The sequence below is a fragment of the Streptomyces sp. NPDC060232 genome (assembly GCF_042726555.1).
Lineage (GTDB): Bacteria > Actinomycetota > Actinomycetes > Streptomycetales > Streptomycetaceae > Streptomyces.
The window spans coordinates 1-113,970 of the sequence record NZ_JBHXAG010000024.1; the positions used below are offsets into that span (position 1 = coordinate 1).

The window sequence follows — 113,970 nt, forward strand, 5'->3', positions numbered from 1 at the left end:
CCTGGGGCAGAGCCCCAGCACCACCCACCGGCGGGCAGCCGAAACACCGACGGCAGCCGAACCGCACAGCCCGGGGCGCAGCCCCAGCAGCCACCGACCGGAGCCGAACCGCCGGCGGCAGCCGAACCGAAGCCACCGCCACCCCCGCGGGAGCCTACGGCTCCTTGCGCAGCGACAGGCCACCCCGCGGCCGTTTGGGCGGCTTGATCTTGACCTCCACGCCGCCCCAGAAGGCGAAACCCGTCACCACCACCCGCGGAGCGCCTGGCTGCGTCGGCCCCGGGCTGTCCCGCTGGTCGAACGCGCCCATGAAGCCGAAGCCCCGTACGTCGACGTCCACCCCCGGCGGCACCGTGATCTCGATGCCGCCCATGACCGCGACGCAGTTGATCACCACCTCGCGCTGCGCGAAGTCCGCCTCGCGCAGGTCCAGCTCGCCGCCGCCCCAGAACGCCACCGCGTCGAAGCGGGCGGGGACCGTCCACCGGCCCTTGCGCTGGAAGCCCGACATCACCGCCACAGCCACCGTCGAGGTACCCGTCCCGCCGATCCGGCCCGGCCAGGCGGAGCCGCCCGCCGCCACCGTCGCCGGCGGGGCGGCGGCCGGGCCCGTGGGCGCCGGGAGATCGGCCGTCAGCGGTTCCAGCTCCGCGTACGTACGGGACTTGTACGCAGCCTCCAGCCGCTCCTCGAACTCGTCCATGTCGAGCCGGCCCTCGGCGACGGCGTCCCGAAGACGCTCCACCACCCGGTCCCGGTCGGCATCCGACGCCCTCAACTCCGGCAACGGCTTCTCCGGCCGCTCGTCACTCATACGCACCAGACTATGCATGCCCGCAGGGGAGTTGTATGGCCCGGCCCCTGATACCGTCCCCCACCGAACCCTGAGACCGCCCCCGAGCCCCGCCGCAGCCGGCCGCGCTCAGCCCCGTCCCGCGTACATCCGCGCGATCACGTCCTCGATGTCCGGCTCCCGCACCGACAGGTCCACCAGCGGGTACTGCGCCGCCACCGCCGACACCAGAGGCGCCGCCGACGACCCCGCCGGGAACGCCAGCCACTGCCTCGGCCCCTCCACCTTCACCACCCGCGCCCCCGGCACGCTGATCGGCGCCAGCTCCCGCTCCAGGTCCACCACCAGCGTCCGCTCGCTCTCCCCCGCCGACCCCGCCGCGTGCAGCCCGCCCAGCGCCCCGTCGTACATCAGCCGCCCGTGGTCGATGACCATCACCCGCTCGCAGAGCTGCTCGATGTCCTGGAGGTCGTGCGTGGTCAGCAGCACCGTCGTGCCGCGCTCCTCGTTCAGCTGCCGGAGGAATCCCCGTACCTTCGCCTTGCTCACCACGTCCAGCCCGATCGTCGGCTCGTCCAGGTACAGCACGTCGGGATCGTGCAGCAGCGCCGCCGCGATGTCCCCGCGCATCCGCTGCCCGAGCGACAGCTGACGCACCGGTACGTCGAGCAGCTCCGCCAGGTCGAGGCGGTCCACGCACCGCTCCAGGTTCTCCTCGAACCGCGCCCGCGGCACCCGGTACATCCGCCGCATCAGCCCGTAGGAGTCCTTCAGCGGCAGGTCCCACCACAGCGTGGTGCGCTGCCCGAAGACCACCCCGATCCGCTGCGCGAGGCGCACCCGCTCCCGCGCCGGGTCGATGCCCGCGACCCGCAGCCGGCCGCCGCTCGGGGTCAGGATGCCGGTCAGCATCTTGATCGTGGTGGACTTCCCGGCCCCGTTGGGCCCGATGTAGCCGACCATCTCGCCCCGCGCGACCGCGAAGCTGATCCCGTCCACCGCCCTGACCTGGCGTTTCTCCCGGCGCATCAGGCCCACCCGGCGCCGTACGGCAAAGACCTTCTCGACCCCGTCCAGCGAGATCAGCGCATCATCCACCACGGCTCAGCTCCCCGTGCTCCGGTACGAACGGACTCCCGCGCGCCAGGCCAGCGACGCGGGCACGAACACCGCGAGGGCCACCAGCGGGCTCAGGAACGCGGCCCACCCCGGCAGACCCAGCGGATCGGGCCGCCCCAGCACGTACAGCGCGGGCAGCCAGTTGACGAAGGCCAGCGGGACGACGAAGGTCACCGCGCGCAGCAGCTCCGTCGCGAAGACCGTCGGCGGGTACTGCAGCATCGTGCAGCCGCCGTAGGTGAAGGAGTTCTGCACCTCCGCCGCGTCTCCGGCGATGAACTGGAAGGCCGCCCCCGCCACCATCACCGCCGCGAAGATCGACCCGCCGGCCAGCACCATCACCGGCACCAGCAGCACCTTCCCGGCCGTCCAGTCCACCTCCAGCGTCCACAGCGCCCAGCCCAGCACCCCCAGCCCCTGCCCGATCCGGCCCAGTCGGCGCAGCGCGAAGCGGTCGGCGGCGACCTGCGCGAGCAGCGGCACCGGACGCACCAGCATGGTGTCGAGCGAACCGTCACGGATCCTGGCGCCGATCCGGTCGGTGTTGCCCAGCAGCAGGTCCGCCAGCCCCAGGGACGCCGAGCAGGACCCGTACAGCAGGGCGACCTCGGGCAGCGTGAAACCGCCGAGGACGTCCACGTGCGAGAACATGATGTAGATCGCGACGAAGTCCAGCAGCGTGATCGCCGCGTTCCCCAGCGTCGACAGGACGAAGGACGTCCGGTACGTCATCGTCGACCGGATCCACATCGCCACGATCAGGCCGTAGCCGCGCAGCCCCTCCCAGATCCGGCCCCGCGCCCGCGGCACCTCCAGCCCCGCGAACTCCCGCCGCTCCAGAACCGCATCGGCCGCCCCAGCCGCCTCAGTCACCTCAGTCACCTCAGCCACCCTGGACCACCACCTTCCGCGTCGCCGCCGACTGCAACAGCCTCCCCGCGCCCAGCAGTACGAGGACCCAGCCGGCCTGGAAGCCCAGCGCGCCGGCCGCGCTCCCGGCCCCCGCGTGCTCACCCAGCAGCACGTCCAGCGGGACCTGGAGCATCGCCGCCCACGGCAGTACGCGCACGAACTCGCCGAAGGCACCGGGGAAGACGGTCAGCGGCAGCAGCATCCCCGAGAAGAAGATCGAGACGACGGTCGCCATCAGGTTGATCCCGGACCCGTCCAGCAGCCAGAAGGCCAGCAGTCCCAGCAGGTAGCGCACCGCGAAGCTCACCACCAGCCCCAGCGCCACGGAGACCAGGAACAGCAGCCAGCGCGACGGGTCCGAAGGCAGCGCCAGCGGGAAGACCAGCGCCCCCGCCGCGAGCGGGACCAGCCCGCGCCCCAGCAGCTGGAAGGCGGCACGGCCCAGGTCGGCCGCCAGCCACCACATCTGGAGGTCGGCCGGCCGGTACAGGTCGACGGCGATGTCGCCCGTACGCACCCGTTCCTGGAGCTCCTCCTGGAACCCGCCGCCGATCAACGCCCCCGCGGCCAGCAGCGACTGGCTCACCCAGACGAAGGTCAGGGCCTGGGCCTGGTCGTATCCGCCCAGCCCGGGGCGCTGCTCCCACAGCGCGATGTACGTGAAGGCGACGATGAACCCGAACACGGTGTTGGTGAACACGCCCGCCGCGGTCGCCGTCCCGTAGGTGGCGTAGCGCCGGAAACCGCCGGCCGCGACCGCCGCGTAAAGGGCCACTCTCTGGCGCACCGTATCCCCTCCGTTTTCCACGTCGTTCCTACGTCGGCCAAAGCGCGCGAGCTTAGTGCGGAGGGGCGAGCCACGCGACCGATTTACCCCCGTCCGGAGCGGTTGTCACCGGCCATCGGGTAGACACCATGAGGTACAGAAGTGGATATTGCGAACAGCGTCGAGGAGTCCTGGAGATGAGCGACCAGTCACCACCCGCGGGCTGGACCCCTCGCGACCCGGACACCCCGCCCGACGGCGGGGCAGGCCCCGGGGAGAGGAGGAAGACCCGCCGCGGGCGGACCGGGCCGCGCCGCCTCCTCCCCACCTGGCGCATGGTCCTCGGCGCCTTACTGCTCCTCGCCCTCCTGATCGGCGGCGGCCTCGTGGCCGGCTACCTGCTGGTCGACATCCCGCCGGCCAACGCCGCCGCGACCGCGCAGTCCAACGTCTACCTCTACTCCGACGGCTCCCAGATCGCCCGCGACGGCGAGGTCAACCGCGTCAACGTGCCCCTCTCCCAGATCCCGCGGACCGTCCAGGAGGCCGTACTGGCCGCGGAGGACCGGGACTTCTACTCCGAACGGGCGGTGGACCCCAAGGCCATGGTCCGCGCCGCCTGGAACACGGCCACCGGCAAAGGCACCCAGTCCGGATCGACGATCACCCAGCAGTACGTCAAGAACTACTACCTGGGCCAGGAACAGACCCTCAAGCGCAAGGCCAAGGAGTTCTTCATCGCGATCAAACTCGGTCGCGAGAAGTCGAAGGCCTACATCCTTGAGGGCTACCTCAACACCAGCTACTTCGGCCGCAACGCCTACGGCATCCAGGCCGCATCCCAGGCCTACTACGGCAAGGACGTCGGCGACCTCACCACCGCCGAGGGCGCCTACCTCGCCACCCTCCTCAACTCCCCCAGCGCCTTCGACGTCGTCTCCCACCCGCAGAGCCGCCCCCGCGCCCTCGCCCGCTGGAACTACGTCCTCGACGGCATGGTCAAGAAGGGCTGGCTGCCCGCCGCCCAGCGCGCGACCACGCAGTTCCCCGAACCCGGCAAGGTACGGGCCGCCGCCGGCCTGTCCGGCCAGCGCGGCTACCTCGTCGAAGCGATCAAGGAATTCATCCTCGACCGGGGGATCCTCGACGACAAGACCCTCGCCGAGGGCGGCTACCGGATCCGCACCACCATCGACCGGCGCCGCCAGGCCGACTTCGTCGAGGCCGTCGACGACCAGATGCTCGGCAAGCTCGACCCCCAGACCCGCACGGCGGACCGGCTGGTGCGGGCGGGCGGAGTCTCCATCGACCCGGCCACGGGCAAGGTCGTCGCCATGTACGGCGGCGTCGACTACACCAGGCAGTACGTGAACAACGCGACCCGGCACGACTACCAGGTCGCCTCCACCTTCAAGCCCTTCGTCTTCGCGGCCGCGGTGGAGAACGACTCCCGCACCCAGGACGGCCGCAGGATCACCCCCCACACGATCTACAACGGCGACAACAAGCGCCCCGTCGTCGGCGGCCGGATCCGCTTCGCCCCGGAGAACGAGGGCCAGGTCTCGTACGGGAACATCACCGTCAACACCGCCACCGACCTCTCCGTCAACGCCGTCTACGCGCAGATGGCCGTCGACGTCGGCACCGCCAAGGTCAAGAAGACCGCCATCGACCTGGGCGTCCCCGAGGACACCCCGAACTTCGTCGTCGGCCCGGCCATGGCCCTCGGCACCCTCCAGGCCAGCGTCCTGGACATGACCCAGGCGTACGCGACCCTCGCCGACCACGGCCGCCGCACGCCCTACACCTTCGTGGAGGAGATCGCGAAGGGCGGCGACAAGATCCCCCTGCCCGAGCGGACCCCCGTCCAGGCCATCAGCCGCGAGGCCGCCGACACCACCACGTCCATGCTGGTCAGCGTCGTGGACAACGGCACCGGTACGGCGGCCCTCGCCGCCGGCCACCCGGCCGCGGGCAAGACCGGCACCGGTGAACTGGACCGCTCGGCCTGGTTCGCGGCCTACACCCCGAACCTGGTCACGGTGGTCGCGATGATGGGCCAGGACCCCGACACCGGCACCCTGGAGTCGCTGTACGGGGCCCTCGGCGAGTCCCGCATCGGCGGTGGCGGCTACCCGGCCCGTATCTGGGCCGCCTACACGAAGACCGCACTGGAGGCCACCGACCCCGTCGACTTCGAACTCGACCTCCAGCCGGGCGCCGCCCAGCCCCCGCCGCCGCCCTCATCGCCATGGAACCCGCCGCAGGAGACACCGGGCGAGGACACCGCGTCCCCCTCCCTGCGGCCGACCCCGCCGTCCCGCGGGCAGGACAACGGCGGCCAGGACAACGGCGGCCAGGGCAACGGGGGCCAGGACAGCAGCGGGCAGGACAACGGGGGCCGCACCCAGGGCGGCCGGGACAACGGAGGCCAGGACGGCGGCCGCGACAACGGCGGCCGGACACAGGGCGGCCAGGACAACGGCGGTACCGGCAGCAGTAACGGTCAGGGCGACGAGGGCGGCACCACCGCGGGCACCCAGGGCGGCACCGGCGGCCCGGGCGGCTCCGACGGCGGCGGCGTCATCGGAGGCCCGCGCCCGCCGTCGGCGTTCCTGGAGTAGGCGGCCTCCGGGTCATTGACCGGAGGCCGGTGACCGGAGGCCGGTGACCGGGGGTCAGTGACCGGAAGTCGCCTTCAGCCCCACCACGGCGACCAGCAGCAGACAGATGAAGAAGATCCGGGCGGCGGTGACGGGCTCACCCAGCACCGCCATACCGAGCACCGCCGCACCGGCGGCACCGATGCCCACCCACACCCCGTACGCCGTGCCGATGGGCAGCGTCTTCGCGGCGTAGGACAGCAGCACCATGCTGGCCACGATCCCGGCGCCCGTGAACACACTGGGCCAGAGCCGGGTGAAGCCCTCGGTGAACTTCATGCCGATGGACCAGCCCACTTCGAGCAGACCGGCGAGAAGAAGAAGAACCCAGGCCATGACGGCACCTCCGAGACATCGGGCGATACGGGGTGCGTCGTCTTGTCGTACCCGGTACGGCGCGTCTCGTCGGGTTCTCCCCCACCGTAGCAAAGGGCAGCGCAAAGGGCCGGTGACCTCGGCCACCAGCCCTTGTCGCCCCGCGTCGGATCAGAGGTACAGCCCGGTGGAGTCCTCCGACCCCTCCAGCCGCTCCGCGGCCACGGCGTGCAGGTCCCGCTCGCGCATCAGCACGTACGTCGCCCCGCGCACCTCGACCTCGGCACGATCCTCCGGGTCGTACAGCACCCGGTCACCGGGCTCGACGGTCCGGACGTTCTGCCCGACCGCGACGACCTCGGCCCAGGCCAGCCGCTTGCCCACGGCGGCCGTCGCCGGGATCAGGATGCCGCCGCCGGAGCGCCGCTCACCCTCGGGCAGGTCGGACTTCACGAGCACGCGGTCGTGCAGCATGCGGATGGGCAGCTTGTCGTGGGTGGTGTTCTCGCTCACGCCCCGAACCTACCTGTCCGCGCCCCTCCCGTACCGCGCAGGGTCATCCGCGCTTGCGGCGCGCCGACACCACGAGCAGACCGACCACCCCGACCGCGAGCAGCGCGACGGGCACGACGCGCTCAAGGCGCGGGGTCCCGTCCTCGTGCCGCAGACCGTCGCGCAGGTCCGTCACGACACGGTTCACCGTGGCGAAGGCCCGCCCCGCGGTCTCGTCGACGGTCGAGGCGACCCGGGCCCGCGCGTCCCCGATGATCGTCTGCGGGTGCATGCGCACGCCGATCTCGTCGAGCGTCTCGGCGAGCTGCTCGCGGCGGCGGACGATGTCCGCCTCGATCTGTGCGGGGGTCCTGGCTTCCGACACCGCGCTGCCTCCGTCGTCGTGGTCGTGATCGTGTGGGGGCGTAGTCCGCCGTGAACAGTCTGTCAGCTTAGTCTCGTGACGTACCGATCCCCTCCCGAGGAGACTGTCAGATGAGCGAGCGACTCCAGCCGGGCGACACCGCCCCCGCCTTCACCCTGCCCGACGCGGACGGCAACGAGGTCTCGCTCGCCGAGCACAAGGGCCGCAAGGTCATCGTCTACTTCTACCCCGCAGCCCTGACGCCGGGCTGCACGAAGCAGGCGTGCGACTTCACGGACAACCTGGACGTCCTGGCCGCGGCCGGCTACGACGTCATCGGCGTCTCCCCCGACAAGCCGGAGAAGCTGGCGAAGTTCCGCGAGAAGGAGCACCTGAAGGTCACGCTGGTCGGCGACCCGGAGAAGGAGACGCTGGCGGCGTACGGGGCGTTCGGCGAGAAGAAGCTGTACGGCAAGACGGTCACGGGCGTCATCCGCTCCACGGTGGTCGTCGACGAGGAGGGCAAGGTCGAGCACGCCTTCTACAACGTGAAGGCGACGGGCCACGTAGCCAAGATCATCAAGGACCTGGGCATCTGACCACCCCCGTCCCCCCGAGCGGGCCGCCCCCCATCCGGGGCGGCCCGCTCCGCTTATCGGACGAAACCCCCCGCATCCGTCCGACTATCGGCTCGTTACTCCGTACGAGGGCCGCACACGCGGCCGGACGCTATCGGGGGGGGCACCATGGTCGATCCGTACGAGCGGGAGCCGCTGGCCGCAGCCATAGCCGAGTCGAAGAGCTGGGCCGACCTGATGAGACGGCTCGGGCTCAAAGCCAGCGGGGGACAGCGGCGAAAGCTCCAAGCCGCAGCGGAGCTCCACGGCCTGGACACCGGACATTTCGCAAACCAGAGCGCCAGGCGCCTCTACTCGGACGAGGCCATCGCCTCGGCTGCGGCCTCGTCCACGACCGTCCGCGAAGTGGCCCTCGAGCTCGGAGCCCGACCGTCGACCGGGACGCTGTCCCACATCGTCCGTCGCATCACCGCGGCAGGCATAGACACCAGCCACTTCAAGGGTGCGAGACGACAGTACGTCGAATTGCCGTTCACCGGGGAGGAACTCACCCAAGCCGCCGCCGCGTCCGACAGCCTTCGCGGGGCGGCCCGAGTTCTGGGCCTGCCGGACGACGGCCGGTCCCGCGCTGCGCTCGCAAGGGCGCTGAAGCAGCAGGGCACCGACACGGCTCATTTCCGCAACTCCCGCCGGATCATCTCCGAGACGGATCTACGCATGGCCGTTCCAAGTGCCGCCAGCTACGCGGACCTCATGCGCGCACTGGACATGGAGGTCAACGACGTGAACCGTCGCAGGCTGCGGCGGCAGGTGGCACGACTCGGCCTGGACGTCGGACACTTCACGCGACGCCCGTGGGGAAAACCGCCGACCGTGACCGCGAAGCCGGCCGCACCTGGCACGCTCGTACTATGCCCCGAGGGCTCCGCCCGGACCAGGCGCCCCCGCCTCCACCGCGCACTGCAAGAGCTGGGGGTCCCGTACGCCTGCGCCGGATGCGGAAACCCCGGCGAGTGGCAGGGGCGGCAGATCACACTCCAAATCGACCACGTCAACGGCGACTGGCTCGACAATCGCCGCGAGAACCTCCGCTACTTGTGCCCCAACTGCCACTCCCTGACGGACACGTGGTGCCGGAACCGGAGCCCCAAACCTGCCGCCCGGCCCGGCCGCCCCGTAGACTGAACTCAACCCAGTCGACGAGATGTCCGTATTGGGTTAAATGTCGCGGTTGTGGTGGAATTGGCAGTCACGCTTGGTTTAGGTCCAAGTGGGGTAAAACCCGTGGGGGTTCGAGTCCCCCCAACCGCACGTCCACGCCGAAGGTCCCGTAGGCACTCTCTGCGTACGGGACCTTCGGCGTATCCACCCGTCAGGGCAGGAGGGCGCGGATGAAGGGGACCAGGGCGCGGAAGGCCTGGCCGCGGTGGGAGATGGCGTTCTTCTCGGCCGGGGTCAGTTCCGCGCAGGTGCGGGACTCGCCCAGGGGCTGGAGAATCGGGTCGTAGCCGAAGCCGCCCGTGCCGGACGGGGTGTGGCGCAGGGTGCCCAGGAGGCGGCCCTCGACGACGCGTTCGGTGCCGTCCGGGAGGGCGAGGGCTGCCGCGCACGCGAAGTGGGCTCCGCGGTTCTCGTCGGCGATGTCGCCGAGCTGCGCGAGGAGCAGGTCCAGGTTGGCCTTGTCGTCGCCGTGGCGGCCGGCCCAGCGCGCGGAGAAGATGCCGGGGGCGCCGTGCAGGACGTCGACGCAGAGGCCGGAGTCGTCGGCGACCGCGGGCAGGCCGGTGGCCTGGGCCAGTGCGTGGGCCTTGAGCAGGGCGTTCTCGGCGAAGGTGACGCCGGTCTCCTTGACGTCGGGGATCTCCGGGTACGCGTCCGCGCCGACCAGCCCGTGGGGCAGGCCGGCGTCGGCGAGGATGGCGCGCAGTTCGGAGACTTTGCCCGCGTTGCGGGTCGCGAGGATCAGGCGGCTGGGCGTCGAGGTCATGCCCTCATTATCCCGGGGTGCAGACCTTGGAGATCTCGCTCGCGGCGTCGGCGACCGGCTTGATGTCCGGGGTGGGGTTGCCGCTCTCGATGGAGGTGCGGACGTTCTTGACGGCCGTGTTCATCGAGTCGATGGCCTTGCCCAGGTCGGCGTTGTCGGTCTGGTCGCCGATCTTCTTGAGGTTGGCCTCGATCTGGTCGAGTGCGTTCTTGGCGTCCTGGGGGCTGTTGCCCGCCTGGGAGACGGCCTGCTGGAGGTCGTTCGCGCCGTCCGTGATGGCGACCGCCGTGTTCGCGCAGTCCATTGCCGTGGAGATGGCGCTGCAGGCGGAAAGGGCCGGGATGGTCAGGGCGGCTGCCACGGCTACTGCCGCTATGCGGAGCTTCATGCGGTTCTCCCGAGAGGACGTGTGACGTGTACGGGGCGGATGCGGGTGTACGAGGGCTGGCATGGGCGGGCGCACGGCTGTTGCACCGTGAGCCCGTTGTCCGTAGGGACGCCGGAGGGCGTCCTGTGGTTGCCGCCTACAGGTCCAGCGCGCCCCGCTGGATCGCTTCGAGGTCCGCGCATCCGCCGGCGGCGAGGTCGAGGAGGGCGTTGAGTTCCTTGCGGTCGAAGGGCTCGCCCTCGGCGGTGCCCTGGACCTCGACGAAGCGGCCGTCGCCGGTGCAGACGACGTTCATGTCGGTTTCGGCGCGCACGTCCTCCTCGTAGCAGAGGTCGAGGAGCGGGACGCCGTCGACGATGCCGACGCTGACGGCGGCGACGGTTCCGGTGAGGGGCTTGCGGCCGGCCTTGATGAGCTTCTTCTGCTGGCCCCAGGCGACGGCGTCGGCGAGGGCGACGTAGGCGCCGGTGATGGCGGCGGTGCGGGTGCCGCCGTCGGCCTGGAGGACGTCGCAGTCCAGGACGATGGTGTTCTCGCCGAGGGCCTTGTAGTCGATGACGGCGCGCAGCGAGCGGCCGATGAGGCGGGAGATCTCGTGGGTGCGGCCGCCGATCTTGCCGCGGACGGATTCGCGGTCGCCGCGGGTGTTGGTGGAGCGCGGCAGCATCGAGTACTCGGAGGTGACCCAGCCTTCGCCGCTGCCCTTGCGCCAGCGCGGGACGCCTTCGGTGAAGGAGGCGGTGCAGAAGACCTTGGTGTCTCCGAAGGAGATGAGGACGGAGCCCTCGGCGTGCTTGCTCCATCCGCGTTCGATGGTGACCGGGCGGAGCTGTTCGGGCGTACGGCCGTCGATGCGAGACATGTGTCCGAGCCTAGTGGTTGGCCGACAACGCGAAGACCCCGTCCGGGTTACGGGACGGGGTCCGTCGGTGCTTCGGGCGGGATGGCCCGGGCTCAGGGGGTGCGGGTCACATCATGTCTTCGATGTCGGTGGCGATCGGGTCGGCGTCGGTGCCGATGACGACCTGGACCGCGGTGCCCATCCGGACGACGCCGTGGGCGCCGGCGGCCTTGAGGGCGGCCTCGTCGACGAGGTCGGGGTTGACGACCTCGGTGCGCAGGCGGGTGATGCAGCCTTCGACCTCTTCGATGTTCTCGATGCCGCCGAGCCCGGCGACGATCTTCTCAGCCTTGGTGGCCATGTGTTTCTCCCTGAGTGATGCGAAGAACGAGTCTCAGCGGCCGGAACATGGATACCCACCCGCACGGCCCGCGTCGTCACGGTAACGCACGGTTGGCCCATCTACGCGAGCGCGTGTCCGGCCCCTGCCGAATGATGACGATCAGCAGCGACCTGCCCACAACTGGTCTACACCAGTGTGCACGGAACTGCTGCCGCATCCAAAAATCCGGGCCGGTCAGGGAGACGCCGATGAGTGCGAGCAGCGCCGCCGCAGTACCAGGACCGCCCCGGCGCAACAGCCTCTTCCAGGGGCTGCAGAAGATGGGGCGGAGTCTGCAGCTGCCGATCGCGGTGCTGCCGGCGGCCGGCATCCTGAACCGGCTGGGGCTGATCGACGCCGAGGGCACCGGCGTGTGGGCGCAGATCGCGAAGGTGATGGCGGCGGCGGGCGGCGCCCTGCTCAACGCCGATCTCGGTCTGCCGCTGCTCTTCTGTGTCGGCGTCGCGATCGGGATGGCCAAGAAGGCGGACGGTTCGACGGCGCTGGCGGCGGTGGCCGGCTTTCTCGTCTACCGCAGTGTCCTGCGCGCGTTCCCGGTGCCCTGCCCGGAGGGGACGAGGGACGTGGGGGGCGGGTGCCTGGGGCCGGACGAGACCTTCGCGCAGTACACCTTCCAGAATCCGGGGGTGTTCGGCGGCATCGTGATGGGTCTGCTGGCGGCCTGGTTCTGGCAGCGCTACCACCGGGTGAAGCTGGTGGACTGGCTGGGCTTCTTCAACGGCCGGCGGCTCGTCCCGATCATCATGGCTTTCGTGGGGATCGCGTTCGCCGCGCTCTGCCTGTGGATCTGGCCGCCGATCGGGGGCGCGCTGGAGGGCTTCTCCGACTGGCTGGTGGGCCTGGACTACTGGGGTGCGGGCATCTTCGGTGTCGCGAACCGGGCGCTGCTGGTGATCGGCCTGCACCAGTTCCTGAACGTGCCGGTGTGGTTCCAGTTCGGCAGCTTCACGAAGCCGAACGGCGAGGTGGTCCACGGTGACATCAACATGTTCCTCAGCGGCGACCCGGATGCGGGCCTGTTCCTGACGGGCTTCTTCCCGATCATGATGTTCGCCCTGCCGGCGGCCGCCCTGGCGATCACGCACTGCGCGAAGCCGCAGCGGCGCAAGGAGGTGGGCGGTCTGATGTTGTCGGTGGCGCTGACCTCGTTCGTCACGGGGATCACGGAGCCGCTGGAGTACTCCTTCCTCTTCGTCGCGCCGGCGCTGTACGCGGTCCACGCGGTGCTCACGGGCGTGTCGATGGCGGTGACGTGGGCGTTCGGTGTCCACGACGGCTTCAGTTTCTCGGCGGGCCTGATCGACTACGTCATCAACTGGAAACTGGCCACGAAGCCGTGGCTGATCATTCCGATCGGGCTCGGCTTCGCGGTCGTCTACTACGTGGTCTTCCGCTTCGCGATCACGAGGTTCGACATTCCGACGCCGGGCCGGGAGTCGGACGAGGAGATCGAGGCGATGCGGGCGGAGAACACCAAGGCCTGACGCGAAGGGGCAACCCGCTTGGTCCGCACGGCCGTTCGACCCGGCCGCCCGAGGCTCTCGGATCACGGTTGCGGGGGGCTTCGCCCTGTCGGCACGTCCAGGTGACGGGGCGGCCGGGGCAGTGCCCGATCCGTGTGGCGTAGGCCACAGGAAAACGAAGGTTCCTTATCTATCCCTCACCGTGCTACAACTGGTCTACACCACGATTGGTGTAGACCACGCGGGTCTGTCTGAGCCCGCGTACCCCCATTTCTGAGACGTCGCCGTCCCCCGTTCTTTTCCCCGTCGGCGTCGCCTTGCCCACTGGAGGAAGTTGTGTCCACGGCTACCGCCCCCGCGGCGGAGAAGAAGAAGGGCGCTGGCGTGATGGCCGTCATGCAGCGCATCGGCCGGAGCCTCATGCTCCCCGTCGCCGTGATGCCCGCCGCCGCGCTGCTGGTCCGCTTCGGCCAGGACGACATGCTGGCACGCGCGTCGTTCCCCGACTTCGTCCAGGAGCTCGCGGGCTACATGGCCGCCGGCGGCGACGCCATTCTCGGCAACATGGCCCTGCTCTTCTGCGTCGGCATCGCGATCGGCTTCGCCAAGAAGTCGGACGGCTCCACCGCCCTCGCGGCGGTCGCCGGCTACCTGGTCTTCCAGAAGGTCCTCGCCACCTTCACCGACAGCAACCTCCCCAAGGTCGCCAAGGTCGTGGAGGGCAAGATCGTCCACGTCGACGCCCCGGTCAACGCCGGTGTGCTCGGCGGCGTGGTGATGGGCATCGTCGTCGCCCTCCTGTACCAGAAGTTCTACCGGACCAAGCTGCCGGACTGGGCGGGCTTCTTCGGCGGCCGCCGCCTCGTCCCGATCCTGTCCTCGTTCGCCGGCCTGGCGATCGGCATCGTCTTCGGTCTGATCTGGCCGGTCCTCGGCACCGGCATCCACGGCTTCAGTGAGTGGCTGGTCGGCTCCGGCGCCGTCGGCGCGGGCATCTTCGGTGTCGCCAACCGTGCGCTCATCCCGATCGGCATGCACCACCTGCTGAACTCCTTCCCGTGGTTCCAGGCGGGCACCTACAACGACGCCGGCACCGACTACCACGGCGACATCGCCCGCTTCCTGCACGGCGACCCGACCGCGGGCCAGTTCATGACCGGCTTCTTCCCGATCATGATGTTCGCCCTCCCGGCCGCCTGCCTCGCGATCACCCACGCGGCCCGCCCCGAGCGCCGCAAGGTCGTCGGCGGCATGATGTTCTCCCTCGCGCTCACCGCCTTCGTCACCGGTGTGACCGAGCCGATCGAGTTCACCTTCATGTTCATCGCCCCGGTGCTCTACGCGATCCACGCAGTGCTCACCGGTGTCTCCATGGCACTGACCTGGGGCCTCGGCATGAAGGACGGCTTCGGCTTCTCCGCCGGTGCGGTCGACTACCTGCTGAACCTCGGCAAGGCCACCAACCCGCTGGGCCTCGCGATCGTGGGTCTCTGCTTCGCGGTCCTGTACTACGTGATCTTCCGGTTCGCGATCACGAAGTTCAACATCCCGACCCCGGGACGCGAGTCCGACGAGGAGCTCGCCGAGCTGCAGAAGGCCGAGGCCAAGTAAGCAGCCCCGTATGCACGGAAAGCCCCCGTTCTCCCTTTCGGGAGGGCGGGGGCTTTCCGCGTGTACGGGGCTGCTCAGACCTCGTAGACCGCGCCCGCGTATGCCAGGTCGACCGGGCCGTCGTAGACCGCGCGGGCGTCGGCGAGGTTCTGCGCGGGGTCCGTCCACGGCGGGATGTGGGTGAGGACGAGCCGCCCGACGCGGCCGCCGTGCGCGTACTCGCCGGCCTCGCGGCCGTTGAGGTGGAGGTCCGGGATGTCCTCCTTGCCGTGCGTGAAGGAGGCCTCGCAGAGGAAGAGGTCGACGCCCTCGGCGAGCTGGCCCAGTTCGGGGCAGACGCCGGTGTCCCCGGAGTACGTGAGCGAGCGGCCGCCGTGCTCGACGCGGATGGCGTAGGACTCGACGGGGTGCGCGACCCGCTCGGTACGGACCTGGAAGGGGCCGATCTCGAAGGTCCCCGGCTTCAGGGTGCGGAAGTCGAAGACCTCGCTCATCGAGCGCTCGTCGGGGACGTCGTCATAGGCCGTGGTCAGGCGCTTCTCGGTGCCCTCGGGGCCGAAGACGGGGATGGTGCCGCAGCGGCCGCCCTCGTGGCGGTAGTAACGGGCGACGAAGTACGCGCACATGTCGATGCAGTGATCGGCGTGCAGATGGCTCAGGAAGATCGCGTCGAGGTCGTAGAGGCCGCAGTGGCGCTGCAGGTCCCCGAGGGCACCGTTGCCCATGTCGAGGAGCAGCCGGAAGCCGTCGGCCTCGACGAGGTAGCTCGAACAGGCCGATTCCGCGGACGGAAACGACCCCGAACAGCCGACGACGGTGAGCTTCATGGAGCGTGAACCTCCGTGGACGGTCCGTGGACGGAATGCGGGCCGTGCGTGGGTCGAGCGTAAGGCGCGAAAGGTCCGGTCGCTCCTCCGCGGCAGGCCGTTGTGGGGGGAATCACCTGCGCTGTCACCCGGGGGAGCGACGGTGGGCACGGGCGTTGCCGTGCCGGGGCCCTCCCGCGCAGCTACGGTCGAAACATGGACACGTCCTGGTGGCCCGCGGTGGCCGCGGTCGTGGCCCTGGCATTGGTGATGCTGATCGCCGGGGGGAGGCTGGGCGTCACGCGCCGGGCCCCGCCCGCGCGCGGCACCGGCCCGCCGCCGCACCCGCAGGCGGGTGAGCTGTGGACCCTGATGGACGGCCGGACCTGCCTGGTCCTGGTCGTGGGCCCGGTACGGGAGCACCGGGCGCGGGTCGCGTGGATCACGGCGAAGTACCACGACCGGCGGGCCGGGGTGATCCCGCTGCCGCCCGGGACGGTGGGGGCGCAGGGCCGGGCGGCCTTCCTGGAGGCGGACCGGCCGGACGAGGTGTCGCTGTGGGAGTTCCGGGCCAGGCTGGGGATGCTGGACCCGGCGATATGGGACGAGGTCAAGGGGCTGGGAGGCGGTCGGTGATGACGGCGATCCGCTTGCGGCGCGTGTACGACCCGCCGGAGCCGGAGGCGGACGGGCTGCGGGTGCTCGTGGACCGGCTGTGGCCGCGGGGGCTGGCGAGGGCGGCGGCGGGGGTCGACGAGTGGCCGAAGGCGGTCACGCCGTCGACGGAGCTGCGGAAGTGGTTCCACGACGGGGGTTCGGCCGCTGAGTTCCGGCAGCGGTACGAGGCGGAGCTGGCGGAGCCGGAGGCTGTGGCGGAGCTGGACCGCCTGCGGGGGCTGGCCGGGGGCGGGCCGTTGACGTTGCTGACCGCGGTCAGGGATCCGGCATCCAGCCATGCGGCGATCCTCGCGGAGCGGTTGGCGGACTAGGGTCTGTATCGAGTTGCCCCGTGGAGCAAGGAGCGGCGTGCGGTGCGTGCTCTCGGCGTGCCGGCCGGAAGCGCTCGTACGGGACGTACGTGGCTTTCGGCCGGTGCGGCGAGAGTGCGTGCCGCACGCCGCGACGGGGCAAACGTCGCCCGGCGCGGCACTAGCGGGTGCGGGTGCCGCTGCGCGGGGCCTTCTCCCCGCCCCGCCCCTTCTCGGTTTCCCGGGCTCTGCCCGGGCCCGCGTCTCAAACGCCGGCGGGGCTGAAGAACGGCCCCGCCGGGGTCAGGCCCAGAGCTGGCCCTGGAGGACCTCGATGGCCTCTTCCGTCGTGGCCGCGGTGTAGACGCCGGTGGAGAGGTACTTCCAGCCGCCGTCGGCCACGACGAAGACGATGTCGGCGCTCTCGCCCGCGGCCACCGCCTTGCGGCCCACGCCGATCGCCGCGTGCAGGGCGGCTCCGGTGGAGACGCCCGCGAAGATGCCCTCCTGCTGGAGCAGGTCGCGTGTGCGGGTGACGGCGTCGGCCGAGCCCACCGAGTAGCGGGTGGTGAGCACGGAGGCGTCGTACAGCTCGGGGACGAAGCCCTCGTCCAGGTTGCGCAGTCCGTACACGAGGTCGTCGTAGCGCGGCTCGGCCGCGACGATCTTCACTCCGGGCGCGTTCTCGCGCAGGTAGCGGCCGACGCCCATCAGGGTGCCGGTGGTGCCCAGGCCGGCCACGAAGTGGGTGATCGACGGCAGGTCGGCGAGGATCTCCGGGCCGGTGGTGGCGTAGTGCGCGCCCGCGTTGTCCGGGTTGCCGTACTGGTAGAGCATCACCCAGTCCGGGTGCTCCGCGGCCAGTTCCTTGGCCACCCGGACGGCGGTGTTGGAGCCGCCGGCGGCCGGCGACGGGATGATCTCGGCTCCCCACATGGCCAGCAGGTCGCGCCGCTCCTGGCTGGTGTTCTCCGGCATCACGCACACGATGCGGTAGCCCTTGAGCTTGGCCGCCATCGCCAGCGAGATGCCGGTGTTGCCCGAGGTCGGCTCCAGGATCGTGCAGCCGGGGTACAGCCGGCCGTCCTTCTCGGCCTGCTCGACCATGTGGAGCGCGGGGCGGTCCTTGATCGAGCCGGTCGGGTTGCGGTCCTCCAGCTTGGCCCAGATCCGGACGTCGTCCGAGGGGGACAGCCGGGGCAGCCGGACCAGCGGCGTGTTGCCGACCGCGGCCAGCGGGGAGTCGTAGCGCATTACTTCGATCCGCCGGCCACGGCCGGGAGGATGGTGACGTTGTCGCCGTCCTTGAGCGCGGTGGAGATGCCGTCCAGGAAGCGGACGTCCTCGTCGTTGAGGTAGACGTTCACGAAGCGGCGCAGCTGGCCGCCGTCGACGATGCGTTCCTCGATGCCCTTGTGCCGGGTCTCCAGGTCCGCGAAGAGGTCGGCGAGCGTGGCGCCCTCACCGTTGACGGCCTTCTCGCCGTCGGTGTAGGTGCGGAGGATGGTGGGGATGCGGACCTCGATGGCCATGGCTGGGCTCCAGTCGTCAGGACGTAGGCAAGTGTGCGGGGGAAACGGGCGCGCGGTTCGTCGGCCCTCCGCGCGAGAGGGCTCTGGTGCTCAGGCGGCAGGACAGATGGCGCTGGCGAGGCGGCACAGGTCGACGTGCAGCCGCGCCACGAGCAGCAGCCTGCCGGGCGTCTCGATGCTCACGTCATGGGGAACCATGCGGTCATGTTAACGATTCCCGGTCCCCGGTTTGGAGTGTGATCCCGCATCGTGGACGCCATCTGCTCACATGGTGGTCAGTAGGCCTCGACGACCTGCACTTCTTCCTCGGTGATCACGCCGTCGATGATCCGGTACGACCGGAACTGGAACTCTCCGAGCCCGTCCTTGTCCGCCGTCGAGACCAGCACGTAGTGCGCGCCGGGCTCGTTCGCGTAGGTGACGTCCGTACGCGAGGGGTAGGCCTCGGTCGCGGTGTGCGAGTGGTAGACGATCACCGGCTCCTCGTCGCGGTCGTCCATCTCGCGGTAGAGCTTGAGGAGGTCCTTCGAGTCGAACTCGTAGAACGTGGGCGAGCGGGCCGCGTTGAGCATCGGGATGAACCGCTCGGGGCGGCCGGTGCCCGCCGGCCCGGCCACGACACCGCACGCCTCGTCGGGGTGGTCCTGGCGGGCGTGCTCGACGATCCGGTCGTACAGGGCCTGGGTGAGGGTCAGCATGAGCGACAGGATAAGCAGACGGGCCCTTGCGTACCGAGGAGTGGTACGCAAGGGCCCGCATGGTGGACAGGATGTCCATGGGGTCAGGGTTCCCGGCCGTAGCGGGGCGGCCGGGAGCCGCTGCTACGACGCCTTGGTGAAGGCCGCGCCGCGCGGGTCGCGGTTCTTCAGGACCAGGTAGGAGATGCCGAGGATCACGCCCCACAGCGGCGCGCAGTACAGCGAGACGCGCGCGTCCTTGTCGGCGCCCATCATCACGATGACCATGCCGATGAAGGCCAGGGCGAACCAGCTCGTGAAGGGGGCGCCGGGTGCCTTGAACTTCGAGCCGGGCAGCTCGCCGCGGTCGGCCTTGGCCCGGTAGCGGATCTGGCAGACCAGGATCATGATCCAGGCCCACATGCCGGAGATGGTGGCGAAGGAGACGACGTAGTCGAAGGCCTTGCCGGGGGCGACGTAGTTGATCCAGACGCCCACGAGCATCAGCGCGGCGGAGAAGGTGGTGCCGATGAGCGGGGTGCCGCTCCTGGTGAGCTTGGTGAAGACCTTCGGGCCCTGGCCGTTGAGCGCGAGGTCGCGCAGCATGCGGCCGGTGGAGTACATGCCGGAGTTGCAGGAGGACAGGGCGGCGGTCAGGACGACGAAGTTGACGATGGCGGCGCCGATGCCCAGGCCCATGCGCTCGAAGGCGGCGACGAAGGGCGAGACGCCCGGCTGGAAGTGCGTCCACGGGACGACCGACAGGATCATGATGAGCGCGCCGACGTAGAAGACGGCGATGCGCCACGGCACGGTGTTGATGGCCTTGGGCAGGGTCTTCTCGGGGTCCTTGGACTCGCCGGCGGTGACGCCGACCAGCTCGACCGCGAGGAAGGCGAACATGACGATCTGCAGGGTCATCAGCGTGCCGCCGATGCCCTTGGGGAAGAAGCCGCCGTCGTTCCACAGGTTGGAGACGGTGGCGGTGTCGGCGGCGTCGGAGAAGCCGATGGTGAGGATGCCGGCGCAGATCAGGATCATGCCGACGATGGCGGTGACCTTGACCATGGAGAACCAGAACTCCAGCTCACCGAAGAGCTTCACGGAGATCAGGTTGGCGGCGTAGAGGATGACCGTGAAGATCAGCGCGTAGGCCCACTGCGGGAAGCTGTCGTGGGTCCAGTACGACATGTACTGCGCGGCGGCGGTGACCTCGGTGATGCCGGTGACCACCCAGAACAGCCAGTACGTCCAGCCCGTCACGTACCCCCAGAACGGGCCCAGGAACTCGCGGGCGTAGTCCGAGAAGGAGCCGGAGACGGGTCGGTACATGAGCAGCTCGCCCAGGGCCCGCATGATGAAGAAGATGACCAGGCCCGCGATCGCGTAGGCCAGGATCAGGCTGGGGCCGGCCTTGGAGATCGCCTTGCCCGCGCCCAGGAAGAGGCCGGTGCCGATGGCTCCGCCGATCGCGATCATCTGGATCTGGCGGGCGCCGAGCGTGCGGTGGTAGCCCTCGCCGCCCTCGCCCCGGGTGCCCTCGCCGGGCGTGTTGCCGTGCTGCTCGACCTGCACTGAGGTCATGTCTGGTGCGCCTTTCTCCACGCCGACCCGCGCCTTCACTGGCTGCGGATCGGGTCCTCGATCCCCCCGGATACGGATGGAGTTGCACCCGGCGGTCTGCCGGTTCAAGCGGGCCGGGAGACATGGGTGGCGTCCCTTCGGCGGTCGTGAAGATCTATCACGCGCCGAGGATGCCCGGAGGGGGAGAAATGTGGCGCACGGCGTCAAAATTTCCGGACAAAGCGCAGCGATCATGGCAGATCGCCGCATCGCGGTGATCTGATCGTTATCCGGATTTGAGCGTCCGCTGAGCGAACATTGCTCTTCCTTGACGCCCCTCAGAGGGTTTCGATCAAGGATTCCTGGAGTCCGCCCAGCCACAGGTACGCCATCACCATCGGCTTGCGCGGGTCGTCGTCCGGCAGCCGGAAGAGTGCGGCGCTCTCGTCGTCCTCGGTGATGTCGAGGCGGGCCGCGAGGGTCAGGCGCAGGTCGTTGAGCCCGCCGAGCCAGCGCAGCGGCAGCTCGCCGGTCAGCTCCAGCACGGCGGCCCCGTCGCCGGCCGGGGTGAGCGCGTCCAGGCTGCGTACGAGCGCCAGCGCGTCCTCGCGCTTGCGGGCGCGCAGGTCGTTCTCGGTGTAGCGGCGGAACTCCGCCGCGCGGGCCTTGAGCTCCGCCGGGTCCACGCCCTCTTCGCCGGCGCCGTCCGGGGAGCCGTAGGCGTCGGGGAAGAGACGGGCGAGCGCCGGGTCGGACGGCGGCTCGGTGGGCCCGTCGGCGAACAGGGCGGCGAGGGGATCGGCGTCCTCGGCCGGCTCGGGGTCGCCGGGGCCGATCAGCTCCAGCATCTGGACCGCGAGCGAGCGCAGGATGGAGATCTCGATCTCGTCCAGCGCGATGGCGGCTCCGCCACCCTTGAGGGACTCGAACATCCCGGTGGACCGGCCCATCAGTTGCGGTCCTGGGAGAGGGTCGCCCACAGGCCGTAGCCGTGCATGGCCTGCACGTCGCGCTCCATTTCCTCGCGGGAGCCGCTTGAGACGACCGCCCGCCCCTTGTGGTGGACGTCGAGCATCAGCTTGTGCGCCACGTCCTTCGAGTAGCCGAAGTACGCCTGGAACACGTACGCCACGTAGCTCATGAGGTTGACCGGGTCGTTGTGCACCAGGGTCACCCAGGGAACGTCGGGTTCCGGGACCGCGAAGGTCTCTTCGGCCGACTCGGTGCGTTCGATCTCAATGGGAGCAACACTCACTCGTCCCATGCTGCCACCGTGACGGGCCCGTTGCACAAACGGGACCCACATCTCGTCACTTTGACGAAATGTGCGCTAGCATCGCCGCCATGAACCCTGCGGACCTGGGCCTGCCGGTGGACGTGCCGTCGACAGCGCTCTTCACGGACCATTACGAGCTCACGATGTTGCAGGCCGCCCTGGCCAACGGCACCGCCGACCGCCGCTCGGTCTTCGAGGTGTTCACCCGGCGGCTCCCCGAGGGGCGCCGCTACGGGGTGGTCGCGGGTACCGGGCGGGTGCTGGACGCGGTGGAGAACTTCCGCTTCGACGGCGCGGTGCTGGAGTTCCTGCGCGAGCGGGCCGTCGTCGACATGCGGACGCTGGACTGGCTGGCCTCGTACCGCTTCTCCGGCGACATCTGGGGCTACCCGGAGGGCGAGGTCTACTTCCCCGGCTCGCCGGTCCTGCGCGTGGAGGGCAGCTTCGCCGAGTGCGTGCTGCTGGAGACGGTGATCCTGTCGATCCTCAACCACGACTCGGCGATAGCGGCGGCCGCCTCCCGGATGTCCTCGGCGGCCGGCGACCGCCCGCTGATCGAGATGGGCGCGCGGCGCACCCACGAACTGGCGGCCGTCGCCTCGGCGCGGGCCGCGTACGTGGGCGGCTTCGCCTCCACCTCGGACCTGGCGGCCGGATTCCGGTACGGCATCCCCACCGTCGGCACCAGCGCGCACGCCTTCACCCTGGTCCACGACAGCGAGCGGGACGCCTTCACCGCACAGGTGGCCTCGCTGGGCCGCGGCACCACCCTGCTGGTGGACACGTACGACGTGGCCGAGGCGGTGCGCACCGCCGTCGAGGTGGCGGGCACCGATCTGGGCGCGGTGCGGATCGACTCGGGGGACCTGCTGCTGGTGGCCCACCGGGTGCGCCAGCAGCTGGACGAGCTGGGGGCGGCCTCGACGAAGATCGTGGTCACCTCGGACCTGGACGAGTACGCCATCGCCTCGCTGGCGGCTGCTCCGGTGGACGCGTACGGCGTGGGCACGCAGCTGGTGACGGGCAGCGGGCACCCGACGTGCTCGATGGTCTACAAGCTGGTGGCGCGGGCCACCTCGGCGGACCCGAAGGCGGCGCTGGCTCCGGTGGCGAAGAAGTCCATGGGCGGGAAGGCGTCGATCGGCGGGCGCAAGTGGGCGGCCCGCCGACGGGACGCCGACGGGGTGGCGGAGGCGGAGGTCGTGGGCGTGGGGCCCGTTCCCGCGGGTCTGGCCGGCCACCAGCTGCTGACCCACCTGGTCAAGGCCGGCGAGGTGGTCGCCCGGGAGCCGCTGGAGGCTGCCCGCGACCGGCACCGCGCGGCGCGCGCGGGCCTGCCGCTGTCGGCGACCCAGCTCTCGCGCGGCGAGGCCGTGATCCCGACGGAGTACGTGTAGCCCTGCGGGCACGCTCGGCGGGAGGGGCGGGGGCTCCACCCCCGGACCCCCGCGCCTCGGTCTCCCCCGGCTCGCTGGGAGGTGCCACCTGGCGAGGCTCCGTTTGAGCCTCGCCGGCGACTGAGGCGCGGGGGCCAAGCGCCGTAGGGGGCCTGGGGCGAAGCCCCAGTTTCGGGAAGGGGCGGGGTGGGGGAAGAGCCTCCCGCAGGGCCCGCCGCAGCACACCATCAAGCCGAAGGGCACGCGAAATGCACCGCGCACTGATCGTCGTCGACGTACAGAACGACTTCTGCGAGGGCGGCAGCCTCGCGGTCACGGGCGGAGCCGACGTCGCCGCCGCCATCACCGAGCTGATCGGGCAGGCGACCGCCGGGTACCGGCACGTCGTCGCCACCCGCGACCACCACATCGACCCGGGGGCGCACTTCGCGCACCCGCCGGCCGAGCCGGACTACGAGACCTCCTGGCCGGTGCACTGCGTGGCCGGCACGGAGGGGGTCGGCTTCCACCCGAACTTCGCGCCCGCCGTGGCCTCGGGTTCGGTCGCCGCGGTCTTCGACAAGGGCGCCTACGAGGCCGCGTACAGCGGCTTCGAGGGCGCGGACGAGAACGGCGAGGGCCTCGCCGCCTGGCTGCGGGAGCGGCACGTCGGCGAGGTCGACGTGGTGGGCATCGCCACCGACCACTGCGTGAAGGCCACCGCCCTCGACGCCGCCCGCGCCGGCTTCACCACGCGCGTCCTGCTGGACCTGACGGCGGCCGTGGCCCCGCACACCACCGAGCGGGCCCTGGAGGAGCTCCGCGCGGCCGGCGTGACCCTCGTGGGCACGGCCGGGCCCCGGGCCTAGAGAACGCGGCCGGGGCCCGCTGCCGCCCCCTCAGGTGCCCAGCAGGGCCCGGATGGGGTGCCAGAGCTCCTGGGCGCGGTCGGGTGCGCCGCGCCACAGCAGGCCGTCCGGATGGTGCAGGACGGCCGTCACCTCGTCGGGTGTGGGCGGCTGGGCGTTGCCCCGCAGGTACACGGCCCGCATCCCGAGGTTCCGCAGCCTGGTCAGGGCGCGGGCCCGGTTCGCGGCGTGCACCAGCACGCGGACATTTCCGCCCTCACCGGACGGCCGCGGCAGCGTGAGCGCAACGACCACGCTGCCGCCTGGCAATCTGACGAAACCTCCACCGGGCATGGCTGTCATCTCCCCCGTCAATAAGAACCTCGTACCGGGGCATCTAAACGCGATCGGCCGCCGCCCGCTAGAGGGCGACGGCCGATCATGCTTTGACCTGCGATTTTACCGAATTACCTCTTCGAGGGGCCAACCTCGACGGTCATGACCTCACCGTCGTAGGTCTCCTTCACGATCTTGATCTTGGTGTTGGTGTCAGTGACCTTCACCGATCCGGTCGGGTTCTCCTCGGAGTAGTACTTGCCCGGGTTGCGGTCGTCGAAGACCAGGTTCGTGGGCTTCGGCTTCAGGAACAGCGACTCGCCGTTCTTGTGCAGCGTGAACGCGTCCGTGGAGTACGCGCTGAAGGTGGCGTCGTACGGCTGGATCTTGTTGCGCAGCAGGGTGCCGTCCGACCACTTCATGGGCTTGGCGTTGGCGTCGATCGGCAGGATCAGACCCTGGCCCGGGTGCTGGCTGGTGTTGTTGTCCTTCTGGGAGGTGTCCCACTGCCAGATCAGCAGACCGTCCTGGTACGGGTAGTGCTCGACCCAGTCCGGCTTGGTGTTGCCGAAGCCGAAGTTGTACGGGCCCACCTTGAGGGTGGAGTCGTACGACACGTAGCGGCGGTTCTCGGCCAGGTAGTACTGCGCGTACTCCTTGGTGAAGCCGGCGCCGATCCGCGAGAAGCCCTTGCCGGTCCAGCCGTTGTCGCCGTTCTCGGCGCCGTCGGTGAACAGCGCGGAGCCGTCCGCGGTGATGGTGAGGGCATCGCCCGTGAAGCCCTTGCCGCCCGCGCCGCCGTCCGTCTGGTAGCGGAAGCGGAGGTCGACCTTCTTGCCCGCGTAGGCGTCGAGCGGGAAGTTGAGGTTCTTCCAGGCACCCGAGACACCGGTGAGCGACGGGCTGCCGGAGGCGTCGGCCGGGATGGCCGTGCCGTCGGCGGTGCCGGCGAGGGCGGTCCAGGTGGCGCCGCCGTCCGTGGACACCTCGGTGTAGAGGTAGTCGTAGTCGGCCTCGATGTCCCACCAGCCCTTGAGGGACAGGGCGGCGGACGACTTGCCCGTCAGGTCGACGGAGCGGGTCAGGGTGTTCTTGAGGTCGTCACCCATGCCGCTCCACCACTGGGTGGAGCCCTCGGCGGGCGCGACGATGTCCGTCTGGACCTTCTTCTTCGGCAGCTCGACGACCAGGGCCTGCTTGTCCTTGGTGTTGAACGCCGACACACCGAGCTTGTGGGTGGACTTCGTCGCGGCCTTGGCCGTGTCGTAGTTCAGCCAGCCCAGCTGGAGCTTGTCCCAGGCGGTCATGTCGCCCGGCATGTCGCCTATGGAGTCCTTGCCGGTGCCGAGCCAGGAGCCGGCCGACATCAGGGACCAGAAGCCGACGCCGTTCTCGCCGCCACCGGAGGTGTCGTAGAGGTCGGGCAGGCCGAGGTCGTGGCCGTACTCGTGGGCGAAGACACCGAGGCCGCCGTTCTCGGGCTGCATGGTGTAGTCGCCGACCCAGATGCCGGAGTTGCCGATCTGGGTGCCGCCGGCCTTGTTGTTGTCCGGGCCGGTCTTGCCCGCGGCGGTGCCGTAGGCGTACCAGCGGTGCGCCCACAGGGCGTCGGGGCCCTGCACGCCGCCGCCGGCCGACTCGTCCTCGCCCGCGTGGACGATCTGGAAGTGGTCGATGTAGCCGTCGGGCTCGTTGAAGTTGCCGTCGCCGTCGAAGTCGTAGCGGTCCCACTGGTCGTACTGAGCCAGCTTCGCCTTGATCTCGGCGTCGGTCTTCCCGGCCTTCTTCTGCGCCTCGACCCACGCCGTGACGCCGTCCTTGACGGTGTCCCAGACGTTGGAGCAGTTGGACTGGCCGCAGAAGTTGGAGCCGTAACGGGCCTCGTTGTACGGGACCTTGACCCAGTCGGAGACCTCGCCCTCGACCGAGTAGCGGCCCGAGGAGGTCTTCTCGTAGTACGTCTTCAGGGAGTGCTTGCCCTCGCCGGTGGCGAAGTACAGGTCCTGGAAGTGCTGACGGCTGAAGTCCGCGCGCCAGGCCGTGCTGTTGTCCTTCGCGCGGTCGGGCTGCGCGATGGTGTTGTGCAGCGGACCGGGGGTGCCGCCGTACTTCGGAACGGCCGGCTTGGGGCCGGGGCCGTCGGGGTCGTGCATGGTCGTGTTGTCGACCTGGTCGCCGAACTCGACGAGGATCGTGAAGATCTTGTCGGTCTTCTCGCGGCCGAGCTCGACGTACTTCTTGTCGTCCAGCTTGACGACCTTGGAGGCGCCGCGCTGCTCGACGCCCTTCTTGCCCTGGAGGACCTGGTCCAGGGCGGCCTTGCGCTGCTGGGCCTGCTGCTCGCTGAACGGGCCCTTGAGGTCGTGCTCGACGACCTTGGCAGGAGTGGTCGGGTCCTGCCGGTCGGCCACCGGGGCGGCCGGGGCCTTGCCCTCGGCCTGGGCCGCGGTGACGGTGAAGAAGGTTGCACTGGTCGCACATGCGGCCATGGTCACGGTGACGGCGGCAGCGCGCATCGCACGCCGTCTGGCGGAATTGCTGGTCACTTGATGTCGTTCCCCTCCCGCGGCCGCAACGTCTGAGTTCGGAACTTCTCCATAGGAGCGGGGGGTTCCGCGCGGCGCGCGTCTCAAGTGACGACATTTGACCGGAGAGACGCAAGAAAAGACAGACCTTGACTTGAACCTTACAACTGCACTATGCGGTCAGGGAGTTCCGCTATCCGGACGTTCCGCTGCCATATAGGGCGAAGGGCGCTTCCCGACCCCGATACGGGTCCGTACCGTCCCCCTTTCTCCCCTACCCGGGCGCGAAAGAATGACTCCGTGCGCCCCCTGTGCTCCGGCACCGTGTGTTAGGTCACGCTTACCGGCGGCTCCGCCCGGGCATCCCGTCATGGAGTCACTTGACGCGCGACGTTGGTTGAGCCGACTCCCCCTCCCCCTCACCGAGGACGGATATCGCCATGCCGCGTCCGACTGCCGCACAGCTCGCGTACGGGTCCGCCACGGTCATCGTGTCGACGATCGCCATGCTGCTGCTCTCGCAGACGAGCACCGGGCTCGGCGTCGCGGTCATCTCCGCCGCCGCGCTCGCCCTGGGCCTGCTCGTCGCCCTCACCGTGCCCGCCCCCAGGCGCCGCGGCCGCCACGCGGCGCGTACGGGTGCCGGCGCGGCAACCGCGTCCCCCGCGTCCGCCGCGGGGGCGACGACGGACGCCCGGGTGCCCGACCCGCGGCCGACGTCGGCCGAACACCCGGTCCATCACTGACACTTCGCCCTTCGGCGGGTGCACGACGCGACGCGGGCGGCCTCCCTCGGGGGGAGGCCGCCCGCGTCGCAGGCGTGCGCTGGGCGCGTGGGGGCGTGGGCGTGCGGTCCGCCGGGGCCGGGCCGTCCAGGCCGCTCAGGTCGCTCAGGTCGCTCAGGTCGCTCAGGTCGACTGGACCACCACGGTCTTGGCCGCCTTGTCGTGCAGGCCCTGCTTGTACGGCTTGTCGACAAGGATCGAGACGACCAGCGCGATCGGCCACAGGCAGAAGCAGCAGATCAGCGTCGGCAGCCAGAGCACGGCGGCCCGGGTCAGGGACGCGCCGGAGTTCGGCACGGTGCCGTCGTTGAGCATGGCGACGCGCAGGCCCATCGCCTTCTTGCCCACCGTCCGGCCGTCCTTCTTGGTGAACCACCAGTCGTAGCCGAGGTAGGCGACGATCGAGATCAGGGTCATCAACAGACCGCTGCCGCTGTACGACTTGGTGAAGACCTCGCTGACGTCCTCACCCCGGTCGGTCTGGACCGTGTAGCGGTTCGTGCCGAACGCCAGTTGGATCAGGAACAGCGGGACGGCGACGATCAACACGTCGATGACGCGGGCGGCGAGCCGCTTGCCGAAGTCGGCGAGCGGGGGCATGCCGGCCAGCGGGTCGGGCATGCCGTAGCCGCCGCCACCTCCGTACGGGTCGCCTCCGCCGCCGTACGGGGGCGGAGGGGGCGGGTATCCCCCGCCGCCGGGGCCCGGGCCGCCCGGGGGCGGCGGGCCGCCGCTTCCGGGGGGTGGCGGGCCGTACGGTGAACCGCCCGACGGAGGCGTCGGTTCCTCGGGCTTCTTTCGGAACGGGTCTTCCTCGGGCGGCTGGCCCGGCGGCGGCTGATCGGTACTCATGGCCCGAGTCGAACCCGGGTCCGCCGCCCCCGCAACGGGACCGCGTCCGTTCGTGGCCCGGCCTGGATCCGCCGGCACCCCCCGGACGCCCCCCTGGGTCCTGTCGTCGACGTCCCACGAGAGTGCGTGCCGGGCGTCGCGACAAGGCGAACGTTGCCTGACGCGGCACTAGGGTCTGTATCGAGTTGCCCCGTGGAGCATCTCGATACAGACCCTAGCGGGCCACGTACGTCCTGGCCGCCTTGTCGTGCCAGGCCTGGCGGCGCGGGCGGTCCACGAGGCACCACAGGCTGCCGGGCAGGCCCAGAAGGGCGTACACGAGCCAGCGCCGCAGGGCGGCGCCGAAGGACGGCGGGCGCAGGGTGGCGGTGGCCAGCACGCGGACGCCCAGCAGCTTCTTGCCCGGGGTGCGGCCCCAGCGGGCGGTGGGCAGCACCTCGTAGAAGAGGCCGAAGAGGAGGACGGCTCCGAAGACCATGCCGAGGCTGCCGGCCATGGTCGAGTCGAGCAGCCAGACGGTGGTGGTGCGGCCGCTCGCCCGTGCCGCGTCGACCTTGGCCTGGACGTGGGCGGTGGCGCCGGGCAGGAGGGGTCGGGCGACGGCGGCGGCCACGGCGCCGAACACGAGGGAGTCCAGGGCCCGGGCGAGGCTACGGCGCACCAGCCCGGCGGGGCGCACGGCCCGTTCCGCCATCCGCTCGAAGACCTCCCGGGGCGTGCCGGATCGGCCGGTACGGGCGCCCGCGCGGGCCTCCTCGGATCCGCGCGGCTCCCAGCCGCCGGCCCCCGGCTCCTCCGCGGGGGCGGCGTCCGCGGCGGGCTGCGCAGCCTTCGGGCGGACTCCCGCGGGCCGGGGTTCCCACACCTCGGGCCGGGCGGGCGCGGCGAGCTGCGGCTCACGGCGTACGGGCTCGGCCGGGGCGGGGGCCGGAGCAGGGGCCGGGGCCGGGGCCGGGGCGGGGGTAGGGGCAGGGGCGGGAGACGGGGCGGGTGCGGGGGCCGCCTCGGGCCAGGAGGAGGTGAGCCCGGAAGGGCCGGGGCCGCCCGCTCCGGGGGCGTCGGGCCATGCGGGGGCGGCCGGGACCGCCGGGGCGGCCGGGGAGCGCGCCGACAGGATGCCCGCGGAGGACGGCGCGGGCAGTCTGGCGGGCGCCGCCGCGGCGGACGGCGTACGGGCCAGGGAGATCCCCGCGGGCCGGGCCGACGGCTGCCCGGGCTCGGGGGTGGGAGCAGGGGCGGGCGCGGAGGCCGGCGCGGGCGCGGGCGCGGGCTGCGGATCGGCCTCCTGCGGGCTGCCCCACGACACCCGGCGGTCGCGGGGCCCGCCGAAGCCGGCCTGGTGGACGGGGTCGGCCTGCCACACCGCCGGGGCCGGCCCGGCCGCGGCCGCGGCCTCCGGCGCCGGCGCGGGCTCCGGGAGCGCCTCGGTCGCGGAGGTCTCGTCCAGGAACACCGGCCCCGTCTCGTCGGCGCGGACGGCGGGCGCGGCGACGGGAACCTGGGCGGCGAGCGGGCGGACCGGAGCGGGGACGGGCGCGGGCGCGGCGACGGGCGCGGGAACAGGCGTGGGTGCCGGAACGGGGACGGGCGCGGGGACGGGCGCGGGTGCGGGCGCCGCCGGGGCAGGGCGGCTCGTACCGGGGACCCAGGCCGCGCCGTTCCAGTACCGGATGTACCCCGGGATGGACGGATCCGGGTAGTAGCCCTCGCGGGCCGCGTGCTCGCCGTCACCAGGGGAGGCCGTCATGTCCCCAACTCCGATCGTGGCTTGAGGCTTGTGCAAGGGGAGGACCATAGCCAAGAACCGTGGGCCGGCAGGTCCGGTAACGGGAGAATCCAAGCCATTGAGCGAACGTCACTCCACACGACGGTTTTCGGTCAGCCGACAGGATCCGGCCAATTTCGCGTTCGCCGTCGAAAGTCGCGTCATACCCGGGCACATGGGAGCTCTCTGCGGGTGTGGGGCGCCTTCCGGCCCCACGCACCGAACCGAAGTGAGGCAGTCATGCACCACCCCGTCATCGAGCGCGAGCTGGAACTGAAGCTGGTCCTGTCACCCGAGCGCAGCATCCCCGTCCCCGCGCGCCTGCTCTACCTCACGGAAGACCCGTTCGCCGTCCACATCACCTTCCACACCGGCTCGGACACCCCGGTCTACTGGACCTTCGCCCGCGAGCTGCTCGTGGAGGGCGTGTTCCGCCCGTGCGGTCACGGCGACGTCCGGATCTGGCCCACGAAGGTCGACAACGACGCCGTACTCTGCATGGCGCTCAGCTCCCCCGACGGCGACGCCCTCCTGGAGGCCCCGGCCCTGTCCGTGTCGGCCTGGTTGGAGCGAACCCTGCGCGTCGTCCCGCCCGGCACCGAGTCCGAGCGCCTCGGCCTGGACGCGGCGCTGGCGGAGCTGCTCACTCCGACCCCGGCCGACGACCTGTGGCTGCGCGACCCGTGGCCGTCGGACGAGTCGGCGGACGGGGACCTGTGATGGCGAACGGCCCCCGGACGCCGCGCGGTCCCCGCAATCCGCGCGGGCGCCGGATCCCGCGCGCCCTGCGGAACCCGAGCGGCCTGCGCCTCGTACGGTCAGAAGAGCTTGCCGGGGTTGAGGAGCGCCAGTGGATCGAAAGCCTGCTTGACGGCGCGCTGCATCTCCATTGCGACCGGGCCGAGTTCACGGGCGAGCCATTCCTTCTTGAGCACGCCGACGCCGTGTTCGCCGGTGATCGTCCCGCCGAGGGAGAGGCCGAGTCCCATGATCTCGCCGAAGGACTCCCGGGCCCGCCGCGTCTCGTCCTCGTCGGCGGGGTCGAAGCAGACGATCGGGTGGGTGTTGCCGTCGCCGGCGTGCGCGCAGACGCCGATGAGGAGGCCCTGGGCGCGGGCGATGGCGGCGGTACCGTCGAGCATCTCCCCGAGCCGGGAGCGCGGCACGCACACGTCGTCGATCATCGTGGCGGGCCGGAGCGCCTCCAGCGCGGGGAAGGCCATCCGGCGGGCCTGGAGCAGCAGTTCCGACTCCGCCTCGTCCTCGGCGGGCACGACGGCGGTGGCTCCGGCGGCCGTGCACAGCTCCCCCACGGCGGTGAGGTCCTCGGGGGCGTGCGGGGTGTCGAAGGCGGCGAGCAGCAGCGCCTCGGTGGCCTCGGGCAGGCCCATCCTGCCGAGGGCGTTGACGGCGTGGACGGTCGTACGGTCCATCAGCTCCAGCAGCGAGGGGGTCAGCCCGGCCTCCATGACGGCGCAGACGGCCTCGCAGGCGGCTGTGACGGAGGGGAACTCGGCAGCCAGGACCAGTTGCCGGGGCGGCGCCGGCCTGAGGGCGAGGACGGCCTGTACGACGATCCCGAGGCTGCCCTCGGAGCCGACGAAGAGCCGGGTGAGGTCATATCCGGCGACGCCCTTGGCGGTGCGCCGGCCCGTGCGCAGCAGGCGCCCGTCGGCGAGGACGACATCGAGGCCGAGGACGTATTCGGCGGTGACTCCGTACTTGACGCAGCACAGGCCGCCCGAGGCGGTGCCGATGTTGCCGCCGATGGTGCACTGCTCCCAGCTGGAGGGGTCGGGCGGGTAGTACAGGCCCCGTTCGGCGACGGCCCGTGAGAGGACGGCGTTGACGACGCCCGGCTCGACGACGGCGATCCGGTCGACGGCGCTGATCTCCAGGATCCGGTCCATCTTCACCAGGGACAGCACGATGCAGCCGTCGGTGGCGTTGGCGCCGCCCGACAGGCCCGTCCGGGCGCCCTGTGGGACCACGGGGATCCGCAGGGCGGTGGCGGTGCGCATGACGTGCTGGACCTGTTCGACGGTCCGGGGAAGGACGACGGCCGCCGGGGTGCCGGCAGCGCAGAAGCTGGCCATGTCGGTGGCGTAGGAGGCGGTCACCTGGGGGTCGGTGAGGAGGGCGTCGGCGGGGAGCCCTTCGAGGAGGCTCGCTCGCAGACGTGCGGAGAGGTCATCTTCCATGGGGCCAGCGTGGCAGCCGGGGCCATCGGTGTGAACACGCCCGCGCACGTCTTCAGACACCCCGGCCTGCTCTTCATATTGACGCACAGTGACCCCATGGACCGTATCGACGAGGATTCGCAGACGCCGGCGCCGCCCGTGACCTTCACCGGCCGCAAGACGCTCGTGGCCGCCGGGGTGGCGGTGGTCCTGATCGCCGGGGCCCTGTTGATCCGCCCGGCCCGGACCGGTGACGACGCGCGCCCGCCGGGGCCGAGCGAACGCGCCGCCGCGGCGGTGGGGATGGGTGCGCCCGCTTCGGCGACGGATGTGGTGGCGCTGGTGGCGGACCGGGAGAAGTGGGTGGCGTCGCACGCCGACGACGACGCCTCGTGGGCCGTCCTGGGCTCCGCCTACCTCGAACAGGCGCGGCGGACCGCGGACTCGGCCTGGTACCCGAAGGCGGAGAAGGCCCTGAAGCGGTCGCTGGAGGTGCGCCCGGCGGAGAAGGGCAACCTGGAGGCGATGACGGGCATGGGCGCGCTGGCCAATGCCCGGCGGGACTTCGGGACCGCCCGGAAGTGGGGCGAGCTGGTACGGGCGCAGGCGCCGAAGCAGTGGTCGGCGTACCCGGTGCTGGTGGACGCGTACACGGGGCTCGGCGACTACAAGGGCGCGCAGAAGGCGATGGAGCTGCTGCTGGAGCTGCGGCCGGGGCTGGTGGCGCACATCAGGGCCTCGCAGGTCTACCGGGACCGCGGCTGGCGCGAGGACGCGGTGGTGTCGATGGAGTCCGCGGCGGCCGCGGCGAAGGCTCCCGCCGAGAAGGCGTACGCGCTGTTCCGGCTCGGGGAGCTGTCCTGGGAGCGGGGTGACCCGGCGGAGGCGCTGCGGCAGTACGAGGGGGCGCTGCGGACTGATCCGGCACAGGCGGAGGCCCTGGCGGGCCGGGCGCGCGCGCTGGCGGCGCTGGGGCGCGGCGGGGAGGCGGTGCGGGACTACCGGATGGCGCTGGGGCGGACCCCGGTGCCGCAGCTGGCCCGGGAGCTGGGCGAGCTGCTGGAGTCGCTGGGCCGGGATCAGGAGGCGCGCGCGCAGTACGACGCGCTGGCGACGATGGCGGTCCGCGACAGCGCGAACGGCGTGGACGCCGACGTGGTCCTGGGCCTGTACGAGGCGGACCACGGGGATCCGGCGGCGGCGGTGCGGCGGTTGTCGCAGGAGTGGGAGCGGCACAAGAGCATGCAGGCGGCGGACGCGCTGGGGTGGGCGCTGCACCGGGCGGGTGATCACACGGCGGCGCTGGAGTACGCGAAGAAGGCGACGGAGCCGGGGCTGCGCAGCGCCGACTTCGCCTACCACCGGGCGATGATCGAGCAGGCCCTGGGCGACGAGGCGGGGGCGCGGCGGCACCTGCAGGAGGCGCTGCGGACGAATCCTTACTTCTCGCCGGTGCGGGGGCCTCTGGCGAAGGAGGCGCTGGCGGCGATCGGCCAGCCGCCGCCGGGCGGGCCGGAGCACCTGCAGCCGGTGGAGCCGTGGGTCGAGCCGGAGCTCCCGAAGCCGAACCCCAAGCCGACACCGAAGCCGAAGCCCGCGGCGGCCAGGCCGCAGGCGAAGCCGAGCGCGGCGGCGCCTTCGCAGAAGCCGTCACCGGCCGCCCGCTGACGGGCCGGAGGCCCTGCGGCCCGGCCACCGGGAGGCCCGTGCCCCGGCACCCGGCGCCGCGCATGCCGGATCGCCCCGCTCTGCGGCGAGGCGCGACGCCTGCGGCGGCGGCAGCAGCGGCGAGGGCCGGTGCGGCCCGGCGGGCCCGGCGGTCTCCGCCACCCTGCGCGGCGGGCACAGCTCCATCGCACGGCGCGGCGCAGCCGACCATGCGGCCCGGTGCGCGGGTGGGACGGGCGCCGCGTGTTGGCCCACTCCCCTCCGGAGGGCACCACACGGCGGCGTGTCCGGGCCCGCGCACCGGGGCCGACGGCAGCCCGAGGCCCCCGGCGCGGGCCGGGGGCCTGTAGGTACGTGCGCGACTCAGAGGTTGCCGCGCTTCTCCTGCTCGCGCTCGATGGCCTCGAACAGCGCCTTGAAGTTGCCCTTGCCGAAGCCCATCGAGCCGTGGCGCTCGATGATCTCGAAGAAGACCGTCGGGCGGTCCTGCACCGGCTTGGTGAAGATCTGCAGCAGGTAGCCGTCCTCGTCGCGGTCGGCGAGGATCTTCAGCTCGCGCAGTTCGTCGATCGGCACGCGGGTGTCGCCGACCCACTCGCCGAGCGTGTCGTAGTAGGTGTCCGGGACGGAGAGGAACTGGACGCCCGCCGCGCGCATCGAGCGGACCGTGGAGACGATGTCGTTCGAGGCCAGCGCGATGTGCTGGACACCGGGGCCGTTGTAGAACTCCAGGTACTCGTCGATCTGCGACTTCTTCTTCGCGATCGCCGGCTCGTTGATCGGGAACTTGACCTTCTTGGTGCCGTCCGCGACCACCTTGGACATCAGCGCCGAGTACTCGGTCGCGATGTCGTCGCCCACGAACTCCTTCATGTTCGTGAAGCCCATGACCTTGTTGTAGAAGGCGACCCACTCGTTCATGCGGCCGAGTTCCACGTTGCCGACGCAGTGGTCGATGGCCTGGAAGGTGCGCTTGGCCGGGGGCTCGACCATCGGCGGGGCGGCGACGTAGCCCGGCAGGTAGGGGCCGGTGTAGTCGCCGCGCTCGACCAGGGTGTGGCGGGTCTGGCCGTAGGTCGCGATGGCGGCCAGTACGACCGTGCCGTGCTCGTCCTTGACCTCGTACGGCTCGTCCAGGCCGCGGGCGCCCTGCTCGACGGCGTACGCGTAGGCCGCGCGGACGTCGGGGACCTCGATGGCGAGGTCGATCACGCCGTCGCCGTGCTCGGTGACGTGCTCGGCGAGGAAGCGGCCGTGGTCGGTCGTCGCCTTGATGACCGAGGTCAGCACGAAGCGGGCGGAGCCGTTGGTCAGGACGTAGCTGGCCGTCTCGCGGCTGCCGTTCTCCGGTCCGCAGTAGGCGACGAGCTTCATGCCGAAGGCGGTCGAGTAGTAGTGCGCGGCCTGCTTGGCGTTGCCGACGGCGAAGACGACCGCGTCCATGCCCTTCACCGGGAAGGGGTCTGCCTCACGCGCGGTGTGCGGGGTGGTTTCGAGGTTCGCCAGAGACTCAGTCATGAGCGCAGAGTCCCGCCGATCCACAAGCTGCGCAATAGTTTCCTGAATGACTGTACAAACTGCACAGCATCGCCGGAGCATGGTTGAAACATCTGTGCACTATGACCACCCACGAGCATGCGTGGGCACGCGGAGGCTTCCATGGGCATCGACGATCTCGACGGCCGGCTCATCGTCCTGCTGGCCCGCGAGCCCCGGATCGGGGTGCTGGAGGCCTCGCGCCGGCTGGGCGTGGCCCGCGGGACGGTCCAGGCGCGCCTGGACCGGCTCCAGTCCAACGGGGTCATCCGCGGCTTCGGCCCGCAGGTCGACCCGACGGCGCTCGGGTATCCGGTGACCGCCTTCGCCACGCTGGAGATCAAGCAGGGGCAGGGGGCCGACGTACGGGCGCACCTGGACGGGGTCCCGGAGGTGCTGGAGCTGCACACCACCACCGGCCACGGGGACATGCTGTGCCGGCTGGTGGCCCGGTCCAACGCCGATCTCCAGCGGGTGATCGACCGTGTCGTCGGCTTCGACGGGATCGTCAGGGCCTCCACGGCGATCGTGATGGAGAACCCGGTGCCGTTCCGGATCATCCCGCTGGTGGAGCAGGCCGCGGAGGACGACACCCGGCCCCAGTGAAAGCCCGGGCCGCGAGCCTGTACGACGCCGTCCCGCGCGGGGCCGGATGATCGGGGCGGCCGTGGCCGGCGTACTGATCGCGGTGTTCGGCGCCGAGACCGTACTGCTGCTGGACGCGGCCACCTTCGGAGTGTCGGCGCTGCCCGTCTGCGCCTTCCTGCGCGGAGTCCCGGCCGCCGGGCCGCAACGGGGCGCCGACAAGGTCTCGTTCGCCGCCTATCGCGCCGAACTCGCCGAGGGCTGGGCGTTCCTGACCCGCTCCCGGCTGCTGCTGGGCATCACGGTCATGGCCATGATGACCAACGGCCAGGACCAGGGCTGGTCTTTCGGCGGCACGTACCTGCTCACCACGCTCGCACCGCTTGTCTTCCCCGCCTGGCGGGGGATGGAGCGCGAGGCGGAGGTCAGCAGGACGGGGCGGCCTCTCCCCGGTTCAGCGCGCGAAGAGCGTTCACCGCATCCGTCAGCGAAGTGACGGGCACCAGTTGCAGCCCCTCGGGCAGCTCCGACTGCGCGTCCGCGCATTCGTCCTTCGGTACGAGGAACACGCTGGCCCCGTCGCGGCGCGCGGCCTGCGTCTTCAGGGCCACGCCGCCGACGGCGCCGACCTTGCCGTCGGCGGTGATGGTGCCCGTACCGGCGATGTTGCGGCCACCGGTGAGGTCGCCGCCGCTGCCGTCGCCGTCGAGCTTGTCGACGATGCCGAGGGAGAAGAGGAGCCCGGCGCTCGGGCCGCCGACGTCGGCGAGGTTGAGGTCGACCTTCACGTCCTTGGGGTCCTTGTGGAGGAAGCCGAGGGCGGCGTCGGCGGCGGCCGACTGCGACTTGGCCATTTCCTCCAGATTGTGCTTCTCGATCTCCTCGTCGCTTCCACCGGAGGAGTAGACGGCCTCCCGGGGCAGGACGGCCTGATCGGTCTTGAACCAGTGGCCGACGAGCTCGTGCAGCTTCATCGTCGAGGACGGCCCGGTGGCCCGGATGGTGGTCATCCGCAGCTGTCCGCTGGTGTCCCTGACCGGGGCCCCGGAGACGCTGATGACGGGCTTGCCCTGGTCGGACCCCAGCACGTCGGCCGTGAGCCCGGGCACGGCGACCACGAAGGGCAGCGGCGCGAGGGCCGCGACGGCGAACAGCCCGAGCACGGGCACGGCACAGACGGCCAGGGCAGCGGGACGCGGCAGACGTGTGAGACGAGAGAGCACCCGCCCAATCTATCCGCCCCCGCCCCCACCAGCCCCGCCGGCCGATCCAGCGGCGTCGGCCGATCCAGCCCCGCCGGCGTTTGAGGCGCGGGGGTCCGGGGGCGGCGCCCCGGCAACGGCGCCGCAGACGCGTACGGGCCCGGGCCCGCCCGGATCCGCCGGGCCCGCGGCCTAGCGAAGGGCGTCGGCGACCTCCCGCGCCGCGTCCACCACCCGCGGCCCCACCCGCTCCGGCACGGCGTCGGCCAGCATGACGACGCCGACGCTGCCCTCCAGCCCGCTGATGCCCACCAGCGGCGCCGCGGCCCCACTGGCGCCCGCTTCGAGCTCGCCGTGGGTCAGCGTGTACCCCGGTTCGATGAGGGAGCCCTGACGGGCGGCCAGAATGGCCCGCCCGGCGGCACCGCGGTCCAGGGGGTGGCGGAAACCGGCCCGGTAGGCCACGTGGTAGTCCGTCCAGGTCGGCTCCACCACGGCGACGGCGAGCGCCTCGGTGCCGTCGACGAGGGTCAGGTGCGCGGTGGCGCCTATGTCCTCGGCGAGGGACCGCAGCGCGGGCAGGGCCGCCTCGCGCACCAGCGGGTGCACCTGCCGGCCCAGCCGCAGCACCCCGAGCCCGACCCTGGCCCGGCCGCCGAGGTCACGGCGGACCAGGGCGTGCTGTTCGAGGGTGGCGAGGAGCCGGTAGACCACCGTGCGGTTGACGCCGAGGCGGTTGGAGAGCTCGGTGACGGTCAGACCGTGGTCGGTGTCGGCGAGCAGTTTGAGGACTCTGAGCCCTCTGTCGAGAGTCTGGGAGGTTTCCGCGGTCACGACGCCTCTCCCTCTTTCGGTGAGCGGCGGTGACTCTCGCGGTGGCACACCGCCGGTCCCGCGGCGGCGCACAGGAGAGGCCGCCGGTAGCGGCCATTGCACCGGCTGCGCTCCCGCGGCGGCGCTGCCACGGTGCGTTCGATGCGGGGAATGTAGCGAGCAGGTCCGCTCAGCGGAAGGGCTCGTCCAGAATCCGGGCGCGTGCTACCTGTTTGTGCCGTTTCCTGATCGCCTCAAGTGTCGTTTCGTGACAACGATTCGCACAGGCGCGGAAACGGCGGGACGAGCACGGGGTCCGTGCGAACCTCCGCACGGACCCCGTCACGCGTACCGGGCAAAACCTCCGAACTCACCGCACTCGCCGCACTCACCGCATTCGGCACACTCAGCGCACACTCGGCACACTTCGCACACTCAGCGCATACGGGTCGCCCATTCCTGCACCTTCTTGATGCGCTCGCGGATCTGCCCCGCCGTCGCCTCCGCGCTCGGCGGCCCGCCGCAGACGCGGCGCAGCTCCGTGTGGATCACCCCGTGCGGCTTGCCGCTCTGGTGGACGTAGGCGCCCACCATCGTGTTGAGCGACTTGCGCAGCTCCAGCAGTTCCTTGTGGGAAACCACGGGCCGCCGCTCGGCCGGCAGCTCCAGCAGGTCCGCCTCCGTGTCGGGCTTGCGCCGGCTGTGCGCGATCTGCCGGGACTGCCGCTTCTGCAACAGCATCTGCACCTGGTCCGGTTCGAGCAGCCCGGGGATGCCGAGGTAGTCCTGCTCCTCCTCGCTTCCCGGGTGCGCCTGCATGCCGAACTCGGCGCCGTCGTACAGCACCCGGTCGAAGACGGCGTCGGACTCCAGCGCCTCGAAGGACATCTGCTCGTCCTCGCCGGTGTCCTCGTCCTCCTGGCGGTTCGCCTCGTCCATCTCCTTCTCGGACTCGGCGTACGGGTCCTCCTCGCCCTGCTTCTTCGGCTTGTCGAGGACGTGGTCGCGCTCGACCTCCATCTCGTTGGCGAAGCCGAGGAGGTAGGGGATGGTCGGGAGGAACACGGACGCCGTCTCGCCGCGCCTGCGCGAGCGCACGAAGCGTCCGACGGCCTGTGCGAAGAACAGCGGGGTGGAGATCGTCGTCGCGTACACGCCGACCGCGAGGCGCGGTACGTCGACGCCCTCGGACACCATGCGGACCGCGACCATCCAGCGGTCGTCGTTCGCGCTGAAGGTGTCGATGTTCTTCGACGCGCCGGTGTCGTCGGACAGCACCAGGGTCGGCCTGGTCCCGGTGATCTCCCGGATGAGCTTGGCGTACGCGCGCGCCGAGTCCTGGTCGGAGGCGATGACGAGGCCGCCGGCGTCCGGGATGCCCTTGCGGACCTCGGTGAGCCGCCGGTCGGCGGCGCGCAGCACGTTCGGCATCCAGTCGCCGCGCGGGTCCAGGGCGGTGCGCCAGGCCTGCGAGATGGCGTCCTTGGTCATCGGCTCGCCGAGGCGGGCGGCGATCTCGTCGCCGGCCTTGGTCCGCCAGCGCATGTTGCCGCTGTAGGAGAGGAAGATGACCGGCCGGACGACGCCGTCGCCGAGCGCGTTGCCGTAGCCGTAGGTGTAGTCGGCGGAGGACCGCCGGATCCCGTCGTTGCCCTCTTCGTAGGTCACGAACGGGATGGGGTTGGTGTCGGAGCGGAAGGGCGTACCGGTCAGCGCGAGCCGGCGGGTCGCCGGGTCGAACGCCTCCAGGCAGGCCTCGCCCCAGGACTTCGAGTCACCGGCGTGGTGGATCTCGTCGAGGATCACCAGGGTCTTGCGCTGCTCGCAGCGGTTGCGGTGGAGCATGGGCCGCACGCCGACACCGGCGTAGGTGACGGCGACGCCGTGGTAGTCCTTGCTGAGCGGGCCCGCCGAGTACTCGGGGTCCAGCCGGATGCCTATCCGGGCCGCGGCCTCCGCCCACTGCTTCTTCAGGTGCTCGGTGGGCGCGACGACGGTCACCTGCTGCACGACGTGGTGGTGCAGCAGCCAGGAGGCGAGGGTGAGGGCGAAGGTGGTCTTGCCTGCGCCGGGGGTCGCGACGGCGAGGAAGTCCCGGGGCTGGTTCTGGATATAGCGGTCCAGCGCTCCCTGCTGCCAGGCGCGCAGCTTGCTGGCGGTGCCCCACGGGGCACGGCCGGGGAAGGCGGGTGAGAGGTGGTGGGAGGCGGTAGTAGTCACGGTCTCCGGTTCGTGCTCTCGGCGTACTCGGTACGGGGCAGGCGGTCGTACGTAGGAGTCGTACGTAGGACAACCGGGCCACCCTACCGGGGTGGGCCCGCCCCTCGCGGAGGGACAGGCCCGTGACCTCGGGCGGTGCGGCGAGCGTCACATGGAGCGCAGCCGGGCGGCGATCGCCGCGATGTCCGTCTCGTGCCCCGCCGCCACGTCGACGACCAGGTCGTAGGCGCGTTCCTGGTCCGCGTCGGCGAGGTCGACGCCGTTGACGGCGAGGAAGGTCGCGGCCGCCAGCCACGCGGTGCGCTTGTTCCCGTCGACGAGGGGGTGGTTGGCGGCGATGCCGTGCAGCAGCGCGGCGGCCTGCTCGTACGGGTCCTGGTACGCCGGTGTCCCGTACATGCGGGCGCGCGGCCGGTGCACCGCCGACTCCAGCAGGCCGGGGGCGCGCAGCTCGACGGGCTGGTCCTGGGCCAGGCAGGCGTGGCGGGCGAGGTCCAGGACCTCGGCGAGGGTGAGGTGCCGGCGGGCTTCGGTGGTGTTCACTGCCCGAGCCTCCGCAGGAGGGGGGCATGCCGGTCGGCGAGCCGTCCGGCCGCTTCCGCGACCTTCTCCCGCTCGGCCCGCAGGTGGGCCCGTACGGCCTCCAGTACGACGTCCTCGGGCGTGCGCCCGGTGGCGTCGGCCAGGTCGCCCAGCTCCGCCCACACGGCGCCGGGAAGCCCGATGGTGATCTTGTTCATGGGCGGAACGGTAGCCGCTGGGCCGGGCCGCGGCACGGGGTTTCGCGGCGCCCGTCTCAGCCCTCCGCGGGCTCCAGCCGGGTCGCGACCCACGCTCCCACCAGTGCCACGCACGCCATCGGCAGGAACACGACCGCGAACGCGGCCGGGTGCGAGGCCCCCGTCCCGGCGGCGGTCACGGCGTGCGCGGCCCCGACCGCTCCGCCGCCGAGCGCGGCGAAGGCGGCGCCCCCGGCGGCCAGCAGCACGACGTTGGCGAGGGCGTCGGAGATCTGCAGGGATGCGGAGTTGGCGCCGGCCTCCTGCGGCGGGGACAGCTTCAGCAGCAGTACGCTCGTGGAGCCGATCACCAGGCCCATCCCGAGGCATCCCACGGCCCAGGCCAGTGCCAGCGTCCACACGGGGACGGACTCGATGAGCACGGCGGGCGCCGCGGCGATGGCCAGTGCCACCAGCACCATGCCGATCACCATCAGCCGCTGCCGGTAGGGGGCCGTGCGGCCCTTCGACTGCACCCAGGAGCCGCCCGCCCAGGTCACCCCGCCCAGCGCGAGGGAGAAGCCGGCCATGGTCGGGCTCAGCCCCCGCTGGGTGACGAGCATCAGCGGTACGAAGCTCTCGGCGGCGATGAACGCCCCCGCGGCGACCCCGCGCAGCAGCACCACGGACGGCAGCCCGCGCCGGGCCAGGTACGTCCCGCGCGGCAGCAGCCCCAGCACGGCGGGCACCAGCAGGGCCGCGCCGGCGATGCCGGGTACGAGCGAGAGCCACCGCAGGTCCTGGGCGGCGTACTGGAGCAGGCCCGCGCCGACGGAGATCCCGAGCGCCAGGCGGATGCGCCGCCGGTCGAAGGCTCGGGGCTCGCCGTCCACGGGACCGGAGGCGGTCCGGCGTATGGCCGGCAGGGCGACGACGAGCGGTACGACCACGAGCGCGGGTATGCCGAGGAACACCCACCGCCAGCCGAGGTGCTCGGTGACCGTGCCGGAGGCCAGCGGCCCGACGATGGAGGGCACGACCCAGCTGGCGGCGAAGGCGGCCATGATCGCGGGCCGCAGCCGCTCCTCGTAGGCCCGGCTGACGACGACGTACAGCGCGACGATGACGAGGCCGCCGCCGAAGCCCTGTACGGCGCGGCCGCAGACGAACACCCACATGGCGCCGGCGGTCCCGGAGACCACGAGCCCCGAGGCGAAGGCGGCGATCCCGACGGTCAGCGGCTTGAGCGGGCCCTGCCGGTCGGCCCACTGCCCGGCCAGGACCATGCCGAAGAGGCTGGTCGTGAAGTAGGAGGAGAAGGCGAAGGCGTAGAGCCCGATGCCGTCCAGCTCGCGGGCGGCGACGGGCATGGCGGTGCCGACGGCGGTGGCCTCGAAGGCGATGAGGAAGACGACGGAGATGATCCCGATGCTGAGCGTCCGGTACGCGGGGCCCATGACACCGCTGTCCCGTGTCGGGTTCGGGAGGGGTGCGGTTCTCTGCGGCACGCGGGGTTCGAGGGCGCTCATCGCCCCAGCGTAAGGTGCACAGCCCCGTTTCGACCCTGTCCGTTCGACCGATCCCGACGTCGGCCGCAGGACCTAGGACTGTGGAGCCACATGCCGACCCTGGTGCGTCCCGCCCCGCCCCGTTCAGGCCCGGCGCCCGCCCCCGTACGGTCGTAGGGCATCGCCGCGACCGTGTACCGACCCCGGTCACGGCGTGCAGGCAAGGGCCGCTCGGCGGCAGACGCACCCAAGCGGCCTTCGCCTGCGCGGGCTGCCTCAGGTCCTGCAGTGGGTCTGCTGTCTGGCGCGGTCGGCGTACTTCGTCATGAGTCCGGTGAGCAAGGAGCGTGTCTCGGCGGCCTTCTTGCCGCTGATGGAACCGCTGAGCCACAGCTCCAGCTCGAAGGCATCCTCGGCGCCCCTGCAGGAGATGCCCGCAGCGGCGCCCGTGTCCCACACTCTGCCGTTCTCCACGGCGGGGATGGGCTCGGCGTTCAGGCCATCCAGTGGCCAGTGGAAGCCTTGCCCGGCGGGTTGCCATTTCGCCCAGGCGAGCACGCCACTCTTGCCGTCCACGTAGATGTTGCAGGTTGCGCCACGCCGCCGGGAGTTCAGCGCGAGGTCGTGGGGAGAGTCGACCTTGACCTCCTCCCCTCTGCCCAGCAGGGGCTCCAGATCGGACGGCGTGAAGACTCCGAAGCAGGTCGACTCCGGCAGCTTGGACGCTGCCGACTGCTTCTCCGCCTCGGCGCAGCCTCCCAGCAGCAAGGCCACCACGATGAGGGCTCCGGCGCTGCGGCGCGTACGACGACGATCGGTCATCAGCATTCAGGAACTGCCCTGCGATGAAGCGACGAGGTCCCGGCCCGCGCTGTACGCGTTCGTGGTCGCCGCACCCGCGACTCCGGCGAGAGAACCAATGGTCCGCTCACTCATGCCCGTCCCCTCCGCCGCCTTGCGCACGGAGGCCGCGGCCGATGACCCGGCCGCCTGCTGTGCGTCCACGTATGCGGTTGCCGCTGCCTGGTCGCTGTCGGCGGTCTTCTCCACGATGTCCTTCTTCGCGCCCTCGACCACGCTCTCCGTGATGTCTTCCTGGAGCCACTCCACGATGTCTCCGGCCAGGGGCACCATCTCCAGGTACTTGCCGCCTGCCGCGCTGATGCCACGGTTGATCCACTTCGCGGTGTCCTCAACGCCCTTGACGTACTCCTCCTGCTTGTGGCCGTTCTCGGCGTACACCCCTTGGGCCCGCGCTTCCGAGAGGATGCCCGCGACCTCACCGCCGGGGTGCACAGCGCTCTGGATCCCCGCATCCAAGTCGTCATACTCGCCGCGGTGAACGATGACGTCGTTGACGAGTGTCATGGTGAACGCCCGCTGGGCATTGGTGATGGCACCGTACGCCTGCGGATCCTGCGCGACCGCACCGAGGAAGCTCGCCATATGGGACTTGTCGAAGTCCGCCATCACCCCGTTGGCCTTGATCAGCCCGCTGTTCTTCTCCGCCGCCGCCTGGATGTCCGGCATGTACTCAGCCGCCATCTGGCCGAAGTGACCCGACAGCCCGTTCAGCGGGCCCTCCGGGTCGCCCGGCTTCGCATCGACCAGCTCGGGCTTGTCGCCTACCTTCTCTACGATCCGTTCCATCACGGCCGTCATCGCCTCGGTGTGCGGCACGGGCTTCGCGTCCTCGTCGCCCGGCACGCGGCCCGACACCGCCGCCACCAGGGCGTCGCCGAGGGCCTGTTGGGCCGGGCGCAGGTCTCCGGTGCGGGTGGTGTCGAAGCCGTCCATGTACGGCTTCTTGTCGAGCATGTAGTCGACCATGCCCCGGTCCTTGCCGTGCTGGCCGCCGACCGGCTTGTCGTCCTTCGTGACGATGCCGTCCTTGTTGCTGTCCTCGCGGACCGGCTCGTTGAAGAAGGCCGTCGCCGCGTCCGGGTTGTTGCCGAGCGCCTCCATGAGCCCGGTCAGCGGGTAGAAGCCGCGGCCGCCCTCCGGGCCCTGGTTGAGGACCGATTCCATGCCGTACGGGGTGTGGAACTCCCAGGCCTGCGGGTCCTTGCGGTCCATGGCGATCATGTCGCGGCCGACCGAGGTCAGGAACTCGGTGTCGTACTTCCCCTCGCGCAGCAGCGCGCCGAGTGCCTGGTAGCCGTAGATCTGCCGCACGCCGCCGAAGACGGCCATCTCCTTGCGCCCGGCCTTCATCAGCTGGGTCGTCCAGGCCGCGTCGAGGTGGTTGGGTACGTCCTTGTGGGTGGCGAGGCCGAGCATCGCGCCCATGTCGCTCTGGATGTTCGCGACCATCAGCGCCCGGTCCTTGCCGGCGGCGCCAAGGCTCGTCGCGTCCAGGGACATCGCGGAGTACATCTGCAGGGTGCCCTCGGCGCCGATGGTGCGGAACAGGCCCGTCGAGAACTCCGGGTCCTCACGGTTGTCGTCCAGCAGCTCCTCCAGCTCGCGCAGCGCCTCGACGTTGCGGGCCGTGCCGCCCGCGCCGGTGACCTTCTTCATCAGGTCGGCGGCGCGGGCCGCCTGTTCTGCATCAAGGGTGGTGAACTTCGGTCCGCTGAAGTCGTGTTCGTCGGTCGCGTTCGCCCGGAGTACGCGGACCAGGGAGTCGTCGGCGTCCTGGGCGTTCTCGACGGCCCGGTTGACCTGGGACTGCCAGGCGTTGCGGTTCGCGTTGAGGGTCTGCTGGTAGTCGGGGTCGTGGCGCGCCGCGTTCCGCTCGGCCTCGGTGGGGAGGGGGACGGCGCTGACCCGCCCGGTGGCGTCGATCCGGAAGCCGGCCGCCGGGGCCTCCGCGGCGAGCCGCGTCAGCTCGTCCCGGGCGGCCTTGAGGGTGGCGTGGGCGTCGGTCAGGACCAGCTGCATCCCCTTGGCGGCCTTGGCCGCGTCCTCGAACTCCTTCGCCGTCTTGTCGACGAACCCGCGCGCCACCCCGGCGGTGACGCCGGTCCAGTCGGCCTTGTCGGACGTGGCCTTCATGCCGTTGCGGGCGGCCTCCGCCATCTCGTCGAGCTTGCCGGCCGTGGCCGTCCAGTCGGTGATCGCGGTCTGGAGCTTGTCCAGGGGTGCGTTCATCACGTTCTCGTACGTCAGCATGCGGGCCGCCTACGTGAGGTACTTGTCGATCGCGGACGCCGTGAAGTCGGCGTGGAGCTGCTGCTCGTCCTTGGCGTGGGAGGAGAGCGAGTAGTTCAGGCCGTTGGAGATGGTGGCGCAGGCGGCGACGAGGGTCTTCACCTGGCCCTCCCAGAGGGTGCTGGCCTTGGCGAGGGCGGCCCCGCTCGCGAACCCCTCCCGGGTGAGGGCCGCGGCGGCCTCGGTGGTAGCGGTGGCGGCGTGCTTGCCGTCGGTCTGGAGGCGGGTGTGCAGCTTGTACGCCTCGGAGCCGATCGCTCCGATCTGGTCCTGGTTGAGCGCGAGGTCGGGGGCGCCGCCTCCGGGGCCGCCGGGTCCTGGTGGGCCGCCGGGAGCCTGGTTGAGCCGCATGGCGGCGTTGGAGTCGGCTACGGCGCGAGCCGCTAACCATTCCTCGTCGAACGACATCGCGTGAACCTCCGCGTCGGAGCCGGTCAGGTCAGGAGCGGGCCAGATCAGGGACGGGTCAGACCAGGGACGGGTCAGACCAGGGACGGGTCAACGGTTGCGGCGCACGACGACGGCGGTCACGGCCCCACCGATGAGGACGCAGGCCCCGAGTCCCAGCCCGACCCAGAGCAGGGAGTTGCCGTCCTTCTTCTCCTCGGCCTGGGGGGCGGGGGTGGGCGTACCGGCGGCTTTGCCGTCGGGTGCTGCGGATGCCTTGCCGCCGGCGGCTGCCGCGGCCAGATCGGGCAGCGGATAGACATCGGCCGGACCGGGATCCCCGGGCGTCTGCAACGCGATCCGGGGCCGGACCATGCCGTAACCGACGTAGTCGTTGCGTTGAGTTCCGTCGACGGGCTTGGCTGCGGTGTTCAGCAGAACCCGCAGGACCTGGTTGTTGGTCCATTCAGGGTGCGCGGACCAGAGCAGGGCGGCGGAGGCGGAGGCCAGGGCGGAGGCGTCGCTGGTGCCGGAGGAAGTACAAAGCCCGGTCTTGCCTGCACAAGCCGTGACGATGCCGCTTCCGAATCCAGCCATATCCACCTGCGGACCGTACTGCGACTCCTTGGTCGGCTCACCGCTCGCGTCGACGGCTCCGACTCCGACAACTCCAGGAGTTGCAGCCGGGTAGAAGAGTTCGCTCTTTCCGTAGTTTCCTGTGCCAGCGAAGATCAGCTTCCCCTTGGAGAGTGCGTACTTCACCGCTTCGCGGCGCGGTTCGTCATCGCCGACTGTGCCGTCCACGCCCAGAGACATGTTGATGATCTTGGCGTCCGAGTCTGCCGCGTATCTGATGGCCGCCACCCACGACGGGGTCGCTCGGTTGGTCTCGTGAGGTACACGGATCGGCAGGATCTTGACGCCGGGCGCGAGCCCGAAGGCGCCATCACCACTCGGATGCTTTCCGCTGCCTGCGATGACTGCAGCCATGGTGGTGCCGTGGCTACTGATATCGGTCCGCTCATCGCCCTCAACGCTGTCCGGTTCAAAGTCCTTACCGGGGAGCACTTGCCCTTCAAGTTCTGGGATGCGCTTGACACCAGAATCGATCACCGCAACGGTGACACCCTTGCCTGTGCTCGTCTTCCAGATCTCGTCGGCCTTCAGGGCGTCGAGATGCCACTGCTGCGATCGGATGGTCTCCGCGTGGGCCGGGGTCGCGGCGACCCCGGCCAGCAGGAGACCCACCAGGGCCGCGGTCGCCTTACGCATGTGCATCCCGTACAACGTCCGTTCTGCTCAGTCGATCACGGGCGGGGCAACACGACGGTTGCCCTGCCAGGTCTCTTCGTCCTCGGTCAGGTAATCGGGACGCTCGCTTCCCTGGTTGTCCCGACGCCTGCCCGGAGTCTGCGCGCCTGCGCCCGCGTAACCCACAGGACCGGCACCATTGCGGACGAGGCCGGATCCACCCTGGGTGAACGGCTGACCCGCCGCGATCGGACGACCGACCGCGCCGGCCTGACGCCCACCTATGACGCCACCGGGCTCCGACGCCAGTCGGCGACCTGCCTGGAGTCCTGCCTGGGTGCCGCCGTAATGGCCGCCGGCGCCATGGCCCATGCCTCCGCCCATGGGACGACCGGCCTGCGTGCCTTCGCCGATGACCGTACCGCGCGGGATGCCAGAGGTCGGTCCGGTGGACGTCACCGGGCGACCGCCCGTGATGCCAGCGTCACGCGGGAGCAGGCCAGGGGTGCCGATGACCTTGCCGCCAGGAGGAACGCCAGGACCACCCAATCCGGGGTACGGACCAATGCCCGGGCCGGTAGCGAAGGGACCGGGTCCCCCCTTCACGCCTCCTACCGGCGGCACCATCACGGGCGGAGCGAAGGGGCCGGGAGTGGGTCCGACTGGACCTGTGGTCGGGGGGAGGCCTGGTGTGCTCGTCACTGGAGGCACAGTGCGGTCGGGAAGCGTCCCGACGCTGTCGATGTCTACGTCAACCTCGCGGTCCGGGATTGACGGAACGGAGACCCCTGGAACCGTATTGTCTGGTTTCGACTGATGCGCCGGCGCCGAACCCGGATCGCTTGCAAAGCCACCGCCACCCGATGCCGACGAGGATCCGTACGAGGAGCTTGAGTAGCTCCCCGCCCCAGAACTTGCGCCTGAGCGAGCCCTATCGGTGTCGCCTGCGAAACCCTCCGGCACCAGCACCTGCGGCGGCGGCGGAAGCCTCGGGGCTTCCACCTTGCCCATCTGCACCGCGGACTGGTCGTACGCCCCAGCCAGCTTGTTCATCGCGTCCACGGCTCGCGCGTGGTCTCCGCTCAGCTTCGACCAGGCCTCCTGGCCGAGCTGCACCGCGTCCGGTTCGTTGTGGTGCTCGCGGGAAATCGCGAGGTTCTCCCTGAGCTTCGCGTCCGCAGCCGCGTCGTACGGGGGGAAGTTCCCCGCGCCGTCCTTGGACGGCTTGACCTCCCTCATGACCTGCGCCGCTTCGGCCATGTACTTGCCGCCGACCTTGCTGTATTTGGCCAGTTCCAGCGTGGCGCTGCCCGCGCGGCTCACCCAGTCCTGGAACGCCGTGGCGCCCTCGCCCTCCCAGCCCTTGACCTTGTGGTCCTTGAGCTTGGTGCCGATTTGCTCGATCGTCGTGGCGGCCTCGGTGAGCTTCGTGCCCAGCGCCGCGACCTTCGTCGGATCGAGCGACTCGATCATCGCGTGCAGCTGTGCGTGCGTGTATCCCTCGAAGTCCGTCATCCGACATCCACGCCCTTCCTCGTCGCGTTCGGCTGCGGGTTGTCGCCCGTCCCCTTCGCGTGGGGGTCACGATCCCGGCCGTACTCGTCATGGGCCTGCTTAGCGATGACGACCATGCGCCGCTTCTGCTCCTCGTCCACCTCGGCGTAGCCGCCGCCCGCGGACAGGACCGCGATGCCCAGGGCCTCGATCAGCTCTGCCAGCCCCTTCGACAGCTTCTGCAGCTCCGAGTGGACGGTCTTGTACGCCTCGTACAGCTTGTCCGCCTCGGGAAAGCCCTGCCCCAGGGCGCCTGACGGGAGGGTGCCGTCCGCCAGTTTGTTGTGGTGCGCCGGGGATTCCTGAAGCTCCGTCAGGAGGCCGTCCACCAGGCTCTTGTAGCCCTTCAGGTCCTCGTACTGGACCTGAAGCGCCGCAGCCTTCGCCTGTGCGTCCGCCTGGGCCCTGATCGACGCCGCCATGTCCCCCGACAGGTCTAGCGCCAGAACCCCGACTTTGTCCTCTGCCACGATGGCCTCCCCGACTCCCCGTCCCCGTTCGCACCCGTTCGCACGTGTGCGCGCACACTCTCGGCGATCACTCTAGCGACCGGCACCGACAGGCCCAAGTCCAGGTTGCACGTGCAATGCGACTCACACGGTCACGAGTTGGGCGCCACCACCGCCGCCGACGGCCTGATCGGGAGCCTGTTGACCGGGCGGCCCGTCGCCGCGCGGACCGCCGAGGCGATTGCCGCCGGGGTCGTCACCACCGGGACCGCGCTCGCCGCCTTCGCGCCGAACGGGGCCACCACGTCGCGCTCCTCGACCAGTTTGACGATGCGGACCGTCGGGGCGTCCAGTGCGGTCGGCAGGGCGTAGCCCGTCAGGTCGGGGTGGCGGACCAGGCCGGCGACCGTGCGGAGGTTCTCCGTCAGGGCCGCGCCCACGCCCTGGGTGACGCCCGCTTCGATACGGGCCTCCAGCTGGCGGGGGTTGAGGACGCGGCCCACGTCCTGGGCCACCGCGAGCTCCACCACCCGTACCGAGCCAAGTTCGATGTCCACGTCGACCACCGCGCGGATCGCGCAGAAGGCGAGGCCCACGAACGCGTCGCCCTGGCCGTCCGCGTCCAGCGGTTCCGTCGGGTGGGGGCGGCACTGGGCGGTCGCCCAGAGCTCCTTGCCCGCCATCGCCTCCGAGACGCTCATCGAGAACGCGCCGTCGTAGGAGGTGATGCGGCCGTCCTGGATCTGCAGGAGTTCCGTCGACATGCCCAGCTTGTGCGCCATGGGCTGCAGGAGTTGGGTGCGGACCATCTTGGCGGCCCGCTCCACCGCGCCGCCCGACACCCACGTGTGGCGGCCGTGCGCCGCCGGGCCGGCCGGCGGCTGGTCGGTGTCCACCGGGGCCACCGCCACCTCGTCGACGCCCAGGACCTCCTGGACGATCTGGCGGGCCAGGGTGCCGAAGCCCTGCCCGGTGTCGACGGCCGCGCAGATGACCGTCGCCGCGCCGTTGACCACCTTGACCGTGGCGGTGGAGACCTCGTCGGTCCCCTCGGCGCCGAGCATGTGCACCATGCCGACGCCGTAGCCGACGCCGCGCCGCACCGCGCCCGGCTCGCCCGCGCCCTCCGGGCCGCCGGGCAGCAGCCACTCGTCCTCCGGGGCATCCTTCGGGAGGGCGGGCAGCTCGAAGTCGCGCACCGACCGCAGGAGTTCGGCCACCGGGGCCGGGCAGGTGACCGTCTGACCGGTCGGGAGGAGGTCTCCGGTCGCCAGGACGTTGCGCATGCGCAGTTCCGCGCCGTCGATGCCGAGGGCGGCCGCGAGCTTGTCCATCTGGCCCTCGTACGCGGCGCACACCTGCATCGCGCCCTCGCCGCGGACGTGGCCCGACGGCGGGTTGTTGGTGCGTACCACCCAGCCCTCGACGAAGGCGTGCGGGACGACGTACGGGCCGCAGGCGAAGGCCACCGCCGCCGCCAGGGATTCCGCGGAGGCGTCGGCGTACGCGCCCGCGTCCATCAGGATCTGCGCCTCGACCTTGACCAGGCGGCCCTCCGCGTCCGCGTGGTGGCGGTAGCGCAGCAGGGTCGGGTGGCGGTGGGTGTGGCCGAGGAAGGACTCCTCGCGGGTGGCGGCCAGCTTCACCGGGCAGCCCGTACGCAGGGCGAGCAGGCCCAGCGGGAGCTGGAAGGCGGCGTCCTCGCGGTCGGCCGTCGCACCCGGCACGCCGGTGACGACGACGCGTACGCGGTCAGGTTCCAGGCCGAAGCAGGCGGCGGCCAGGTCGCGGTCGGTGTGCGGGTCGGTGGAAGCGGTGTACAGGTCGACGCCGCCGTCTGGGCGGGGCACGGCCAGCCCGGCCTCCGCGCCGATGGGCGCGGGGTCCTGGCGGCCGATCCGGTACAGGCCCTCGACCACGACCTCGCCGGTGGCCTCCGGGTCGCCGTAGCGCAGCGGGATGTGCCGGATCAGGTTGCCGTCGGGGTGCAGGGCGGCGGCGCCGAAGGACTGCTCGGGGTCGGTGACCGGGTCGAGGAGTTCGTATTCGACGGCGATAGCGGCCGCGGCGAGCCGTGCCGTGTCGGGGTGGTCGGCGGCGACGGCGGCGATGGGCTCGCCGTGGTGGCGTACGACGTCGTGCGCGAACACCGGCCGGTCGGCGATCCGGCGGCCGTGGGTGGTGGCGCCGGGCACGTCGGCGTGGGTGACGACGGCGCGCACGCCGGGCATCTCGGCGGCGGCCGTGGTGTCGATGGAGACGATCCGGGCGTGGGCGTGCGGGGAGCGCAGCACGGCGGCCCACAGCAGGCCCTCGGCCCACAGGTCGGCGGCGTAGGGGAAGGTGCCCTCGGTCTTGGCGCGGGTGTCGGTGGCCTCGACGGAGGCGCCGATGCCGCGCGGGACCTGCGGCCCGTCCGGTTCCGGCGTCGTCGTCAGGGCGGTCGTCGTGGTGTTGACCGTCGTCGCGGTCGCCGCGTCCTGCCCGCTCACGCCGTGCCTCCGTGGTGGATGCCGCCCTCGCCGGGCGCTGCCTGGTGCGGGATGCGCGGCTCCTGCGCACCCTCGGCCTGCGGCTGGGCGTGCCCCGGCGTCGCAGCCGCAGCCGCCACCTCCGCGGACGCGGCCGACGTGGCCTCCCGCTCTGCCACGACCTCGCGCACGGCCTCGACGACTCCCGCGTAGCCGGAGCACCGGCAGAGGTTGCCGCACAGCGCCTGGCGGGTCTCCAGCTCGCTGGGGGCGTGGTTGCCCTCCAGCAGGTCATGGATGGTCATGGCCATGCCGGGCACGCAGAATCCGCACTGCACCGCACCCGACCTGCACAACGCCTGCTGCACGTCCGAGAGTTCCCCGCCCGTCGCCAGACCCTCGACGGTGCGGACCTCGCTGCCGGCCGCCGTCGCCGCCGGGACCAGGCAGGAGGCGACGAGCCGGCCGTCGACCTGCACGGCGCAGGCGCCGCACTCGCCCTGCGAGCAGCCGTCCTTGGCGCCGGCGAGGCCGAGGCGCTCGCGCAGCACGTAGAGGAGGGACTCCCCGATCCAGGCTCCGGTGACGGGGCGGTCGGCGCCGTTGACGCGCAGGACGTAGGAGGCCTGCGGGTGCTCGTGGTGGACGGCGGCGGCGGGATGCTCTTCTTCTTCGTACGCCGGCACATCGGCCGGGATCCCTTCGCCGGCTGCCTCCACCGGGAGCTCCGCCGGGCTGTCGGCGGTGTCCGCGAGCGGAGTGGAGCCGGCCGGGATCTCCTCGGGGGACGGGGCGGCCTCGGCCGGTGCCTGCCCTTCGGCACCGGCGGGCTCGGGGGCGGGTACCGGTGCCGGGGCGGGTACCGGTGCCGGGGCGGGCTCGTCGGCCGGTACCGCGAAGCCGTGGCCGTCCGTCGCTGCGGCCTCCGCCTCGGGGGCGTCGCCGGTCTGGGCGGGCCCGGACTCCGGCGCCTGGCCGAAGGCCGAGAAGCCGTGCCCGTCGGTGTCGGCGGGACGCGCCGAATGACCGGAATACCCGGGGTGTTCGGAGTACTCGGCATGACCGGCGCGCCCGGTGTGGTCGGAATATCCCGAATGCCCGAAGGGGTCGGCAGGTTGGGCCTGCTCGCCGTGTACGGCCTGCTCGCGGTGTTCGGCCTGCTCGCCGTGTACGGCCTGCTCGCCGTGTTCGCCGTGCGCGGTGTCCGCGGCCGGCGCCTCGACCCGTACTCCGCCGAAGAGGTCCACGCCGCCGGCCGCCACGGCCGGCTCCTGCGCCGCGGCTCCCGGACGGGGCCGCTCCCCCGCGAGCGCCGTGGCCGCCGGGCCGTGCGCGGCGTCGATGTCGTGCGGTGCCTGGTGCGCGGGCTCGGCCTCCGGCAGCGCGGTGCCCACACCGGGGCCGCCCAGCACCCGCGGCCCGCGACCCGGGGCGCCCACACCGGGCCCGCCGAGCGGCCGTCCCGCGGCGTGTGCCGTGGCAGCGCCCGCCGCGGCCGCGGCGGCGGCCTCGTCCGTGCCGGGCAGGACGCCCGCGTCCTGGCCGGGGCCGAGGCCCTGGCCGGGGTCGAGGCCCTGGCCGGGGTCGAGGCCCTGGCGGGGGTCGGCGGCCGGCTGCTGCGTCAGGTAGGCCCACGGGGCGGGGGCGCCGCCCGGCAGGGTCGCCGGGGCCTGGCTCCAGTCCGCGTCCAGGCCGCCCGTGCGGTAGTCGCCCTGCTGCTGCGCGAAGTCCGGCACGGCCCACTGCCCGGTCGTCGACGGCGCGCCCTCGGGCTCGTGCACCGCCTCGGGGAACCGCCACTCCGCCGTCTCACCGGGATCGTGCGCCGGCTCGGAGTCGGGCTCCGCCTCGGCGAACGCGGCCGCCACGGACGCCGGAATGGGGATCGAAGCGGGGATCGGCCCGCCCACGGAACCAGAACCCGAACCGGCAGCGGAAGCGGAACCGGAAGCGGAACCGGCGCCCGACCCCGACGGACCGGCACCCGAAGCACCCGAAGCACCCGAAGCACCCGAAGCGCCCGCGGCACCCGCCTCCGGCCACTGCACCGGGAGCGCCCACGTGCCCGTGGCCGCCGGGTCCGTGCTCGCCGATCCCAGCGGCACGATCATCGGCGGCGGCACGTAGCCGTGCCCGGGCGCCGCGAGCGGCTCACCGGTGCCGAGCGCGTCCAGCATGTCCTGCGGCAGTTTCACGAAGGCCGTGGCGTCCGAGTCGTACTCGCCGCCCTGCGGGACCGGTTCCCAGCCCCAGCCCGCCGTGCCGTTCCCCTGGGTCACGTTCTCGTTCTCGTTCTCGCTCATGAGGTCAGCGCCCTTCCGAGGGCCCTCCGTGCCAGTACGGCCACCGTCCGCCGCAGGTGCAGTACACCCGGAGCCACCGGTTCCCCCTGGTCGGGGACACAGGCGGCCGCGACGTACTCGCCGAAGGCCTCCAGCGCCTCGGGGGCCAGGCTCCGCCCGCCGTCCCAGTCGATCAGCGAGGCCACCCACTGCTCGGCCTCCAGGGGGCGCAGCGGCATCGGGGCCACGGCGCCGATCGCGCAGCGCACGCCCCGGCGCGCCGGGTCCAGTACGAGTCCCACGGACGCCACCGCGCGCCCGGGCCCCGTACGCCCCGTGGCCTTGAGGAACACCTGCGGGGCGTGCAGCAGCGGCACCCGCACGAAGCCGATGAGCTCACCGGGCCGCAGCATCTCCCGCCCGGCCAGCAGGTGCGAGACCGGGATCTCGCGCTGCCCGCCCGGGCCGACGACGACCAGTACGGCCTCCAGCGCGGCCAGCACGGGCAGTGCGTCGCCGGTGGGCGCGGCGGTGGCGATGTTCCCGCCGAGGGTGCCGGCGTTGCGGATCTGCGGGGGTCCGGCGGCGCGCGCGGCCGCCGCGAGCGCGGGGATCAGGGCGGCGAAGTCGGGACGCCCCATCCGGGCGTGGGTGAGGCCGGCGCCGAGCAGTGCGTGGCCGTCCTGGTACTGCCAGCCGCGGATCTCGTTGATCCGGCCCAGGCCGACCAGGGCGGCGGGCCGCAGCAGCCCGGCGTTGACCGCGGCCATGAGGTCGGTGCCGCCCGCGACGGGAACGGCGGCGGGCATGGCGGTGAGCGCCGCGACGGCCTCGTCGAGCGAGGCCGGCAGCGTCACGGACTGCGCCGCCTGCTGCCCCTGAGCCCCCTGAGGTGAATCAGGTGCGTGCGGTGCGTGCGGTGCGTGCGTGGTCAACCCAGCTGCCCCTTCCCGATGTCCCGGTCCTGGCGCTCACGCCTGTCCGCCGTACGGTACGTGCTCACCGCCGGGACGTGGCAACTCTGGCACATCTTCCGGGCCGCCCGGCGCGAGGGTCCTCCCGGCGCCTCCGCCTTCCCCGGGCCCCCGCGCTCCCCGCCCGGCCCTGGGCCCCGCCGTGCCGCCCGGTGCCTGCCGCCGCGCCCCGTACGGGGCGGGGTGACGGCTTCACCGGACCTCTTCACCCTCGCCCCCGAACGTCCGATTTTCCCCGTATAGCGGGAAATCCAGCCAGAGTTCCGGACCCGCTCCCTTTCCGGCCGGGTCGCGCCCGCGCCCCCGTGTCACACGTTCGGGGGCGCGCCCTCGACAGGGCGCCCCCGGACCCCGGGCCGCCGCTGCCACGGCAACGGGCCTCCCGGCGGCCGGTATCCGACGCCGAGCGCGTCCAACCGCACGTAGTGCGGGGCCATTCGCCGCTCGAAGTCCGCGTAGTCGCGCTCCTCCGGCTCCGGCAGCCGCGACCACACCACCTCCGCGAAGGCCGCCAGCCGCGGGAACACCTGGTAGTCGACCCGGCCCTGGTCCTGCGTCACCTCGGTCCACATGTTGGCCTGGGCGCCCAGCACATGGGCCGCGGCCTGCGGCGACAGCTTCGGCGGCACCGGCTCGAAGCGGTACACGTCCTCCAGCGAGCGCACGTACCCGATGGGCATCGGCTCGTCTGCGCCGCCTGCCTGACGGTGGTCCAGGTACACCTGCTGCTCGGGGCACATCACCACGTCGTGGCCGGCCTCGGCGGCGGCGACGCCGCCCGCGTAGCCGCGCCACGAGGACACGGCCGCCCCCGGCGCGAGCCCGCCTTCCAGGATCTCGTCCCACCCGATCAGCCGCCGTCCGCGCTCGGCGAGCCAGCCGTCGAAGTGCCGGATGAACCAGGACTGCAGCCCGTCCTCCCCGTCCACGCCCAGCTCGCGGATCCGCTGCTGCGCGGCGGCGGAGGCCTTCCACTGCTCCTTGGGGCACTCGTCGCCGCCCACGTGCACGAAGGGCGAGACCTCCGCCGGGAACAGCTCCAGCAGTTCCTCGAAGACCCCCTCGTAGAAGCGCAGCACGGCCTCGGTCGGCGCGAGCACGTTCTCGCAGATCCCCCAGTCGTCCCACACCCCGAGCGCCGCGGTGTCGACGACGTCGGTGTTGCCCAGCTCCGGGTACGCGGCGATCGCGGCCTGCGAGTGACCCGGTACGTCGATCTCCGGGACCACCCTGACGTGGCGCTCGGCGGCGTACGCGACGATCTCGCGGATGTCGTCCTGCGTGTAGAAGCCGCCGCGCGGGGTCTCGTTCCACAGCGGGGAGGCCCGGTGGCCCCACCGGCTGCGCTCCCGCCACGCCCCGACCTCCGTCAGGCGCGGGTGGCGCTTGATCTCGACCCGCCAGCCCTGGTCGTCCGTCAGGTGCAGGTGGAGGACGTTGAGCTTGTGGGCGGCGAGCAGGTCGATGTAGCGCAGCACGCCGTCCTTGGGCATGAAGTGGCGGGCCACGTCGAGCATCAGCCCGCGCCAGCCGAAGCGGGGGCCGTCCACGACGGTGCCGTGCGGCAGGCTCCATGCCCGGCGGTCGCGCGTTCCGCCCGGCAGGGGCGCCCTGCGGTACGCGTCGGGGCCGAGCAGCTGGCGCAGGGTCTGGGCGCCCCAGAACAGTCCGGCCGCCGTCGCCCCCGCCAGCTCCACGCCTTCGGGCCCGATGTCGAGCCGGTACGCCTCGGGTCCCAGGCCTGGGGCGGCGCCGGGGTCGAGGCGCAGCCGCAGCCCGGCGGCGCGGCCGGGGTCGGCCGGGGGCAGCTCCCAGCCGGTGGCCGCGCCCAGCTCGCGCCGCAGCCACCGTGCGGTGGTCCCGGTCCCCGGGCCGGCGGACAGGCCCGGCTCGGGGCCGAAGGTGTAGCGGCGTCCGCCCTCGCGGGGGACGGCGACGCGGGGTGCGGGGATCAGGCCCGTGCGGATCACGTCCATGCGTCAGCCCTTCGCGACATGCTGTTGCGCCCTGCGCAACGCACGGTCCGCCGGGTGCTCGTCGCGCCGACCCTAACGCGGCCCGCAGGCACGGCAAAGGCCCCCGGACGCACCGTGGTGCGCCGAGGGCCCTGGTCCCGTGAAAGGGAGGGGTGAGCAGGTCGGACCTACTTGTCCTTGCCGCCCTTGTCCTTGTCCCCGCCGGGGCCCATGGACTCGTAGATCTCCTTGCACATGGGGCAGACCGGGTACTTCTTCGGGTCCCGGCCCGGTACCCAGACCTTGCCGCAGAGCGCGACGACGGGGGTCCCGTCGAGCGCGCTCGCCATGATCTTGTCCTTCTGGACGTAGTGGGCGAAGCGCTCGTGGTCGCCGTCACCGTGCGACACCTGCGGCGTCGGCTCTACGAGGGTCCCCGTGCCAGTCCCGCGCTCGGGCTCAAGAGTGCTCATGGACCCAGGGTACTTAACCCCGCGCCCGTCAGTTGAGCGACGGGTCGTCCGGATAGGTGGCGACCATCGCGAGTTCGCTGCGCTGGCGGCGCAGCACCGCCCGCCACAGCCGCTCCGGGTCGGGCGAGGACACGTCGCCGGGCTCCGACTCCACCACGTACCAGGCGCCCTCGCCCAGCTCCTCCTCCAGCTGGCCCGGGCCCCAGCCGGAGTAGCCGGCGAAGATGCGCAGGCCCCCCAGGGCCGAGGCGAGGAGCTCCGGCGGCGCCTCCAGGTCGACCAGGCCGATCGCCCCGTGCACCCGGCGCCAGCCGATCGGGCCCTCCTCGCCGGGGATGACGGCCAGGCCCAGGGCGGAGTCCAGTGCCACCGGCCCGCCCTGGAACACCACGCCCGGCGCTCCGGCGAGCGGAGCCCAGGGCAGCAGGACGTCGCCGACGCCCACCGGGGTCGGCCGGTTGAGGACCACGCCGAGGGAGCCCTGCTCGTCGTGGTCGAGCAGCAGCACCACCGCGCGGTCGAAGTTCGGGTCCGCGAGGGTGGGGGTGGCCACGAGCAGCCGCCCTGTGAGGGAGGACACCTCGGTCATGCCGCCATGATCCCGCACATCGGCCGTTTCCGGGGAGCGGGCGCGGAGATCGGATCGCCCGCAGGCCAGGGCGCACGGCGGCAGCGAGGAGCGCGTACGGACGAAGCGGGCGGAACACAACACTCCGCCATGCGGTGGATACGGAGGGTGTTGTACCGAATTCATGACAGTCCTACGGCCACGTCGGCCTTACGAACAAGGGGGTGGTGGCCCTTACCCTTTTCCCTGGCCCCCTGCCCACCCCTCTCCGGAACGCGAGATTCATGACCGGCATCAGTGACGATGTACTGCTTGTCCACGGCGGCACCCCGCTCGAGGGCGAGATCCGTGTCCGCGGTGCGAAGAACCTCGTGCCCAAGGCCATGGTCGCCGCTCTGCTCGGCAGCGGACCCAGCCGGCTGCGCAACGTTCCCGACATCCGTGACGTGCGTGTCGTGCGCGGGCTGCTCCAGCTGCACGGGGTGACGGTCCGTCCCGGCGAGGAGCCGGGCGAGCTCGTGCTCGACCCCACCCACGTCGAGAGCGCGAACGTCGCCGACATCGACGCCCACGCGGGCTCTTCGCGGATCCCGATCCTCTTCTGCGGTCCTCTGCTGCACCGCCTCGGCCACGCCTTCATCCCGGGCCTCGGCGGCTGTGACATCGGCGGCCGGCCGATCGACTTCCACTTCGACGTGCTCCGCCAGTTCGGCGCGACCATCGAGAAGCGCGAGGGCGGCCAGTACCTGGAGGCCCCGCAGCGGCTGCGCGGCTGCAAGATCCGCCTGCCCTACCCCTCCGTCGGCTCGACCGAGCAGGTGCTGCTGACGGCCGTCCTGGCCGAGGGCGTCACCGAGCTCAGCAACGCCGCCGTGGAGCCGGAGATCGAAGACCTCATCTGCGTGCTGCAGAAGATGGGCGCCATCATCTCCATGGACACCGACCGCACCATCCGGATCACCGGTGTGGAGCGGCTCGGCGGCTACAACCACAAGGCCCTCCCGGACCGTCTGGAGGCCGCGTCCTGGGCTTCCGCGGCCCTCGCCACCGGCGGCAACATCTACGTGCGCGGCGCCCAGCAGCGCTCGATGATGACCTTCCTGAACACGTACCGGAAGGTCGGCGGCGCCTTCGAGATCGACGACGACGGCATCCGCTTCTGGCACCCGGGCGGCCCGCTCAACGCCATCGCGCTGGAGACGGACGTGCACCCCGGCTTCCAGACCGACTGGCAGCAGCCGCTCGTCGTGGCCCTGACGCAGGCCTCCGGCCTCTCGATCGTCCACGAGACGGTCTACGAGTCCCGGCTCGGCTTCACCTCGGCGCTCAACCAGATGGGTGCCCACATCCAGCTGTACCGCGAGTGCCTGGGCGGCTCGGCCTGCCGCTTCGGCCAGCGCAACTTCCTGCACTCGGCGGTCGTCTCCGGCCCGACCAAGCTGCAGGGCGCCGACCTGGTCATCCCCGACCTGCGCGGCGGGTTCTCGTACCTGATCGCGGCGCTGGCCGCGGAGGGCACCTCGCGGGTCCACGGCATCGACCTGATCAACCGCGGCTACGAGAACTTCATGGAGAAGCTCGTCGAGCTCGGCGCGAAGGTCGAACTCCCGGGCGGCGACCTCGTCTAGTGCCTTACGGCTCACGCCCGTACGGGCACCGAAAGCCCCCCGGGTCCCGCAAGGGCCCGGGGGGCTTTCGCATGCCCCGCCCGCGCTCCGCGGACCCGCGGGCGGCCCCCGACGCGCCCCGGAGGCCTCTGACGGGCCCTGACGGGGCCTCACAGCCCCTGCCGGGGCCCGCGGGTCCGGGGGACGCGGCGCGGGGCGGCCCGGCCGGAGGGCGGACAGGCAGAAGGGCGGCCTCCCCGCCCGGGGTGGCCGCCCTTCACCGTTCTACGTACTACTGCTGCATTCAGCCGTGCTCGACGCCGGGCGAAGACCTGCGCGGCCTCCGGCGCCGGGGCAGGACTTACTTGCCCTTGGCGGCTTCCTTGAGCTTGGAGCCCGCGGAGACCTTCACGCTGTAGCCGGCCGGGATCTGGATGGGGTCGCCGGTCTGCGGGTTGCGCGCGGTGCGAGCGGCACGGTGGGTGCGCTCGAAGGTCAGGAAGCCGGGGATGGTGACCTTCTCGTCGCCCTTGGCGACAATCTCGCCGACGGTCTCGGCGAGCGCGGCCAGAACGGCGTCGGCGTCCTTGCGGGTCACCTCGGCGCGCTCGGACAGAGCGGCCACCAGCTCACTGCGGTTCATGTTGTACTCCCGTGTTCAACTTGCCTTAGAGGCGTGAGATCGAAGCCGATGCTGCCAGGGCCCTAGGACAGTCCCCGGACCCGGGTCTGAACGTCAGACCCTCTCGCCCGGTTACGCATCCTGCCCCCACCAGCGGCGGGAAAGCCAATCCGGCACCCGCCGGGGTCACACGAAAAGCGCCACAGTCACGCCCCGGTGACGCTCCGTCCGCACCCGTGGGATGCGAACAGCGGAGCTCGTTGGCATCCCCGCAACCCTAGATGCGGCCCGGCGGGGCCGCATCTCGCGACGCGCCGGGGATCAGGGAGCCGTGAGGCCCGTCACAGACCCGTTCTGCGCGGCCGAGGCGGCCTTGCGGACGGCGCCCGCGACCGCGCCGGCGACCTTGTCGTTGAACACCGACGGGATGATGTAGTTCGCGTTCAGCTCGTCCTCGCCGACGACGTCCGCCAGCGCGGTCGCGGCGGCCAGCATCATGCTGGTGTTCACCGTGCGGGACTGGGCGTCCAGCAGACCGCGGAAGACACCCGGGAAGACCAGCACGTTGTTGATCTGGTTCGGGAAGTCGGAGCGGCCGGTGGCGACCACGGCGGCCGACTGGCGGGCCACGGCCGGGTCCACCTCGGGGTCCGGGTTCGCGAGCGCGAACACGATGGCGCCCTCCGCCATGGCGGCGACGTCCTCGCCGGACAGCACGTTCGGAGCCGAGACGCCGATGAACACGTCGGCGCCGACCACGGCCTCCTTCAGAGTGCCCGTGTAGCCCTCGGGGTTGGTGTTGTCGGCGATCCAGCGCAGCGGGGAGCCCGCCGCCGCGTCGACGAGGTCGGGGCGGCCCGCGTGCACGACACCGTGGATGTCGGCGCTGACGGCGTTCTTCACGCCCGCCGCGAGGAGCAGCTTGAGGATGGCGGTACCGGCCGCGCCGGCGCCCGACATGACGACCTTGACGTCCTCAACTGCCTTGCCCACCACGCGCAGCGCGTTGGTGAGGGCCGCGAGCACGACGATCGCGGTGCCGTGCTGGTCGTCGTGGAAGACGGGGATGTCGAGGGCCTCGCGCAGCCGGGCCTCGATCTCGAAGCAGCGCGGCGCGGAGATGTCCTCCAGGTTGATGCCGGCGAAGCCCGGGGCGATGGCCTTGACGATGGCGACGATCTCGTCGGCGTCCTGGGTGTCGAGGCAGATCGGCCAGGCGTCGATGCCGGCGAAGCGCTTGAAGAGGGCCGCCTTGCCCTCCATGACGGGCAGCGCGGCCATCGGGCCGATGTTGCCCAGGCCCAGTACGGCGGAGCCGTCGGTCACGACTGCGACGGAGTTGCGCTTGATGGTGAGGCGTCGCGCGTCCTCGGGGTTCTCGGCGATCGCCATGCACACGCGGGCGACGCCCGGGGTGTAGATCATCGAGAGGTCGTCACGGTTGCGGATGGGGTGCTTCGACGACATCTCGATCTTGCCGCCGAGGTGCATCAGGAACGTACGGTCGGAGACCTTGCCGAGGCTGACGCCCTCGATGCCGCGCAGCTTCTCCACGATCTCGTCGGCGTGCGCGGTGGAGGTCGCGGCGATGGTGACGTCGATCCGCAGCTTCTCGTGGCCGGATGCGGTCACGTCGAGACCGGTGACCGAACCGCCGGAGGACTCCACGGCGGTGGTGAGCTGGGAGACCGCGGTTCCGCTCGCGGGCACTTCCAGCCGGACCGTCATCGAATACGAGACGCTGGGCGCCGTTGCCATGGCCGTGTTTCCTCTTCTGTCCCTGGTTCGCTTAACACACAGGGCCCACGCTCCGCAGCAGGTGCGGCAGGACCTGTTGTCCGATCGTCCCACCTACCAGCCGGTACAAGGTAACCAGCTACAAATTCCGGAAAGACTCTTCCACCATACGAGATATCAGGGGGCTGGGGAACGGTGGGGTCACACAAAACAGGTCCGCGCCCCCCACAGGTGGGGAGCGCGGACCTGGTTTCTCACGTTCATGACACCGACCCGCCATGCTCGCCTCGCGGCAAGTGGTCGCTCTGAGCGACGAAGGTTGGGCCCGGGGGCTTGGATCGAGTCGGTGCCGTACCCAGGCTAACAAAGGATCGCCGAATGCGATCCCCCTGTTCGCGGTCCGTTCCGGGGACCACGCGCCTGGCCGCGGACCATACGGCCGTACGCGGCCGGGCGCGTGACCGGCCGATACAGGCGCCTACGGCAGCAGCAGCTCCGGCACCCCGTCCGCGTCCGGCTTGTCCCCTTCGGCCGAGACCACCGTCAGCTGCTGCGTCGCACGCGTCAGCGCCACGTACAGCACGCGCAGACCCGCCGGGGACTCGTCCGCGATCTCCGCCGGGGAGACGACCACCGTGGCGTCGTACTCCAGGCCCTTGGCCTCCAGGCTGCCCAGCGCCACGGCCCGTCCGCCCAGGTCTGCGAGCCAGCCCGCGGCCTCCGTGCGCCGGTCCATGGCCACGACCACGCCGACGGTGCCGTCCACCTGCTCCAGCAGCCGCCGGGTCTCCTCCCGCACCACCGCGCCCAACTCGCCCGCGGCCGCCGTGAACCGCGGCTGCAGACCCGTGGAACGCACCGCCGACGGCGGCTCCATCCCGGGCATCGCCAGGCGCAGCACCCGGGAGGCGACCTCGGCGACCTCGGCCGGGTTGCGGTAGTTGACCGTGAGCGTGAAGCGCCGGCGCGGCCGGGACCCGAGGGCCTCGTCCCGGGCGGCGGCCGCCTCCTCCGGGTCGGTCCAGGAGGACTGCGCCGGATCGCCGACCACCGTCCAGGTGCCGTGCCGGCCCCGGCGGCCCACCATCCGCCACTGCATGGGCGTCAGGTCCTGCGCCTCGTCCACGATGACGTGCGCGTACTCGGTGCGCTCCGCCGCGAGCCGCTCGGCCCGCTCCCACTGGGTCTCCTCGCGGGTCGGCATCAGCTCCTCCAGCCCGCTGAGCTGCTCCAGGGGGTCCAGCTCCCGCTTCCGCCTGGGCCGGGCGGGGGCGCCGAGGAGCTGCTGGAGCTCGTCGAGCAGCGCCACGTCGTGCACCGACAGGGGGCCCTTGCCGTCCGGGCCCACCCGGCGCAGCGAGCGGGCCAGCTGGCGGGTCTCGCGCGGGTTCAGGTCCCGGCGCGACCAGCGGCCGAGCTTGCGCTCGTCGGCCATGGCGGCGAGCACCCGGCGCGGGGTCAGCTCGGGCCACCACGCGTCCAGGAAGCCGATGAAGGCGTCCTCGGTGGAGACGTCCTCGTCGAAGGCGGACCGCAGCTCGGCGGCGAGTTCCGGGTCGCTGTGCCGGCCGGAGGCGCCGGTCTTCGCGTACAGGGCGTCGAGCAGCAGCTTGCGGGCGCGCGGGCGCAGCAGGTTCACGGGCGCGGTGCCGCCGAGCACGTTCTGCCGGATCCGGTTCAGCTCGCCGGCCTCCAGCTCCTGGCGGCGGCCGAAGGCGACCACCCGCAGCCGGTCGGGCGCCGGGCCGTGCCGGTCGCCGAGTTCCAGGGTGCCCCGTACGGCCTTGCGCAGGACTGATCGCATCCGGGAGGAGCCCTTGATCCGGGCCACGGCCGGGTCGTCGTACGTGGTCGCCTCGGCGCCGTCGACCAGCGAGCCGAGCGCACGGATGGCGACCTGGCCCTCCTCGCCGAGGGAGGGCAGCACGCCCTCGGTGTAGGCGACGAGCAGCGGGGTCGGGGAGACGATGAGGATGCCGCCGGAGTAGCGGCGGCGGTCCTGGTAGAGCAGGTACGCGGCGCGGTGCAGGGCGACGGCGGTCTTGCCGGTGCCGGGGCCGCCGGCGACCTCGGCGACGGAGGCGGCGGGGGCCCGGATGACCAGGTCCTGCTCGGCCTGGATGGAGGAGACGATGTCGCGCATGGAGTGCGTACGGGCCCGCCCGAGCGCGGCCATGAGCGCGCCGTCGCCGATGGCGGGGAGCTCACGGCCGTCGAGGAAGGCGGTGACCTCGGGGCGCATCAGGTCGTCCTCGACGCCCAGCACCTTGCGGCCCTTGGAGCGGATGACGCGGCGGCGCACGACGCGGCCGGGGTCCTTGGGGGTGGAACGGTAGAAGGGCGCGGCGGCCGGTGCGCGCCAGTCGATGACCAGCGGCGCGTAGTCGGAGTCCAGGACCCCGATGCGGCCGATGTGCAGCGTCTCGGCGATGTCGGCCGTGAGGTCCTCGCGGATCGCCTCGTCGGCGGGCTCGACGGAGGTGTAGGCGCCGTCCGGCCCGCGTTCGCCGTCCTTGCCGAGCACCAGGTCGATGCGGCCGAAGAGAAAGTCCTCGAACTCGTTGTTGAGCCGGTTCAGGTGGATGCCGGCCCGGAAGACCTGCGCGTCGCGCTCGGCCAGGGCTCCGGGGGTGCCGACCTGGCCGCGCTGGGCGGCGTCGTTCATGAGGAACTCGGCCTCGTGGATCTTCTCCTCAAGGCGCCGGTACACCTGGTCGAGATGCGTCTGCTCGACCGCGGTCTCCCGATCGCGGACGGAATCCGCCGTGCTGTCGACAGCGGCATTCTGCGCGGCCACCAAGGCCCCCTTCTGACGTGCATGGGCGACCGTCAACCGTACGCGAAGCGGCCCCCTGTCCGCACGCTCGTTCCGGAACGGGTCTCGCTCGGTGATACGCCGGCTACCGGGATCCGGACGCCATGAGCCGCCGGCGGTGGCGGGCGACGCGTTCGCGGTTGCCGCACAGCTCGCTGGAGCACCACCGGCGCCGGTGGCCGCGGGAGGTGTCCAGGTAGAGGCGGGTGCAGCCGTCGCCCGCGCAGGCCCGCAGCAGGGAGCGGTCGCCGGGATCGGTCAGCAGCTCGACGGCGTCGCGGGCGACGGCCGCGAGCAGCGCGCCGCATTCCACGCCGCCGCACAACTCCCGCACGAGGTGCCCTTCCTGGTCCCGTACGGCGCACAGACCCGGGGGTGGTCCGGCGGCCAGCGCGTTGACCCGGGCCAGGGCGCTGTCGTCCGGCTCGGTGCCGGACAGTTCCGCCCGTACGAGGGCCTCCACGTCGGCGCGCAGGGCGCGGAAGGCCTCGGCCCAGTCGGCGCCCACCCGGGCCAGCGGCGTCCGGTCGGGCACGAGCCCCGCCCCGGCGAGCCACAGCCGCAGCTCGCCGCCGTCCGGGATCCCCTCGCGCGGGGCGAAGGTGGCCACCAGGTCCAGGCAGACCCGCCCGGAGTCGAACCGCATGTCCGTCACCGCCTCGCGTCGTGGGGCGCCTTCCCAGAGTGCCCGTACGCCGCCCGCTGGGGAAGCCCCCGAACCGGTACCTCCGCCCCAGCCTCGCCGGCGTTCGAGGCGCGGAGCCCGGTGCCCGGCGGAGCCGGGTTCCCCGGGGCGCCGCCCCAGACCCCGCTCCTCGAACGCCGGAGGGCTGAAGTGGCCGGGCCGCGGCTGAATCATCGGCGGTGCGCCCCGCTCAAGGGGTCGGCGGGTCGTCGTGCAGGATGCGCTGGAAGAGACGGTGGTCGCGCCAGGCGCCGTTGATGTGCAGGTAGCGCGGCGCGAGACCGTACGGCTCGAAGCCCGCCTTCGCCAGCACCCGCTGCGAGGCCAGGTTGTCGACCAGGGTCCCGGCCTCCACCCGGTGCAGCCCGAGCTCGTCGCGGGCGATCCTGCAGACCTCCTCGGCGCCGGCCGTGGCCAGGCCCTCGCCGCGGCGGTTCTCGTCGACCCAGTAGCCGAACCCGCCGCTGCTCAGCGGCCCGCGCTGGATGTTGCCGAGGTTGATGGTGCCCAGCGGCGTGCCGCTCGTGACGTCCACGAACACGAACGGCAGCAGCCGCCCGGCCTCGCGGGACTCCAGCTGCTGCGCGATCCGCTCCCGCTGCCCCTGCTCCGTGTAGAAGGCGTCCGGCCGGACCGGCTCGTACGGCGCCATGCACGCCCGGTTCCGCGTGAACGCCTCGGCCAGCGCGGCGGCGTCGTCCGGCTCGACGCCCCGCATCTCCACCCCGTCAGTGATCATCATCCCGGCACGCTAGCCCAGGACTCCCCTGGCCGTCACCGCCGCGTCCCGGGGGAGCGCGCCGTACTTGTCCTCGCCGCCCGCGTCCAGCGACAGCCGGTAGCCGCGCTTGACCACGGTCTGGATGAGGTTGGGCGCCCCCAGCGCCGCCCGCAGCCGCGCCATCGCCGTCTCCACGGCGTGCTCGTCGCGCCCCGCGCCGGGCAGCGCCCGCAGCAGTTCCGCGCGGGCCACCACCCAGCCCGGCCGCCGGGCGAGGGCCCGCAGCAGGGCCATCCCGGCGGGCGGCACCGCCCGCAGTTCGTCGTCGACGAGGACCGCGTGCCCGCGGATCTCCAGCCGGTGCCCGGCCACCGGCAGCACCCGGGCCCGGCCGGGCAGCTCCCGGCAGAGCAGCTGTACCAGCGGGCCCAGCCGGAACCGCTCCGGCTGCACCGTGTCCACGCCGAGCGCCTGCAGCGGCAGCGCGGTCACCGGTCCGACGCACGCGGACAGCAGGCCGCCGCGCAGCGCGTCCAGTACGGCCTCCCGCATCCCGCGTTCCTCGGCGCGGGACAGCAGCGAGGCCGCCGCCGGGGCGGAGGTGAAGCTGACGGCGTCCACCCCGCCGACGGCGATGGCGTCCAGCAGCCGGTCCAGCGGCGCGAGGTCCTCCGGGGCCATCCACCGGTACACCGGGACGACCACCACCTCGGCCCCGCCGGCCCGCAGCGCCTCGACGAAGCCGGGCAGCGGCTCCCCGTGCAGCTGGAGTGCGATCCGCCGGCCGGCGACCCCCGCCGCCAGCAGCCGCTCCAGTACCTCGGCGAGCGACTCCGACTCCGGGGACCACTCCTCCACGAGCCCGGCGGCCCGGATGGCGCCCTTCACCTTCGGACCGCGCGCCAGCAGTTCGGCGGAGCGCAGCGTCTCCAGGAGGCCCTCGCCGACCCCCCATCCGTCGGCGGCCTCGACCCACCCCCGGAAGCCGATGGCTGTGGTGGCGACGACCACGTCCGGCGGGCAGCCGATCAGTTCCTTGGTGGCGGCGAGCAGTTCGCTGTCGTCGGCGAGCGGCACGATCCGCAGCGCCGGCGCGTGCAGTACCGCCGCTCCGCGCCGCCGCAGCAGCGCGATGAGCTCGTCCGCCCGCCGGGCGGCGGTGACTCCGACGGTGAATCCCGCGAGCGGGCCGGTGTTCCTGTCGTCCATCGTGACCTGCCTACTGACGCATGTGGGGGCGGTACGGGTGGACCGAGCCTGCCAACTCGGCGTGTCGGACTCGGTTCACCCGTATTTCGCCCCGGTTACACCGACGTGAGCTGCGGTTTCGTCGGAGCCTCGGCTGTCTCGGCCGCCTCGGCCGTCACCGCCGCCGGGCGGCGAAGGTATACCGCCCACGTCACCGCGCAGCACAGCGCGTAGAAGCCCAGGAAGGTGACGAAGGCCGTCGTGCCTGATCCGGAGGTGCGGAACGCCTCCCGGAAGACCAGGTTGATGCCCAGGCCGCCGAGCCCGCCGACCGCGCCGATCAGTCCCATGGAGGCCCCGGAGAGCCGCCGCCCGTACGCCGCCGCGGCCTCGCCGCTCATCCCGCGCGCCAGGGCCTTCGCCTGGAAGATGCCCGGGATCATCTTGTAGGTCGAGCCGTTGCCGAGCCCGCTCAGGACGAACAGGGCCACGAACCCGACGAGGAAGACGGGCAGCGAGGCCCGCTGCGAGGCGAACACGACCACTCCGGTCGCCGCGGCCATCGCCACGAACGTGCCCAGGGTGATGCGGGCCCCTCCGAACCGGTCCGCCAGCGCCCCGCCCACCGGCCGGATCAGCGAGCCGAGCAGCGGTCCGATGAAGGTCAGCGAGGCGGCCTGGAGCGGGGTGCGCCCGAACTGGGTCTGGAGGACCAGTCCGAAGGCGAAGCTGTAGCCGATGAAGGACCCGAACGTCCCGATGTAGAGGAACGACATGATCCAGGTGTGCGCGTCCTTCAGGGCCTCGCGGACCGCGCCGGTGTCGTTGCGGACGGGCGCCAGGTTGTCCATCCGTACGGCGGCCAGCACTGCGGCGATCACGATCAGCGGGATGTAGGCGCCCAGCAGCAGCCGCGGGTGGCCGGCTCCGGCGGTGGCGATGACGAGCAGCCCGGCCAGCTGGACGACGGGCACGCCGATGTTGCCGCCGCCGGCGTTCAGGCCGAGCGCCCAGCCCTTCTTCCGCAGCGGGAAGAAGGCGTTGATGTTGGTCATGGAGGAGGCGAAGTTGCCGCCGCCGACGCCGGTGAGGGCGGCGACGAGCAGGAAGGTCCCGTACGAGGTCCCCGGCTCCATCACCACGATCGCGGCGACCGTCGGCGCGAGCAGCATCAGGGCGCTGACGACGGTCCAGTTCCGGCCGCCGAAGCGGGCGACGGCGAAGGTGTACGGCACGCGCACGATGGCGCCCACGCAGGTGGCCGTCGCGATCAGGAAGAACTTCCCGGCCGGGTCGATGCCGTACTGGGGGCCCATGAAGAGGACCATCACGGACCAGAGGGACCAGATGGAGAATCCGATGTGCTCGGAGAGCACGGAGTACAGCAGGTTGCGGCGGGCGACCCGCTCCCCGGTCTCCTTCCAGAAGGTCTCGTCCTCGGGATCCCACTGCTCGATCCAGCGGCCCCGCTTACGCGGTGCGGTACCGGTCATCACACGCCTCCACAGCTGTCGCGTCCGTGGTGACGACGGTAGGAAGGGCGCGTTTCGGCCCCGGTCCCCGCCGGATGACCGCCGGGAAACCTTGCTCTCACCCGCCGCGCGGGCCGTGTGTGAGCGGGGCCGGCAGCCAGCTCCCGGCCGGTGGGGCGAGCCAGCCCAGCTCGGCCGCCAGCGCGGCGGCCGCGGCGTGCAGGGCGTCCAGGCCGGGGTGGGCGAAGCCCTTGCGCCACACCATCGACAGCGGCGACAGCGGTACCGGGTCGGTCAGCGGCAGCTTGACGCAGCCCGGCATGTCCAGGAAGCCGACGGTCGCCAGCACCGGGTTGCCGGTCTTGACCATGACCCGGCGGAACTCCTCCTTGCCCATCGCGACCGGCGCGGGCGGAGCCATCAGGATCCCCCGCCCGGCGAACAGTTCGCGCGCGAGCCCCGTCCACTCCAGCGTCCGGGGGTTCCCGGCGCCCGCGTACACGGTCTCCCCGGCCAGTGCGTCCAGCGGTACGGACTCCCGCGCGGCCAGGGCGTGCCCCTCGGGCAGCAGCACGGCGAGCGGCTCGTACCGTACGGGCAGCTGCGCGAGCGGCGCGCGCAGTACGGGGTCGAGGCCGTCGGCGTAGCCGAAGGCGACGTCGAGCCGGCCGGCGGCGACCTCGGCGGCGGCGTGGGTGAGCCCGCTCTCGAAGCGGGCCATCAGCTCACAGTGCGGGGCGAGGTCGCGGGCCCGCTCCAGCACGGTGCGTGCGGTGCCGGGCCCGTCGGTGTTCAGGTCGACGAGGAGCGGCCGGGGCGCGGCGCCGGCCGCCGTCCCGGCTCCGAACGCGCCCGCCAGTTCCTCGTGCGCAGCCAGCACGCGCCGGGCCAGGGGCAGCAGGCGGTGCCCGTCGGCGGTGAGCTCGACGGCGCGGGTGGTGCGGACGAACAGGGTTGCCGCCAGGGCCTGTTCGAGCCGCCGCACGTCCCTGCTCAGCGCCTGCTGGGCGACGTACAGGCGGGCGGCGGCACGGGTGAAGTGCAGCTCCTCGGCAACGGCGACGAACCCGCGCAGCAGCCGGGGTTCCACATCACGGGGCATCACCCCCGGAGACTAACAACAAGAACAGGTGAATGCCCTCGGAACAGGTGTTGGACGGCGGCAGCCACCCCGACCGAGGGTGGTGCCATGCCCCTCATGACCGTCACCGGCAGCACCCTCGTCATCACCGCTGCGGACACCGCCTCCGACACCGCGCGCGACACCGCTCCCGCCCGCGCCCGTGCCACCGCGGGTCGGACACCCGGCCCCTACCGCCGGCTGTTCGCCCTGCCCGGCACCCGCGGGTTCACCGCCGGGAACCTCATCGCCCGCCTCCCGATGGGCATGTTCGGCGTCAGCGCGGTCATGATGATCGCCGGCCAGCGCGGCTCGTACGCCCTCGCCGGTGCGGTCACGGCGACCGGCCTGGCGGCCACGGCGGTGGTGGCACCCCTGACCGCCCGCATGATCGACCGCCACGGCCAGGCCCGGATCGCCGTACCGGCCACCCTGATCGCTGTCCTCGGCTCACTGTCCCTGATCGTGTGCGTCCGTACCGGCGCTCCCGCCTGGACCCTCTTCGCCTCGTACGCCGCGACCGCCACCACCCCCAACATCGGCGGCATGTCCCGCGCACGCTGGACGCACCTGCTGCGCGACTCCCCCGCCGCCCACCACACGGCGATGTCCTTCGAACAGGCCGCGGACGAGCTGTGCTTCATGCTCGGGCCGGTCCTGGCGGCCTTCCTGTGCGGGATGGTCTTCCCGGAGGCGGGCACCCTTGCGGGGGCGGTCCTGCTGCTCACCGGCATGCTGGTGTTCACCTCCTGCCGTGCCACCCAGCCTCCCGTGGCGGCGGCGCCCCGACACGGATCTCCGCTGCGCGCCCTGGGCCCGCTGCTGCCGCTGTTCCTCGTCACGGGCGTGGTCTTCGGTGCGATGGAGGTCGCCTCGATCGCCTACCTGGACTTCCAGGGCCTGGGCGCCGCCTCCGGCCTGGTCCTGGCCCTCCAGGCGGCGGGCTCCTGCGCGGCCGGCCTGCTCTACGGCACCGTGCGCGCCCGATCGTTGAAGGCCTGCGTGTGCGCCCTGGCCGCCCTGATGACCCTGCCCTGGGCCGCGGCGGCCACCGGCTCGGTGCCCGCCCTGGCGGGCGCCCTGCTGCTGGCCGGCATGGCCACGGCCCCGACGATGGTCACCGCGATGTCTCAGGTCCACGCCCGCATCCCGGAGGGGCGGCTCAACGAGGGCATGACCCTGGCGGTCACCGCCATCTTCGCGGGCATCGCGGTCGGCTCGGCGAGCGCGGGCTCGGTCGTGGAGGGCGCGGGCCCGGTCGCCGCCTACGCGGTGCCGGCGGCGGCCGCGCTGATCGCGCTCGTGATCGCGCTGACCGGGCGATCGATCCGGCGCCCGGGTGATCGTTCCCGCGTGGTACGCACGGCCGCCGCTGACGATCCGCGATAACTGGGGGTGCCTTCCCCCACAGCACCCTTCCCTTTGCGGAGGAACCACCCGTGCCTGCTTCCCGTTCCGTGCCCGCGGCCCTGTTCGTCGCAGCCCTCACCGCCGGCTGCCTCGTCCCGGCGGTCCCCGCTCTCGCCGACTCGGCGGACATCCGCTTCTCCCAGCCCTATGTGCCCTCCATCGCCCCCGGCGCCACGGGACGCGTTGTCATCGCGGTGCGGGGCGGGACGGAACCGGCCGTCAGCGGCACCTTCCGCATCACCGCTCCGGAACGGACCACCTTCCCGGAGGCCCGCTTCCACTGGTCCGGAACCCGCACGGCGGCGCCGTGCACGCGGTCGGCCGACGCGCGCCGGCTGACCTGTGAGGCGGGGACCCGCTCCGGCTTCCGCTTCGCCGCGCGGGAGCAGACCCAGCTGTCCGTGGCCGTGAGGGTGGACGCCGACGCCCCCCAGGGCACGACGCTGACCGGCGGCGAGTGGGCGACGGACGTCGACGCACCGGCCCTGTTCGCCGTGGCCACCCCGGTGTCAGGACCCAAGGGAGACAAGGGCGACGACGGCAAGCCCGGGAAGCCCGGACACCACGGCAAGCCCGGAAAGCCCGGCCCCAAGGGCGACAAGGGCGACCGAGGCGACCGGGGCGACCGGGGCGAGCCCGGGCCGAAGGGCGACAAGGGCGAGAAGGGCGACTCCGGCAAGCCCGGCCGCGACGGCAAGCCCGGCCGCGACGGCGAGCAGGGCCCTGCGGGACCCCGGGGCCCGAAGGGCCCCAAGGGCGACACCGGCAAGCCCGGCACGCCCGGAAAGCCCGGCGACTGCAAGTGCGGCGGCAAGGGCAAGGACCACCACGAACACCCCAAGGCCAAGATCGTCGCCCCCGGCAAGGGGCTCGGCGTCCGCTCCGGCCCCGGCACGCAGTACGCACAGAAGGGCAAGATCAAGACCGGCACGGTCGTCGCCCTCCAGTGCAAGGTCAACGGCCAGAAGGTCGACGGCAATTCGATCTGGTACAAGCTCGCAGACGGCACCGGCTGGATCGCCGCCCGCTACGCCCTGAACCTCAACAAGGTCCCGTTCTGCTGACCTGCCCCCCACCTGAACCAGGCCCCCCGCCCCACGGGTGGGGGGCCTGCTGCCATGCATCCACGCTTCGGCCGCCACTCCGGTACCACAATCCGTTACACAACCGGCACCATGTCCCCGTACCCCCAGAACGGAGGCGGCAGTGCCCATCAGCGCCAGCGAGGCCCGCAAGACGCTGTTCCCCCTCATCGAACGCGTCAACGACGATCACGTGCCGGTGCGCATCAGCTCCAAGCGCGGCGACGCGGTGCTCATGTCGGCGGCCGACTACGACTCCTGGCAGGAGACGGTCTACCTGCTGCGGTCTCCCGCGAATGCCCGTCGGCTGATGGAAGCCGTCGCACGGGACAGGGAAGGCGCCGCGAGCGTGGCGAAGAACATGGAGGAGCTTCAGGCCCAGGCCGGTGACGAGTGAGGAGCGTCCATGACGACCCGGCGCGGGAAAGGCGAAGGCCCCGCAACCGAGTGGCTGCGGGGCCTTCGCCCACATGGGATGAGTGGAGATGGCGGGAATCGAACCCGCGTCCAACGGTGCAGAAGCAGGGCTTCTCCGAGCGCAGTCCGCTGCGCTTTTCTCAGCCCCGGAGATCACACGGACAAGTCTCCGACGGGCTCAGTCACTGTTTGGTTTCCCTCCAACCCCCGTGACCGGGGCTAGAGGTTTAGATCCCTAGTTGACGCCAGGATCCGGACCGGGACCACTTCCGGGCTGACGCTCCTCACAGAGGCTTCAGCTCACTGTTATTAGGCAGCGAGGGTGAAGCGGGAGTTATCGCTCTTGGAGTTGGCGATTATTTTTTGCGACATGTGGTTAGCGAGATCATTGCCGCTTCCTCGGCTCGCTTCCCCTGCATCGACATCCGCTGTCGAAACCGATCATCCCCATGTTTCACGCTGTTCAGTTAGGTACTGCACAAGGTGTGCTCCACCCCCGGGGGGTGGTGCTGACGCCATGGTACGCGAAGTGGACCACCTCGTGCCAGGAGATTAAACCGTACCGCGCTGCTTGCGGCGGATCGCCGAGATCGCACGGTTCGTCTCACGGGTGTCCTGCTTCTCCCGCAGCGTCTGCCGCTTGTCGTACTCCTTCTTGCCCTTCGCCAGCGCGATCTCGACCTTCGCCCGGCCGTCCTTGAAGTACAGCGAGAGGGGCACGATCGTGTGACCCGACTCGTCCGCCTTGCGCTCCAGCTTGTCGATCTCCTCCCGGTGCATGAGGAGCTTCCGCTTGCGCCGGGCGCTGTGGTTGGTCCAGGTGCCCTGGCTGTACTCCGGCACGTGCACGTTGTAGAGCCAGGCCTCCCGGCCCTCCACCGACACGAAGCCGTCCACCAGCGAGGCCCGGCCCTGGCGCATGGACTTGACCTCGGTACCGGTGAGCACGAGACCGCACTCGTAGGTGTCGAGAATCGTGTAGTCGTGCCGCGCCTTCTTGTTCTGGGCGATCAGCTTGCGCCCTTTTTCCTTAGCCATAGTGCGCCCATTTTCGCACTACGGACCCACCCCCAGGCCACCCAATACCGTGACGGCCCGCTCCTCGACCCGGTCGCCCGCCGGTACGTCCGGGGTGATGCCGCCGCCGTCGAGGCTGCGGCCCGCCGGTGTGCGGTAGGTGCCCACCGTCAGCTCGGCCACCGAACCGTCCGGGAGCTCGGTCGGCATCTGCACCGAGCCCTTTCCGAAGGTCCTGCTGCCCACCGCCAGCGCCCGGCCCCGGTCCTGGAGGGCGCCCGTGACCAGCTCGGCGGCGCTCATCGTGCCGCCGTCCACGAGCGCCACCAGCGGCCGGGCCGTGTCCCCGCCGGGGGCCGCGTTCAGGACGCGCTGCTCGCCCCGTACGTCGTAGGTCGCCACGAGCCCGCCGTCCAGGAAGGCGGAGGCGGTCGTGACGGCCTCGTCGACGAGCCCGCCCCGGTTGCCGCGCAGGTCGAGCATGACCCCGCCGCCGGGCGGGGCCGCGCGGACGGCCGCCTTGACCAGCTCGCCGGAGCCGCGGGTGAAGGAGGCCACCTTGATGACGGTGACGTCGCCGGCGAGCTGCCGCACGGTCACCGGCTCGGTGCGCAGGCGCTGGCGCAGGACGGTCTCGGTGAGGTCGGCGCCGCCCCGGCTGAGCTTCAGCACGACGGGAGTGCCGGCGGTGCCGCGGAGCAGGGCGACCACGTCGGCGACGGCCAGACCGGACACCGCATGCCCGTCGACGCTCAGCAGCCGGTCACCGGCGCGCAGGCCGGCCCGGGCTGCGGGGCTGCCCGGCTCGATGTCGTCGAGCGTGATCACGCCGTCGCGGGTGCGCCCGGCCCAGACCCCGACGCCGGTCCAGTGCCCGTCGAGGCCCTCGGCGAAGGCGGCGTACTCACCCTGGTCGTAGACGGTGCCCCAGCGGTCGCCGCTGCGGCTGACCACTTCCTGCGCGGCCTTCTTGCCGGACTTGCCCTCGGCGACGGCCTCGGCGGCGGCGCGGGCGACCGCCTCGCGGTCGGCGGTGCCCTCCGCGCGCGGCGCCCCGGGCGCGGAGGCGTCCGTACGGGCGGCGGCCGCGGCGCCGTCCTCGGGGACCCAGCAGCCGGTGAACGCGCCGACGGCGACGACGGCGACGAACGTTAACGTCAAAACGGCCCCGCGACGTGGGTCGCGGGGCCGGAGACAGGAGGCGGGGACACTCGGCAAGCCCAGCATGGCGCCGAGTCTAGGACAAGCCCCGCGCCGGTACGGATGGTTGGCCGTACCGCTTGCGGGGCGCTTGTCACACCTTCAGGTACTTGCGCAGGGCGACGAATGCGGCCATGGAGGGCATCAGGAGGCCGATGAACAGCACGTACGGAAGCTTGGCCAGCACCGATCCCCAGCCCATGAAGTCGATGAGCTGGATCTTGTCGCGCAGGCCGACGCCGTGGTCGATCACGAAGTACTGGCCGGAGACGAGCATGACGCAGGCGAAGAGCGCGCCGATGAGCCCGGCGACGGCGGCCTCCATGATGAAGGGGACCTGGATGTAGAAGCTGGAGGCACCCACCAGCCGCATGATCCCGGTCTCCCGCCTTCGGCTGAACGCCGAGACACGCACGGTGTTGACGATCAGCAGCAGCGCCACGATCAGCATGATCGCCATGATGCCCACGGCGGCCATGTTGAGGTAGTTGAGGATCCGGAAGAGGTCGTCGATCGCCTGGCGCTGGTCGTCGACCGTGTGGATGCCGTCCCGGCCCGCGAAGGCGGAGGTGACCACCTTGTACTTCTCCGGGTTCTTCAGCTTGACCCGGAAGGACTCCTGCATCTGGTCGGGGGTGATGGAGGAGGCCAGGGCGGTGTGGCCGTACTGCTCCTGGTAGTGCTTGTACGCCTCGTCGGCCGACTCGTAGGTCACCGACTTGACCAGGGACATCGCCTTGAGCTCGGACTCGATCTGCCTCTTCTGCTCGTCGGTCACGGCGCCCTTGCGGCAGGTGGCGACGCCTCCCGCACCGCCTCCTGCGCTGTTGGCGGCGGCCTCGCCCGCCTCCTGGGCGTCCTGCTTGTTGCAGAGGTAGATCGAGACGTTGGCCTTGTCGTACCAGTAGCCCTTCATCCTGCCCACCTGCTCGCTCATGAGCAGGGAGCCGCCGAACAGGGCCAGGGACAGGGCCACGGAGATGATGACCGCGAAGGTCATGGTGAGATTGCGGCGGAGGCCGACGCCGATCTCGGACATGACGAACTGGGCGCGCATGACTCTCAAGGGCCTTTCAGTGCTGGTAGCCGTAGACGCCGCGCGACTGGTCGCGTACGAGTCGGCCCTGTTCGAGTTCGATGACGCGCTTGCGCATCTGGTCGACGATCTGCTGGTCGTGCGTCGCCATGATCACGGTGGTACCGGTCCGGTTGATCCGGTCCAGCAGCTTCATGATCCCGACGGAGGTCTGCGGGTCGAGGTTGCCGGTGGGCTCGTCCGCGATCAGCAGCGCCGGGCGGTTGACGAAGGCGCGGGCGATGGCCACGCGCTGCTGCTCACCGCCGGAGAGCTCGCCGGGCATGCGCTCTTCCTTGCCGCCCAGGCCGACCAGTTCCAGCACCTGCGGGACGGCCTTGCGGATCTCGCCCCGGGGCTTGCCGATGACCTCCTGGGCGAAGGCGACGTTCTCGGCCACCGTCTTGTTGGGCAGCAGGCGGAAGTCCTGGAAGACGGTCCCCAACTGGCGCCGCATCTGCGGGACCTTCCAGTTGGAGAGCTTGGCGAGGTCCTTGCCCAGGACGTGCACCTGGCCGTGGCTCGCCCGCTCCTCGCGCAGGATGAGGCGCAGGAACGTGGACTTGCCGGAGCCGGACGAGCCCACCAGGAAGACGAACTCGCCCTTCGCGATGTCGAGGGAGACTTCTCTGAGTGCGGGACGGCTCTGCTTCGGGTAGGACTTGGAGACGCTGTCGAATCGGATCACGGGTGCACCACGGTCGCCGGGAGTAGGTGTGCGTGACCATACGCGAACGGGCGCGAGGTGTGGACCCGGCATCCGGAGTTGTCCGCTTTATCCCGCGGTCCTGGAGGGTCCGGCCCGCGATTGCCTGGACGGGCCGCGCCGAATGTCGGCGAAGCTGGCACAGTGGTAGGGGGAACGGTCCGGTTCCCCGCGCCGTTATAGGCAGTGGAAAGACCGAGGGGACGAGAGGAGGAGCGCATGACATATGACCGGCTCGTGTGCGCGAACTGCGCCGCACCCGTCAGCCAGGGCCGCTGCCCGGTGTGCCGGGCGAACCGGAAGCACCTCCAGCAGGAGGGCCCCTTCTCCGGCCTGAACCCCGTGGCGCTCATCGTGCTCATGGTGGTCCTCGTGGCAGCTCTGGCCCTGGTGGCCCAGCAGACCGCCTAGCGGGCGCTCTGCGGGCGGGGTACGGCGCCGGTGCTCGTCGGTGCCCGCGCCGCGTACCGATCACATACAGCGGAAGGGCCCGGACACCTTGGGGTGTCCGGGCCCTTCCCGCGTTTGCCGGGGAGCGGGAGCGTCCTACGCGGTCTGCTCCTGCTGCTTGCGCCAGCGGATGCCGGCCTCCAGGAAGCCGTCGATCTCGCCGTCGAGGACCGCCTGCGGGTTGCCGACCTCGAACTCCGTGCGCAGGTCCTTGACCATCTGGTACGGGTGCAGGACGTAGGAGCGCATCTGGTTGCCCCAGGAGCTGCCGCCGTCCTTGAGGGCGTCCATCTTGGCCTGCTCCTCCTGGCGGCGCCGCTCCAGCAGCTTGGCCTGGAGGACGTTCATGGCGCTGGCCTTGTTCTGGATCTGCGAGCGCTCGTTCTGGCAGGAGACGACGATGCCGGTCGGGATGTGCGTGATGCGCACGGCCGAGTCGGTGGTGTTGACGCCCTGGCCGCCGGGGCCGGAGGCGCGGTAGACGTCGACGCGCAGCTCGGACTCGTCGATCTCGACGTGGTCGCTGGTCTCGACGACCGGGAGCACCTCGACGCCGGCGAAGGAGGTCTGGCGGCGGCCCTGGTTGTCGAAGGGCGAGATGCGCACGAGGCGGTGGGTGCCCTGCTCGACGGAGAGGGTGCCGTAGGCGTACGGGGCCTTGACGACGAAGGTGGTCGACTTGATGCCGGCCTCTTCCGCGTACGAGGTCTCGTAGATCTCCGTGGAGTAGCCGTGGCGCTCGGCCCAGCGCAGGTACATGCGCTGGAGGCGCTCGGCGAAGTCGGAGGCGTCGACGCCGCCGGCCTCGGCACGGATGTTGACCAGGGCCTCGCGCTCGGCGTACTCGCCGGAGAGCAGGGTCCGGACCTCCATCTCGTCCAGCGCCTTGCGGACGGACACCAGCTCGGTCTCGGCCTCTGCGAGGGTGTCCGCGTCGTCCATCTCCTGGGCGAGTTCGAACAGCACCCCGAGGTCGTCGATGCGTCCGCGCAGGGTTTCGGCCTTGCGCACCTCGGCCTGGAGGTGCGAAAGCTTGCTCGTGATCTTCTGGGCGGCTTCCGGGTCGTCCCACAGGGACGGCGCGGCGGCCTGCTCCTCAAGCACGGCGATATCTGCCCTCAGCTTGTCGAGGTCCAGGACGGCCTCGATCGACCCCATGGTCGAGGAGAGGGACTTCAGCTCTTCGGAAACATCGACGACTGCCACGGGTCCAGCGTAGCCGGTCCCCGGGCAAGCCCGTCCGGGCAGGCCGGATCACCCGTTCTGATGAAGGCTCGGACGGGCGTACGCTCACCGTATGACCGAATCGCTCGTCAAGCGCCGCCATGTGGACTACATGCGCGTCACGACGACGAGCTGTCAGCCGCCGGACCTCACCCAAGCCTGATCCACCCCGATCCGACTTGGTCCTGTAACGCGGCCCATGCGGTCCCGGCGCCAACCCTGCCGGCGACCCCTCCCCACCCGCGGCCCCGCCACCTCTGGGGAACAGGACCCCGTGACATCCGAAACGGAGCCGTCATGCCGTCCGCGCAGTCCCTCCCCGTCCTGGACCTCTCCCAGGCCGACGACCCGGCCCAGCGGGCCGACTTCCTGAAGCAGTTGCACGCAGCGGCCAGGGACACCGGTTTCCTGCACCTGACCGGGCACGGCGTCACCACCGCCGAGAGCGCCCGCATCCTGGAGCTGACCCGGGCCTTCTTCGCCCTGCCGGAGGCCGACCGGCTCGCCGTGAGCAATCTGAACTCCCCCCACTTCCGCGGCTACACCCGGATCGGGCACGAGCTGACCGGCGGGGCCTGCGACTGGCGCGACCAGCTGGACGTGGGCGCGGAGCGGCCGGCACCGGTGGTGGGCCCGGACGACCCGGCGTACCTGTGGCTGGAGGGCCCGAACCAGTGGCCCGCCGCCCTCCCCGAGCTCCGTACGGCGGTCCTGGAGTGGCAGTCCCGCCTGGCGGCGGTGGCGCACCGCCTGCTCCAGGAGCTGCTGGTCTCGATCGGCGCCCCGGCCGACTTCTTCGACGCGGCCTTCGCCGACCGCCCCCACCTGCACACCAAGCTGATCCGCTATCCGGGGTCGGCCCCGTCGGGCGCCGACCAGGGGGTCGGGGCGCACAAGGACTACGGCTTCCTCACGCTCCTGCTGCAGGACTCGGTGGGCGGCCTCCAGGTGGTCCGGGACGGCGGCTACGTGGACGTGCCGCCGATGCCGGGGGCCTTCGTGGTGAACCTGGGCGAGCTGCTGGAGATCGCGACCGAGGGCTACCTGACGGCGACCGACCACCGGGTGGTCAGCCCGCCGGGTGCGGTGGAGCGGTTCTCGGTGCCGTTCTTCTACAACCCGCGGCTGGACGCGGTGGTGGAGACCGTGCCGGGCGACTACCTGCGCTCGGCGCCCGGCGTCGCGCACGACGCGTCGAACCCGCTGCACGCCGAGTACGGGCGCAACGAACTGAAGGGCTGGGTCCGCGCCCACCCCGCCGTGGCGCGGCGCTGGCACCCGGAACTGGTGGCGGCGTAGGCCCGGGGGCTCCGCCCGGCCCTGCGGCGCTACGGGTGTCGGGGGCCCGACTGCTTGTTGTCCTGCCGGGGCTCCGGCTCCTCGCCTCCGGAGAGGGCCAGCCAGCTGCCCAGGCCGACCGCGGCGACCAGGGCCACCGCCACCGCCGACATGGTCAGGCGCCGCTTGCGGGCGGCCTCGGCCCGGTGGCGGGCCGAGCCGGGCCGGTGGCCGCCGGCCGGCCGCGGTACGCGGGCCGTGCCCAGTGCGCCGCCGGCCAGCTCGTCCGGCCCCGGCACCCGCATCGAGGTGTGGGTGTCCCGGTTGGAGTCGGTCGCCGACCCCGGCACGAGCGGGACCACGCCCCGCCGCCGTACCGGGTCGGCGGACGGTTCCTGCGAGGCCTCCGGCTCCGGTTCCGCCTCGTCCGGCTCGTCCACGTCCAGCGGCGGCATCCCGGCCAGCATCGGCAGCAGGTCCCGCAGCCGGACCGACAGCTCCGAGGCCCGCAGCCGCGAGGCGGGGGCCTTGGCCAGGCACTGCACCATCAGCTGCCACAGCTCGTCGGGGATACCCGGCAGCGGGACGACCGTCTCCGTCACGTGCCGCCGCAGGACCGCGCCCGGGTGGCCGCCGCCGAAGGGGGTGAACCCGGCCAGCAGCTCGTACAGGACGGTGGCCAGCGCGTATATGTCCACCGCCGCACGAGGGGGCAGGCCCTCGACGATCTCCGGGGCGAGGTAGTCCGGGGTGCCGATGATGCGGGTCGTCGGAGCCGTGGCCCGGCCCGCGGAGGCCCGCCGGGGGGAGTCGATCAGCTTGGCGACGCCGAAGTCGGTCAGCAGGGCCGGATGCGAGCCGCCCGGGCCGAGCGGGCCCTGCATGTCCAGCAGGACGTTCTCCGGCTTGACGTCCCGGTGCACGACCCCCGCCGCGTGCGCCGCGGCCAGCGCGTCGGCCACGTCCGCGACGATCGCCACGGCCGCCTCGGGGGCGAGCCTGCGCTCGCGGTCGAGCCGCGTGCGCAGGTCCGTCCCGCGTACGAGGTCCATGACGAGGGCGAGGTCGTTGCCGTCCACGACGAGGTCGCGGACGGAGACGACGTGCGGATGCTCCAGGCCGAGCAGGGCGCTGCGCTCCTGGACGAAGCGTCCGACCAGTTCCTGGTCGGACGCGAGGTCCTCGCGCAGCAGTTTCACGGCGACGGGCCCGTCAGGCCCCTCGCCCAGCCACACCGTGCCCGCGCTGCCGCGCCCCAGGATCTGGTGCGCGGTGTACCGGCTGCCGATTTTCCGTGCCACGACTGCTCCCTCAGTGGCTGGCGTACGCCCCAAAGCTACGCGGCCGCGTGGGCTTCGGGGGCCGGCAGGGGGCCCGATTCGCGACGACCTTCACTTCTGCGGGCGAAATCACGTCCTGGATGTCGACAAATCCACGAAGTCGGGGCTACGGGGCCCCCCTCAGGGCGTGGAGGAGCCGGAGGAGCCCGCCGAGTCGCCGACGGAGGTGACCCAGTCGACGGCGTCGCTGCCCCAGGTCCACACCTGGTCCCACCAGCCGCGGCCGGTGCCGATCCACTCCTGGAGCGGGGTCAGCTCCCAGACGAGCCAGCCGGCCACGAAGAACACCAGGATCAGCACCAGGCAGCCCTTGAGGCAGCCGAGGCCGGGGATCCGCACCGGGTTGGCGCTGCGGCGGCGCGGCTCGCGCGGCTCCCGGGGAGCCGGCGGCTGCGGCGGGGCCTGTTGCGGCCGACTGTACTGCGGTTGCTGAGGCTGCGGCGGCTGCTGGTACGGCTGGGGCCGGTTCTGCTGCGGCTGGTAGTGCTGCGGCGGGGGCGGCGGTGCGTACTGCTGCTGCGGAGGCTGCTGCGGCTGGCGGTACTGGGGCTGCTGCGGCTGCTGGTACTGCTGCTGCTGCGGCGGGCCCTGGCGGTACTGCTGCGGCTGCTGCCGGGGGTGGTGCTGCGGCGGCGGGGGCGCCTGGCGCTGCGGGCGGCGGCGCAGCGGGTCGTCCTCCGGGTCGAGGTACTGCATCTGCGTCTGCTCGTTGCGGTCGCGGGCGGCCCGCATCTGCGTCTGCCACGGGTGCGGCGCGTCGGGCTGCTGCACGGGCGGCATGACCGAGGTCGGGTCGGCCCCGGGGCCTGCCGCTTCCCCTGGCCCTCCGGGCCGGGGAGGCCCCATGGGCAGCACCGAGGTGGCGTCGGCCGCGCCGACCGGCGGCATGACGCTGGTCATGGCGTTCGGGTCGTAGGCGCCCGCCGGGGTGCCCGCTCCGGAGGGCAGCACCTGGGTCGGGTCCGCGGCGCCGGGGGTCTCGGGGACCGGGGCCGGCGAGGGGTCGGGCGCGAGGAGGGCGCCCACGCCGAGCGCGGCCTCCACCTCGGCGCCCGTGGAGTGCACGCCGATACCGGCGGCGACCACGCGCAGGGCGCGGGCCAGGTTCGCGGCGCTGGGGCGCTCGTTCGGCTCCTTGCGCAGACAGCGCTCGACGACCGTCCACAGCGGCTCGGGCACGGTCGAGGGGCGCTGCGGCTCCTCGCTGAGGTGGCGGTGGAGCACTTCGAGGGCGGTGCCGCCGGCGAACGGCGGGCGGCCGGTGAGCAGTTCGTAGAGCAGGATGCCGGCGCCGTAGATGTCGACGGCGGAGGTCTGCGGGCGGCCCTCGGCGGACTCGGGGGCGATGTAGGCCGGGGTGCCGACGAACTCGTGCGTGCGGGTCAGGCCCGGGGAGTCGGCGAGGCGGGCGATGCCGAAGTCGGTCAGCATCGGCTTCATCTGCCCGTCGCGCTCGTCGAGCAGCACGTTGGCCGGCTTGAGGTCGCGGTGCACGACGCCGTCGGCGTGGCTGGCGGCGAGCGCGTCCGCGATCTGGGCAGTCAGCAGGCTCGCGGCGACGGGCGTGAAGGGGCCGTTCTCGCGCAGGTACCGGTGCAGGTCCGGGCCGTCGATCAGGTCCATGACCAGGGCCAGCAGGTCGCCCTCGACGACGAGGTCACGGGTGCGCACGATGTTGGAGTGGGTCAGGCGCAGCAGGACCGAGCGCTCCCGCAGGAAGCGCATGACGATGTCGGCGTCCTGGGCCAGCTCCTCCTTGAGGACCTTGATGGCCACGGTCTCGCCGGGCTGGCCCGCTACGGCCGCCTCCGCGCCGGCGGTCTCCCTCTGGCGGGCACGCCAGACAGTGCCCGTGGCGCCGCGCCCGAGCGGCTCCTCGAGCAGGTATTTACTGCCGACTGGCCGCACGTCTCGCGCTCCCCTGCTGTCGTCTGCTGTGGTCGTTCCGTCGAGTGGTTTTCCGGCCCACTCTAGGGGGTGTCCCCCGGGAAGACGCGGCTCCGCTGAGGTTGGTTGCCGCACATATGTACGGAGGGTGACGTTTTCGGGGTATGCCGGAGGCGATTTTCCCCTTCTTTCCCCCGCTCGCGGTCCGGATTCGATCGGCCCCGGCGCGGCCGGTGCCAGATCAAGATCATTTATTGCCGGGTGCCGGGCGTGTTGTCCGCGACAGGTGCGAGGATGCACCCGTACGGAACGGCACGGGACGGGAGCCCCGCCTTCCGGGCAGACCTGACCGGACGACGCGTCCGTGCCGGGCGGGGGGCGATCGGGCAGTCATGTCACGACGATCCCCCTGCCGGGCGCACACACCGCGCACCGCGCAGAAGGGACCGCTGACGGCGATGCAGATCCGGCTGACCGTCCTCGGGTCGCGCAGCGGCCACCAGACCGCGACCGCCCCCGCGAGCTGTGACGTGCTCGTCACCGCGCCCGCCGGCACCGCGCTGGCCGCGGTCGCCTCCGGGCTCGCGGCCACCGTCGGCGGCCCCGACACCGGGGGCACGGTCGTGCTGTACGCGGGCTCCGAACGCCTCGACCTCCAGCGGCGGGTGCTGGGCGAGCCGCCGCTGGTGGACGGCGCGGTGCTGGCGCTGCACTCGCCGATGCCGGACGTGCTGCCCGAGGACGGCCTCGGCGCACCCCAGCTGCACGTCGTGGCCGGACCCGACGCCGGCGGGGTGCACCTGCTGCACGACGGGCAGATCCGCATCGGCCGCTCCGGCGACGCCGACGTGCCGCTGGACGACCCGGACGTGTCCCGGATGCACTGCGCGGTGACGGTGATCGGCGACGGCCGGGTCGCCGTCGCCGACCTGGGCTCCACGAACGGCACCACCCTCGACGGCTCCCCGGTGGGGACCCAGCCGGTCGCCCTGCCCCCGGGGGCGCTGCTGCGGGTCGGCGAGTCCACCCTGCGGCTGGCGCCCGGGGGCGCGCCCGCGCTGGCGGTGACCCCGGACCAGGAGGGCCACCTGGCCCTCGCCGCGCCCACCCCGCCTTCCGGCCCCGTCGGCCCCGAGGGCCCCACGGGGGCCTTCCCCGACGGCCCGGACACCGCGGCGGGTGCCCGCGGCCCGGCCGGCCCCGGCGCCGGGCTGTACGGGCCGCCCGGCCCACACGCCCGGTCCGCCGTCCGCGGCGGGACGCCGGGCGCCTCCGGCACGGCCGCGGGCAGCGCCGGGCCCTACGGACCGGACGACGCGGCCCACCCGGGCGTCCCCGGGCCGGCCGGCGGCCCCGGCGCGACCGGGCCGGACGGGGCGGGGACCGGATCCGGCCGCCGCAAGGGCCTCGGCGCGTGGGCCCGCAGATGGATGCGCGGGGAGGACGTCGCACAGGCCGTCGCGGAGGCCGCGGACACCGCCGCCGCACCCCACCCCGACGACCCGGCCGCGCTGCTGCTGGCCGCGATGGGCCCCACCGGACGCCTGTGGTCCCGTACGCCCGGGCGAGCCGGTCACGCCGCGCTGCTGGAGGTCGGGCTCGGCGCCGGGAGCCGGGTGTCCCTGCCCTCCGTCGGCGCCCTCGGCCTCGCCGGCCCGCGGGCCCGGCTGTCCGGGGCCGCCCGCTGGGTGGTCGCGCAGCTCGCGGGGCTGCACGCCCCGGGGCAGTTGGAGATCGTGCTGGTCTGCGCCGACCGGGCCCGTCCGCTCGCCGACCGGCGGCGCGACTGGGGCTGGCTGGGGTGGCTGCCCCACGTACGGCCCGGGCACGGCCAGGACTGCCGCCTGCTCCTCGCGTACGACCGCGACCAGGCCGCCGCCCGCACGGCCGAGCTGACCCGGCGCCTCGACGACGGACCGCTCGGCGCGCACTGGGCGAGCGCCTCCCCCGAACAGGTCCGGGAGGCCGCCGACGCCTACGAGGGCCCCTCCACGCTCCTCGTCCTCGACGGCGATCCCGGCACCGGCGCGCTGCGCGACATCACCGGCCGGCTCGCCTCGCACGGCCCGGCCGCCGGGATCCACGTCCTGGCGCTCGCAGAGGCCCCGGCGGCCACTCCCGCCTCCCCGGTCACCGAGACGTACGAGAGCGCCTGCGCGGCCACCCCCGCCTTCCGGGACTGCGGTGCGGTCGCCCTGCTCAGCGGGGACGTGGCCACGGCCGTACGCACCTTCACGGTGCGCGGCGGCCTGCCGGTCCCGTCCGGGGGCACCGCGGTCTCCGACGCCGTCTCCGCCGCCTGGGCCGAGCGGTTCGCCCGGGCCCTGGCGCCCCTGCGGCCCACCGACGGCGCGGCCTGCGGGCCGAGCCGACCCACGGCCGCCGCGCTGCCCGCCACGGCGCGGCTGCTGGACGAGCTGGGGCTGGCCCGGGCCACTCCGGCCTCCCTGATGGCACGCTGGGCGGCCGCCACCGACCAGGGGCAGGGCCAGGGCGGCCTGGCCGAGATCGTGCTCGGCAGCGGGCGGCGCGGACCCGTCGGCACCGAACTGGTCCACGACGGCCCGCACCTGATCGTCGAGGGGCCCGCCGGGAGCGGCCGCACCGAGCTGCTGCGGTCGGTGGCGGCGTCGTTGTGCGCGGGCGCCCGGCCGGACCGGCTCGGGCTGGTCCTCCTCGACGGGGCGGGCGGCGAGCGCGGCGACGGGCTGCTGCCCTGCACCGAACTCCCGCACGTCTGCGCCCACCTGGTCGCCTCCGATCCGCTGCGCATGCGGGAGTTCGCCCAGGCGCTGGGCGCGGAGCTCAAGCGGCGCGCCGAGCTGCTGGACGGGGTGCCCTTCGCCGAGTGGCACGCACAGCGGGAGGTGTCCGGACGGATGGTCGCGCCCCGCCGGCCCGCCCCGGGCGAGGTCCGCGGCGACGGCGGCCCGTCCGCCGGCTCGCCGGGCCACGGCGAGCCCGTACGGACCGGAACGCTCCGGCTGCGCGCCTCCGCCACGCGGACGGATCCGGTCGGGCCGAGCCCGCTGCCGCGCCTGGTGGTGCTGGTGGACGACCTCGACGCGCTGGTCGCGCCCGGCCTGGGCAGCGCGGGCCGCCCGGCCGCCGGTTCGGTGGTCCGGGTGCTGGAGGCGGTGGCCCGTGACGGCGCCCGGCTCGGCGTGCACCTGGTGGCGAGCACCTCCCGCCCGGACCGTACGGCCGACACCGGCCCGGCCCGGCTGGCGGCCCTGCGGGTGGAGCTCGAAGCCCCGGACCGGCCGGGGCCCGGCCGGGGCGTGCTCCGCTTCGCGGACGGCCGCACGGTGCCGTTCCAGGCGGGCCGGGTCACCGGGCGGATCCCGCGGACGGCGACCCTGCGGCCGACGGTGGTCCCGGTGGAGTGGGAGCGGATGGGCGATCCGCCCGCCCGCCGGCCGGTGCGCGAGCTGGGCAACGGCCCGACCGACCTCGCGCTGCTGGCCAGCGCCCTGGACCGGGCCGCGCACCTGGTCTCGGCGATACCCGTGCTGTTCCCGGCGGCCCCCTGAGAGGGAGTCCGGGCCGCCGAGAGGGCGTCTAGCCCCCTGAGAGGTCGTCCGGGCCGCGCCCGTCCCCGGCGCGCGTGCTCGCGCCCTTCCCCCCGACGCGGTATTGCGGGGCCGCGCGGGTCGGCGTAGACCTTGTGGTCCGGGACACACCACGGGTATCGGGGGCAGAGCCATGCGCGAGCACGGAACGGGCCGTACGCATCTCAAGTGGGCGACGCTGGCCGTCGCGGGCGCGCTGGCGCTCACCGCCTGCGGGGGCGACGCCGACAAGGATCCGGCGCCGCAGGGCGCCGCGGCCTCGCCCGGGGTGGAGTTACCGAAACTGGACGGCGAGAAACTCCAGGTCGCAGCGGTCTGGACGGGTCCCGAGCAGGAGAACTTCACCAAGGTCCTCAAGGAGTTCGAGAAGCGGACGGGGGCCACCGTCACCTTCGTCCCGGCCCAGGACCCGATCGTCACCTTCCTCGGCACGAAGATCGCCGGCGGGGCTCCGCCGGACGTGGCGCTGCTGCCGCAGGTCGGGGCGCTGGTCTCGGCGGTGCAGAACAAGTGGGCGCAGCCGGTGGGACCGGAGGCGCAGGCGCAGCTCGACAAGAACTACTCGGCGGGCTGGAAGTCGCTGGGCGCGGTCGGCGGCACCCAGTACGGCGTCTACTACAAAGCCGCCAACAAGTCGCTGATCTGGTACAACGCCAAGGCCTTCGAGGCGGCGGGGGTCAAGCCTCCCACGACCTGGAAGGAACTGATCACCGCGGCGGACACCCTGTCGGCGTCGGGTACCCCGGCGGTCTCGGTCGCGGGCGCGGACGGCTGGACCCTGACGGACTGGTTCGAGAACGTCTACCTCTCCCAGGCGGGCCCGGAGAAGTACGACCAGTTGGCCAAGCACCACATCAAGTGGACCGACGGCAGCGTCAGGCAGGCCCTGACGACGCTCGCCGAACTGTTCGGGCGCAAGGACTTCCTGGCGGGCGGTACGAGCGGCGCGCTGGCCACCGAGTTCCCGAAGTCGGTGACGCAGACCTTCACGGGCGGCGACCGGCCGGCGGCCGCGATGGTCTTCGAGGGCGACTTCGTCGCGGTGAACATCGCGCAGACCGACGCGAAGGTCGGCGAGGACGCCCTGGTCTTCCCCTTCCCGGCGGTCGGCGCGAAGGCGCCGGTGGTCTCGGGCGGTGACGTGGCGGTCGCGCTGAAGCCCTCCAAGGGCGCGCAGGCGCTGCTGACCTTCCTGGCGTCGGCGGACGCGGCGCAGATCCAGGCCCGCGAGGGCGGTTTCGTCTCCCCGAACAAGGCCGTCGACCCGGCGGCCTACCCGAACGACATCCAGCGCGGTATCGCCAAGGCGCTGATCGCGGCGGGCGACGACTTCCGTTTCGACATGTCGGACCAGGCGCCGGCGGCCTTCGGCGGGACGCCGGGCGCGGGCGAGTGGAAGGCGCTCCAGGACTTCCTGGCGAACCCGTCGGACGTGGCGGGCACCCAGGCGAAACTGGAGGCGGACGCGGCCAAGGCCTACGGGAACTGATCCCGTGACGGCCCCCGCCGCACACGGTCCCTCCGCACAGGGTCCCTCCTCCGCAGCCTCGCCCTCCCCCGCGGGCTCCCCCGGGCACGGTCCCACCCCCGCGTACGGTCCCACCCCTGCCCGCGGGCTCTCCGCCGAGGCCCGGCGCCGCCGTCTGGTGGCGGCGGCGTTCCTCCTGCCGGCCCTCGTGCTGCTCGGCGCGCTCGTCGTGCACCCGATCGGCTACTCGCTCTACCGCAGCTTCTTCGACCGCTCCGGCGAGGTGTTCGTCGGCGGCGGCAACTACCGGGAGATCCTCAGCGACGACGGCATCCGCACCGCCCTGAAGAACACGGCGGTGTGGGTGGTGCTCGCCCCGGCCACGGCCACCGCGCTCGGGCTGATCTTCGCGGTGCTCACCGAAAGGGTGCGCTGGGGAACGGCGTTCAAGCTGCTGGTGTTCATGCCGATGGCGATCTCGATGCTGGCGGCGGGCATCATCTTCCGGCTCGTCTACGACCACGACCCCGACCGGGGCGTCGCCAATGCCGTGTGGGTCGGCGTCCACGACACCTTCGCGCAGTCCTCGGCCTTCCCCAAGGCCCGTCCGGGCCGTGACTCGCCGCTGGCGGACGCCGGCGGGGGCGCCTTCGTGACCCGTGAGCCGGTCCGCGCGGGCAGCCCGGTGCTGCTCCCGCTGGTCGGCGTGGCCCCGGAGGCACTGCCGGACGGGACCCGTACGGCGGGCGCACCGGAGCCCGAGCCGGGGAAGGTCACCGGCACGGTCTGGCAGGACTTCACCCGGGGCGGGGGCGGCGCGACGAACGTGGTCGACCCGAGCGAGCAGGGCTTCTCCGGGATGCGGATCGAGGCGGTCAGGGACGGCCGGGTCGTCGACACGGCGACGGCCCGCGCCGACGGCACCTTCACCCTGTCCGCGCAGGCCGACGGGGCACTGCTGCGGCTGCCCGCGGCCAACTTCCGGGAGGCGTACGGCGGGGTGGAGTGGCTCGGTCCGGCGCTGGTCACCCCGGCGGTCATCGGGGCGTACGTGTGGATGTGGGCCGGTTTCGCGATGGTGCTGATCGGGGCCGGGCTGGCGGCCGTACCGCGCGAGCTGCTGGAGGCGGCGCGGGTGGACGGGGCGAACGAGTGGCAGGTGTTCCGGCGGATCACCGTCCCGCTGCTGGCGCCGCTGCTGGCGGTCGTGCTCGTCACGCTCGTCATCAACGTCATGAAGATCTTCGACCTGGTCTTCGTGATCGCTCCCGGTGCGGTCCAGGACGACGCGAACGTGCTCGCGCTCCAGCTGTACCGGACGTCCTTCGGCACCGACGCCGATCCGGGTCTGGGCAGCGCCATCGCCGTGCTGCTGCTGGTGCTGGTGGTTCCGGTGATGCTCGTGAACATCCGCCGTCTGCGCAAGGAGGGGGCCCGATGAGCCGTTCCGAGGCGGCGCCGGACCCGACGGGAGAGCCCCGCCCGTCCGTCCGCGGCAACGGCGCCCGGGCCGGACGTGCGACGACGTGGGCCGGGCGGGCCGCCGGCGGCCTGGCCGGCGGGGCGGTGCGCGTCTTCCTGGTCGTGGCGGCGCTCTTCTGGCTGCTGCCCACCCTGGGGCTGCTGTTCTCCTCCCTCGTCTCCCCGACCGACCTGAACGACGGCGGCTGGTGGCAGGTGTTCGGCGCGCCCTCGCGGCTGACCGCCGACAACTACGAGCGGCTGCTGGCCAACGACACGATCACCTCCTCCCTGCTGAACACGTTCGCCATCGCGGTGCCGGCCACCCTGCTCGTGCTGGCCCTCGGCGCGTTCGCCGGATACGCCTTCGCCTGGCTGGAGTTCCCCGGCCGGGACTGGCTGTTCCTCGCCGTCGTCGCACTGCTCGTCGTACCCGTACAGGTGGCGCTGATCCCGGTGTCGGAACTCTTCGGCACCATCGGCCTGTTCGAGACCACGGCGGGCGTGGTGCTCTTCCACACCGCCTTCGGTCTGCCCTTCGCCGTGTTCCTGCTGCGCAACTTCTTCGCGGAGATCCCTCGCGAGCTGCTGGAGGCGGCCCGTCTCGACGGGGCGGGTGAACTGCGGCTGTTCACGCGGGTGGTGCTGCCGCTGGGCGGACCGGCGATCGCCTCGCTCGGCATCTTCCAGTTCCTGTGGGTGTGGAACGACATGCTGGTGGCGCTGGTCTTCGCCGACTCGGCCAACGCGCCGATCACTGTCGCGCTCCAGCAGCAGGTACGGCAGTTCGGGAACAACATCGACGTACTGGCGCCCGGCGCCTTCCTGTCGATGGCGGTCCCGCTCGTCGTCTTCTTCGCCTTCCAGCGGCAGTTCGTCACGGGGGTGATGGCCGGCGCGGTCAAGTAGGTCCTGTCTGGAGTTCCCCCGCGGCGTTGCACCTGACGTGCGGCGTTGACGCTGCGAAACCCGAATGCCGCACACCGCGTAACCCGATCGCCACGCCGGGGGTTCCTGGGCCATATGCCCGTGCCGACCCCTGGATGTGCCGTGCCCCGGTTCAGCGTCATCGTGCCCGCGTACAAGGTCCAGGCCTATCTCCAGGAGAGTCTGGACTCGGTCCTGACGCAGTCGTACCCGGACCTGGAACTGATTGCCGTCGACGACGCCTCCCCCGACGCCTGCGGTTCGATCATCGACGAGTACGCGGCCCGCGACCCCCGGGTGACCGCGGTGCACCTGGCGCACAACCTGGGGCTGGGCCCGGCACGGAACGCGGGCCTGGCCCGGGCCACCGGCGACTACCTGATCTTCCTCGACGGCGACGACACCCTGGCCCCCGGCGCCCTTCAGGCGGTCACCGACCGGCTGAAGGCCACCGGTTCCCCCGACGTCCTGGTCTACGACTACGCGCGCGCCTACTGGTCCGGGGAACTGGTGCGCAACCGGCTCTCGCACCGGCTGTCGCAGGACGGCCCGGCCAGCTTCCGGCTCGCCGACCGCCCGGCCCTGCTCGCCATGCTGATGGTGGTGTGGAACAAGGCGTACCGCCGTGAGTACGTCGAGCGCGAGGGCCTCTCGTTCCCGCCCGGACTCTACGAGGACACCCCCTGGACCTACCCGGCACTGCTGGCCGCCGAGTCCGTCGCCGTCCTGGACCGGGTCTGCGTGCACTACCGCCAGCGGCGCACCGGATCGATCCTGACCACCCGCAGCCCCCGCCACCTGGAGATCTTCGACCAGTACGACCGGGTCTTCGGGTATCTCGCCGGGCGCCCCGAGCTGGAGCGCTGGCGCTCCACCCTGCACCGCCGGATGGCAGAGCACTTCTGCGCCGTCTACGCCGACCCGCGCCGCCTCCCCCGCGGCAGCCGGGCCGAGTTCTTCGCCCGGGCCTCCGCCCTGCTGCGCCGCTACCGCGCCCCGGGCGGCCGGAGTTCGCTGCCGCTGTCCCTGTCGCGGACCGACCGGATCCGGCACGCCCTGATGCGGCTGGGCGCCCGGCGCGGCTACCGGCTGCTGTCGGTGCTGCGCGCGGCGGGACTGGCGGTGGGCCGGGCCGCCTCGGCCCTGGGGCAGGGCCTGCGCGAGTCCTCGCTGCGGTTGCACTACCGGATCCAGCGGCTGCTGCCGCTGCGCCCGGAGCTCGCGGTCTTCTCCGCGTACTGGCACGGCGGTTACGCCTGCAACCCGGCGGCGATCGAGGCGAAACTGCGGGAACTGGCGCCCCGGATGCGGACGGCGTGGATCTGCGATCCGGTGCACGCCGCGACGCTCCCGCGGGAGACGGTGGCGCTGCGCCCCGGTTCGGCGGCGTACTGGAGCGCCCTGGCCCGGGCCGGCTACCTGGTCACGAACGTCAACTTCGACCGCGCGCTGGTCAAGCGGCCCGGCCAGATCCTGCTGCAGACGCAGCACGGCACCCCGCTCAAGCGGGTCGGCCTCGACCTCCAGGACCGGCCGGCGGCCACCCCGACCGCGGACTTCGCGGGCCTGCTGCGCGGCGCCGACCAGTGGGACTACCTGCTCTCGGCGAACCGGCACTCCACGCTGGTGTGGGAGAAGGCGGTCCCGTCCTCCTACACCACCCTCGAATACGGCTACCCGCGCAACGACGTCTTCCACCGGGCGACCCGGACGCAGGTGCTGGAGCTGCGCGAGCGGCTGGGCATCCCGGCGGGCTCGACGGCGATCCTGTACGCACCCACCCACCGCGACTACCGCCGCAGCCGGCCGGACCACCTGGACTTCGAGCGGCTCCTGAGGGACCTGGGCCCGCGCTTCACGGTGCTGCTCCGCACGCACCTGACGTACGCGGACACCGACCGCTCCTGGGAGCCCCACCCGCGCCTCGTGGACGTCTCCTCGTACCCGTCGGTGGAGGAGCTGTGCCTGGCCTCCGACGCCCTGGTCACGGACTACTCGTCGCTGATGTTCGACTACGCGGCGCTGGACCGGCCGATCGTGATCCACGCGGACGACTGGGAGGCGTACGAGGCGGCCAGGGGCACGTACTTCGACCTGCGGTCGTCTCCGCCGGGCGCGATCGCCCGCACCCAGGACGAGCTGGTGGACATCTTCACCACGGGCCACTGGCAGGGCTCCCGCTCCGCGCAGCTCCGCTCGGCCTTCCGCGCCCGCTTCTGCCCGTACGAGGACGGCCACGCGGCGGAACGGGTGGTCCGCCGGGTCTTCCTGGACCAGCCGGCCCCGACCCCGCCGGTCACCCCCCTCCCGAACCGCAACCCGGCCCCACCGGCCCCGTCCCCCAGCCCGGAACCGACCCTGGCCCACGTCTGGCCGTAGGGGCAGAATCCGCGCAATCCGCAACTACCTCCTGCGGCAATGTCGCGACATTCCTTCAGGCCGGGCCGGAGGCCGATTCCAGGCCTGCCACGACCTGGTGGGCCAGGGTGTCCAGGTGGGCGGGGGTGACCGCGTCGCGGACGACGACCTGGCGCCAGTAGAGCGGGCCGATCAGCAGGTCCAGGGCGCGGTCGGGGCTGATGTCCGCCGGGAGTTCGCCACGGGCGGCGGCGGCCGCGACGATGCCCTGGGCCATGCGGTGCTGGCCGTCCAGGAGGGCGCCGCGGACCGCGTCCGCGATCTCCGGGTTGCGGGAGGCCTCGACCAGGAGGTCCGGGATCACCGCGGAGGCCACCGGGTGGCGCAGCACGTGTGACATGACCTCCAGCAGGGCGCGTACGTCCCCGTACAGCGAGCCGGTCGCCGGTACCGGCAGGCCGTCCACCGCGAAGGCGCCGACCAGGTCGAGCACCAGGTGCAGCTTGGACTTCCAGCGCCGGTACACCGCGGTCTTGCCGACCCCCGCACGCCGCGCGATGCCCTCGATGGACATCCGGGAGAACCCGACCGCGGCCAGCTCCTCCAGCACCGCGACGCGGATCGCCTCCGTCACGTCCTCGCGCAGGACGGCGGCGCCGGCGGGGGCGCGGCGGGCGGAGGCGGAAGGGGCGGGATCCGTGGTCATGCACAGAGCATAACCGGGGGGCGTAACAACGATACGGTTGCGTTCCATCGGTCGACGCCATAGCCTCGCCGTAGCGACGATACGGACCCGTCCCGACCTACGTCGAAAGCGAAAACCAGTGACCACCGCGACCGCCTCCACGACCGCGCCCGCCGCGCCCGCCACCTCCGCGGAGATCGCGCGGCTGGCCGCCGCCCACGGCCTCACGCTCAGCGGCGCCCGCCCGACGCTCCCCCGCTACATCGCGCAGCTCTGGCAGCGCCGCCACTTCGTCACCGCCTACGCGAACGCCCGCATGCAGGCCACCTACAGCACGGCGAAGCTCGGCCAGGTCTGGCACCTGGTGACCCCGCTGCTCAACGCGGCGGTCTACTACTTCATCTTCGGCATCGTGCTGAAGGCCAGCCACGGCGTGCCCGACTACGTCCCCTTCCTGCTCACCGGCATCTTCGTCTGGGACTTCATCAGCAGCTCCGTCAACGCCGGCACCCGCTCCGTGCACAGCAACCTCGGCCTGGTCCGCGCCCTGCACTTCCCGCGCGCGAGCCTGCCCCTCTCCACCGTCATACAGCTCTTCCAGCAGCTGCTCGTCTCCATGGCCGCCCTGGTGATCCTCCTGCTGGCCTTCGGCCAGCGGCCCGGCCCGGCCTGGCTGCTGGCCGTACCGGCGCTCCTGCTGACGGCCCTCTTCGCCGCCGGCTGCGCCATGGCCATGGCCCGCATCGGCAGCAGGAGCCCCGACGTCATCCAGCTGATGCCGTTCGTCCTGCGTACGTGGATGTACACCTCGGGCGTCATGTGGTCCATCGACCAGGTGCTGAAGACGGACCACCTGCCGCACTGGGTACTGGTCGCCCTGAAGGCCAACCCCCCGGCCGTCTACATCGACCTGATGCGCTTCGCCCTGATCGACAGCTTCCCCGCGCACGCGCTCCCGCACCATGTGTGGCTGCTGGCCGCCGGCTGGGCGCTGCTCGCGGGCGTCGGCGGGTTCATCTACTTCTGGAAGGCAGAGGAGGCGTACGGACGTGGCTGACATCGCGACGACGACCCGTAGGAGTCCTGGCGCAAGGGTGCCCACCGTGATCGCGGACGGGGTCCACGTCATCTACAAGGTCCACGGCGCCGGTGCCCGCAAGGGCGGTGCCACGGCGGCGCTGAGCCGGTTCTTCTCCCGCGGGGCCGCCCCCGGCATGCGCGAGGTGCACGCGGTCAAGGGCGTCTCCTTCACCGCCTACGAGGGCGAGGCCATCGGTCTCATCGGCTCCAACGGCTCGGGCAAATCCACGCTGCTGAAGGCCATCGCCGGCCTCCAGCCGGTGGCCCGCGGCAGGATCTTCTCGCACGGCCAGCCGTCCCTGCTGGGCGTGAACGCCGCCCTGGTGAACGACCTGACGGGCGAACGCAACGTCATCCTCGGCGGCCTTGCGATGGGCATGTCCAGGCAGCAGATCCGCGAGCGATACCAGGGCATCGTCGACTTCTCCGGCATCAACGACAAGGGCGACGACTTCATCTCCCTGCCGATGCGGACGTACTCCTCCGGCATGGGCGCCCGGCTTCGGTTCTCCATCGCCGCCGCCAAGGACCACGACGTCCTGATGATCGACGAGGCGCTGGCCACGGGCGACGCGGCCTTCCAGCGGCGCAGCCAGGCCCGCATCGAGGAACTCCGCGAGCGCGCCGGCACCGTCTTCCTGGTCAGCCACGCCGTCAACACGGTCCGCGAGACCTGCGACCGCGCGATCTGGCTGGACTCGGGCGTCCTGCGCATGGACGGCCCCGCGGAGGAGGTCTGCGCCGCCTACGAGCAGTCCAGCCGCGCCGCCCCATAGGCCCCGCCGACTCCAGCCCCGCCGGCGTCCGAGGCGCTGGGCCCGGGGGCAGCGCCCCCGCGACGGCGCCGCACCCGCGGACCACACGAACGGGGCCGGGCCCGGGACCACAAGGTCCCGGGCCCGGCCCCGTTCGTCACGCCACCGCGATCAGCTGCGCGCGCGCAGCAGGCTGCGCATCGTCCGCATCGCCACCGACAGGTTCGCCAGGTCGAAGTCGTCCGAGCCCCGGATCTCCTCCAGGGTCGTCCGGGCCCGCCCGATGATCGCCGCGTTCTTCTCCTCCCACGCCTTGAAGCGCTCCTCGGGAGTCGAGGCGCCGTCGCCTACCGCCAGCACGTCCGCGGTCAGGGCCGCGTGCGCCGCGAACAGGTCCTCGCGGATCGACGCGCGGGCCATGGACTGCCACCGGTCGGCCCGCGGCAGCTCGATGATCCGGTCCATCAGCTGCGTGATCTCCAGGCGGTCGGCGAGGTCGTAGTACACCTCGGCGACACCCAGCGGGTCCACGCCCGTCCGGTCCGCGATCGCGACGATGTCCAGCGTCGGGAAGGCCGAGGAGAAGCCGGCGACCTTCGCCGCCAGTTCCTCCGGCACGCCCTCGCCGGTCAGCTCGTCCATGACCAGCTGGTACCACTCCAGGTCCGCACCGCGCACCAGCTTCGGCAGCTCCGCCCACACCCCGGCGACCCGCTCCCCGAAGAAGGCGATGGTCTCGGTGATCTGGAGCGGCTGCGGCCGGTTGTTGAGCAGCCAGCGGGTACCGCGCTCGACCAGGCGGCGCGAGTGCAGGCGCACCCGGGTCTGGGCGTCCGCGGCCACCTTGTTGTCGAGCGCCTCCACGGCGTCCCACACCTCGGCGAGGCCGAAGATCTCGCGGGCGGCGAGCTGCGCCCGGACGATCTCCTCCGTGGAGGCCCCGGTCTCCTCGCGCAGGCGGTGCAGGAAGGTCGAACCACCGGTGTTGACGGTGTCGTTGACCAGGATCGTCGTGATGATCTCGCGGCGCAGCGCGTGCGCGTCGATCTGCTCGGCGAACTTGTCCCCCAGGGCCACGGGGAAGTAAGCGAAGAGCAGGCGGCGCAGGTAGGGGTCGTCCGGCAGGCCGGTGGCGATGAGCTCGTCCGCCGTCGTGATCTTCGTGTAGGCGAACAGGACGGCCAGCTCCGGCTGGGTCAGGCCCTTGCCGTTGTTCAGCAGTTCGCGGATCTGCCGGTCGGTGGGCAGGAACTCCAGCTCGCGGTTGAGCAGTCCGGCGCCCTCCAGGCGGCGCATGAAGCGCTGCTGGGCGTGGAGCAGGCTGGGGGCCTGGGCCGAGCCGTTGGCCAGCGCGATGTTCTGCGCGTAGTTGTTGCGCAGCACCAGGCGGCCGACCTCGTCGGTCATCTGGGCAAGCAGCTTGTTGCGCTGCTTGACGGTCATGTCGCCGTCGGCGACGACCGCGTTGAGCAGGATCTTGATGTTCACCTCATGGTCGGAGGTGTCCACACCCGCGCTGTTGTCGATGGCGTCGGTGTTGACCTTGCCGCCCTCGCCGCCGGAGCCGCTGCGGGCGAACTCGATGCGGCCGAGCTGGGTCAGGCCCAGGTTGCCGCCCTCGCCGATGACCCGCGCCCGCACGTCGGAGCCGTTGACACGGATGGCGTCGTTGGCCTTGTCGCCGACGTCGGCGTGCGTCTCGGACGTCGCCTTGACGTAGGTGCCGATGCCGCCGTTCCACACCAGGTCCACGGGGGCCTTGAGGATCGACTGCATCAGCTCGGCCGGGGTCATCTTGGTGACGCCGGCCTCGATGCCGAGGGCCGCGCGCATCTGCGCGGTGACCGGGACGGCCTTGGCGGAACGCGGGTGGATGCCGCCGCCCGCCGAGATCAGCGAGGGGTCGTAGTCCGCCCACGAGGAACGCGGCAGCTCGAACAGGCGCCGGCGCTCGGCGTACGAGGTCGCCGCGTCCGGGGTCGGGTCGATGAAGATGTGCCGGTGGTCGAAGGCGGCCACCAGGCGGATGTGCTCGGAGAGCAGCATGCCGTTGCCGAAGACGTCACCGGACATGTCGCCGACGCCGACGACGGTGAAGTCCTGGGTCTGGGTGTCGTGGCCGAGCTCGCGGAAGTGCCGCTTGACGGACTCCCACGCGCCGCGGGCCGTGATGCCCATGCCCTTGTGGTCGTAGCCGGCCGAGCCGCCCGACGCGAAGGCGTCGCCGAGCCAGAAGCCGTAGGACTCCGCCACGCCGTTGGCGATGTCGGAGAACGTCGCGGTGCCCTTGTCGGCGGCGACGACGAGGTAGGTGTCGTCCTCGTCGTGGCGGACCACGCTGCGGGGCGGCACGACCTCGCCGGCGACCATGTTGTCGGTGATGTCGAGCAGCGCCGAGATGAAGATCTTGTACGAGGCGATGCCCTCGGCGAGCCAGGCGTCGCGGTCCACCGACGGGTCGGGGAGGTTCTTGGCGACGAAGCCGCCCTTGGCGCCGACCGGCACGATGACGGTGTTCTTGACCATCTGCGCCTTGACCAGGCCGAGGATCTCCGTACGGAAGTCCTCGCGGCGGTCGGACCAGCGCAGGCCGCCTCGGGCGACCTTGCCGAAGCGCAGGTGGACGCCCTCGACGCGCGGGGAGTACACCCAGATCTCGTACGCCGGGCGCGGCGCCGGCAGGTCCGGGATGGCCTGCGGGTCGAACTTCATCGACACGTAGGCGTGCTGCTCGCCCTGGGAGTCGAGCTGGAAGAAGTTCGTGCGCAGGGTCGCCTTGATGAGGGTGAGGAAGGCCCGCAGGATGCGGTCCTCGTCGAGCGAGGCGACCTGGTCCAGGGCCCCGTCGAGCTCCTCCAGCATGGCGTCCACGAGCTCGCTGCCGGCGGCCTGGCGGACGGGCGACATCCGGGCCTCGAAGAGCGAGACCAGCAGCCGGGTGGTGTGGACGTTGTTGCGGAGGGTGTCCTCCATGTAGTCCTGGCTGAAGGTGGAGCCGGCCTGGCGCAGGTACTTGGCGTACGCGCGCAGGACGACGGCCTGCCGCCAGGTCAGGCCGGCGCTCAGGACGAGGGTGTTGAAGTTGTCGTTCTCGGCCTGGCCGTTCCAGACGGCCGCGAAGGCGTCCTGGAAGCGCTCGCGGGCGTCGTCGCCGAGGTCGCCCCCGGAGAGCCGCAGACCGAAGTCGTAGATCCACGCGTTCGTGCGGTCGGCGCAGCGCAGCTCGTACGGGCGCTCGTCGGTGACCTCGACGCCGAGGCGCTGGAGCACCGGCAGGACGGCGGACAGGGAGACCTGCTCACCGGCGCGGTAGATCTTGAAGCGGCGTTCGCCGGGGCCGGCGCCGACGGGCTCGTACAGCGACAGCGCGAACTTCTTGTCGCTGCCGCGCAGCTTCTCCAGGTGCACGAGGTCGGCGACGGCGGCGCGCGGCGAGTGGTCGGCCTTGTAGCCCTCGGAGAAGGCGTTGCCGTAGCGGCGCAGCAGCTCCGCGGCGCGCTCCTCGCCGAGTTCGGCGTTGAGGGCCTGGTCGAAGCCGTCGGCCCAGGAGCGTGCGGCCTCGACGAGACGGCTCTCGATGCGCTCGACGTCGCCGTCGGTCAGCACGGGCAGCTCGGTGCCCTGCGGGACGCGGACGACGAAGTGGATGCGGGAGAGGATCGACTCGGTGTTCCAGGCGGTGAAGTCGACGCTGATGCCGCCGAGCTCCTCGCGCAGGATGTCCATCAGGCGCAGCCGCACACCGGTGGTGAAGCGGTCGCGGGGCAGGTAGACCAGCGCGGAGTAGTAGCGCCCGTACTCGTCCTGGCGCAGGTACAGCCGCAGCCGGCGGCGTTCCTGGAGGTAGAGGACCGAGGTGACGATGGACTGGAGCTGGTCGACCGGGGTCTGGAACAGCTCGTCGCGCGGGTAGGTCTCCAGGATCTGCGTCAGGTCGCGGCCGTCGTGGCTGGACGGCGAGAAGCCGGCCCGCTCCAGGACCTCGGCGACCTTGCGGCGGATGACCGGCACGCGGCGCACGGACTCGGTGTACGCGGCCGAGGAGAACAGGCCGAGGAAGCGGCGCTCGCCGATGACGTTGCCGTCGGCGTCGAACTTCTTGACGCCCACGTAGTCGAGGTACGAGGGGCGGTGCACGGTGGAGCGGCTGTTGGCCTTGGTCAGCACCAGCAGGCGGTGCTCGCGGGCCTTGGCGCGGGCGTCGGCCGGCAGCCGGTTGAAGGACGGCGAGACCGGGTGGCCGTCGTCCTTGCCGCTGTGGTGCGGGTCGGAACGCAGGATGCCGAGGCCGGTGCCGGGCACGGCGGACAGGGCGTCGCCGTCGACGAGGTTGTACTCGCGGTAGCCGAGGAAGGTGAAGTGGTCGTCGGCGAGCCAGCGCAGCAGCTCGCGGGCCTCTTCGAGCTCGTACTCGCGCAGGTCCGGGGCGGTGGGCTCGTCGGGCAGGCCGTCGGCGATGCGCAGCGCGGCCTCGCGCATCTTCTCCCAGTCCTCGACGGACTCGCGGACGTCGGACAGGACGCGCTGGAGGTCGACGGTGATCTGCTTGAGGTCGGCGCGGTCGGTCTCGCGGTCGATCTCGACGTGGATCCAGGACTCGACGAGGGAGTCGTGGGGGCGCTCGGTGCGGGGGCCGTGCGCGTCGCAGTCGGGACCGAGGATCTCGATCAGCTTGCCGGTGATGTCACGGCGGACGACGACCTGCGGGTGGATCACGACGTGGATGCCGCGGCCCTGGCGGGACAGCTCGTTCGTCACGGAGTCCACGAGGAAGGGCATGTCGTCGGTGACGACCTCGACGACGGAGTGGCTGGAGGTCCAGCCGTTCTCCTCCACCGTGGGGGTGTGCACGCGTACGTTCGCGGTGCCCTGCGGCCGGTTCTCGGCCAGTCGGTAGTGGGAGAGCGCGGCTCCGAACACGTCGACGGGGTCCCGGTCCGTGAGGTCCTCGGGCGCTGTGTGCAGGTAGTAGCGCTGGAGGTAGGAGAGGACCGCGTCCTGGTCCGGACGCTCTCCCTGCTCGGACCCAGTCGGAAGTAGCCCCCCGGCCGGGCTGTGCTCAGCTACCCGGGCCGCCCGTGCGAGCAGCTCGGCCTTTGCTTCGTCCAGCTTGGTCTGCATGTCCTCTGGCTCCTGTCGCGCGCCATTGCGTGACGTAGGTGAAGGAAGGAATGACATAGCGCCGCGAGGCGGGGTGTCCGTTCCGAATCGACGCTATGCCGTCGTGAGAGCCGACCGGGAGGGAATGAGCCAAGATCGGCTGACGGTCCCGGTGGCGGGGATCAGCGATGGCCGCCCGGGCACTGTCGTGCGCCGGGCGCAGGCCGGAGGCTCCAGTGCCCCCGAGGGATATCGCGCTGATCACGGGTACAAGGCTATCCCGACCTACCCCCAAGTCGTCATTCGCTGCATCTGTACAAATCTTGGGGTAGAACTTTGACACTCTGGCCAGCGACGCGGCAGGCCGTACATGCAGCGGCCCGGGCAGTCGCTATTCGGCCAGTTCGCGAGCTGTCAGAACGGCCTCCGCCAGGCTGTCCACGACGGGCACTCCGGCTGATTCCAGACTGCGGCGGCTGTGCGAACCGCCCGTGTAGAGGACCGCGCGGGCGCCGACGTGGGCGGCGGCGAGTGCGTCGTCCACCGCGTCTCCGATGAGGACCGTACGGTCGGCGGTCACCCCCGTCGTGTGGAGGGCCTGCAGGTGGCGTACGAGATGTCCCGCCTTGGAGGTGTGGGAGGGGCCGGTCCGCCCGTCGACGCGCAGGAAGTGCTCGTCGATGCCGTGGGACCGCACCAGCGGCACGAGTTTGTCGTGGGGCGCGAGGGAGAGCAGGGACTGGGTGAGCCCGTCGAGCTGCCAGTCACGGAGCAGTTGCCGGGCGCCGTCGGCAAGTCCGGAGTCCGCGGCGGCGGCCCAGTAGTGCCGGTGGAAGGCCTCGTCCATGACGAGCCACTCCTCCTCGGTGGGCAGCCGTCCCATGAGGCGCTCGTAGAACTTCGGCACCGGTACGACGTACATCTCGCGGTACGTCTCCAGGGTGATCGGCGCGAGGCCGAGCTCGGCGAAGGAGGCGTTCGTCGCGGTGATCACGGCGTCGATGTCGTGGAGGAGCGTGCCGTTCCAGTCCCACACGATGTGGTGCGTGTGTGTCATTTCAGCAGCCCCGGGATCTCCTGGACGCCGAACCACAGCAGCTCGTGGTCCTCGGCACCGTCGACGGTGAACCGCGCGTCCTCGTCCCCGCCGTCGGCGGCGGGCAGGGCCAGCGCGGCGGCGGCGACGTCCTCGTCGGCGTCGTCGGCGTCCACGTGTACCGCGGCGGCCACGGTGAGCCGGACGGGGGCGGCGAGGCTCACCTGGCCGAGGGCGGCCTCGTCGCCCCCGGGGGCGGCGGTGGCGGCCTTGTCGTCCACGTCGAGGGCGACGACGACGCGTCGGCGGGGCGCGCCGGGGTCGGCGGCGAGCAGCCGCAGCGAGGCGGCGGCGGCCCGGCCCAGGGCCGCGTACTCCAGCTCCTCGATGTCGTCCGAGACGTACCACTCGCGCAGGCCGGGGGTGACGGCGTACGCCCGCAGCGGGGCGGGGCCCAGCTCACCCGCCTTGTGCACCTCGGCGAGCGCGGGGAGGGTCAGGGGGACGTACACACGCATGGCCGGCTGCTTTCGGTAGTCGGAAACGCACCCAGGATACGACTCGGAGGGGCCGGAGGGGGTCCGGCAGGGTGACGGCCGCCGTACCCCATCGGGCTGCCGGGACGCGCCGGCCGCCCGTCCACCCGCTGCCCCGGCGCCCGGCCGGGCCTGCGCTGGGGCGGCGGGGCACGCACTCGGATAGGTGAACCGGGCGGGCGGCGGGGCGGGGTCCGGCGGTGGTTGCGGAGCGTGTTCACCGACCGTAGAAGATCCCCATCAAGTTACCGCCCGGTACCGCTCCGGGCCCGGCCTGTTCGGGGGCAGATCGCGATGGACACCACGACGCGCGGCACGATCGGCAGCAACGGCGGCCGCCGCCGGCCCGCGGGCCGCTCCGGGACCCGCCCCGCCGGGCGGCGCGACCAGCGACGCCCGGTGGGCCCCGCGGGCCCGGTGGCTCCCGCGGGCCCTGGGGGCCCCGGGGGCCCGGCGGGCCCGCACCACTGGTTCGCCGAACGCCTCCTGGCCGTGGTCAGCGGCCTGCGTCCGGTCCACTCGCTCCTGGGCCACACCGTCGGACCCGCCTACCAGCAGCTGGTCACCCTGGCGCCCGCGGACCCGCTGCGCGAGCGGCTGCGCCCGGTCGTCCGCCGCTGCGGCCGCTTCGTCCCCGGCCCGGGGGTCATCGAGGCCTTCGCCCGCATCGCCACCGGCGACCGCGTGACGGCGATGGCCTTCCGCCTGGAACAGGGCCCGGACCTCCGCTGGCGCTGCGCGGCCATCGAAATCCAGGGCCCACTCCCGTAACGCCCACCGCCGCTTGAGGCCCGGGGCGCAGGGCCCGGGCCCCGGGGGCAGCCCCCCACCCATCCAGCCGCTTCGCCCACCCAGCCTCGCCGCACCATCCCAGCCCCGCCCGGGGGCACCTCCCAGCGGTAGCTGGGGGAGATTGACGCGCGGGGTCCGGGGCGGAGCCCCGCCCATCCAGCCTCGCCGGCGTGTGAGGCGCGGGGGCCCGGGGCAGCGCCCCCGCAACGGCGCCGCACCCACGCACGTACGGCCACCCCCGCGGGAGCGAAACGGCCGGGGCCGGACACCCAGCGGTGCCCGGCCCCGGCCGACGAACTGCGCCCCCCGCGGAGGGCAAGGTCACTTCTTGCGGCGCCGCCCGCCCGCGGCCTTCTGCGCCTTGCGGCGCTCGGCCCGCGTCATCCCGTCACCGGCGGCGTCGCTGTCGAAGTCGCCCTCGATCACGCCGCCCTCCCCGTCGACCGTCGGCGCGGAGAAGTGCAGCCGGTCCGGGCGCTGCGGCGCGTCCAGCCCCTTCGCCCGGATCTCCGGACGCGCGGCCGGCACCGGCTCCTTCGTCAGCGACGGCGCGGCGTCCTGCACCGGAAGCTCCTCGACCTGCTGCTCGACCTGGACCTCCAGGTTGAACAGGTAGCCGACGGACTCCTCCTTGATGCCCTCCTGCATGGCGTTGAACATGTCGAAGCCCTCGCGCTGGTACTCGACCAGCGGGTCCTTCTGGGCCATCGCACGCAGGCCGATGCCCTCCTGCAGGTAGTCCATCTCGTACAGGTGCTCACGCCACTTGCGGTCCAGCACCGACAGGACCACGCGCCGCTCCAGCTCGCGCATGATCTCGGAGCCGAGGGCCTTCTCGCGGGCCTCGTACTGCTCGTGGATGTCGTCCTTGACGGACTCCGCGATGAACTCGGCGGTGATGCCGGCGCGGTCGCCCGCGGCCTCCTCCAGCTCCTCGATGGTGACCTTCACCGGGTAGAGCTGCCGGAAGGCGCTCCACAGGCGCTCCAGGTCCCACTCCTCGGCGAAGCCCTCGACCGTCTCGGCCGCGATGTACGCGTCGATCGTGTCGTCCATCATGAAGCGGACCTGCTCCTGGAGGTCCTCGCCCTCCAGGACGCGGCGGCGCTCGCCGTAGATGACCTCGCGCTGGCTGTTGAGGACCTCGTCGTACTTCAGGACGTTCTTGCGCGTCTCGAAGTTCTGGGTCTCGACCTGCGACTGGGCCGACGCGATTGCGCGCGTCACCATCTTGTTCTCGATCGGCACGTCGTCCGGCACGTTCGCCATCGCCATGACGCGCTCGACCATCTGCGCCTTGAACAGGCGCATCAGGTCGTCACCCAGCGACAGGTAGAAGCGGGACTCGCCCGGGTCGCCCTGTCGGCCGGAACGGCCTCGCAGCTGGTTGTCGATGCGGCGCGACTCGTGGCGCTCGGTGCCCAGCACGTACAGCCCGCCGAGCGCCTTGACCTCCTCGAACTCCGCCTTCACGGCCGCCTCGGCCCGGGTGAGCGCCTCGGGCAGGGCGTGCGCCCACTCCTCGATGTGCTCCTCGGGGTCCAGGCCGCGCTGGCGCAGCTCGGCCTCGGCGAGGTCGTCCGGGTTGCCTCCGAGCTTGATGTCGGTACCGCGGCCGGCCATGTTGGTGGCGACGGTGACGGCCCCGCGGCGGCCGGCCTGGGCGACGATCGTCGCCTCACGGTCGTGCTGCTTCGCGTTGAGCACCTCGTGCGGGATGCCGCGCTTGGAGAGCTGCTGGGAGAGGTACTCGGACTTCTCGACCGATGTCGTACCGACGAGGATCGGCTGGCCCGTCTCGTGCTTCTCCGCGATGTCGTCGACGACCGCGGCGAACTTCGCGACCTCGGTCCGGTAGATCAGGTCGGGCTGGTCCTTGCGGACCATGTCGCGGTTGGTCGGGATCGGGACCACGCCGAGCTTGTAGATCTGGTGGAACTCGGCGGCCTCGGTCATGGCCGTACCGGTCATGCCCGACAGCTTCGAGTACAGGCGGAAGAAGTTCTGCAGGGTGATCGTGGCGAGGGTCTGGTTCTCGTCCTTGATGTCCACCCCTTCCTTCGCCTCGATCGCCTGGTGCATGCCCTCGTTGTAGCGGCGGCCGGCGAGGATACGGCCGGTGTGCTCGTCGACGATCATGACTTCGCCGTCGATGACGACGTAGTCCTTGTCCTTCTTGAACAGTTCCTTCGCCTTGATGGCGTTGTTCAGGTAGCCGACGAGCGGGGTGTTCACCGACTCGTAGAGGTTCTCGATGCCGAGCCAGTCCTCGACCTTGGCGACACCGGCCTCGTGGATGCCGACGGTGCGCTTCTTCTCGTCGACCTCGTAGTCGCCGGTCTCCTCGATGCCCTTGAGCGGCTGGCCGGCCTCGCCCTTGGTCAGGCGGGTGACGAGTTTGGCGAAGTCCGCGTACCACTTCGTGGCCTGGTCCGCAGGGCCGGAGATGATCAGCGGGGTGCGGGCCTCGTCGACGAGGATGGAGTCGACCTCGTCGACCACGGCGAAGTTGTGGCCGCGCTGGACGAGCTCGTCCCGGGACCACGCCATGTTGTCGCGCAGGTAGTCGAAGCCGAACTCGTTGTTCGTGCCGTAGGTGATGTCGCAGTTGTACTGCTCGCGCCGCTGCGCCGGCGACATGTTCGCCAGGATGCAGCCGATGCTCAGGCCCAGGAACTTGTGGACGCGGCCCATCAGCTCGGAGTCGCGCTCGGCCAGGTAGTCGTTCACCGTGATCAGGTGGACGCCCTTGCCGGACAGCGCGTTCAGGTAGGCGGGCAGGGTGCCGACGAGGGTCTTGCCCTCACCGGTCTTCATCTCGGCGACGTAGCCGAGGTGCAGCGCCGCGCCACCCATGATCTGTACGTCGTAGTGGCGCTGGCCCAGGACGCGCTTGGCCGCCTCGCGCACGGTCGCGAACGCCTCGGGCAGCAGGTCGTCCAGGCTCTCACCGTCCTGGTAGCGCTGCTTGTACTCGTCCGTGAGCGCCCGCAACTCGGCGTCGGAGAGGTTGACGAAGTCCTCTTCGATGGAGTTGACCTGGTCCGCGATGCGGTGCAGTTTGCGCAGGATCTTGCCTTCGCCTGCACGCATGAGCTTGTTGAAGACGGACACCGAGGTTTGTCTCCTTGCCGGTCGGGCCTGGGCACTGTACGTACACGGGCACGGCAGGTGGGCCCCACCGCAACGGCCATCGTAAGCGAGGACGCGGCCGCGTCGGGAGGTCCGCCGTTCCCAGAGGGCACGGGTGCCCTTGTTGAGAACGTACGGGGGACACCGAAGGTGCCGCATCGCCCGGGCGGATTCCCGAAAAGTGTTCGCTCCGGCCGCCGCGGCGGCAGCAGAATCCGCGCATGGAGCCCACCACACTCACCACCGAGCGCCTCGTGCTCAGGCCGTTCGCGCCCGAGGACGCCGCCGAGGTGTACGCCGCCTGCCAGGACCCCGAGATCCAGCGCTGGAACGAGGTCCCCTCCCCCTACGGGCGCGCGCACGCCGACACCTGGGTCAACGAGACCGTGCCGACAGGCTGGCGCGAGGACACCGGGTACAGCTTCGCGGTCCGGCTCAGGGCGCAGGGCCCGCTGGTGGCGGCCCTGGGCGTGCACCCGCGCGGCGAGTCCGTGTTCGAGATCGGCTTCTGGGCGGTGCGGGAGCACCGGGGCCGGGGCCACGTGACCGAGGCGGTCGGCGCCGCCGCCCGCTGGGCCTTCGCCGAGCTGGGCGCAGGCCGCCTGGAGTGGCGGGCCGACGTCGCCAACACGGCCTCCCGGGCCGTCGCCGACAAGGCCGGCTTCCGGATCGAGGGGACCCTGCGCGCCGGGATCTCCCACCGCGGCACCCTGCGCGACTGCCGGGTCGGGGCCCTGCTCCCCTCGGACCTCGGCCTGCCCTCGCACCTGCCGTACCTGCCGGCGCCCACCCCCTGAGCCCGCGGCGGGGCCCGTTGTCAGTGGCCGCGCCTAAGCTCGGCGCATGACCAGCCTGCCGCCGCCGACCGTGTCCCTGTCCGCCGACGAAGCCCGCCGGATCGCCCTGCGCGCGCAGGGCTTCCTCGGCGCCCCCGACCGGCGCGGCGGGGTCCGCGGGGTCCTGCGCCACCTGGGCGCCGTCCAGCTCGACACCATCTCGGTGCTGGCCCGCTCGCACGAGCTGATCCCGTACGCCCGGCTCGGCGCGGTCGGCCGGGACACCGTGGAGAAGGCCTACTGGACCGAGCGGCACGCCTTCGAGTACTGGTCGCACGCGGCCTGCATCCTGCCCATCGAGGAATGGCCGCATTTCGCCTTCCGCCGCCGGGCCAACCGGGCACGCGGCCACCGCTGGCACATCCTCCAGGACAAGCAGCATTCGACGCGGGCGGTCCTGGACCGGCTGAGGGCGGACGGCCCGCTGACCTCCACCGAGCTGGGCGGCGCCAAGAACGGCGGCGAGTGGTTCGAATGGTCCGAGACCAAGATCGCGGTGGAGTGGCTCCTCGACACCGGCGAGGTGGTGTGCAGCGAGCGCCGCAGCTGGAAGCGGGTCTACGACCTCCCCGAGCGGGCCGTGCCCGACGCGCTGCTCCACGACGACCTGGACGACCGCGAGTGCCTGCGCCGCCTGGTGGCCCTGGCCGGCCGGTCCCTCGGCGTCGGCACCCGCGCCGACATCGCGGACTACCACCGGCTCAAGGGGGAGCAGTTCGACGCGGTGGTCGCGGACTCCGGTCTGGTCCCGGTGGAGGTGGAGGGCTGGGCCAAGCCCGCCTGGGCCGACCCGGCGGCCCTCGCGACGGCCCCCCGGGGCCGCCACCGCACGACGCTGCTGTCCCCGTTCGACTCCCTGGTCTGGGACCGTCCGCGCACGGAGCGGATCTTCGGCTTCACGCACCGCCTGGAGGCGTACGTCCCCAAGCCCAAGCGGATACACGGGTACTTCGCGATGCCGCTGCTGGCGGGCGGCCGGCTCCAGGGCCGCGTCGACCCGGCCCGCGAGGGCCGCACGCTGGTCGTCCGGCAGCTCTCGCTGACCTCTCCCGCGGCCGCGCCGGCGATGGCTCGGGCCCTGCGGGAGGCGGCGGAGTGGGTCGGCTGCGACGCGGTCCGTGTGGAGCGCGCGCAGAGCCCCGCCGAGGCCGCGGCAGTGACGGCCGAGCTGACCGCACTGGGCACCTGACCGCGCTGGGCACCTGACCGGGCCGCCCCCGCAGGGGTGCGGTCAGCGGATCTCCAGGATCTTCTCCCGCATCGCGTAGACCACGGCCTCCATCCTGGAGTGCAGCTGGAGCTTCTCCAGGATGTTGCGGACGTGGTTCTTCACGGTGTTCTCGGAGATGAACAACTCCTTGGCGATGTCACGGTTGTTCATGCCGGTGGCCACCAGCTTGAGGACCTCCAGCTCCCGGTCCGTCAGCCTCGGCGCCGGCACCAGCCGCCGCTCGTCGGTCCGCTGGATCATCGACTTGAACTCGGTGAGGAGCTTCGACGCCATCGACGGGCTGATCTGCGACTGGCCGTCGGCCACCGCCCGGATCGCCGTGGCCACCTCGTCCGTGGAGATCTCCTTCAGGAGGTAGCCGGTCGCGCCCGCCTTGATCGCGTCGTAGAGGTCCGCCTCCTCGTCGCTGATCGTCAGCATGATGATCTTCGCGGAGGGGGCCACCTCCTTGATCGAGGTGCACGCCTCGATGCCGCCGCGCCGGGGCATCCGCACGTCCATGAGCACGATGTCCGGCAGCAGGTCGGCCGCCTTGTCCACCGCCTCCGCGCCGTCCCCGGCCTCACCGACGACCTGGATGTCCTCCTCCTGCGCGAGGACGATCTCCAGTCCCCGGCGGAAGAGCGCGTGGTCGTCGACGACCAGCACCCGGATGGGTTCCCCGGCCGGCGGGCCGGCGGTCTCTCCCGAGGGGTCCGCCCCGCGGCAGGCCGCACCGTCGTCCGCGCGTACCGGACCGAAGCTGTCCGCCATCACGTCCCTCCCCCTGCATGTGCTGAGTTGCCGGGCCAACCGGACACGTTCCGCAGCCGGTTGACTGCCCGCCATGATTCCATGCCCGCACCATGGCGCGGGGGATGCCGGCGGACCTCCTGGCGCATACCCGTCATGCAGGTGCCCCCGCGGAGGCGCCGGAGCGTCCCGCGGGGGCAGCGAACGGTCTGCTCAGCCGCCGAGCGCGCCACCCGCGCCGCCCCGCGGCTCCTCCGAGCTGGAGGCCCCGTCGGGGTTCACGTGGATGACGCCGTAGTCATAGGCGTGACGCCGGTAGACGACACTGGGCAGCTTCGTCTCGGAATCGACGAACAGATAGAAGTCGTGGCCGACCAGCTCCATCTCGTACAGAGCCTGGTCGAGCGACATGGGCGCGGCAGAGTGGGTCTTCTCGCGGACGATGAGCGGGCCTTCGCCCTGCACTTCGATGGATCCGATCCGGGTGATCGGAACTCCGTCCGTCTTCTCCTCGGTGACCGGCTGGCCACTGCCGTTGAGCGACGCGACGCCCGGCACCACGTCGGCGACCTCCGCCGCCGGGATGCGGCCGCTGCCACGGCGGGTGTAGCGCTTGTCGTGCTGCTTGCGCAGCCGGGCCTCCAGCTTGTCCTGAGCCAGGTCCAGCGCCGCATACGGGTCGGCGGCGGCCGCCTCGGCCCGGATCACAGGGCCCCGCGAACGCAGGGTGATCTCCACGCGGTCGGAACGGTCGGCCTGGCGCGGGTTGTGCTCCTTGGACACCTCGACGTCCAAGCTGATCACCTTGGCGTCGAGCTTCTGGATCCGCTCCGGATTCAGCTTCTCGGCCACGTGCTTGCGGAACCGCTCGGGCACCTCGGTCTTGCGGCCCTTGACGACGATGTCCACGCAGAACTCCGTTCCCGGATAGCTCCGCCCGACGGGGCGAAGCGTCTCCCTTTCGCACCAGACTCCGGTGAAGGCCGGAGCCTCGGACTTGGCGACTTTCACCTCCTCCTCCCCCATCGGCAAGATCTACACCCCACCGACTTCGGAGTCGAGAGAACAGCCTCCTGAGTTCCTTACAACCGAACATATCCCTCTATGGCGGTTGTCGGCACCCGCTACTGGCCTGTACTTCCAGTCCAGTGGCCGTTCCCTCGTACTACCTGCAACGATGGGCCTTCCCCTCCAGTTCCAAATCTATTCACGGGATTTTCCCGCCGGAGACTTTGCGGCTCACCGCCACCGCTCGCGCGGAGCCCGCGTGAAGGAGTCCGCCGGCGCGGCCACCACCGCCGCCCGCAGCACGCCGCCCGCTCCCACCCCGGCGCCTTCCCCGGATCCGCCGCCGCATCCCGCCGCCAGGCCCGCCGCGCGCACCGCCCGGGCCGCCTCGGCCAGTGTCGCCCCGGTGGTGACCACGTCGTCCACGAGTACGATCCGGGCCCCCCGCGTCAGCCGCGTCCCGTCCCGGCGCACCGCCAGCGCCCCCGCGAGGTTCTCCCGGCGCTGCCGGGCCCCCAGGCCCGCCTGGTCCGCCACCGCCCGCCGCAGCCCCAGTACGGGCGCCACGCGCGCGGGGACACCGGCCCGCCGCAGCCGTCCCGCCGCGGCCAGGGCGATCCGGCGCGCCGGATCGTGCCCGCGCGCCCGCACCTGCCGGCGCGCGGACGGGACCGGCACCAGTGCCACCTCGCCCTGCCCGGGCCCCGCCCCGCCGGCCAGGACGGCCGCCGCGAGCGCCGCGCCCAGCACCCCCGCCAGCGGGAGCGCCCCGCGCTCCTTGTGGGCCAGCAGGACGTCCCGTACGGCTCCCTCGTAGGCGGCGGCCGCCTGCACCACCGGCAGCCCCTCGGGGCGCGGGGACGGGCTCACCGGCCCCGCCGCGGCCCCGCTGAGCGCACCCCTGCAGTCGGCGCACACCAGCACGCGGACGGCACCGCACCCGGCGCAGTCGACCGGCAGAACCAGCCCGGCGAGCTCCTGCCACCACCCCCGCATGGCTCCCACACTGGCGGCCCGGCCCCCGGACCGCCACCCCTGTGGACAACGCCCGGCGGCGGCTCGGGCCGCGCCCCGGCCGAGCCTCGGCCGGCTGCCCTCGCCACGCCTCAGCCCTCGGCCCTCAGCCCGGGTAGACCGGAGACCCGCCCGCGGCCACCGTCCGCCACTGCGCACCCGGCGGCAGCCAGACGATCCCGTCCTCCGAGTACGCCAGCACCGGCTTCGGCTTCGACTCGTCCTCCGCGGCCGCGGCCGCGACCTCGGACAGCCCCGTGGCCCCCGGCAGGCTCGCCGCGACCATCGAGCCGTCCGCCAGCATGTAGCGGGCCTGCTGCACCCCGCCCGTCTCCCGGCCCACCACCAGCAGCCGGCCCCGCGGCGCCCAGCTCATCGTCGTCACATCCGCCATCTGCGGGGCCGCGGGACGCAGCTCGCGCACCGACACCGCGGAGACGTCGCCCTTCGCGTCGGGCCGCTCGATCCGCCCGATGTAGAGCTTCTTGCCGGTGGCGCCCTCCTCCAGCAGCAGCGCGATCCGCGCCCCGTCGGCGGACGCCTTCAGCGAGGCGATCCGCCGGCCGTCGAGCCCCGCCACCTGCACCCTCTCGGGCGTTCCGGTCCCGCCCGGCACCCGCCACAGCCCCGGCTGCTGCGGATCCCGGTCCGCGACCCACAGGTCGCCCGACGCGTCCCAGCTCGGCGCCGTCAGCGTCTCCGCCTTGCCGCCCCTGCCGATCGGCACCTGCGCCGGCATCGGCCCGCCCCCGGACATCGACACCACGTACAGCCCGTGCCCGTCCTCGGAGACCACGGCCGCGCGCTGCTCGTCGTGCGAGACCGCGGCGGAGCGGACCCTGAACGCGGGAAGGGCCGCCAGCGGCCCCGGCACCGGTTCGGTGTGGGTCTGCTGGTCCTCGCTGCCCACGTCGAGCTTCATGCGAACCAGCCGCTTGCCGCTGTCGACGAAGTACTGGAAGTCGGGGAGCTTGGGCCGCTTGGCGATCGCGTCCGCGCTCACCGACGTCACCGTGCACAGCGACGACGTCTTGTCGTCGGAGGAGCGCAGCAGTTCGACCTGGTCGAGCCGCGAGCCCGTCAGGTCCTTGACGGTGTAGAGGAGTTGGGTGGCCATCTTCTTGCACTGCGGCTGCGCGATGTTGCCCACTTTGTCGTTGAGCGGCACGCGCAGCGTGTTCTGGCCGTCGTACGAGAGGGACTTGGTGCCCGTGCGCAGTTCCGTACCGGTGGGGAAGCTGGACTCCACGACCGGCGCGAGCCACCGGGACGGCCCCGCGAGCAGCGACTGCACGGTCTGCGTGGTCGGGTCCATCCGCGAGTCGGGGTCGCTGCGCTGGCGCACGTAGACCGGGTCGGCGACGAGCGTGCCGCCCGCGAAGTAGTACTTGTTCACCGGCATGTAGATGCGCTGGAAGTCCGACTCGCTGAGCACGAGACCGCTCGGCGGGGTCGAGATGCGCCACTGCTTGTCCTCGTCCTGGACGAGCTGCAGCTGCTCCTCGTAGTCCCTGACCCCGGTCTGCGGCTGATACGCGCTGTGCTCGTCGACGGTCGCGAGCTTCTTGCCGGTCACCTTCCAGCGTGGCCCCTCGGGATCCTTCTCGCCGCGTACCGCGACCCGGCTGAGGCCGGAGGAGAGCACGGTGACGGCGGAGCCGGGCTTCCAGGACTTCGCGGCGGCAGGCGTGAGGTACTTCCGGGCGGTCTCCAGCTGCGGGTCGTCGCTGGTCATCGCCTCCAGGAAGCCGTCGACGATCTCCGCCGGAGTGGCCTTGTCCGCGGGCGGCACGCCGAACACCCGCACCTGTGAGTCCACGCCCTGCGAGGCCTGCACCGCGCGGATCTCGCCGCTGTCGGGCATCGAGGCGCAGCCGGCCAGGACCAGCCCGGCTGCTGGGAAGGCGTACGCCCGCAGGGTGCGCAGGCGCCGTCCCCTCACCCGTGCGCTCCCCCACCGCGCGTCCACGGGCTCACCGTCCATCGGCTCGATCCTCCTGTTGTGACTGCTCGGCCGGGCGGGCCACGACCCGGGCCCCGTTCCCCGGCAGGGCCGTCGGGTCGGCGGGCACCGACATCGCGCCCGCGACCGGCGGCCGCGGCGGTATCGGCGAGCGGTCTCCGGCATCGGCCGTCTGCCGCTCCGCCGCACTGTCCGAGGCCGCTGCCGCGGCGTCCGCCGCGGCCCGGGCCCGGTTCGCCCGGGAGTCCTCGGGCTCCAGCGGGATGGGCGAGCCCCGCAGCGGCTCGTCCGCCGTGCGCGGCAGCGTCAGCCGGAACTGCGAGCCGCCGCCCGGCTCGCCCCACGCCTGGAGCCAGCCGCCGTGCAGCCGGGCGTCCTCGACGGCGATGGACAGGCCCAGGCCCGTCCCGCCGGTCGTACGCGCCCGCGCCGGGTCGGCCCGCCAGAAGCGGTTGAAGACGCGGGTCGCCTCGCCGGGCTTGAGGCCGACGCCGTAGTCGCGTACGGCGACGGCGACGGCTCCGCCCGCGGACGCGAGCCGCACCACCACGTCACGGCCCTCGCCGTGCTCCACGGCGTTGACGACGAGGTTGCGCAGCACCCGCTCGACGCGCCGCGAGTCGGCCTCGGCGATCACCGGCTGGGAGTCGCCGAGGACCCGGATCCGGGTGCCCTTGTGCTCGGCGAGCGGCTCCGCCCCGTCGATGACGCGGCGCACCACCTCGCGCAGGTCGATCGGCTCGGCCTCCAGGGCCGCCGCCCCGGCGTCGAAGCGGCTGATCTCCAGCAGGTCGGCGAGGAGCGACTCGAAGCGGTCGAGCTGGCCGGCGAGCAGCTCCGCGGAGCGCGCGGTCACCGGATCGAAGTCGACGCGGGCGTCGTGGATGACGTCGGCGGCCATCCGTACCGTCGTCAGCGGGGTCCGCAGCTCGTGGCTGACGTCCGAGACGAACCGGCGCTGCATCCGGGACAGCTCCTCCAGCTGCTGGATCTTGTTCTGGAGGTTCTGCGCCATCTTGTTGAAGGCCTCGCCCAGGCGGGCGATGTCGTCCTCGCCGGTGACCTTCATCCGCTCCTGGAGCCGGCCCGCCGACAGCCGCTCGGCGATCCCGGCGGCCATCCGTACGGGGCTCACCACCTGGCGCACGACGAGCCAGGCGATACCGCTCAGCAGGACGACGACGAACAGCCCGGCGGTGGCGATGGTGGACTTGACCAGGTTGAGGGACTCCTCCTCCTGGCTCAGCGGGAAGAGGTAGTACAGGTCGTACGGATCCCC

98 protein-coding genes, 1 tRNA gene, 1 other RNA gene and 1 riboswitch (1 of these 101 only partly in view) are annotated in these 113,970 nt (G+C 72.1%); of the genes, 31 read left to right on the forward strand and 69 right to left on the reverse strand.

The window, feature by feature from the left end; all coding sequences use genetic code 11:
• Positions 1-154 precede the first annotated feature (154 nt).
• The 4 genes from ACFWFZ_RS28255 to ACFWFZ_RS28270 all read right to left on the reverse strand — a co-directional run bounded on the left by ACFWFZ_RS28255 (position 155) and on the right by ACFWFZ_RS28270 (position 3,611).
• The gene (locus ACFWFZ_RS28255) at positions 155-814 is read right to left on the reverse strand and encodes a DUF1707 domain-containing protein (RefSeq protein ID WP_387125807.1); all 660 of its coding nucleotides are present in this window, start codon (positions 812-814) and stop codon (positions 155-157) included.
• Positions 815-922: 108 nt separating this feature from the next.
• A complete protein-coding gene (locus ACFWFZ_RS28260) occupies positions 923-1,894 on the reverse strand; it encodes an ATP-binding cassette domain-containing protein (protein ID WP_387125808.1) in 972 nt (323 codons plus the stop codon).
• Between the two features lie 3 nt (positions 1,895-1,897).
• Positions 1,898-2,752: an ABC transporter permease gene (locus ACFWFZ_RS28265; protein WP_387125887.1), complete on the reverse strand. Its 855-nt coding sequence runs from the start codon at positions 2,750-2,752 to the stop codon at positions 1,898-1,900.
• 43 nt (positions 2,753-2,795) lie between these two features.
• Positions 2,796-3,611, reverse strand: a complete 816-nt coding sequence (locus tag ACFWFZ_RS28270) for an ABC transporter permease (protein WP_387125809.1) — start codon at positions 3,609-3,611, stop codon at positions 2,796-2,798.
• A gap of 176 nt (positions 3,612-3,787) precedes the next feature.
• Between ACFWFZ_RS28270 and ACFWFZ_RS28275 the strand changes: the two genes are divergently transcribed.
• Positions 3,788-6,214: a transglycosylase domain-containing protein gene (locus ACFWFZ_RS28275; RefSeq protein ID WP_387125810.1), complete on the forward strand. Its 2,427-nt coding sequence runs from the start codon at positions 3,788-3,790 to the stop codon at positions 6,212-6,214.
• 54 nt (positions 6,215-6,268) lie between these two features.
• Here the strand turns inward: ACFWFZ_RS28275 and ACFWFZ_RS28280 are convergent, their stop codons facing one another.
• The 3 genes from ACFWFZ_RS28280 to ACFWFZ_RS28290 all read right to left on the reverse strand — a co-directional run bounded on the left by ACFWFZ_RS28280 (position 6,269) and on the right by ACFWFZ_RS28290 (position 7,445).
• A complete protein-coding gene (locus ACFWFZ_RS28280) occupies positions 6,269-6,589 on the reverse strand; it encodes a multidrug efflux SMR transporter (protein WP_030026576.1) in 321 nt (106 codons plus the stop codon).
• A 31-nt stretch (positions 6,590-6,620) separates the two neighbouring features.
• Positions 6,621-6,691: riboswitch (guanidine-III (ykkC-III) riboswitch) on the reverse strand.
• Between the two features lie 48 nt (positions 6,692-6,739).
• Positions 6,740-7,081, reverse strand: coding sequence for a co-chaperone GroES (locus ACFWFZ_RS28285; RefSeq protein WP_030009035.1), 342 nt, complete (start codon positions 7,079-7,081; stop codon positions 6,740-6,742).
• A 43-nt stretch (positions 7,082-7,124) separates the two neighbouring features.
• Positions 7,125-7,445 (reverse strand): DUF3618 domain-containing protein, encoded by a 321-nt coding sequence (locus ACFWFZ_RS28290; RefSeq protein WP_387125811.1) that lies wholly within the window; start codon positions 7,443-7,445, stop codon positions 7,125-7,127.
• 110 nt (positions 7,446-7,555) lie between these two features.
• On the opposite strand from ACFWFZ_RS28290, the gene bcp reads away from it, so the two are divergent.
• The 3 genes from bcp to ACFWFZ_RS28305 all read left to right on the forward strand — a co-directional run bounded on the left by bcp (position 7,556) and on the right by ACFWFZ_RS28305 (position 9,313).
• Positions 7,556-8,023 (forward strand): thioredoxin-dependent thiol peroxidase, encoded by a 468-nt coding sequence (gene bcp, locus ACFWFZ_RS28295; protein WP_387125812.1) that lies wholly within the window; start codon positions 7,556-7,558, stop codon positions 8,021-8,023.
• A 147-nt stretch (positions 8,024-8,170) separates the two neighbouring features.
• Complete coding sequence (locus ACFWFZ_RS28300; RefSeq protein WP_387125813.1) at positions 8,171-9,187, forward strand: HNH endonuclease; 1,017 nt, start codon at positions 8,171-8,173, stop codon at positions 9,185-9,187.
• Positions 9,188-9,229: 42 nt separating this feature from the next.
• Positions 9,230-9,313: transfer RNA gene (locus ACFWFZ_RS28305), tRNA-Leu, on the forward strand.
• A gap of 61 nt (positions 9,314-9,374) precedes the next feature.
• Here ACFWFZ_RS28305 and rdgB read toward each other — a convergent pair.
• The 4 genes from rdgB to ACFWFZ_RS28325 form a co-directional block, all read right to left on the reverse strand.
• On the reverse strand, positions 9,375-9,989 hold the full coding sequence (gene rdgB / locus ACFWFZ_RS28310; RefSeq protein WP_387125814.1) for an RdgB/HAM1 family non-canonical purine NTP pyrophosphatase: 615 nt from the start codon (positions 9,987-9,989) through the stop codon (positions 9,375-9,377).
• A 7-nt stretch (positions 9,990-9,996) separates the two neighbouring features.
• Positions 9,997-10,377 (reverse strand): hypothetical protein, encoded by a 381-nt coding sequence (locus tag ACFWFZ_RS28315; protein WP_387125815.1) that lies wholly within the window; start codon positions 10,375-10,377, stop codon positions 9,997-9,999.
• 136 nt (positions 10,378-10,513) lie between these two features.
• A complete protein-coding gene (rph, locus tag ACFWFZ_RS28320) occupies positions 10,514-11,239 on the reverse strand; it encodes a ribonuclease PH (RefSeq protein WP_387125816.1) in 726 nt (241 codons plus the stop codon).
• Between the two features lie 106 nt (positions 11,240-11,345).
• Positions 11,346-11,579: a glucose PTS transporter subunit EIIB gene (locus ACFWFZ_RS28325; RefSeq protein WP_387125817.1), complete on the reverse strand. Its 234-nt coding sequence runs from the start codon at positions 11,577-11,579 to the stop codon at positions 11,346-11,348.
• 230 nt (positions 11,580-11,809) lie between these two features.
• Here ACFWFZ_RS28325 and ACFWFZ_RS28330 point away from each other — a divergent pair, with 230 nt between their 5' ends.
• Entirely contained in the window at positions 11,810-13,105 is a 1,296-nt protein-coding gene (locus ACFWFZ_RS28330) for a PTS transporter subunit EIIC (RefSeq protein WP_387125818.1), read from the forward strand.
• 366 nt (positions 13,106-13,471) lie between these two features.
• Complete coding sequence (locus ACFWFZ_RS28335; RefSeq protein ID WP_387125888.1) at positions 13,472-14,695, forward strand: PTS transporter subunit EIIC; 1,224 nt, start codon at positions 13,472-13,474, stop codon at positions 14,693-14,695.
• A 74-nt stretch (positions 14,696-14,769) separates the two neighbouring features.
• On the opposite strand, the gene ACFWFZ_RS28340 is transcribed toward ACFWFZ_RS28335, so the two are convergent.
• Positions 14,770-15,522 (reverse strand): MBL fold metallo-hydrolase, encoded by a 753-nt coding sequence (locus tag ACFWFZ_RS28340; RefSeq protein WP_387125819.1) that lies wholly within the window; start codon positions 15,520-15,522, stop codon positions 14,770-14,772.
• A gap of 195 nt (positions 15,523-15,717) precedes the next feature.
• Between ACFWFZ_RS28340 and ACFWFZ_RS28345 the strand changes: the two genes are divergently transcribed.
• Complete coding sequence (locus ACFWFZ_RS28345; protein WP_387125820.1) at positions 15,718-16,137, forward strand: hypothetical protein; 420 nt, start codon at positions 15,718-15,720, stop codon at positions 16,135-16,137.
• Positions 16,137-16,490 (forward strand): DUF488 domain-containing protein, encoded by a 354-nt coding sequence (locus tag ACFWFZ_RS28350; protein WP_387125821.1) that lies wholly within the window; start codon positions 16,137-16,139, stop codon positions 16,488-16,490. Before ACFWFZ_RS28345 ends, ACFWFZ_RS28350 begins: the two co-directional genes overlap by 1 nt.
• Before the next feature lie 282 nt (positions 16,491-16,772).
• Here ACFWFZ_RS28350 and ACFWFZ_RS28355 read toward each other — a convergent pair whose 3' ends face one another.
• From ACFWFZ_RS28355 to clpS, 7 genes are all read right to left on the reverse strand, one after another.
• Positions 16,773-17,723 carry a PLP-dependent cysteine synthase family protein gene (locus tag ACFWFZ_RS28355; RefSeq protein ID WP_387125822.1) on the reverse strand — a complete coding sequence of 317 codons (951 nt, stop codon included), beginning with the start codon at positions 17,721-17,723 and terminating at the stop codon, positions 16,773-16,775.
• A complete protein-coding gene (locus ACFWFZ_RS28360; RefSeq protein WP_030662661.1) occupies positions 17,723-18,001 on the reverse strand; it encodes a MoaD/ThiS family protein in 279 nt (92 codons plus the stop codon). Before ACFWFZ_RS28360 ends, ACFWFZ_RS28355 begins: the two co-directional genes overlap by 1 nt.
• Before the next feature lie 90 nt (positions 18,002-18,091).
• Positions 18,092-18,199 (reverse strand): putative leader peptide, encoded by a 108-nt coding sequence (locus tag ACFWFZ_RS28365; protein WP_310941867.1) that lies wholly within the window; start codon positions 18,197-18,199, stop codon positions 18,092-18,094.
• 77 nt (positions 18,200-18,276) lie between these two features.
• Positions 18,277-18,699, reverse strand: a complete 423-nt coding sequence (locus ACFWFZ_RS28370) for a Mov34/MPN/PAD-1 family protein (protein ID WP_387125823.1) — start codon at positions 18,697-18,699, stop codon at positions 18,277-18,279.
• A gap of 123 nt (positions 18,700-18,822) precedes the next feature.
• Positions 18,823-20,262 (reverse strand): amino acid permease, encoded by a 1,440-nt coding sequence (locus tag ACFWFZ_RS28375; protein ID WP_387125824.1) that lies wholly within the window; start codon positions 20,260-20,262, stop codon positions 18,823-18,825.
• A 317-nt stretch (positions 20,263-20,579) separates the two neighbouring features.
• The gene (locus ACFWFZ_RS28380; RefSeq protein ID WP_387125825.1) at positions 20,580-21,191 is read right to left on the reverse strand and encodes a DUF2017 domain-containing protein; all 612 of its coding nucleotides are present in this window, start codon (positions 21,189-21,191) and stop codon (positions 20,580-20,582) included.
• Positions 21,191-21,505, reverse strand: a complete 315-nt coding sequence (gene clpS, locus ACFWFZ_RS28385; protein WP_030662673.1) for an ATP-dependent Clp protease adapter ClpS — start codon at positions 21,503-21,505, stop codon at positions 21,191-21,193. Before clpS ends, ACFWFZ_RS28380 begins: the two co-directional genes overlap by 1 nt.
• 80 nt (positions 21,506-21,585) lie before the next feature.
• On the opposite strand from clpS, the gene ACFWFZ_RS28390 reads away from it, so the two are divergent.
• Positions 21,586-22,914 carry a nicotinate phosphoribosyltransferase gene (locus ACFWFZ_RS28390; RefSeq protein WP_387125826.1) on the forward strand — a complete coding sequence of 443 codons (1,329 nt, stop codon included), beginning with the start codon at positions 21,586-21,588 and terminating at the stop codon, positions 22,912-22,914.
• 248 nt (positions 22,915-23,162) lie between these two features.
• A complete protein-coding gene (locus ACFWFZ_RS28395) occupies positions 23,163-23,762 on the forward strand; it encodes a nicotinamidase (RefSeq protein ID WP_387125827.1) in 600 nt (199 codons plus the stop codon).
• A gap of 30 nt (positions 23,763-23,792) precedes the next feature.
• Here ACFWFZ_RS28395 and ACFWFZ_RS28400 read toward each other — a convergent pair whose 3' ends face one another.
• Both ACFWFZ_RS28400 and ACFWFZ_RS28405 read right to left on the reverse strand, forming a co-directional pair.
• The gene (locus tag ACFWFZ_RS28400; RefSeq protein WP_030825287.1) at positions 23,793-24,095 is read right to left on the reverse strand and encodes a hypothetical protein; all 303 of its coding nucleotides are present in this window, start codon (positions 24,093-24,095) and stop codon (positions 23,793-23,795) included.
• 113 nt (positions 24,096-24,208) lie between these two features.
• The gene (locus ACFWFZ_RS28405; RefSeq protein WP_387125889.1) at positions 24,209-26,593 is read right to left on the reverse strand and encodes an immune inhibitor A domain-containing protein; all 2,385 of its coding nucleotides are present in this window, start codon (positions 26,591-26,593) and stop codon (positions 24,209-24,211) included.
• Between the two features lie 449 nt (positions 26,594-27,042).
• Between ACFWFZ_RS28405 and ACFWFZ_RS28410 the strand changes: the two genes are divergently transcribed.
• The gene (locus ACFWFZ_RS28410) at positions 27,043-27,348 is read left to right on the forward strand and encodes a hypothetical protein (RefSeq protein ID WP_387125828.1); all 306 of its coding nucleotides are present in this window, start codon (positions 27,043-27,045) and stop codon (positions 27,346-27,348) included.
• A 162-nt stretch (positions 27,349-27,510) separates the two neighbouring features.
• Here the strand turns inward: ACFWFZ_RS28410 and ACFWFZ_RS28415 are convergent, their stop codons facing one another.
• Positions 27,511-28,239: an RDD family protein gene (locus ACFWFZ_RS28415; protein ID WP_387125829.1), complete on the reverse strand. Its 729-nt coding sequence runs from the start codon at positions 28,237-28,239 to the stop codon at positions 27,511-27,513.
• 214 nt (positions 28,240-28,453) lie between these two features.
• Positions 28,454-29,986 carry an RDD family protein gene (locus tag ACFWFZ_RS28420; RefSeq protein WP_387125830.1) on the reverse strand — a complete coding sequence of 511 codons (1,533 nt, stop codon included), beginning with the start codon at positions 29,984-29,986 and terminating at the stop codon, positions 28,454-28,456.
• A 258-nt stretch (positions 29,987-30,244) separates the two neighbouring features.
• Here ACFWFZ_RS28420 and ACFWFZ_RS28425 point away from each other — a divergent pair, with 258 nt between their 5' ends.
• A complete protein-coding gene (locus tag ACFWFZ_RS28425) occupies positions 30,245-30,724 on the forward strand; it encodes an SsgA family sporulation/cell division regulator (protein ID WP_387125831.1) in 480 nt (159 codons plus the stop codon).
• 98 nt (positions 30,725-30,822) lie between these two features.
• On the opposite strand, the gene ACFWFZ_RS28430 is transcribed toward ACFWFZ_RS28425, so the two are convergent.
• Complete coding sequence (locus ACFWFZ_RS28430; protein ID WP_387125832.1) at positions 30,823-32,205, reverse strand: FAD-binding oxidoreductase; 1,383 nt, start codon at positions 32,203-32,205, stop codon at positions 30,823-30,825.
• Between the two features lie 96 nt (positions 32,206-32,301).
• Here ACFWFZ_RS28430 and ACFWFZ_RS28435 point away from each other — a divergent pair, with 96 nt between their 5' ends.
• Positions 32,302-33,852, forward strand: coding sequence for a tetratricopeptide repeat protein (locus tag ACFWFZ_RS28435; RefSeq protein WP_387125833.1), 1,551 nt, complete (start codon positions 32,302-32,304; stop codon positions 33,850-33,852).
• 363 nt (positions 33,853-34,215) lie between these two features.
• Here the strand turns inward: ACFWFZ_RS28435 and hppD are convergent, their stop codons facing one another.
• Entirely contained in the window at positions 34,216-35,370 is a 1,155-nt protein-coding gene (hppD, locus tag ACFWFZ_RS28440; RefSeq protein ID WP_387125834.1) for a 4-hydroxyphenylpyruvate dioxygenase, read from the reverse strand.
• Positions 35,371-35,511: 141 nt separating this feature from the next.
• Here hppD and ACFWFZ_RS28445 point away from each other — a divergent pair, with 141 nt between their 5' ends.
• Both ACFWFZ_RS28445 and ACFWFZ_RS28450 read left to right on the forward strand, forming a co-directional pair.
• A complete protein-coding gene (locus ACFWFZ_RS28445; RefSeq protein ID WP_387125835.1) occupies positions 35,512-35,994 on the forward strand; it encodes an Lrp/AsnC family transcriptional regulator in 483 nt (160 codons plus the stop codon).
• 61 nt (positions 35,995-36,055) lie between these two features.
• Positions 36,056-36,469, forward strand: a complete 414-nt coding sequence (locus ACFWFZ_RS28450; protein ID WP_387125836.1) for a hypothetical protein — start codon at positions 36,056-36,058, stop codon at positions 36,467-36,469.
• Here the strand turns inward: ACFWFZ_RS28450 and ACFWFZ_RS28455 are convergent.
• From ACFWFZ_RS28455 to ACFWFZ_RS28540, 18 genes are all read right to left on the reverse strand, one after another.
• Positions 36,399-37,196: a PDZ domain-containing protein gene (locus ACFWFZ_RS28455; RefSeq protein ID WP_387125837.1), complete on the reverse strand. Its 798-nt coding sequence runs from the start codon at positions 37,194-37,196 to the stop codon at positions 36,399-36,401. The genes ACFWFZ_RS28450 and ACFWFZ_RS28455 overlap by 71 nt on opposite strands.
• A 171-nt stretch (positions 37,197-37,367) precedes the next feature.
• Complete coding sequence (locus ACFWFZ_RS28460; RefSeq protein ID WP_030662724.1) at positions 37,368-38,009, reverse strand: IclR family transcriptional regulator; 642 nt, start codon at positions 38,007-38,009, stop codon at positions 37,368-37,370.
• Positions 38,010-38,423: 414 nt separating this feature from the next.
• Entirely contained in the window at positions 38,424-40,208 is a 1,785-nt protein-coding gene (locus tag ACFWFZ_RS28465; RefSeq protein WP_356815162.1) for a DEAD/DEAH box helicase, read from the reverse strand.
• A gap of 147 nt (positions 40,209-40,355) precedes the next feature.
• On the reverse strand, positions 40,356-40,751 hold the full coding sequence (locus tag ACFWFZ_RS28470; protein ID WP_387125838.1) for a type II toxin-antitoxin system death-on-curing family toxin: 396 nt from the start codon (positions 40,749-40,751) through the stop codon (positions 40,356-40,358).
• The gene (locus tag ACFWFZ_RS28475; RefSeq protein ID WP_387125839.1) at positions 40,748-40,948 is read right to left on the reverse strand and encodes a hypothetical protein; all 201 of its coding nucleotides are present in this window, start codon (positions 40,946-40,948) and stop codon (positions 40,748-40,750) included. The genes ACFWFZ_RS28470 and ACFWFZ_RS28475 overlap by 4 nt, the downstream gene beginning before the upstream one ends.
• Before the next feature lie 56 nt (positions 40,949-41,004).
• Positions 41,005-42,456, reverse strand: a complete 1,452-nt coding sequence (locus ACFWFZ_RS28480) for an MFS transporter (RefSeq protein ID WP_387125840.1) — start codon at positions 42,454-42,456, stop codon at positions 41,005-41,007.
• 255 nt (positions 42,457-42,711) lie between these two features.
• Positions 42,712-43,257: a hypothetical protein gene (locus ACFWFZ_RS28485; protein ID WP_387125841.1), complete on the reverse strand. Its 546-nt coding sequence runs from the start codon at positions 43,255-43,257 to the stop codon at positions 42,712-42,714.
• 6 nt (positions 43,258-43,263) lie between these two features.
• Positions 43,264-45,549, reverse strand: coding sequence for a hypothetical protein (locus ACFWFZ_RS28490; protein WP_387125842.1), 2,286 nt, complete (start codon positions 45,547-45,549; stop codon positions 43,264-43,266).
• A gap of 9 nt (positions 45,550-45,558) precedes the next feature.
• Entirely contained in the window at positions 45,559-45,996 is a 438-nt protein-coding gene (locus ACFWFZ_RS28495; protein ID WP_387125843.1) for a hypothetical protein, read from the reverse strand.
• Between the two features lie 90 nt (positions 45,997-46,086).
• On the reverse strand, positions 46,087-47,253 hold the full coding sequence (mycP, locus tag ACFWFZ_RS28500; protein WP_387125844.1) for a type VII secretion-associated serine protease mycosin: 1,167 nt from the start codon (positions 47,251-47,253) through the stop codon (positions 46,087-46,089).
• A gap of 21 nt (positions 47,254-47,274) precedes the next feature.
• Positions 47,275-48,741 (reverse strand): WXG100 family type VII secretion target, encoded by a 1,467-nt coding sequence (locus tag ACFWFZ_RS28505; protein ID WP_387125845.1) that lies wholly within the window; start codon positions 48,739-48,741, stop codon positions 47,275-47,277.
• Entirely contained in the window at positions 48,738-49,250 is a 513-nt protein-coding gene (locus tag ACFWFZ_RS28510; RefSeq protein ID WP_387125846.1) for a hypothetical protein, read from the reverse strand. Before ACFWFZ_RS28510 ends, ACFWFZ_RS28505 begins: the two co-directional genes overlap by 4 nt.
• A gap of 131 nt (positions 49,251-49,381) precedes the next feature.
• A complete protein-coding gene (locus tag ACFWFZ_RS28515; RefSeq protein WP_387125890.1) occupies positions 49,382-51,667 on the reverse strand; it encodes a xanthine dehydrogenase family protein molybdopterin-binding subunit in 2,286 nt (761 codons plus the stop codon).
• 50 nt (positions 51,668-51,717) lie between these two features.
• Entirely contained in the window at positions 51,718-54,003 is a 2,286-nt protein-coding gene (locus ACFWFZ_RS28520) for a 2Fe-2S iron-sulfur cluster-binding protein (RefSeq protein ID WP_387125847.1), read from the reverse strand.
• Positions 54,000-54,917 (reverse strand): FAD binding domain-containing protein, encoded by a 918-nt coding sequence (locus ACFWFZ_RS28525; protein WP_387125848.1) that lies wholly within the window; start codon positions 54,915-54,917, stop codon positions 54,000-54,002. The genes ACFWFZ_RS28520 and ACFWFZ_RS28525 overlap by 4 nt, the downstream gene beginning before the upstream one ends.
• A 347-nt stretch (positions 54,918-55,264) precedes the next feature.
• Positions 55,265-56,932, reverse strand: a complete 1,668-nt coding sequence (locus ACFWFZ_RS28530; protein WP_387125849.1) for a beta-N-acetylhexosaminidase — start codon at positions 56,930-56,932, stop codon at positions 55,265-55,267.
• A 167-nt stretch (positions 56,933-57,099) separates the two neighbouring features.
• On the reverse strand, positions 57,100-57,384 hold the full coding sequence (locus tag ACFWFZ_RS28535; RefSeq protein WP_030010729.1) for a DUF3039 domain-containing protein: 285 nt from the start codon (positions 57,382-57,384) through the stop codon (positions 57,100-57,102).
• A 28-nt stretch (positions 57,385-57,412) separates the two neighbouring features.
• The gene (locus ACFWFZ_RS28540; RefSeq protein ID WP_387125850.1) at positions 57,413-57,973 is read right to left on the reverse strand and encodes a YqgE/AlgH family protein; all 561 of its coding nucleotides are present in this window, start codon (positions 57,971-57,973) and stop codon (positions 57,413-57,415) included.
• Positions 57,974-58,236: 263 nt separating this feature from the next.
• On the opposite strand from ACFWFZ_RS28540, the gene murA reads away from it, so the two are divergent.
• Positions 58,237-59,580, forward strand: a complete 1,344-nt coding sequence (gene murA, locus ACFWFZ_RS28545; protein ID WP_030027546.1) for a UDP-N-acetylglucosamine 1-carboxyvinyltransferase — start codon at positions 58,237-58,239, stop codon at positions 59,578-59,580.
• A 340-nt stretch (positions 59,581-59,920) separates the two neighbouring features.
• Here murA and ACFWFZ_RS28550 read toward each other — a convergent pair whose 3' ends face one another.
• The 8 genes from ACFWFZ_RS28550 to ACFWFZ_RS28585 all read right to left on the reverse strand — a co-directional run bounded on the left by ACFWFZ_RS28550 (position 59,921) and on the right by ACFWFZ_RS28585 (position 69,901).
• Positions 59,921-60,202: an HU family DNA-binding protein gene (locus ACFWFZ_RS28550; protein ID WP_007264399.1), complete on the reverse strand. Its 282-nt coding sequence runs from the start codon at positions 60,200-60,202 to the stop codon at positions 59,921-59,923.
• Between the two features lie 300 nt (positions 60,203-60,502).
• Entirely contained in the window at positions 60,503-61,939 is a 1,437-nt protein-coding gene (locus tag ACFWFZ_RS28555) for an NAD-dependent malic enzyme (protein ID WP_387125851.1), read from the reverse strand.
• 457 nt (positions 61,940-62,396) lie between these two features.
• A complete protein-coding gene (locus ACFWFZ_RS28560) occupies positions 62,397-64,715 on the reverse strand; it encodes a HelD family protein (protein WP_387125852.1) in 2,319 nt (772 codons plus the stop codon).
• A gap of 103 nt (positions 64,716-64,818) precedes the next feature.
• Entirely contained in the window at positions 64,819-65,379 is a 561-nt protein-coding gene (locus tag ACFWFZ_RS28565) for a CGNR zinc finger domain-containing protein (RefSeq protein ID WP_387125853.1), read from the reverse strand.
• 229 nt (positions 65,380-65,608) lie between these two features.
• Entirely contained in the window at positions 65,609-66,157 is a 549-nt protein-coding gene (locus tag ACFWFZ_RS28570) for a GNAT family N-acetyltransferase (RefSeq protein WP_387125891.1), read from the reverse strand.
• Between the two features lie 12 nt (positions 66,158-66,169).
• Positions 66,170-67,348 (reverse strand): uroporphyrinogen-III synthase, encoded by a 1,179-nt coding sequence (locus ACFWFZ_RS28575; protein WP_387125854.1) that lies wholly within the window; start codon positions 67,346-67,348, stop codon positions 66,170-66,172.
• 95 nt (positions 67,349-67,443) lie between these two features.
• The gene (locus ACFWFZ_RS28580) at positions 67,444-68,820 is read right to left on the reverse strand and encodes an MFS transporter (protein ID WP_387125855.1); all 1,377 of its coding nucleotides are present in this window, start codon (positions 68,818-68,820) and stop codon (positions 67,444-67,446) included.
• 97 nt (positions 68,821-68,917) lie between these two features.
• A complete protein-coding gene (locus ACFWFZ_RS28585) occupies positions 68,918-69,901 on the reverse strand; it encodes a LysR family transcriptional regulator (protein ID WP_387125856.1) in 984 nt (327 codons plus the stop codon).
• Positions 69,902-69,997: 96 nt separating this feature from the next.
• On the opposite strand from ACFWFZ_RS28585, the gene ACFWFZ_RS28590 reads away from it, so the two are divergent.
• The 3 genes from ACFWFZ_RS28590 (at position 69,998) to ACFWFZ_RS28600 (ending at position 72,808) form a co-directional block, all read left to right on the forward strand.
• Positions 69,998-71,308 (forward strand): MFS transporter, encoded by a 1,311-nt coding sequence (locus ACFWFZ_RS28590; protein WP_387125893.1) that lies wholly within the window; start codon positions 69,998-70,000, stop codon positions 71,306-71,308.
• Between the two features lie 50 nt (positions 71,309-71,358).
• Positions 71,359-72,393 carry an SH3 domain-containing protein gene (locus ACFWFZ_RS28595; protein ID WP_387125857.1) on the forward strand — a complete coding sequence of 345 codons (1,035 nt, stop codon included), beginning with the start codon at positions 71,359-71,361 and terminating at the stop codon, positions 72,391-72,393.
• Positions 72,394-72,535: 142 nt separating this feature from the next.
• Positions 72,536-72,808, forward strand: a complete 273-nt coding sequence (locus ACFWFZ_RS28600; RefSeq protein WP_387125858.1) for a type II toxin-antitoxin system Phd/YefM family antitoxin — start codon at positions 72,536-72,538, stop codon at positions 72,806-72,808.
• 80 nt (positions 72,809-72,888) lie between these two features.
• Here ACFWFZ_RS28600 and ssrA read toward each other — a convergent pair.
• From ssrA to ftsE, 5 genes are all read right to left on the reverse strand, one after another.
• Positions 72,889-73,277: a transfer-messenger RNA gene (gene ssrA, locus ACFWFZ_RS28605) on the reverse strand.
• Between the two features lie 103 nt (positions 73,278-73,380).
• On the reverse strand, positions 73,381-73,866 hold the full coding sequence (gene smpB, locus ACFWFZ_RS28610) for an SsrA-binding protein SmpB (protein WP_069920480.1): 486 nt from the start codon (positions 73,864-73,866) through the stop codon (positions 73,381-73,383).
• A gap of 18 nt (positions 73,867-73,884) precedes the next feature.
• Complete coding sequence (locus ACFWFZ_RS28615) at positions 73,885-75,072, reverse strand: S41 family peptidase (protein ID WP_387125859.1); 1,188 nt, start codon at positions 75,070-75,072, stop codon at positions 73,885-73,887.
• Positions 75,073-75,139: 67 nt separating this feature from the next.
• Entirely contained in the window at positions 75,140-76,102 is a 963-nt protein-coding gene (gene ftsX / locus ACFWFZ_RS28620) for a permease-like cell division protein FtsX (protein WP_387125860.1), read from the reverse strand.
• A 16-nt stretch (positions 76,103-76,118) separates the two neighbouring features.
• Complete coding sequence (gene ftsE, locus ACFWFZ_RS28625; protein WP_030011324.1) at positions 76,119-76,808, reverse strand: cell division ATP-binding protein FtsE; 690 nt, start codon at positions 76,806-76,808, stop codon at positions 76,119-76,121.
• A gap of 237 nt (positions 76,809-77,045) precedes the next feature.
• Here ftsE and ACFWFZ_RS28630 point away from each other — a divergent pair, with 237 nt between their 5' ends.
• On the forward strand, positions 77,046-77,237 hold the full coding sequence (locus ACFWFZ_RS28630; RefSeq protein ID WP_387125862.1) for a hypothetical protein: 192 nt from the start codon (positions 77,046-77,048) through the stop codon (positions 77,235-77,237).
• Positions 77,238-77,372: 135 nt separating this feature from the next.
• Here ACFWFZ_RS28630 and prfB read toward each other — a convergent pair whose 3' ends face one another.
• Positions 77,373-78,482 (reverse strand): peptide chain release factor 2, encoded by a 1,110-nt coding sequence (gene prfB / locus ACFWFZ_RS28635; protein ID WP_030028285.1) that lies wholly within the window; start codon positions 78,480-78,482, stop codon positions 77,373-77,375.
• A 315-nt stretch (positions 78,483-78,797) separates the two neighbouring features.
• Here prfB and ACFWFZ_RS28640 point away from each other — a divergent pair, with 315 nt between their 5' ends.
• A complete protein-coding gene (locus ACFWFZ_RS28640; RefSeq protein ID WP_387125863.1) occupies positions 78,798-79,799 on the forward strand; it encodes an isopenicillin N synthase family dioxygenase in 1,002 nt (333 codons plus the stop codon).
• Positions 79,800-79,828: 29 nt separating this feature from the next.
• On the opposite strand, the gene ACFWFZ_RS28645 is transcribed toward ACFWFZ_RS28640, so the two are convergent.
• Both ACFWFZ_RS28645 and ACFWFZ_RS28650 read right to left on the reverse strand, forming a co-directional pair.
• Positions 79,829-81,079, reverse strand: a complete 1,251-nt coding sequence (locus ACFWFZ_RS28645) for a serine/threonine-protein kinase (RefSeq protein ID WP_387125864.1) — start codon at positions 81,077-81,079, stop codon at positions 79,829-79,831.
• Positions 81,080-81,238: 159 nt separating this feature from the next.
• Positions 81,239-83,026 (reverse strand): serine/threonine-protein kinase, encoded by a 1,788-nt coding sequence (locus ACFWFZ_RS28650; protein ID WP_387125865.1) that lies wholly within the window; start codon positions 83,024-83,026, stop codon positions 81,239-81,241.
• 437 nt (positions 83,027-83,463) lie between these two features.
• On the opposite strand from ACFWFZ_RS28650, the gene ACFWFZ_RS28655 reads away from it, so the two are divergent.
• The 5 genes from ACFWFZ_RS28655 (at position 83,464) to ACFWFZ_RS28675 (ending at position 92,812) form a co-directional block, all read left to right on the forward strand.
• Positions 83,464-86,538 carry an FHA domain-containing protein gene (locus tag ACFWFZ_RS28655; protein WP_387125894.1) on the forward strand — a complete coding sequence of 1,025 codons (3,075 nt, stop codon included), beginning with the start codon at positions 83,464-83,466 and terminating at the stop codon, positions 86,536-86,538.
• Positions 86,539-86,710: 172 nt separating this feature from the next.
• Positions 86,711-88,066 carry an ABC transporter substrate-binding protein gene (locus ACFWFZ_RS28660; protein WP_387125866.1) on the forward strand — a complete coding sequence of 452 codons (1,356 nt, stop codon included), beginning with the start codon at positions 86,711-86,713 and terminating at the stop codon, positions 88,064-88,066.
• A gap of 4 nt (positions 88,067-88,070) precedes the next feature.
• Positions 88,071-89,486: a carbohydrate ABC transporter permease gene (locus tag ACFWFZ_RS28665; RefSeq protein WP_387125867.1), complete on the forward strand. Its 1,416-nt coding sequence runs from the start codon at positions 88,071-88,073 to the stop codon at positions 89,484-89,486.
• Positions 89,483-90,415 carry a carbohydrate ABC transporter permease gene (locus ACFWFZ_RS28670; protein ID WP_387125868.1) on the forward strand — a complete coding sequence of 311 codons (933 nt, stop codon included), beginning with the start codon at positions 89,483-89,485 and terminating at the stop codon, positions 90,413-90,415. Before ACFWFZ_RS28665 ends, ACFWFZ_RS28670 begins: the two co-directional genes overlap by 4 nt.
• Before the next feature lie 141 nt (positions 90,416-90,556).
• Positions 90,557-92,812, forward strand: coding sequence for a CDP-glycerol glycerophosphotransferase family protein (locus ACFWFZ_RS28675; RefSeq protein WP_387125869.1), 2,256 nt, complete (start codon positions 90,557-90,559; stop codon positions 92,810-92,812).
• Positions 92,813-92,867: 55 nt separating this feature from the next.
• Here the strand turns inward: ACFWFZ_RS28675 and ACFWFZ_RS28680 are convergent, their stop codons facing one another.
• The gene (locus ACFWFZ_RS28680; protein WP_387125870.1) at positions 92,868-93,497 is read right to left on the reverse strand and encodes a TetR/AcrR family transcriptional regulator; all 630 of its coding nucleotides are present in this window, start codon (positions 93,495-93,497) and stop codon (positions 92,868-92,870) included.
• Positions 93,498-93,615: 118 nt separating this feature from the next.
• Here ACFWFZ_RS28680 and ACFWFZ_RS28685 point away from each other — a divergent pair, with 118 nt between their 5' ends.
• Positions 93,616-94,533, forward strand: a complete 918-nt coding sequence (locus ACFWFZ_RS28685) for an ABC transporter permease (RefSeq protein ID WP_387125871.1) — start codon at positions 93,616-93,618, stop codon at positions 94,531-94,533.
• Complete coding sequence (locus ACFWFZ_RS28690) at positions 94,526-95,332, forward strand: ABC transporter ATP-binding protein (RefSeq protein WP_387125872.1); 807 nt, start codon at positions 94,526-94,528, stop codon at positions 95,330-95,332. The genes ACFWFZ_RS28685 and ACFWFZ_RS28690 overlap by 8 nt, the downstream gene beginning before the upstream one ends.
• Before the next feature lie 150 nt (positions 95,333-95,482).
• On the opposite strand, the gene ACFWFZ_RS28695 is transcribed toward ACFWFZ_RS28690, so the two are convergent.
• The 3 genes from ACFWFZ_RS28695 to ACFWFZ_RS28705 form a co-directional block, all read right to left on the reverse strand.
• Positions 95,483-100,432, reverse strand: a complete 4,950-nt coding sequence (locus ACFWFZ_RS28695; protein ID WP_387125873.1) for an NAD-glutamate dehydrogenase — start codon at positions 100,430-100,432, stop codon at positions 95,483-95,485.
• A 370-nt stretch (positions 100,433-100,802) separates the two neighbouring features.
• Entirely contained in the window at positions 100,803-101,468 is a 666-nt protein-coding gene (locus ACFWFZ_RS28700) for an HAD family hydrolase (protein WP_387125874.1), read from the reverse strand.
• Positions 101,465-101,965, reverse strand: a complete 501-nt coding sequence (locus ACFWFZ_RS28705; protein WP_387125875.1) for a DUF6912 family protein — start codon at positions 101,963-101,965, stop codon at positions 101,465-101,467. The genes ACFWFZ_RS28700 and ACFWFZ_RS28705 overlap by 4 nt, the downstream gene beginning before the upstream one ends.
• Positions 101,966-102,277: 312 nt before the next feature.
• Here ACFWFZ_RS28705 and ACFWFZ_RS28710 point away from each other — a divergent pair, with 312 nt between their 5' ends.
• Complete coding sequence (locus tag ACFWFZ_RS28710) at positions 102,278-102,754, forward strand: Rv3235 family protein (protein ID WP_387125876.1); 477 nt, start codon at positions 102,278-102,280, stop codon at positions 102,752-102,754.
• Between the two features lie 342 nt (positions 102,755-103,096).
• Here the strand turns inward: ACFWFZ_RS28710 and secA are convergent, their stop codons facing one another.
• Positions 103,097-105,889 carry a preprotein translocase subunit SecA gene (gene secA / locus ACFWFZ_RS28715; RefSeq protein ID WP_387125877.1) on the reverse strand — a complete coding sequence of 931 codons (2,793 nt, stop codon included), beginning with the start codon at positions 105,887-105,889 and terminating at the stop codon, positions 103,097-103,099.
• 239 nt (positions 105,890-106,128) lie between these two features.
• Here secA and ACFWFZ_RS28720 point away from each other — a divergent pair, with 239 nt between their 5' ends.
• Both ACFWFZ_RS28720 and ACFWFZ_RS28725 read left to right on the forward strand, forming a co-directional pair.
• Positions 106,129-106,704, forward strand: coding sequence for a GNAT family N-acetyltransferase (locus tag ACFWFZ_RS28720; RefSeq protein WP_387125878.1), 576 nt, complete (start codon positions 106,129-106,131; stop codon positions 106,702-106,704).
• Between the two features lie 46 nt (positions 106,705-106,750).
• Entirely contained in the window at positions 106,751-107,932 is a 1,182-nt protein-coding gene (locus ACFWFZ_RS28725) for a winged helix-turn-helix domain-containing protein (RefSeq protein ID WP_387125879.1), read from the forward strand.
• A gap of 42 nt (positions 107,933-107,974) precedes the next feature.
• Here the strand turns inward: ACFWFZ_RS28725 and ACFWFZ_RS28730 are convergent, their stop codons facing one another.
• The 5 genes from ACFWFZ_RS28730 to mtrB form a co-directional block, all read right to left on the reverse strand.
• A complete protein-coding gene (locus ACFWFZ_RS28730; protein ID WP_030825446.1) occupies positions 107,975-108,727 on the reverse strand; it encodes a response regulator transcription factor in 753 nt (250 codons plus the stop codon).
• A 192-nt stretch (positions 108,728-108,919) separates the two neighbouring features.
• Positions 108,920-109,615: a ribosome hibernation-promoting factor, HPF/YfiA family gene (gene hpf, locus ACFWFZ_RS28735; RefSeq protein ID WP_384455544.1), complete on the reverse strand. Its 696-nt coding sequence runs from the start codon at positions 109,613-109,615 to the stop codon at positions 108,920-108,922.
• A gap of 330 nt (positions 109,616-109,945) precedes the next feature.
• The gene (locus ACFWFZ_RS28740) at positions 109,946-110,710 is read right to left on the reverse strand and encodes a ComF family protein (RefSeq protein WP_387125880.1); all 765 of its coding nucleotides are present in this window, start codon (positions 110,708-110,710) and stop codon (positions 109,946-109,948) included.
• 124 nt (positions 110,711-110,834) lie between these two features.
• A complete protein-coding gene (locus ACFWFZ_RS28745; protein ID WP_387125881.1) occupies positions 110,835-112,712 on the reverse strand; it encodes an LpqB family beta-propeller domain-containing protein in 1,878 nt (625 codons plus the stop codon).
• Positions 112,702-113,970 carry the 3' portion of an MtrAB system histidine kinase MtrB gene (mtrB, locus tag ACFWFZ_RS28750; protein ID WP_387125895.1) on the reverse strand. 594 nt of this gene lie beyond the right edge of the window, so the window shows 1,269 of its 1,863 coding nt (coding positions 595-1,863); its start codon lies off the right edge, out of view — the gene reads right to left on this strand; the stop codon is at positions 112,702-112,704. The genes ACFWFZ_RS28745 and mtrB overlap by 11 nt, the downstream gene beginning before the upstream one ends.

Coding starts and splice junctions, on each gene's coding strand:
- ACFWFZ_RS28565 (WP_387125853.1), bottom strand. CDS start 65,379: ATGCGGTTCGACTCCGGGCGGGTCTGCCTGGACCTGGTGGCCACCTTC.
- ACFWFZ_RS28345 (WP_387125820.1), top strand. CDS start 15,718: ATGGACACGTCCTGGTGGCCCGCGGTGGCCGCGGTCGTGGCCCTGGCA.
- ACFWFZ_RS28680 (WP_387125870.1), bottom strand. CDS start 93,497: ATGACCACGGATCCCGCCCCTTCCGCCTCCGCCCGCCGCGCCCCCGCC.
- ACFWFZ_RS28535 (WP_030010729.1), bottom strand. CDS start 57,384: ATGAGCACTCTTGAGCCCGAGCGCGGGACTGGCACGGGGACCCTCGTA.
- ACFWFZ_RS28340 (WP_387125819.1), bottom strand. CDS start 15,522: ATGAAGCTCACCGTCGTCGGCTGTTCGGGGTCGTTTCCGTCCGCGGAA.
- ACFWFZ_RS28445 (WP_387125835.1), top strand. CDS start 35,512: ATGGGCATCGACGATCTCGACGGCCGGCTCATCGTCCTGCTGGCCCGC.
- ACFWFZ_RS28540 (WP_387125850.1), bottom strand. CDS start 57,973: ATGACCGAGGTGTCCTCCCTCACAGGGCGGCTGCTCGTGGCCACCCCC.
- ACFWFZ_RS28700 (WP_387125874.1), bottom strand. CDS start 101,468: ATGACACACACGCACCACATCGTGTGGGACTGGAACGGCACGCTCCTC.
- ftsX (WP_387125860.1), bottom strand. CDS start 76,102: ATGCGCGCCCAGTTCGTCATGTCCGAGATCGGCGTCGGCCTCCGCCGC.
- ACFWFZ_RS28300 (WP_387125813.1), top strand. CDS start 8,171: ATGGTCGATCCGTACGAGCGGGAGCCGCTGGCCGCAGCCATAGCCGAG.
- ACFWFZ_RS28585 (WP_387125856.1), bottom strand. CDS start 69,901: ATGCCCCGTGATGTGGAACCCCGGCTGCTGCGCGGGTTCGTCGCCGTT.
- ACFWFZ_RS28420 (WP_387125830.1), bottom strand. CDS start 29,986: ATGACGGCCTCCCCTGGTGACGGCGAGCACGCGGCCCGCGAGGGCTAC.
- ACFWFZ_RS28400 (WP_030825287.1), bottom strand. CDS start 24,095: ATGCCCGGTGGAGGTTTCGTCAGATTGCCAGGCGGCAGCGTGGTCGTT.
- ACFWFZ_RS28255 (WP_387125807.1), bottom strand. CDS start 814: ATGAGTGACGAGCGGCCGGAGAAGCCGTTGCCGGAGTTGAGGGCGTCG.
- ACFWFZ_RS28740 (WP_387125880.1), bottom strand. CDS start 110,710: ATGCGGGGGTGGTGGCAGGAGCTCGCCGGGCTGGTTCTGCCGGTCGAC.
- ACFWFZ_RS28435 (WP_387125833.1), top strand. CDS start 32,302: ATGGACCGTATCGACGAGGATTCGCAGACGCCGGCGCCGCCCGTGACC.
- ACFWFZ_RS28350 (WP_387125821.1), top strand. CDS start 16,137: ATGACGGCGATCCGCTTGCGGCGCGTGTACGACCCGCCGGAGCCGGAG.
- ACFWFZ_RS28405 (WP_387125889.1), bottom strand. CDS start 26,593: ATGCGCGCTGCCGCCGTCACCGTGACCATGGCCGCATGTGCGACCAGT.
- ACFWFZ_RS28360 (WP_030662661.1), bottom strand. CDS start 18,001: ATGGCCATCGAGGTCCGCATCCCCACCATCCTCCGCACCTACACCGAC.
- ACFWFZ_RS28325 (WP_387125817.1), bottom strand. CDS start 11,579: ATGGCCACCAAGGCTGAGAAGATCGTCGCCGGGCTCGGCGGCATCGAG.
- ACFWFZ_RS28275 (WP_387125810.1), top strand. CDS start 3,788: ATGAGCGACCAGTCACCACCCGCGGGCTGGACCCCTCGCGACCCGGAC.
- ACFWFZ_RS28380 (WP_387125825.1), bottom strand. CDS start 21,191: ATGGGCCGGTCCACCGGGATGTTCGAGTCCCTCAAGGGTGGCGGAGCC.
- rdgB (WP_387125814.1), bottom strand. CDS start 9,989: ATGACCTCGACGCCCAGCCGCCTGATCCTCGCGACCCGCAACGCGGGC.
- clpS (WP_030662673.1), bottom strand. CDS start 21,505: ATGGGACGAGTGAGTGTTGCTCCCATTGAGATCGAACGCACCGAGTCG.
- ACFWFZ_RS28520 (WP_387125847.1), bottom strand. CDS start 54,003: ATGAGCGAGAACGAGAACGAGAACGTGACCCAGGGGAACGGCACGGCG.
- ACFWFZ_RS28485 (WP_387125841.1), bottom strand. CDS start 43,257: ATGACCGATCGTCGTCGTACGCGCCGCAGCGCCGGAGCCCTCATCGTG.
- ACFWFZ_RS28430 (WP_387125832.1), bottom strand. CDS start 32,205: ATGGAAGATGACCTCTCCGCACGTCTGCGAGCGAGCCTCCTCGAAGGG.
- ACFWFZ_RS28570 (WP_387125891.1), bottom strand. CDS start 66,157: ATGATCACTGACGGGGTGGAGATGCGGGGCGTCGAGCCGGACGACGCC.
- ACFWFZ_RS28670 (WP_387125868.1), top strand. CDS start 89,483: ATGAGCCGTTCCGAGGCGGCGCCGGACCCGACGGGAGAGCCCCGCCCG.
- ACFWFZ_RS28370 (WP_387125823.1), bottom strand. CDS start 18,699: ATGCTGACCCTCACCCAGGCCCTGTACGACCGGATCGTCGAGCACGCC.
- ACFWFZ_RS28555 (WP_387125851.1), bottom strand. CDS start 61,939: ATGGCAACGGCGCCCAGCGTCTCGTATTCGATGACGGTCCGGCTGGAA.
- ACFWFZ_RS28390 (WP_387125826.1), top strand. CDS start 21,586: ATGAACCCTGCGGACCTGGGCCTGCCGGTGGACGTGCCGTCGACAGCG.
- ACFWFZ_RS28655 (WP_387125894.1), top strand. CDS start 83,464: ATGCAGATCCGGCTGACCGTCCTCGGGTCGCGCAGCGGCCACCAGACC.
- ACFWFZ_RS28575 (WP_387125854.1), bottom strand. CDS start 67,348: ATGGACGACAGGAACACCGGCCCGCTCGCGGGATTCACCGTCGGAGTC.
- ACFWFZ_RS28475 (WP_387125839.1), bottom strand. CDS start 40,948: ATGAACAAGATCACCATCGGGCTTCCCGGCGCCGTGTGGGCGGAGCTG.
- ACFWFZ_RS28365 (WP_310941867.1), bottom strand. CDS start 18,199: ATGGTTCCCCATGACGTGAGCATCGAGACGCCCGGCAGGCTGCTGCTC.
- ACFWFZ_RS28705 (WP_387125875.1), bottom strand. CDS start 101,965: ATGCGTGTGTACGTCCCCCTGACCCTCCCCGCGCTCGCCGAGGTGCAC.
- ACFWFZ_RS28315 (WP_387125815.1), bottom strand. CDS start 10,377: ATGAAGCTCCGCATAGCGGCAGTAGCCGTGGCAGCCGCCCTGACCATC.
- ACFWFZ_RS28725 (WP_387125879.1), top strand. CDS start 106,751: ATGACCAGCCTGCCGCCGCCGACCGTGTCCCTGTCCGCCGACGAAGCC.
- ACFWFZ_RS28335 (WP_387125888.1), top strand. CDS start 13,472: ATGGCCGTCATGCAGCGCATCGGCCGGAGCCTCATGCTCCCCGTCGCC.
- ACFWFZ_RS28590 (WP_387125893.1), top strand. CDS start 69,998: ATGACCGTCACCGGCAGCACCCTCGTCATCACCGCTGCGGACACCGCC.
- ACFWFZ_RS28480 (WP_387125840.1), bottom strand. CDS start 42,456: ATGAGCGCCCTCGAACCCCGCGTGCCGCAGAGAACCGCACCCCTCCCG.
- ACFWFZ_RS28745 (WP_387125881.1), bottom strand. CDS start 112,712: ATGGACGGTGAGCCCGTGGACGCGCGGTGGGGGAGCGCACGGGTGAGG.
- ACFWFZ_RS28490 (WP_387125842.1), bottom strand. CDS start 45,549: ATGCTGACGTACGAGAACGTGATGAACGCACCCCTGGACAAGCTCCAG.
- bcp (WP_387125812.1), top strand. CDS start 7,556: ATGAGCGAGCGACTCCAGCCGGGCGACACCGCCCCCGCCTTCACCCTG.
- ACFWFZ_RS28530 (WP_387125849.1), bottom strand. CDS start 56,932: ATGGACGTGATCCGCACGGGCCTGATCCCCGCACCCCGCGTCGCCGTC.
- ACFWFZ_RS28415 (WP_387125829.1), bottom strand. CDS start 28,239: ATGAGTACCGATCAGCCGCCGCCGGGCCAGCCGCCCGAGGAAGACCCG.
- ACFWFZ_RS28410 (WP_387125828.1), top strand. CDS start 27,043: ATGCCGCGTCCGACTGCCGCACAGCTCGCGTACGGGTCCGCCACGGTC.
- hppD (WP_387125834.1), bottom strand. CDS start 35,370: ATGACTGAGTCTCTGGCGAACCTCGAAACCACCCCGCACACCGCGCGT.
- mycP (WP_387125844.1), bottom strand. CDS start 47,253: ATGCACATGCGTAAGGCGACCGCGGCCCTGGTGGGTCTCCTGCTGGCC.
- ACFWFZ_RS28550 (WP_007264399.1), bottom strand. CDS start 60,202: ATGAACCGCAGTGAGCTGGTGGCCGCTCTGTCCGAGCGCGCCGAGGTG.
- ACFWFZ_RS28495 (WP_387125843.1), bottom strand. CDS start 45,996: ATGTCGTTCGACGAGGAATGGTTAGCGGCTCGCGCCGTAGCCGACTCC.
- rph (WP_387125816.1), bottom strand. CDS start 11,239: ATGTCTCGCATCGACGGCCGTACGCCCGAACAGCTCCGCCCGGTCACC.
- ACFWFZ_RS28615 (WP_387125859.1), bottom strand. CDS start 75,072: ATGCTGGGCTTGCCGAGTGTCCCCGCCTCCTGTCTCCGGCCCCGCGAC.
- smpB (WP_069920480.1), bottom strand. CDS start 73,866: ATGGCTAAGGAAAAAGGGCGCAAGCTGATCGCCCAGAACAAGAAGGCG.
- ACFWFZ_RS28580 (WP_387125855.1), bottom strand. CDS start 68,820: ATGACCGGTACCGCACCGCGTAAGCGGGGCCGCTGGATCGAGCAGTGG.
- ACFWFZ_RS28280 (WP_030026576.1), bottom strand. CDS start 6,589: ATGGCCTGGGTTCTTCTTCTTCTCGCCGGTCTGCTCGAAGTGGGCTGG.
- ACFWFZ_RS28640 (WP_387125863.1), top strand. CDS start 78,798: ATGCCGTCCGCGCAGTCCCTCCCCGTCCTGGACCTCTCCCAGGCCGAC.
- murA (WP_030027546.1), top strand. CDS start 58,237: ATGACCGGCATCAGTGACGATGTACTGCTTGTCCACGGCGGCACCCCG.
- ACFWFZ_RS28695 (WP_387125873.1), bottom strand. CDS start 100,432: ATGCAGACCAAGCTGGACGAAGCAAAGGCCGAGCTGCTCGCACGGGCG.
- ACFWFZ_RS28330 (WP_387125818.1), top strand. CDS start 11,810: ATGAGTGCGAGCAGCGCCGCCGCAGTACCAGGACCGCCCCGGCGCAAC.
- ACFWFZ_RS28375 (WP_387125824.1), bottom strand. CDS start 20,262: ATGACCTCAGTGCAGGTCGAGCAGCACGGCAACACGCCCGGCGAGGGC.
- ACFWFZ_RS28395 (WP_387125827.1), top strand. CDS start 23,163: ATGCACCGCGCACTGATCGTCGTCGACGTACAGAACGACTTCTGCGAG.
- ACFWFZ_RS28425 (WP_387125831.1), top strand. CDS start 30,245: ATGCACCACCCCGTCATCGAGCGCGAGCTGGAACTGAAGCTGGTCCTG.
- ACFWFZ_RS28730 (WP_030825446.1), bottom strand. CDS start 108,727: ATGGCGGACAGCTTCGGTCCGGTACGCGCGGACGACGGTGCGGCCTGC.
- ACFWFZ_RS28505 (WP_387125845.1), bottom strand. CDS start 48,741: ATGACGGACTTCGAGGGATACACGCACGCACAGCTGCACGCGATGATC.
- ACFWFZ_RS28355 (WP_387125822.1), bottom strand. CDS start 17,723: ATGCGCTACGACTCCCCGCTGGCCGCGGTCGGCAACACGCCGCTGGTC.
- ACFWFZ_RS28660 (WP_387125866.1), top strand. CDS start 86,711: ATGCGCGAGCACGGAACGGGCCGTACGCATCTCAAGTGGGCGACGCTG.
- ACFWFZ_RS28630 (WP_387125862.1), top strand. CDS start 77,046: ATGACATATGACCGGCTCGTGTGCGCGAACTGCGCCGCACCCGTCAGC.
- ACFWFZ_RS28710 (WP_387125876.1), top strand. CDS start 102,278: ATGGACACCACGACGCGCGGCACGATCGGCAGCAACGGCGGCCGCCGC.
- ACFWFZ_RS28720 (WP_387125878.1), top strand. CDS start 106,129: ATGGAGCCCACCACACTCACCACCGAGCGCCTCGTGCTCAGGCCGTTC.